This window comes from Streptomyces cynarae (assembly GCF_025642135.1).
GTDB classification, from domain to species: domain Bacteria; phylum Actinomycetota; class Actinomycetes; order Streptomycetales; family Streptomycetaceae; genus Streptomyces; species Streptomyces cynarae.
In genome coordinates this window covers 4,399,458-4,514,468 of record NZ_CP106793.1, presented here as the reverse complement: position 1 = coordinate 4,514,468, position 115,011 = coordinate 4,399,458, and the positions used below count along the sequence as shown (strand labels likewise).

At 70.3% G+C, this 115,011-nt stretch carries 94 protein-coding genes, 4 tRNA genes and 5 pseudogenes (2 of these 103 running past the window's edge); 52 read left to right on the top strand and 51 right to left on the bottom strand.

Annotated features, from left to right (window positions below; all coding sequences use genetic code 11):
- From N8I84_RS20715 to N8I84_RS20700, 4 genes are all read right to left on the bottom strand, one after another.
- A protein-coding gene (locus N8I84_RS20715) for an LppU/SCO3897 family protein (RefSeq protein WP_263230893.1) crosses the window boundary here: on the bottom strand, positions 1-448 show its 5' portion. 140 nt of this gene lie to the left of the window's left edge; only the first 448 of its 588 coding nucleotides appear in the window; the start codon lies at positions 446-448; its stop codon lies beyond the left edge, outside the window.
- Between the two features lie 116 nt (positions 449-564).
- Positions 565-1,827, bottom strand: coding sequence for an MFS transporter (locus N8I84_RS20710; protein WP_263230892.1), 1,263 nt, complete (start codon positions 1,825-1,827; stop codon positions 565-567).
- Positions 1,828-1,900: 73 nt separating this feature from the next.
- Positions 1,901-2,983, bottom strand: coding sequence for an inositol-3-phosphate synthase (locus tag N8I84_RS20705; RefSeq protein ID WP_181792762.1), 1,083 nt, complete (start codon positions 2,981-2,983; stop codon positions 1,901-1,903).
- A 43-nt stretch (positions 2,984-3,026) separates the two neighbouring features.
- Entirely contained in the window at positions 3,027-3,707 is a 681-nt protein-coding gene (locus N8I84_RS20700) for a PadR family transcriptional regulator (protein WP_263230891.1), read from the bottom strand.
- Between the two features lie 747 nt (positions 3,708-4,454).
- On the opposite strand from N8I84_RS20700, the gene N8I84_RS20695 reads away from it, so the two are divergent.
- The gene (locus N8I84_RS20695; protein ID WP_263230890.1) at positions 4,455-6,740 is read left to right on the top strand and encodes a transglycosylase domain-containing protein; all 2,286 of its coding nucleotides are present in this window, start codon (positions 4,455-4,457) and stop codon (positions 6,738-6,740) included.
- A gap of 128 nt (positions 6,741-6,868) precedes the next feature.
- On the top strand, positions 6,869-8,377 hold the full coding sequence (locus N8I84_RS20690) for a glycosyltransferase family 87 protein (RefSeq protein ID WP_263230889.1): 1,509 nt from the start codon (positions 6,869-6,871) through the stop codon (positions 8,375-8,377).
- 80 nt (positions 8,378-8,457) lie between these two features.
- Here N8I84_RS20690 and N8I84_RS20685 read toward each other — a convergent pair whose 3' ends face one another.
- From N8I84_RS20685 to N8I84_RS20675, 3 genes are all read right to left on the bottom strand, one after another.
- Entirely contained in the window at positions 8,458-9,489 is a 1,032-nt protein-coding gene (locus tag N8I84_RS20685; protein ID WP_263230888.1) for an alanine racemase, read from the bottom strand.
- A gap of 123 nt (positions 9,490-9,612) precedes the next feature.
- Entirely contained in the window at positions 9,613-10,731 is a 1,119-nt protein-coding gene (femX, locus tag N8I84_RS20680; protein ID WP_200421655.1) for a peptidoglycan bridge formation glycyltransferase FemX, read from the bottom strand.
- 160 nt (positions 10,732-10,891) lie between these two features.
- Positions 10,892-11,212, bottom strand: coding sequence for a hypothetical protein (locus N8I84_RS20675; protein ID WP_263230887.1), 321 nt, complete (start codon positions 11,210-11,212; stop codon positions 10,892-10,894).
- Between the two features lie 276 nt (positions 11,213-11,488).
- Here N8I84_RS20675 and rpsF point away from each other — a divergent pair, with 276 nt between their 5' ends.
- The 4 genes from rpsF (at position 11,489) to rplI (ending at position 13,179) form a co-directional block, all read left to right on the top strand.
- The gene (gene rpsF / locus N8I84_RS20670) at positions 11,489-11,779 is read left to right on the top strand and encodes a 30S ribosomal protein S6 (protein ID WP_014673750.1); all 291 of its coding nucleotides are present in this window, start codon (positions 11,489-11,491) and stop codon (positions 11,777-11,779) included.
- An 82-nt stretch (positions 11,780-11,861) separates the two neighbouring features.
- Positions 11,862-12,434, top strand: coding sequence for a single-stranded DNA-binding protein (locus N8I84_RS20665; protein WP_103837271.1), 573 nt, complete (start codon positions 11,862-11,864; stop codon positions 12,432-12,434).
- A 43-nt stretch (positions 12,435-12,477) separates the two neighbouring features.
- The gene (rpsR, locus tag N8I84_RS20660) at positions 12,478-12,714 is read left to right on the top strand and encodes a 30S ribosomal protein S18 (RefSeq protein WP_003949403.1); all 237 of its coding nucleotides are present in this window, start codon (positions 12,478-12,480) and stop codon (positions 12,712-12,714) included.
- 18 nt (positions 12,715-12,732) lie between these two features.
- On the top strand, positions 12,733-13,179 hold the full coding sequence (rplI, locus tag N8I84_RS20655) for a 50S ribosomal protein L9 (RefSeq protein ID WP_030786327.1): 447 nt from the start codon (positions 12,733-12,735) through the stop codon (positions 13,177-13,179).
- 105 nt (positions 13,180-13,284) lie between these two features.
- Here rplI and N8I84_RS20650 read toward each other — a convergent pair whose 3' ends face one another.
- On the bottom strand, positions 13,285-14,622 hold the full coding sequence (locus N8I84_RS20650) for an MATE family efflux transporter (protein ID WP_263230886.1): 1,338 nt from the start codon (positions 14,620-14,622) through the stop codon (positions 13,285-13,287).
- Between the two features lie 459 nt (positions 14,623-15,081).
- Here N8I84_RS20650 and dnaB point away from each other — a divergent pair, with 459 nt between their 5' ends.
- Together dnaB and N8I84_RS20640 are read left to right on the top strand one after the other, a co-directional pair.
- Positions 15,082-16,557: a replicative DNA helicase gene (gene dnaB, locus N8I84_RS20645; protein WP_263230885.1), complete on the top strand. Its 1,476-nt coding sequence runs from the start codon at positions 15,082-15,084 to the stop codon at positions 16,555-16,557.
- A 248-nt stretch (positions 16,558-16,805) separates the two neighbouring features.
- On the top strand, positions 16,806-18,191 hold the full coding sequence (locus N8I84_RS20640) for a serine hydrolase domain-containing protein (RefSeq protein WP_263230884.1): 1,386 nt from the start codon (positions 16,806-16,808) through the stop codon (positions 18,189-18,191).
- Positions 18,192-18,255: 64 nt separating this feature from the next.
- Here the strand turns inward: N8I84_RS20640 and N8I84_RS20635 are convergent, their stop codons facing one another.
- Positions 18,256-18,708 carry a GNAT family N-acetyltransferase gene (locus N8I84_RS20635; RefSeq protein ID WP_263230883.1) on the bottom strand — a complete coding sequence of 151 codons (453 nt, stop codon included), beginning with the start codon at positions 18,706-18,708 and terminating at the stop codon, positions 18,256-18,258.
- Positions 18,709-18,758: 50 nt separating this feature from the next.
- The gene (locus tag N8I84_RS20630) at positions 18,759-19,217 is read right to left on the bottom strand and encodes a MarR family winged helix-turn-helix transcriptional regulator (protein ID WP_200421661.1); all 459 of its coding nucleotides are present in this window, start codon (positions 19,215-19,217) and stop codon (positions 18,759-18,761) included.
- 139 nt (positions 19,218-19,356) lie between these two features.
- On the opposite strand from N8I84_RS20630, the gene N8I84_RS20625 reads away from it, so the two are divergent.
- Positions 19,357-20,565, top strand: coding sequence for an MFS transporter (locus tag N8I84_RS20625; RefSeq protein ID WP_263230882.1), 1,209 nt, complete (start codon positions 19,357-19,359; stop codon positions 20,563-20,565).
- Between the two features lie 65 nt (positions 20,566-20,630).
- Here N8I84_RS20625 and N8I84_RS20620 read toward each other — a convergent pair whose 3' ends face one another.
- Positions 20,631-21,497, bottom strand: coding sequence for a GNAT family N-acetyltransferase (locus tag N8I84_RS20620; RefSeq protein ID WP_263230881.1), 867 nt, complete (start codon positions 21,495-21,497; stop codon positions 20,631-20,633).
- A 248-nt stretch (positions 21,498-21,745) separates the two neighbouring features.
- Here N8I84_RS20620 and N8I84_RS20615 point away from each other — a divergent pair, with 248 nt between their 5' ends.
- A complete protein-coding gene (locus N8I84_RS20615; protein WP_200421664.1) occupies positions 21,746-22,228 on the top strand; it encodes an NUDIX domain-containing protein in 483 nt (160 codons plus the stop codon).
- A 42-nt stretch (positions 22,229-22,270) separates the two neighbouring features.
- Here the strand turns inward: N8I84_RS20615 and N8I84_RS20610 are convergent, their stop codons facing one another.
- The 4 genes from N8I84_RS20610 to N8I84_RS20595 form a co-directional block, all read right to left on the bottom strand.
- Positions 22,271-23,176, bottom strand: a complete 906-nt coding sequence (locus N8I84_RS20610) for a LysR family transcriptional regulator (protein ID WP_263230880.1) — start codon at positions 23,174-23,176, stop codon at positions 22,271-22,273.
- A gap of 259 nt (positions 23,177-23,435) precedes the next feature.
- Positions 23,436-24,590, bottom strand: coding sequence for a cystathionine gamma-lyase (locus tag N8I84_RS20605; RefSeq protein ID WP_263230879.1), 1,155 nt, complete (start codon positions 24,588-24,590; stop codon positions 23,436-23,438).
- Complete coding sequence (locus tag N8I84_RS20600; protein WP_263230878.1) at positions 24,587-25,078, bottom strand: low molecular weight protein-tyrosine-phosphatase; 492 nt, start codon at positions 25,076-25,078, stop codon at positions 24,587-24,589. The genes N8I84_RS20605 and N8I84_RS20600 overlap by 4 nt, the downstream gene beginning before the upstream one ends.
- Before the next feature lie 9 nt (positions 25,079-25,087).
- The gene (locus tag N8I84_RS20595; protein WP_103837261.1) at positions 25,088-25,468 is read right to left on the bottom strand and encodes a phage holin family protein; all 381 of its coding nucleotides are present in this window, start codon (positions 25,466-25,468) and stop codon (positions 25,088-25,090) included.
- Positions 25,469-25,527: 59 nt separating this feature from the next.
- Between N8I84_RS20595 and N8I84_RS20590 the strand changes: the two genes are divergently transcribed.
- The 4 genes from N8I84_RS20590 (at position 25,528) to N8I84_RS20575 (ending at position 27,870) form a co-directional block, all read left to right on the top strand.
- The gene (locus N8I84_RS20590; RefSeq protein ID WP_103837260.1) at positions 25,528-25,845 is read left to right on the top strand and encodes a cupin domain-containing protein; all 318 of its coding nucleotides are present in this window, start codon (positions 25,528-25,530) and stop codon (positions 25,843-25,845) included.
- 182 nt (positions 25,846-26,027) lie between these two features.
- Positions 26,028-26,240: a DUF5326 family protein gene (locus tag N8I84_RS20585; RefSeq protein ID WP_263230877.1), complete on the top strand. Its 213-nt coding sequence runs from the start codon at positions 26,028-26,030 to the stop codon at positions 26,238-26,240.
- A 241-nt stretch (positions 26,241-26,481) separates the two neighbouring features.
- Positions 26,482-27,333 carry an IclR family transcriptional regulator gene (locus tag N8I84_RS20580; RefSeq protein ID WP_263230876.1) on the top strand — a complete coding sequence of 284 codons (852 nt, stop codon included), beginning with the start codon at positions 26,482-26,484 and terminating at the stop codon, positions 27,331-27,333.
- A 99-nt stretch (positions 27,334-27,432) separates the two neighbouring features.
- The gene (locus tag N8I84_RS20575) at positions 27,433-27,870 is read left to right on the top strand and encodes an SsgA family sporulation/cell division regulator (RefSeq protein ID WP_059127372.1); all 438 of its coding nucleotides are present in this window, start codon (positions 27,433-27,435) and stop codon (positions 27,868-27,870) included.
- 98 nt (positions 27,871-27,968) lie between these two features.
- On the opposite strand, the gene N8I84_RS20570 is transcribed toward N8I84_RS20575, so the two are convergent.
- The gene (locus tag N8I84_RS20570; RefSeq protein ID WP_263230875.1) at positions 27,969-29,393 is read right to left on the bottom strand and encodes a YibE/F family protein; all 1,425 of its coding nucleotides are present in this window, start codon (positions 29,391-29,393) and stop codon (positions 27,969-27,971) included.
- 220 nt (positions 29,394-29,613) lie between these two features.
- Here N8I84_RS20570 and thiC point away from each other — a divergent pair, with 220 nt between their 5' ends.
- Positions 29,614-31,401, top strand: coding sequence for a phosphomethylpyrimidine synthase ThiC (gene thiC, locus N8I84_RS20565; protein ID WP_263230874.1), 1,788 nt, complete (start codon positions 29,614-29,616; stop codon positions 31,399-31,401).
- Positions 31,402-31,638: 237 nt separating this feature from the next.
- Here thiC and N8I84_RS20560 read toward each other — a convergent pair whose 3' ends face one another.
- From N8I84_RS20560 to N8I84_RS20550, 3 genes are all read right to left on the bottom strand, one after another.
- Positions 31,639-32,505: a hypothetical protein gene (locus N8I84_RS20560; protein ID WP_263230873.1), complete on the bottom strand. Its 867-nt coding sequence runs from the start codon at positions 32,503-32,505 to the stop codon at positions 31,639-31,641.
- 193 nt (positions 32,506-32,698) lie between these two features.
- A complete protein-coding gene (locus N8I84_RS20555) occupies positions 32,699-33,793 on the bottom strand; it encodes a metallophosphoesterase (protein ID WP_313884269.1) in 1,095 nt (364 codons plus the stop codon).
- Between the two features lie 242 nt (positions 33,794-34,035).
- Positions 34,036-35,148 (bottom strand): LacI family DNA-binding transcriptional regulator, encoded by a 1,113-nt coding sequence (locus tag N8I84_RS20550; RefSeq protein ID WP_263230871.1) that lies wholly within the window; start codon positions 35,146-35,148, stop codon positions 34,036-34,038.
- Positions 35,149-35,786: 638 nt separating this feature from the next.
- Between N8I84_RS20550 and hisC the strand changes: the two genes are divergently transcribed.
- The 5 genes from hisC to N8I84_RS20525 all read left to right on the top strand — a co-directional run bounded on the left by hisC (position 35,787) and on the right by N8I84_RS20525 (position 44,368).
- Entirely contained in the window at positions 35,787-36,866 is a 1,080-nt protein-coding gene (hisC, locus tag N8I84_RS20545; RefSeq protein ID WP_263230870.1) for a histidinol-phosphate transaminase, read from the top strand.
- Between the two features lie 250 nt (positions 36,867-37,116).
- On the top strand, positions 37,117-38,625 hold the full coding sequence (locus N8I84_RS20540; protein WP_263230869.1) for a cytochrome ubiquinol oxidase subunit I: 1,509 nt from the start codon (positions 37,117-37,119) through the stop codon (positions 38,623-38,625).
- A gap of 20 nt (positions 38,626-38,645) precedes the next feature.
- The gene (gene cydB, locus N8I84_RS20535; RefSeq protein ID WP_263230868.1) at positions 38,646-39,665 is read left to right on the top strand and encodes a cytochrome d ubiquinol oxidase subunit II; all 1,020 of its coding nucleotides are present in this window, start codon (positions 38,646-38,648) and stop codon (positions 39,663-39,665) included.
- 52 nt (positions 39,666-39,717) lie between these two features.
- A complete protein-coding gene (cydD, locus tag N8I84_RS20530) occupies positions 39,718-43,221 on the top strand; it encodes a thiol reductant ABC exporter subunit CydD (protein ID WP_263230867.1) in 3,504 nt (1,167 codons plus the stop codon).
- 133 nt (positions 43,222-43,354) lie between these two features.
- Positions 43,355-44,368 (top strand): M23 family metallopeptidase, encoded by a 1,014-nt coding sequence (locus N8I84_RS20525; protein ID WP_263230866.1) that lies wholly within the window; start codon positions 43,355-43,357, stop codon positions 44,366-44,368.
- 97 nt (positions 44,369-44,465) lie between these two features.
- On the opposite strand, the gene N8I84_RS20520 is transcribed toward N8I84_RS20525, so the two are convergent.
- From N8I84_RS20520 to N8I84_RS20505, 4 genes are all read right to left on the bottom strand, one after another.
- On the bottom strand, positions 44,466-45,353 hold the full coding sequence (locus N8I84_RS20520; protein ID WP_263230865.1) for an HAD hydrolase family protein: 888 nt from the start codon (positions 45,351-45,353) through the stop codon (positions 44,466-44,468).
- A 77-nt stretch (positions 45,354-45,430) separates the two neighbouring features.
- A complete protein-coding gene (locus N8I84_RS20515; RefSeq protein WP_263230864.1) occupies positions 45,431-46,333 on the bottom strand; it encodes an LLM class flavin-dependent oxidoreductase in 903 nt (300 codons plus the stop codon).
- A 75-nt stretch (positions 46,334-46,408) separates the two neighbouring features.
- Entirely contained in the window at positions 46,409-46,969 is a 561-nt protein-coding gene (locus tag N8I84_RS20510; protein WP_263230863.1) for an RNA 2'-phosphotransferase, read from the bottom strand.
- 213 nt (positions 46,970-47,182) lie between these two features.
- Positions 47,183-48,937 (bottom strand): SDR family oxidoreductase, encoded by a 1,755-nt coding sequence (locus N8I84_RS20505; protein WP_263230862.1) that lies wholly within the window; start codon positions 48,935-48,937, stop codon positions 47,183-47,185.
- 261 nt (positions 48,938-49,198) lie between these two features.
- Here N8I84_RS20505 and N8I84_RS20500 point away from each other — a divergent pair, with 261 nt between their 5' ends.
- The 5 genes from N8I84_RS20500 to N8I84_RS20480 all read left to right on the top strand — a co-directional run bounded on the left by N8I84_RS20500 (position 49,199) and on the right by N8I84_RS20480 (position 53,052).
- The gene (locus N8I84_RS20500; RefSeq protein ID WP_263234835.1) at positions 49,199-50,161 is read left to right on the top strand and encodes an ABC transporter ATP-binding protein; all 963 of its coding nucleotides are present in this window, start codon (positions 49,199-49,201) and stop codon (positions 50,159-50,161) included.
- Positions 50,151-51,059, top strand: coding sequence for an ABC transporter permease (locus N8I84_RS20495; protein WP_263230861.1), 909 nt, complete (start codon positions 50,151-50,153; stop codon positions 51,057-51,059). The genes N8I84_RS20500 and N8I84_RS20495 overlap by 11 nt, the downstream gene beginning before the upstream one ends.
- A complete protein-coding gene (locus N8I84_RS20490; RefSeq protein WP_263230860.1) occupies positions 51,056-51,967 on the top strand; it encodes an ABC transporter ATP-binding protein in 912 nt (303 codons plus the stop codon). The genes N8I84_RS20495 and N8I84_RS20490 overlap by 4 nt, the downstream gene beginning before the upstream one ends.
- A 10-nt stretch (positions 51,968-51,977) precedes the next feature.
- Positions 51,978-52,697, top strand: coding sequence for an ABC transporter permease (locus N8I84_RS20485; protein ID WP_263230859.1), 720 nt, complete (start codon positions 51,978-51,980; stop codon positions 52,695-52,697).
- Positions 52,698-52,836: 139 nt separating this feature from the next.
- Entirely contained in the window at positions 52,837-53,052 is a 216-nt protein-coding gene (locus N8I84_RS20480) for an SGM_3592 family protein (protein WP_103837239.1), read from the top strand.
- A gap of 13 nt (positions 53,053-53,065) precedes the next feature.
- Here N8I84_RS20480 and N8I84_RS20475 read toward each other — a convergent pair.
- From N8I84_RS20475 to N8I84_RS20430, 10 genes and pseudogenes are all read right to left on the bottom strand, one after another.
- A tRNA-Ser gene (locus N8I84_RS20475) sits at positions 53,066-53,150 on the bottom strand.
- 318 nt (positions 53,151-53,468) lie between these two features.
- A complete protein-coding gene (locus N8I84_RS20470) occupies positions 53,469-54,299 on the bottom strand; it encodes an HAD family hydrolase (protein WP_263230858.1) in 831 nt (276 codons plus the stop codon).
- Positions 54,296-55,573: a serine--tRNA ligase gene (gene serS, locus N8I84_RS20465; RefSeq protein WP_263230857.1), complete on the bottom strand. Its 1,278-nt coding sequence runs from the start codon at positions 55,571-55,573 to the stop codon at positions 54,296-54,298. Before serS ends, N8I84_RS20470 begins: the two co-directional genes overlap by 4 nt.
- Positions 55,574-56,092: 519 nt before the next feature.
- Positions 56,093-57,025 (bottom strand): prephenate dehydratase, encoded by a 933-nt coding sequence (gene pheA / locus N8I84_RS20460; RefSeq protein WP_200421689.1) that lies wholly within the window; start codon positions 57,023-57,025, stop codon positions 56,093-56,095.
- A gap of 102 nt (positions 57,026-57,127) precedes the next feature.
- Positions 57,128-58,377: pseudogene (efeB, locus tag N8I84_RS20455) on the bottom strand (iron uptake transporter deferrochelatase/peroxidase subunit).
- Positions 58,378-58,385: 8 nt separating this feature from the next.
- On the bottom strand, positions 58,386-60,500 hold the full coding sequence (locus tag N8I84_RS20450; RefSeq protein WP_263234834.1) for a copper resistance protein CopC: 2,115 nt from the start codon (positions 60,498-60,500) through the stop codon (positions 58,386-58,388).
- A gap of 58 nt (positions 60,501-60,558) precedes the next feature.
- Positions 60,559-61,011, bottom strand: coding sequence for a copper chaperone PCu(A)C (locus N8I84_RS20445; protein ID WP_390899045.1), 453 nt, complete (start codon positions 61,009-61,011; stop codon positions 60,559-60,561).
- A gap of 26 nt (positions 61,012-61,037) precedes the next feature.
- Positions 61,038-61,712 carry an SCO family protein gene (locus tag N8I84_RS20440; RefSeq protein ID WP_263230856.1) on the bottom strand — a complete coding sequence of 225 codons (675 nt, stop codon included), beginning with the start codon at positions 61,710-61,712 and terminating at the stop codon, positions 61,038-61,040.
- An 18-nt stretch (positions 61,713-61,730) separates the two neighbouring features.
- The gene (locus N8I84_RS20435) at positions 61,731-62,549 is read right to left on the bottom strand and encodes a YcnI family copper-binding membrane protein (protein ID WP_263234832.1); all 819 of its coding nucleotides are present in this window, start codon (positions 62,547-62,549) and stop codon (positions 61,731-61,733) included.
- A 181-nt stretch (positions 62,550-62,730) separates the two neighbouring features.
- Positions 62,731-63,543, bottom strand: a complete 813-nt coding sequence (locus N8I84_RS20430) for a hypothetical protein (protein ID WP_263230855.1) — start codon at positions 63,541-63,543, stop codon at positions 62,731-62,733.
- A gap of 252 nt (positions 63,544-63,795) precedes the next feature.
- Here N8I84_RS20430 and N8I84_RS20425 point away from each other — a divergent pair, with 252 nt between their 5' ends.
- Complete coding sequence (locus tag N8I84_RS20425; protein ID WP_263230854.1) at positions 63,796-64,251, top strand: ATP-binding protein; 456 nt, start codon at positions 63,796-63,798, stop codon at positions 64,249-64,251.
- Between the two features lie 237 nt (positions 64,252-64,488).
- Here the strand turns inward: N8I84_RS20425 and N8I84_RS20420 are convergent, their stop codons facing one another.
- Positions 64,489-65,964, bottom strand: coding sequence for an aminopeptidase P family protein (locus tag N8I84_RS20420; protein ID WP_263230853.1), 1,476 nt, complete (start codon positions 65,962-65,964; stop codon positions 64,489-64,491).
- A gap of 100 nt (positions 65,965-66,064) precedes the next feature.
- Positions 66,065-67,451: pseudogene (locus N8I84_RS20415) on the bottom strand (PP2C family protein-serine/threonine phosphatase).
- Between the two features lie 631 nt (positions 67,452-68,082).
- Between N8I84_RS20415 and N8I84_RS20410 the strand changes: the two are divergent.
- On the top strand, positions 68,083-68,748 hold the full coding sequence (locus N8I84_RS20410) for a bifunctional DNA primase/polymerase (protein ID WP_200421709.1): 666 nt from the start codon (positions 68,083-68,085) through the stop codon (positions 68,746-68,748).
- A 92-nt stretch (positions 68,749-68,840) separates the two neighbouring features.
- Positions 68,841-69,404 (top strand): hypothetical protein, encoded by a 564-nt coding sequence (locus N8I84_RS20405; protein WP_263234831.1) that lies wholly within the window; start codon positions 68,841-68,843, stop codon positions 69,402-69,404.
- A gap of 316 nt (positions 69,405-69,720) precedes the next feature.
- Here the strand turns inward: N8I84_RS20405 and N8I84_RS20400 are convergent, their stop codons facing one another.
- The 3 genes from N8I84_RS20400 to N8I84_RS20390 all read right to left on the bottom strand — a co-directional run bounded on the left by N8I84_RS20400 (position 69,721) and on the right by N8I84_RS20390 (position 72,750).
- Positions 69,721-70,701, bottom strand: a complete 981-nt coding sequence (locus N8I84_RS20400) for an SEC-C domain-containing protein (RefSeq protein ID WP_263230852.1) — start codon at positions 70,699-70,701, stop codon at positions 69,721-69,723.
- A gap of 491 nt (positions 70,702-71,192) precedes the next feature.
- Entirely contained in the window at positions 71,193-71,735 is a 543-nt protein-coding gene (locus tag N8I84_RS20395) for an ATP-binding protein (RefSeq protein WP_263230851.1), read from the bottom strand.
- A 205-nt stretch (positions 71,736-71,940) separates the two neighbouring features.
- Positions 71,941-72,750, bottom strand: a complete 810-nt coding sequence (locus N8I84_RS20390) for a glycerophosphodiester phosphodiesterase (RefSeq protein ID WP_263230850.1) — start codon at positions 72,748-72,750, stop codon at positions 71,941-71,943.
- A gap of 270 nt (positions 72,751-73,020) precedes the next feature.
- Between N8I84_RS20390 and N8I84_RS20385 the strand changes: the two are divergent.
- The 3 genes and pseudogenes from N8I84_RS20385 to N8I84_RS20375 all read left to right on the top strand — a co-directional run bounded on the left by N8I84_RS20385 (position 73,021) and on the right by N8I84_RS20375 (position 75,731).
- Positions 73,021-74,525, top strand: a pseudogene (locus N8I84_RS20385) (trypsin-like peptidase domain-containing protein).
- A gap of 86 nt (positions 74,526-74,611) precedes the next feature.
- Positions 74,612-74,696 (top strand) — tRNA-Ser (locus tag N8I84_RS20380).
- 339 nt (positions 74,697-75,035) lie between these two features.
- The gene (locus tag N8I84_RS20375) at positions 75,036-75,731 is read left to right on the top strand and encodes a glycerophosphodiester phosphodiesterase (protein ID WP_263230849.1); all 696 of its coding nucleotides are present in this window, start codon (positions 75,036-75,038) and stop codon (positions 75,729-75,731) included.
- A gap of 111 nt (positions 75,732-75,842) precedes the next feature.
- On the opposite strand, the gene N8I84_RS20370 is transcribed toward N8I84_RS20375, so the two are convergent.
- Positions 75,843-76,013 carry a hypothetical protein gene (locus N8I84_RS20370; RefSeq protein ID WP_263235063.1) on the bottom strand — a complete coding sequence of 57 codons (171 nt, stop codon included), beginning with the start codon at positions 76,011-76,013 and terminating at the stop codon, positions 75,843-75,845.
- An 86-nt stretch (positions 76,014-76,099) separates the two neighbouring features.
- On the opposite strand from N8I84_RS20370, the gene N8I84_RS20365 reads away from it, so the two are divergent.
- Complete coding sequence (locus tag N8I84_RS20365; protein WP_263230847.1) at positions 76,100-80,524, top strand: Ig-like domain-containing protein; 4,425 nt, start codon at positions 76,100-76,102, stop codon at positions 80,522-80,524.
- Between the two features lie 120 nt (positions 80,525-80,644).
- Here the strand turns inward: N8I84_RS20365 and N8I84_RS20360 are convergent, their stop codons facing one another.
- Both N8I84_RS20360 and N8I84_RS20355 read right to left on the bottom strand, forming a co-directional pair.
- The gene (locus N8I84_RS20360) at positions 80,645-81,517 is read right to left on the bottom strand and encodes a bifunctional DNA primase/polymerase (protein ID WP_263230846.1); all 873 of its coding nucleotides are present in this window, start codon (positions 81,515-81,517) and stop codon (positions 80,645-80,647) included.
- Between the two features lie 186 nt (positions 81,518-81,703).
- Complete coding sequence (locus N8I84_RS20355) at positions 81,704-82,579, bottom strand: alpha/beta fold hydrolase (RefSeq protein ID WP_263230845.1); 876 nt, start codon at positions 82,577-82,579, stop codon at positions 81,704-81,706.
- Positions 82,580-82,758: 179 nt separating this feature from the next.
- On the opposite strand from N8I84_RS20355, the gene N8I84_RS20350 reads away from it, so the two are divergent.
- From N8I84_RS20350 to N8I84_RS20330, 5 genes are all read left to right on the top strand, one after another.
- Positions 82,759-83,727: a bifunctional MaoC family dehydratase N-terminal/OB-fold nucleic acid binding domain-containing protein gene (locus N8I84_RS20350; RefSeq protein WP_263230844.1), complete on the top strand. Its 969-nt coding sequence runs from the start codon at positions 82,759-82,761 to the stop codon at positions 83,725-83,727.
- Positions 83,728-83,732: 5 nt separating this feature from the next.
- Positions 83,733-84,128, top strand: a complete 396-nt coding sequence (locus N8I84_RS20345; RefSeq protein WP_263234830.1) for a MaoC family dehydratase — start codon at positions 83,733-83,735, stop codon at positions 84,126-84,128.
- On the top strand, positions 84,125-85,291 hold the full coding sequence (locus N8I84_RS20340; protein WP_263230843.1) for a lipid-transfer protein: 1,167 nt from the start codon (positions 84,125-84,127) through the stop codon (positions 85,289-85,291). Before N8I84_RS20345 ends, N8I84_RS20340 begins: the two co-directional genes overlap by 4 nt.
- 224 nt (positions 85,292-85,515) lie before the next feature.
- Positions 85,516-86,070 (top strand): SigE family RNA polymerase sigma factor, encoded by a 555-nt coding sequence (locus tag N8I84_RS20335; RefSeq protein WP_263230842.1) that lies wholly within the window; start codon positions 85,516-85,518, stop codon positions 86,068-86,070.
- A gap of 203 nt (positions 86,071-86,273) precedes the next feature.
- The gene (locus N8I84_RS20330; RefSeq protein WP_263230841.1) at positions 86,274-87,929 is read left to right on the top strand and encodes a long-chain fatty acid--CoA ligase; all 1,656 of its coding nucleotides are present in this window, start codon (positions 86,274-86,276) and stop codon (positions 87,927-87,929) included.
- A 144-nt stretch (positions 87,930-88,073) separates the two neighbouring features.
- Here N8I84_RS20330 and N8I84_RS20325 read toward each other — a convergent pair.
- Together N8I84_RS20325 and N8I84_RS20320 are read right to left on the bottom strand one after the other, a co-directional pair.
- A pseudogene (locus N8I84_RS20325) lies at positions 88,074-92,442 on the bottom strand (PAS domain-containing protein).
- A gap of 200 nt (positions 92,443-92,642) precedes the next feature.
- The gene (locus N8I84_RS20320; protein ID WP_263230840.1) at positions 92,643-93,080 is read right to left on the bottom strand and encodes a subtilase-type protease inhibitor; all 438 of its coding nucleotides are present in this window, start codon (positions 93,078-93,080) and stop codon (positions 92,643-92,645) included.
- Between the two features lie 254 nt (positions 93,081-93,334).
- Between N8I84_RS20320 and N8I84_RS20315 the strand changes: the two genes are divergently transcribed.
- Both N8I84_RS20315 and N8I84_RS20310 read left to right on the top strand, forming a co-directional pair.
- Positions 93,335-93,425 (top strand) — tRNA-Ser (locus N8I84_RS20315).
- A gap of 239 nt (positions 93,426-93,664) precedes the next feature.
- Positions 93,665-93,737 (top strand) — tRNA-Arg (locus N8I84_RS20310).
- A 267-nt stretch (positions 93,738-94,004) separates the two neighbouring features.
- Here N8I84_RS20310 and N8I84_RS20305 read toward each other — a convergent pair.
- The gene (locus tag N8I84_RS20305; protein ID WP_263230839.1) at positions 94,005-94,514 is read right to left on the bottom strand and encodes a hypothetical protein; all 510 of its coding nucleotides are present in this window, start codon (positions 94,512-94,514) and stop codon (positions 94,005-94,007) included.
- Positions 94,515-95,235: 721 nt separating this feature from the next.
- Here N8I84_RS20305 and N8I84_RS20300 point away from each other — a divergent pair.
- The 3 genes from N8I84_RS20300 (at position 95,236) to N8I84_RS20290 (ending at position 97,501) form a co-directional block, all read left to right on the top strand.
- On the top strand, positions 95,236-95,763 hold the full coding sequence (locus N8I84_RS20300) for a hypothetical protein (RefSeq protein ID WP_263230838.1): 528 nt from the start codon (positions 95,236-95,238) through the stop codon (positions 95,761-95,763).
- An 85-nt stretch (positions 95,764-95,848) separates the two neighbouring features.
- Complete coding sequence (locus tag N8I84_RS20295; protein WP_263230837.1) at positions 95,849-96,817, top strand: peptidase; 969 nt, start codon at positions 95,849-95,851, stop codon at positions 96,815-96,817.
- Between the two features lie 108 nt (positions 96,818-96,925).
- A complete protein-coding gene (locus tag N8I84_RS20290; protein ID WP_263230836.1) occupies positions 96,926-97,501 on the top strand; it encodes a hypothetical protein in 576 nt (191 codons plus the stop codon).
- Between the two features lie 27 nt (positions 97,502-97,528).
- Here the strand turns inward: N8I84_RS20290 and N8I84_RS20285 are convergent, their stop codons facing one another.
- On the bottom strand, positions 97,529-98,677 hold the full coding sequence (locus tag N8I84_RS20285; protein WP_263230835.1) for an FG-GAP repeat domain-containing protein: 1,149 nt from the start codon (positions 98,675-98,677) through the stop codon (positions 97,529-97,531).
- Between the two features lie 425 nt (positions 98,678-99,102).
- On the opposite strand from N8I84_RS20285, the gene N8I84_RS20280 reads away from it, so the two are divergent.
- The 7 genes from N8I84_RS20280 to N8I84_RS20250 all read left to right on the top strand — a co-directional run bounded on the left by N8I84_RS20280 (position 99,103) and on the right by N8I84_RS20250 (position 107,708).
- A complete protein-coding gene (locus tag N8I84_RS20280; protein WP_263230834.1) occupies positions 99,103-99,969 on the top strand; it encodes a DUF2797 domain-containing protein in 867 nt (288 codons plus the stop codon).
- 146 nt (positions 99,970-100,115) lie between these two features.
- Positions 100,116-100,472, top strand: a complete 357-nt coding sequence (locus N8I84_RS20275) for an antibiotic biosynthesis monooxygenase family protein (protein WP_263230833.1) — start codon at positions 100,116-100,118, stop codon at positions 100,470-100,472.
- A gap of 155 nt (positions 100,473-100,627) precedes the next feature.
- Positions 100,628-101,368 carry a response regulator transcription factor gene (locus tag N8I84_RS20270; protein ID WP_236041816.1) on the top strand — a complete coding sequence of 247 codons (741 nt, stop codon included), beginning with the start codon at positions 100,628-100,630 and terminating at the stop codon, positions 101,366-101,368.
- Entirely contained in the window at positions 101,365-103,029 is a 1,665-nt protein-coding gene (locus N8I84_RS20265) for a sensor histidine kinase (protein ID WP_263230832.1), read from the top strand. The genes N8I84_RS20270 and N8I84_RS20265 overlap by 4 nt, the downstream gene beginning before the upstream one ends.
- A gap of 14 nt (positions 103,030-103,043) precedes the next feature.
- Positions 103,044-104,537: a bifunctional glycosyltransferase family 2/GtrA family protein gene (locus N8I84_RS20260; protein WP_263230831.1), complete on the top strand. Its 1,494-nt coding sequence runs from the start codon at positions 103,044-103,046 to the stop codon at positions 104,535-104,537.
- Positions 104,534-106,786 carry a glycosyltransferase family 39 protein gene (locus N8I84_RS20255; protein WP_263230830.1) on the top strand — a complete coding sequence of 751 codons (2,253 nt, stop codon included), beginning with the start codon at positions 104,534-104,536 and terminating at the stop codon, positions 106,784-106,786. The genes N8I84_RS20260 and N8I84_RS20255 overlap by 4 nt, the downstream gene beginning before the upstream one ends.
- A gap of 172 nt (positions 106,787-106,958) precedes the next feature.
- Positions 106,959-107,708 carry a TetR/AcrR family transcriptional regulator gene (locus N8I84_RS20250; protein WP_263230829.1) on the top strand — a complete coding sequence of 250 codons (750 nt, stop codon included), beginning with the start codon at positions 106,959-106,961 and terminating at the stop codon, positions 107,706-107,708.
- A 36-nt stretch (positions 107,709-107,744) separates the two neighbouring features.
- Here the strand turns inward: N8I84_RS20250 and N8I84_RS20245 are convergent, their stop codons facing one another.
- Positions 107,745-108,218 (bottom strand): PPOX class F420-dependent oxidoreductase, encoded by a 474-nt coding sequence (locus N8I84_RS20245; protein WP_263230828.1) that lies wholly within the window; start codon positions 108,216-108,218, stop codon positions 107,745-107,747.
- Positions 108,219-108,286: 68 nt separating this feature from the next.
- Positions 108,287-108,640 carry an STAS domain-containing protein gene (locus N8I84_RS20240; protein WP_263230827.1) on the bottom strand — a complete coding sequence of 118 codons (354 nt, stop codon included), beginning with the start codon at positions 108,638-108,640 and terminating at the stop codon, positions 108,287-108,289.
- 258 nt (positions 108,641-108,898) lie between these two features.
- On the opposite strand from N8I84_RS20240, the gene N8I84_RS20235 reads away from it, so the two are divergent.
- Both N8I84_RS20235 and N8I84_RS20230 read left to right on the top strand, forming a co-directional pair.
- Positions 108,899-109,579 (top strand): GAF and ANTAR domain-containing protein, encoded by a 681-nt coding sequence (locus tag N8I84_RS20235; RefSeq protein WP_263230826.1) that lies wholly within the window; start codon positions 108,899-108,901, stop codon positions 109,577-109,579.
- A gap of 41 nt (positions 109,580-109,620) precedes the next feature.
- Positions 109,621-110,328, top strand: a complete 708-nt coding sequence (locus N8I84_RS20230) for a GAF and ANTAR domain-containing protein (RefSeq protein ID WP_263230825.1) — start codon at positions 109,621-109,623, stop codon at positions 110,326-110,328.
- Here N8I84_RS20230 and N8I84_RS20225 read toward each other — a convergent pair.
- The 3 genes and pseudogenes from N8I84_RS20225 to N8I84_RS20215 form a co-directional block, all read right to left on the bottom strand.
- Complete coding sequence (locus N8I84_RS20225) at positions 110,314-111,135, bottom strand: YceI family protein (protein ID WP_263230824.1); 822 nt, start codon at positions 111,133-111,135, stop codon at positions 110,314-110,316. The two genes, N8I84_RS20230 and N8I84_RS20225, sit on opposite strands and share 15 nt — an antisense overlap.
- Before the next feature lie 118 nt (positions 111,136-111,253).
- Positions 111,254-113,822, bottom strand: a pseudogene (locus N8I84_RS20220) (MFS transporter).
- Positions 113,823-113,835: 13 nt separating this feature from the next.
- The gene (locus tag N8I84_RS20215) at positions 113,836-114,345 is read right to left on the bottom strand and encodes a MarR family winged helix-turn-helix transcriptional regulator (RefSeq protein WP_263230823.1); all 510 of its coding nucleotides are present in this window, start codon (positions 114,343-114,345) and stop codon (positions 113,836-113,838) included.
- Between the two features lie 244 nt (positions 114,346-114,589).
- On the opposite strand from N8I84_RS20215, the gene N8I84_RS20210 reads away from it, so the two are divergent.
- Positions 114,590-114,787: a hypothetical protein gene (locus N8I84_RS20210; protein WP_263230822.1), complete on the top strand. Its 198-nt coding sequence runs from the start codon at positions 114,590-114,592 to the stop codon at positions 114,785-114,787.
- Between the two features lie 19 nt (positions 114,788-114,806).
- Here N8I84_RS20210 and N8I84_RS20205 read toward each other — a convergent pair whose 3' ends face one another.
- On the bottom strand, positions 114,807-115,011 hold the final stretch of the coding sequence (locus N8I84_RS20205; RefSeq protein ID WP_263230821.1) for a hypothetical protein. It continues 560 nt past the right edge of the window; only the last 205 of its 765 coding nucleotides appear in the window; its start codon lies beyond the right edge, outside the window; it ends in the stop codon at positions 114,807-114,809.

Genomic DNA, 115,011 nt, shown 5'->3' with positions numbered 1-115,011 from the left:
CGTTGCTCGAGGAGCAGTCGACGTCCTTGAGGTCAGGCTTGGAGTCCGTGCCCTCGTTGTGCATGCAGGAGCCCACCGACGTCGTCTCCGCGTCGTCGCGGCTCAGGAACCAGCCCGCACCGAATTTGATGACGGCGATGATGACGGCGATGACGATGGCGCCAACGATCCGTATCGCCTTCTTGCCGGCGCGCTTGCCGGGACCCGCCTGCGGCGGCAGCGGCGCCGGAGCACCTTGCTGCTGGGGGAAGGGGGGATACGGCTGCTGCTGCGGGTATCCCTGCTGCGGCGGGTATCCCTGCTGCTGCGGGTACGTCTGCTGCGGCGGATAGGGCTGCTGCGGAGCGTACGGCTGCTGCGCGACTCCCGGCTGGCCGAGCTGCTGCCCCGTGGGCACGGTGGGCTGCTGGGCGTACGGATTCGTGCCCTGGGGCGGCGGAGTGGTCACTTTCGGGGTCCCCCTCGAACGCGGGTGCGCATGGCGCGAAATAAGACGCCCGTAAGCTACAGGTCCGCACTGACAACCTTGAACTCGCCTGGGGCTCCGTAGCCTTGATGTGACACTTACTGGCGCTCGAAGCGGGACATAGACAGTGCAACTGCCGCGTAGACCACGGCGACCATGACGACCAAAGCCGCTGATCGGCCGTCAGGGGGCAGCATCAAGGCGGCGACCGCGGCCGCGCCGACGAAGGCCACGTTGAAGAGCACGTCGTAGACCGAGAAGATCCGGCCGCGGAAGCCGTCGTCGACCGAGGACTGAACGATCGTGTCGGTGGAGATCTTCGCGCCCTGCGTGGTCAGCCCGAGCACGAACGCGGCCACCAGCATGGGTCCCGCGGCGAACGGCAGGCCGAGCGAGGGCTCCAGTACGGCGGCGGCCCCTGCACACACCGCGATCCAGCGGCCGGGACCGAGACGCCCCGCCGCCCACGGCGTCACCACGGCCGCGGCGAAGAACCCGGCCCCGGAGATTCCCAGCGCCAGTCCCAGCAGGGCCAGCCCCTGGCGCTGGTTCGCGGACAGGGCGTAACGGCACAGCATGAGCAGGAGGACGAGCAGCGCGCCGTAGCAGAACCGCATCAGGGTCATCGCGGTGAGCGCCCAGGCGGCCTCCCGGCGCGGGGGTGCCGTGAGATGCCGTACACCGGCCACCAGATCCCGCGTGGTGCCGACCAGCACGGCGCCGAGGCGCGGTGGTACCGCATCCCTGTCCGGACCCAGCGCCCCCGGGGCCAGACGCAGCGATGCGAGAGCCGATCCCAGATACAGGAGCGCACCCAGCAGCACCACCGCGGCGTCGGAGTCGGCGATCACCAGCCGTACGGCGAAGGCGAGTCCGCCGCCCGCGGTGGCGGCGAGCGTGCCCGCCGTCGGCGAGAGCGAGTTGGCCATCACCAGGCGTCCGGCGTCGACCACCCGGGGCAGCGCCGCGGACAGGCCGGCCAGGACGAAACGGTTGACCGCGGTGACGCACAGCGCGGAGACGTAGAAGAGCCAGTCCGGTACATGGCTCACCATCAGCACGGCGGTCGCGCAGGCCAGCAGGGCCCGCAGCAGGTTGCCGTGGAGGAAGACCTGGCGGCGCCGCCAGCGGTCCAGCAGGACCCCCGCGAAGGGGCCGACAAGGGAGTAGGGCAGGAGCAGCACGGCCATGGCGGAGGCGATGGCGGTGGCCGAGGTCTGTTTCTCGGGTGAGAAGACCACGTACGTGGCGAGCGCGACCTGGTAGACGCCGTCGGCCCCCTGGGACAGCAGCCGTACGGCGAGCAGGCGCCGGAAGCCGCTGAAGCGCAGGAGGACGCGGAGATCGCGCACGACGGACATGGGGCACAGCCTCACATACGTGCGGGGTCCCCGGGCACAGACCCGGGGACCCCGCACGAGCACGGGAGCGACCTCAGCGCTCGACCTCGCCCCGGATGAACTTCTCGACGTTCTCGCGGGCCTCGTCGTCGAAGTACTGGACCGGCGGGGACTTCATGAAGTACGAGGACGCGGACAGGATCGGGCCGCCGATGCCGCGGTCCTTGGCGATCTTCGCGGCGCGCAGGGCGTCGATGATGACACCCGCCGAGTTCGGGGAGTCCCAGACCTCGAGCTTGTACTCCAGGTTCAGCGGGACGTCGCCGAAGGCACGGCCCTCGAGGCGGACGTAGGCCCACTTGCGGTCGTCCAGCCAGGCCACGTAGTCGGACGGGCCGATGTGGACGTTCTTCTCGCCGAGGTCCCGGTCGGGGATCTGGGAGGTGACGGCCTGCGTCTTGGAGATCTTCTTGGACTCCAGGCGCTCGCGCTCCAGCATGTTCTTGAAGTCCATGTTGCCGCCGACGTTCAGCTGCATCGTGCGGTCCAGGATCACGCCCCGGTCCTCGAACAGCTTCGCCATGACGCGGTGCGTGATGGTCGCACCGACCTGCGACTTGATGTCGTCACCGACGATCGGGACGCCGGCCTCGGTGAACTTGTCGGCCCACTCCTTGGTGCCGGCGATGAAGACCGGAAGGGCGTTGACGAAGGCGACCTTGGCGTCGATGGCGCACTGGGCGTAGAACTTCGCCGCGTCCTCGGAGCCGACCGGCAGGTAGCAGACGAGGACGTCGACCTGCTTGTCCTTGAGGACCTGGACGACGTCGACCGGCTCCTCGGCTGACTCCTCGATGGTGGCGCGGTAGTACTTGCCGAGACCGTCGAGGGTGTGGCCGCGCTGGACCGTCACGCCGGTGGACGGGACGTCGCAGATCTTGATGGTGTTGTTCTCCGAGGCGCCGATGGCGTCCGCGAGGTCGAGGCCGACCTTCTTGGCGTCCACGTCGAACGCGGCGACGAACTCGACGTCACGCACGTGGTAGTCGCCGAACTGGACGTGCATCAGACCCGGGACCTTGGACGCCGGGTCGGCGTCCTTGTAGTACTCGACTCCCTGCACCAGCGATGCGGCGCAGTTGCCCACGCCGACGATGGCTACGCGAACCGAACCCATTCCGGTTGCTCCCTGTGTGTACGTGTGAGGCCCCGATCGGGCCTCACGTGGTGGTGTCGTCGGACGGATCCGGCCGGGTGCTGTCCCGGTGCCGGGGCAGGCCGCCCGTCGCTCCAGATGTGCTGTCAGGAGCGGAGCCGTCGGCAGTGGGACCCCTGAGGTCCCGTCCGGCCCGCTCACTCTCGATGAGCTCGTTCAGCCAGCGCACTTCGCGCTCCACGGACTCCATCCCGTGGCGCTGGAGCTCGAGGGTGTAGTCGTCGAGGCGCTCCCGGGTGCGCGCCAGGGAGGCACGCATCTTCTCCAGGCGCTCCTCCAGTCGGCTGCGACGGCCCTCCAGGACGCGCATGCGCACGTCACGGGACGTCTGTCCGAAGAAGGCGAAACGAGCGGCGAAGTGCTCGTCCTCGTAGACGTCGGGTCCCGTCTGGGAGAGCAGCTCCTCGAAGTGCTCCTTGCCTTCGGGTGTCAGCCGGTAGACGATCTTGGCGCGCCGCCCGGCGAGCGGAGCGGCTCCGGCGTCGTCGGAGGCGCTCCCCGACTCCTCGATCAACCAGCCGTTGGCGACCAGCGTCTTGAGGCAGGGGTAGAGCGTCCCGTAGCTGAACGCGCGGAATACACCCAGTGACGTATTGAGCCGTTTGCGCAGCTCGTAGCCGTGCATCGGGGACTCGCGGAGCAGGCCGAGGACGGCGAACTCGAGGATCCCGGAACGCCGGCTCATGTGCGCCTCCCTCCTGTCGCTGACTCGTCCCGCACGGTCTTTATGTCGTGCTGATGTATCGACTCGATACATCACGACGATAGAACGCCTCTCCGAGCGGGACAAGAGGGGGCACGGTGAACGGGGTCACATCACCGATTCGTAGGACGCAAGTTGCCTGTTTTGGGGTGAAGTTCGGACCTCGGTCGGTTTTGGCGGTGCGTAGTCTGTGCGGCATGCACACCACCGGGAACCGAGTGACCTATGGGGGACGTCCTCGTCCTCGGTGCAGTACGGGTGAATGCCGAAACGACCGCATCCGTACTTCGGGGGGACCGGAAACCAGCCGCCGTTTCCAGGCGCGCAAGGGTGCGCCTGCCCGAGGAGTAATCGTTCGATGAGCGAGCACCGTCGCAAACCGCCGCAGCCGCAGGAGGCGGACGTGCCGCGGCCCGACGCGGCCAGTCGGCGTCCCCCGGCCGCCGCGCGGCACCGCGAGGCGCCACCGGGTCTCCGTCCACCCCCTATGGAGCGGGAGGTGAGGAGCGCCCGTACGGCGGCCGAGCCGAGGCCCGGCGGGCGGCCCAGAGAAACGCGGGCGGCCGACGCAGAGCGGCCGACGGCGCTGGCCGAGGCAGGGGCGCGGCTGCGGTCAAGAAGCGCTTCATCGACTACCCGCGCGCGGGCAAGTACGGCGTCGCACGCTGGCTGCCCTCGTGGAAACTGGTCGCGGGGCTGTTCATCGGTTTCATAGGGAGCCTGGTGGCGGTGGCGGGCGTCGGGTACGCGATGGTGAGCGTGCCGGACGTCGCCAAGACCGCGCAGTCCCAGAACAACGTCTACTACTGGGCCGACGGCAGTCAGATGGTTGCCACGGGCGGTGAGACCAACCGGCAGATCGTGAACCTCTCGCAGATCCCTCCGGCGATGCGGTGGGCGGTCATCTCCCAGGAGAACAAGACCTTCTACACCGACAGCGGCGTCGACCCGAAGGGCATCGCCCGGGCCGTCTTCAACATGGCCACGGGCGGTCAGACCCAGGGCGGCTCCACCATCACCCAGCAGTACGTGAAGAACGCGAGACTGGACGACCAGTCGCAGACGATCTCCAGGAAGTTCAAGGAGATCTTCATCGCCGTCAAGGTGGGGGCCACCGTCAAGAAGGACGACATCCTGGCCGGCTACCTGAACTCCGCGTACTACGGACGCAACGCCTACGGCATCGAGGCCGCCGCCCACGCGTACTTCAACAAGCCCGCCATCAAACTGGACCCCGGCGAGTGCGCCTTCCTGGCGGCGATGCTCAAGGGCGCCACGTACTACGACCCGGCAGGCGCCACGTCCATCGACCCGAAGAACGCCACTCCTCAGGCAAACCAGAAGCGTGCCACCCTGCAGATGCAGGACACCCTCAACAAGATGGTCCAGTACGGGCATCTGAGCGCAGCCGAGCGCGCCAAGTACACGGCACTTCCGCAGGTCCAGAACCCGCGGTCGAACACCCGGCTGAGCGGCCAGATCGGTTACCTCGTCGACCTGGCCAACAGCTACCTGGTCACCCACAGCAGCACGACCCACATCACCCAGGACAAGCTGCAGCAGGGCGGCTACCAGATCTACACGACCTTCGAGAAGAAGAAGGTCGACGAGCTCGAGTCCGCGGTCAAGAACGTCCAGAAGGCCAACATCAAGCCCAACCTGCGCCCGAACACGGACAAATACGTCCAGTTCGGCGGCGCGTCCGTGGACCCGACCAGCGGTGCGATCAAGGCGATCTACGGTGGTGAGGACGCGACCAAGCACTTCACCAACAACGCCGACGCGACCGGTGCCCAGGTGGGTTCGACGTTCAAGCCGTTCGTGCTGGCGGCGGCGATGAAGTGGGGTGTCCGCAACCCCGACCTCGGACCGGAGCAGGCCCAGGACGAGCGCACCGTCGTCTCACCGAAGAGTATCTACAGCGGTAAGAACAAGCTGAAGATCAAGGAGTACAACGGGGACGTCTGGAAGAACGAGAAGGGCCAGGAGTGGCTGCAGACGAACGACGGCGATCAGTCGGTGGGCCCCCCGCCGGACTACAAGATCGACCTGCGTGAGGCGATGCAGTTCTCGGTGAACTCCGCCTATGTGCAGCTGGGCATGGACGTCGGCCTGGACAAGGTGAAGCAGAGTGCCCTGGACGCGGGCGTCCTGGAGGGCAGCCTGGCCAGCTCCAACTACCCCTCGTTCTCCATCGGTACCTCGTCCCCGAGCGCGATCCGCATGGCGGGTGCCTACGCCACCTTCGCGGCCAGCGGGAAGCAGAACGATCCGTACTCGGTCGACAAGGTCAGCAGCAAGGACGGGGTGGTCTTCCAGCACACCAAGCACGCCACGGACGCGTTCACCCCCAAGGTCGCCGACAACGTGACGGACGTCCTGAAGACCGTGGTCGACAAGGGCACCGGTACCGCGGCGAAGCTGACGGGGCGCGATGTGGCGGGCAAGACCGGTACGACGGACGGCAACAAGTCCGCCTGGTTCGTCGGGTACACCCCGCAGCTGTCCACCGCGATCAGCATGTTCCGCATGGACGACAACGAGTCCAACAAGAACCGCAAGTTCCTGGAGATGTACGGAACGGGTGGCCAGAAGGAGATCCACGGCGCCTCGTTCCCGGCCGAGATCTGGCACGACTACATGCAGCAGGCGCTCAAGGGGCAGCCCGCGATGCCGTTCCCCACGCCGGAGCCCATCGGTACGGTCGTCAACGACACCCCGAGCCCGAGCGTGTCCCCCACGCCCTCGCAGAGCGTCACCCAGAGCCCGACACCGAGCGCGACGCCGAGCCCGTCGCTGACCTCGCCCGCTCCCTCGCCGAGCGACACCTGCGGCTTCTGGGGCAACAGCCCCTGCAGCGGCAACGGAGGGGGCAACGGCAACGGCGGAAGCGGCCCCGGCGGCACCGACGCGGGCGGCACGGGCGGGGTGACCTCTTCGCCGACGGAGTCGACCGGCGGCGGAAACACCCGGGGCAACGGCAACGGAGGGATCTTCGCGGGGCCGAACGGGTAGGCGTCACCGAGTGTGTTTCACGTGAAACACTCCGTTTCATGTGAAACATCGCCCGAAGAGGGCCGTCACACCGACCAGGTGTGGCGGCCCTCGGCGTTTTCCTGGCCGGATGCGGCAGGATGAGCCTCATGCCCAGTGCAGAGACGACGCGCGTGAGCGTGCCCCAGCCGGATGTGGTGCGGCCGACCAGGGAAGACGAGGTCGCCGCGGCCGGCAGTGAGCTGATCGGCGGGCCCGTCGGACGACGCTCCCTGCTCGGGACGTCCTGGTGGACGCCCGTGCGGATCGTGGCGCTCGTGGCGATCGGGATGTTCGCCCTAGGCATGGTCCAGAAGCTGCCCTGCTACGACAGCGGCTGGTTCTTCGGCGCCAGCTCGCAGTACACGCACGCCTGCTACTCGGACATCCCGCACCTCTACCAGGGGCGCGGCTTCGCCGACGGGCTCGTGCCCTACTTCGACAAGCTCCCGGGCGACATGGACTACCTCGAGTACCCGGTGCTCACCGGCGTGTTCATGGAGGTCGCCTCCTGGATGACTCCGAGCGGCGGCGGCATCCAGGCCCGCGAGCAGACCTACTGGATGGTCAACGCCGGAATGCTCATGGTGTGCGCGGCGGTCATCGCCGTGTGCACCGCCCGCATCCACCGCAGGCGCCCCTGGGACGGCCTTCTCGTCGCCCTCGCGCCCGCCTTCGCGCTGACCGCGACCATCAACTGGGACCTGCTCGCCGTGGCCCTGCTGGCCGCCGCGATGCTGATGTGGTCACGTGGCCGGGCCCTTGCCTTCGGCGTTCTCGTGGGGCTCGCCACGGCCGCCAAGTTCTACCCGTTCCTGGTGCTCGGACCGCTCCTCGTACTGTGCTGGCGGGCGGGCAGGTGGCGGGAGTACGGAACCGCCGTCCTGGGCGCCGTCGGCGCGTGGCTCGTGGTCAACCTGCCGGTGATGTGGCTCGCCCCCGAGGGCTGGTCCAAGTTCTACCGCTTCAGCCAGGAGCGGGGGGTGGACTTCGGGTCCGTCTTCCTGTTCGTCTCGCGCTGGTTCAACATCGACATCACCGCGGACACTGCCAACACCTACGCGATGATCATGATGGTGCTCGCCTGCGTCGGCATCACCGCGATGACGCTGACCGCTCCGCGCCGCCCGCGCTTCGCCCAGCTCGTCTTCCTGATCGTCGCCGCGTTCATCCTCACCAACAAGGTCTACTCGCCGCAGTACGTGCTGTGGCTGGTCCCCCTCGCCGCACTCGCCCGGCCGCGTTGGCGGGACTTCCTGATCTGGCAGGCCTGCGAGGTCGCGTACTTCCTGGGGATCTGGCTGTACCTCGCGTACACGACCAGCGGAGACGCCCACAAGGGCCTGCCGACGGACGGGTACCAGCTCGCCATCGCGGTCCACCTGCTGGGGACGCTCTACCTGTGCGCCGTCGTCGTACGCGACATCTTCCTGCCGGAACGGGACATGGTGCGCCGGGCCGGCGACGACGATCCGTCCGGCGGCGTACTGGACGGTGCGCCGGACGTCTTCGCGCTCGGAGCCGCCGCTCATCCGCCGCGGCACGCCGCGCATTTCGAGGGGCCGCAGGTGGACTGGGGCAGCCGCGGCGGGCAACCGGCTGACGACGGTTCGCGCTGATCGAACCGGCGCCGAGCCGTTTCGGACAAGGCCGTACACGAGCTACGTGTACGGCCTTCGTCATGCTTCCGGGTCTGTCCTCAGCGGTCGACGAGCCGGTCGAACTGCGTCGTGGTGTGCCGCAGATGGGCCACCAGCTCATCGCCCACCTTCGGCTCCGTGGCGTCCGCCGGGATGAACAGGATCGAGACCTGCATGTGCGGCGGCTCGGCGAACCAGCGCTGCTTGCCCGCCCAGACGAACGGCGACAGGTTGCGGTTCACCGTCGCGAGGCCGGCCCGGGCCACTCCCTTGGCGCGCGGCATCACGCCGTGCATGGCCTTGGGGGCCTCCAGGCCCACCCCGTGCGACGTCCCGCCCGCCACGACGACCAGGAACCCGTCGGAGGCAGCCTTCTGCTGCCGGTAGCCGAAGCGGTCGCCCTTGGCCACGCGCGTCACGTCCAGGACCGCCCCGCGGTACTCGGTGGCCTCGTGGTCCCCGAGCCACAGCCGGGTGCCGATGCGGGCGCGGAAGCGGGTCTGCGGGAACTGCTGCTGCAGCCGGGCCAGCTCATCGGCCTTGAGGTGGCTCACGAACATCGTGTGCAGCGGCAGCCGAGCCGCGCGCAGCCGGTCCATCCAGCCGATGACCTCCTCCACGGCGTCGGAGCCGTCGGTACGGTCCAGCGGCAGGTGGATGGCGAAGCCTTCCAGGCGCACGTTCTCTATGGCCGCGTGCAGCTGCGGCAGGTCCTGCTCGCTGACCCCGTGGCGCTTCATCGAGGACATCACCTCGATGACCACCCGGGCGCCCACGAGCCCGTACACGCCGTCCACGGACGACACCGAACGGATGACGCGGTCCGGCAGCGGCACGGGCTCCTCGCCCCGCCGGAACGGCGTCAGCACCAGCAGGTCTCCGCCGAACCAGTCCTTGATCCGGGCCGCCTCGTACGTCGTGCCCACGGCGAGCATGTCCGCGCCCAGGCGGGTGGCCTCCTCCGCCAGCCGCTCGTGGCCGAACCCGTAGCCGTTGCCCTTGCAGACGGGGACGAGCCCCGGGAACTGCTCCTGCACGTGCTTGTGGTGTGCCCGCCAGCGCGCGGTGTCGACGTAGAGCGTGAGCGCCATGGCCGGTCCCGGAACCTTTCTCGTGGCTGCCGTGTGTCAGAGGTCTGAGAGGGAATTGTGACGGATCCGCCGGACCGACGGGCTGGTCGGGCCGCTCGGGCGGCCCGGCGCAGGGCTCCGGCGTCAGCGGCGCGACATGTAGATGTCGAGCGCCTTGTGGAGCAGCTTGTTGAGCGGGAAGTCCCACTCGCCGAGGTACTCGGCGGCCTGCCCGCCCGTGCCCACCTTGAACTGGATCAAGCCGAAGAGGTGGTCGGTCTCGTCCAGCGAGTCGGAGATGCCGCGCAGGTCGTAGACGGTGGCACCGAGCGCGTAGGCGTCGCGCAGCATCCGCCACTGCATCGCGTTCGAAGGCCGCACCTCACGGCCGATGTTGTCGGAGGCTCCGTAGGAGTACCAGACGTGGCCGCCGACGATCAGCATCGTCGCCGCCGAGAGGTTCACACCGTTGTGCCGCGCGAAGTACAGCCGCATACGGTTGGGGTCCTCGCTGTTGAGGGCCGTCCACATGCGCTGGAAGTACGACAGCGGGCGGGGCCGGAAGTGGTCGCGCACCGCGGTGATCTCGTACAGGCGCTGCCACTCCTCGAGGTCGTGGTAGCCGCCCTGGACCACCTCGACGCCCGCCTTCTCGGCCTTCTTGATGTTGCGGCGCCACAACTGGTTGAAGTTCTTGTGGACCTCTTCCAGGGACCGGTTGGCGAGCGGCACCTGGAAGACGTACCGCGGCTGCACGTCGCCGAAGCCGGCGCCGCCGTCCTCGCCCTGCTGCCAGCCCATCCGGCGCAGCTTGTCGGAGACTTCGAACGCGCGCGGCTCGATGAAGTCGGCCTCCAGGTCACGCAGCCGCTTGACGTCCGGGTCCTGAATGCCCTTCTTGATGGTCTCCGCGTCCCACCGGCGGATGATCACCGGCGGGCCCATCTTCACGGAGAAGGCGCCCTGTTGCTTCAGGTGCGCGAGCATCGGCTGGATCCAGTCCTCCAGGTTCGGCGCGAACCAGTTGATCACCGGACCCTCGGGCAGATAGGCGAGATAGCGCTTGATCTTGGGCAGCTGCCGGTACAACACCAGACCGACACCCACCAGTTCACCGCTCTTGTCGAACCAGCCGAGGTTCTCGGAGCGCCACTCCGCCTTGACGTCTGCCCAGGCCGGAACCTGCATGTGGCTCGCCGCCGGCAGGCTCTGGATGTATGCCAGATGCTGCTCGCGACTGATCGTCCTCAGGGTCAGGCTCATTCGGGGCGCTCCTCGGGCTGGTGTGTCCCCATGGGTACAGGGGCTCCGGCTCTCGCGCCGAAGCCTACTGCGCCCCGCGAGCGCCCCGACTGGCCCTACGCAACCTGTGCGTCCGGCGGGTCGCCTCACGGCCCCCGCCGACCGCACCGCGGCCCGACGGTCAGTGGCCGACGACCCCGCCGAAGAGACCGCCGTGGGCCATGCCCAGGAAGAAGCCGACGGCCGAGGCACCGAGCCCCAGGATCAGGCCGAAGCGCTCTCGGGTCGTCACGGAGATGTACTGCCCGTAGGCGCCGGTGAAGATCCCCACCAGGCCGGTCCAGGAGCTGATCAGATGCAGGTCCTTGGACACCAGTGACGTCACGAAGGCCGTGACACCGAGCACCAGGGTCACCGCGAGCAGGGTGTCCTGGACGGGGTGGGCCTTGCCGTCCGTGGCGAAGAGGGAACCGGTGGTGTTGGGTCGCAATACCTGTGCCATGGGGCACCTCCTGCGGAAGGCGGCGCATCGTAGCGCCATACACACCCGATGTGTACAGATTGACGGCCTCCGGGGCCGGATTTCAACCGGAAGCACGTGTGCGGGTACTCTGTACCGTCTGCACCGGTGTCTGCCCAGGCACAGCCTGGTCAACCGTCGACTGGCCTCCGATTGTCAGTGGCGGCTGATTTACTGACAGACACGGTTGCGTACGCATCACAACCCTCCTGCCACGGAACGACCGTGGCCGCTGAGTCCAAAGGAGGTGGGTTCCACATGCGTCACTACGAGGTGATGGTCATCCTCGACCCCGATCTCGAGGAGCGTGCTGTCTCCCCGCTGATCGAGAACTTCCTTTCCGTCGTCCGTGACGGTGGCGGAAAGGTCGAGAAGGTCGACACCTGGGGTCGTCGTCGTCTCGCCTACGAGATCAAGAAGAAGCCCGAGGGCATCTACTCGGTCATCGACCTGCAGGCCGAGCCTGCGGTCGTCAAGGAGCTCGACCGCCAGATGAACCTGAACGAGTCGGTCCTCCGGACCAAGGTCCTCCGTCCCGAGACCCACTGAGCCTCCCGCTCAGCTGATCCCGGGATTCGAGTACGAGTAGCAGCACCAGCAGCCAGCAGCAAACCCGCCGAGAGGTTCCCCCATGGCAGGCGAGACCGTCATCACGGTCGTCGGCAACCTTGTCGATGACCCCGAGCTGCGCTTCACCCCGTCCGGTGCGGCGGTCGCGAAGTTCCGCATCGCGTCCACTCCCCGCACCTTCGACCGTCAGACCAACGAGTGGAAGGACGGCGAAAGCCTCTTCCTGACCTGCTCGGTCTGGCGCCAGGCGGCGGAGAACGTCGCCGAGTCGCTCCAGCGAGGCATGCGCGTCATCGTGCAGGGCCGGCTGAAGCAGCGGTCCTACGAGGACCGTGAGGGCGTCAAGCGCACGGTCTACGAGCTCGACGTCGACGAGGTCGGCGCCAGTCTGCGCAACGCCACGGCCAAGGTCACCAAGACCGCCGGCCGCGGTGGCCAGGGCGGTTACGGCGGCGGTGGCGGCCAGGGCGGCGGCTGGGGCGGCGGCCCCGGCGGCGGTCAGGGCGGTGCTCCGGCCGACGACCCGTGGGCGACCGGCGCTCCCGCCGGCGGCCAGGGCGGAGGCGGCCAGGGCGGCGGCTGGGGCGGTGGCTCCGGCGGCGGTGGCGGCTACTCGGACGAGCCCCCCTTCTAGGTGGGCCGTACCCCACACTTCTTGATCACACAGGAGAAACACCATGGCGAAGCCGCCTGTGCGCAAGCCGAAGAAGAAGGTCTGCGCATTCTGCAAGGACAAGGTCACGTACGTGGACTACAAGGACACGAACATGCTGCGGAAGTTCATTTCCGACCGCGGCAAGATCCGTGCCCGTCGCGTGACCGGCAACTGCACGCAGCACCAGCGTGACGTCGCCACGGCCGTCAAGAACAGCCGTGAGATGGCGCTGCTGCCCTACACGTCCACCGCGCGCTAAAGGAAGGGTGACCGACTCATGAAGATCATCCTCACCCACGAGGTCTCCGGCCTCGGCGCCGCGGGCGACGTCGTCGACGTCAAGGACGGGTACGCCCGCAACTACCTGATCCCGCGGAAGTTCGCGATCCGCTGGACCAAGGGTGGCGAGAAGGACGTCGAGCAGATCCGTCGCGCTCGCAAGATCCACGAGATCCAGACCATCGAGCAGGCCAACCAGGTCAAGGCCCAGCTCGAGGGCGTGAAGGTCCGCCTGGCCGTCCGCTCCGGCGACTCCGGCCGTCTCTTCGGTTCCGTCACCCCGGCCGACATCGCCTCGGCGATCAAGGCCTCCGGTGGCCCCGAGGTCGACAAGCGTCGCATCGAGCTCGGTGCGCCGATCAAGACGCTGGGCGCCCACGAGACGTCCGTGCGTCTGCACCCCGAGGTTGCCGCCAAGGTCAACATCGAGGTTGTCGCGGCCTGATCGCTGCGCTCTGCTTGAGCAGCTCTGAAAGGGGCCGCACCCGTCACGGGTGCGGCCCCTTTCCAGTGGGCGGAGTCGTCACCGGGCACGTTTCACGTGAAACGATCAGCGCGTCGCGCCCGTCACGATCCAGCGGCCGGAGCGAGCGCGCAGCCACAGGGTCAGCATGCGGATTGTCATCATCAGCGTCATCGCCGCCCAGAGGGCGGTGAGTCCGCCGCCGAGCGTGGGGACGAGCAGGGCCACGGGTGCGAATACGGCAAGGGTGACGACCATCGCCCAGGCGAGGTACGGCCCGTCGCCCGCACCCATCAGGACTCCGTCCAGGACGAAGACGATCCCGCATACGGGCTGCGACACCGCCACCATCAGCAGGGCGGGCAGTGCCGTGTCCTTCACCGCGGAGTCGCTGGTGAACAACGGGAGGAACAGCGGCCGGGCCACGAGCACCAGCACTCCGAGCACGAGGCCGGCGACGATGCCCCACTGCACCATGCGGCGGCATGCTGCGCGGGCGCCCCACGCGTCGTCCGCGCCGAGATAGCGCCCGATGATGGCCTGTCCTGCGATGGCGATCGCGTCCAGCGCGAACGCGAGCAGGCTCCACAGGGACAGGATGATCTGGTGCGCGGCGATGTCGGCGTCCCCGAGCCGCGCGGCGACGGCCGTTGCGATCATGAGGATCGCCCGCAGCGAGAGCGTACGGACCAACAGCGGTGCCCCCGCCTGTGCGCAGGCACGTATCCCGGCCGCGTCCGGTCGTAGCGAGGCGCCGTGCCGACGGGCGCCGCGGACGACGACGTACAGATACGCGGCCGCCATCCCGCACTGCGCGGCGACGGTGCCCCACGCGGATCCGGCGATGCCCAGGTCCGCGCCGTAGACGAGCCCTGCGTTGAGGGCGGCGTTCGCCAAGAAGCCCGCGACCGCCACGTACAGCGGTGTCCTCGTGTCCTGCAGTCCACGCAGGACGCCGGTGGCGGCCAGCACCACCAGCATCGCGGGGATGCCGAGTGCCGAGATCCGCAGATATGTGGTGGCATACGGGGCCGCGGTCGGCGAGGCGCCGAAGAGGGTCACGATGCCGGGCGCCGTGGGCAGGACGACGGCGATGACGGCCGCTCCCAGCAGCAGCGCGAGCCAGATGCCGTCCATGCCCTGGCGGATGGCGGATCGTAGATCGCCCGCGCCGACGCGGCGCGCGACCGCGGCCGTGGTCGCGTAGGCGAGAAAGACGAAGATGCTGACTGCGGTGGTGAGAAGCGCCGAGGCGACGCCGAGGCCGGCCAGCTGCGCGGTGCCGAGATGGCCGACGATCGCGCTGTCGGCCATCACGAAGAGGGGCTCCGCGATGAGTGCGCCGAAGGCCGGAACGGCCAGTGCGACGATCTCCCGGTCGTGCCGACGTCCAAGGGCGCGGGGTGTCGCGGGAGCCTGGGTCATGACCACCAATCTAATCGTCCACAGGTAAGAGCTGCAATGGGCTTCTGTCCCTTACTTTAGACGCTCTGTTCTGCCGCGCTGTCCACGCTCGGTAGCGATCTTGATCCGACTGGGGAAGTTTTTCTTCTGCACAAGCGGTGGACGGGAAATCCCCAGGTCAGGTGGGCTCTTAGGAATCAGTTGAGGGCTTGTTCACAGAGCTGTCCACCGTGTCGTGCACAGGTTTCACGGAGTTGTCCACAGCGTTGGGCGTCTCGTCCACATGGCCTGTGGATAACCAGATTGGCTGACGGTGCCCAGGGGCCTAACGTGGTCCGGCGCCCACTCCCTCTCCGTCCTCGGACGACGCGCTCGGCCGACGCGTCTGAACCGGAGCTGGGCTTCTCGCTTTGTCAGTGTCGTGCCCTAGAACTGGGGTGCACGGCGAGGTCCGCGCGGCGGACGGGAGGAGGCGGCCCGGTGAGCATTTCCGAGCCCTTGGACGATCAGTGGGCCGACAGCGGTCCCGGCGATCGTGTCCCCGCCTCCCGCCGACGCGGCGAGGGCGGCCGGAGCCGTGACGAGCAGCACGACAGGGGGCCGGACAGCGGCACATGGGACGGGGGTGGCTCCGCCTTCGAGCGGGTGCCGCCGCAGGACCTGGACGCCGAGCAGTCCGTCCTCGGAGGCATGCTCCTGTCCAAGGACGCGATCGCGGATGTCGTGGAGATCCTCAAGGGCCATGACTTCTACCGGCCGGCACACGAAACGATCTACCAGGCGATTCTCGACCTGTACGCGAAGGGTGAGCCGGCCGACCCCATCACGGTTGCGGCGGAGCTGACCAAGCGCGGTGAGATCACCAAGGTTGGCGGTGCCTCGTATCTGCACACGCTGGTGCAGACCGTGCCGACCGCGGCGAACGCCGAGTACTACGCGCAGATCGTGCACGAGCGGGCGGTACTGCGGCGCCTGGTGGAGGCCGGTACGCGCATCACGCAGATGGGGTACGCGGCCGACGGCGACATCGACGAGATCGTCAACAGCGCTCAGGCCGAGATCTTCGCGGTGACCGAGCAGCGCACGGCGGAGGACTATCTTCCGCTGAGCGAGATCATGGAGGGGGCGCTCGACGAGATCGAGGCGATCGGCTCACGGTCGGGGGAGATGACCGGTGTGCCGACCGGCTTCACCGATCTGGACCAGCTCACCAACGGTCTGCACCCGGGCCAGATGATCATCATCGCCGCGCGTCCCGCGATGGGTAAGTCGACGCTGGCTCTGGACTTCGCCCGAGCGGCTGCCATCAAGCACAACCTGCCCAGCGTGATCTTCTCGCTCGAGATGGGCCGCAACGAGATCGCGATGCGTCTGCTGTCCGCCGAGGCTCGGGTGGCACTGCATCACATGCGGTCGGGCACGATGACGGACGAGGACTGGACCAGGCTGGCGCGTCGTATGCCGGACGTCTCGGCCGCGCCCCTCTACATCGACGACTCGCCGAACCTGTCGATGATGGAGATCCGGGCGAAGTGCCGTCGTCTGAAGCAGCGCAATGATCTGAAACTCGTCGTCATCGACTATCTGCAGCTGATGCAGTCCGGTTCCAAGCGCTCCGAGAGCCGGCAGCAGGAGGTCTCCGAGATGTCGCGAAACCTGAAGCTGCTGGCCAAGGAGCTGGAGCTGCCGGTGATCGCGTTGTCACAGCTCAACCGTGGTCCGGAGCAGCGGACGGACAAGAAGCCCATGGTGTCCGACCTGCGTGAGTCGGGTTCGATCGAGCAGGACGCGGACATGGTGATCCTGCTGCACCGTGAGGACGCATACGAGAAGGAGTCGCCGCGCGCGGGCGAGGCGGACATCATCGTCGGCAAGCACCGTAACGGCCCCACCGCGACGATCACGGTCGCCTTCCAGGGCCACTACTCGCGGTTCGTCGACATGGCACAGACCTGATCCGTCGTCAGGGCCTCAGGTTTCGCCTCGTCATCATCACCCGGCCCAGTCGTTCACGAACTCTCGCCCGAGGTCTTGGCCCAATACGATCGGCCGCTCGGATACAGCTCCGTCATCACAGTGGAGACGACCCGTCCGGCCGATCTGCCTGCCATCACCGCACAGGTCCGCGAAGCGTTCCCCTGGAGAAGTGCCAGCACGGTGGAAATAGGCTCGACGCAGGATGCCGTGGCGGGTGGACTGGGGCCATGACGACAACTCAGGAAGAACTGCTTCCCACAACGCGCCGGGCCCTGTTGCACCGGATCGCCGTGGCGCAGGCCGAGGGACGGGCGCCGTCACTGGTCGCGGCCGTTGTCCGGGGTGGGCGGGCGGTGTGGCACGGTGCACGATCCTGCGTGGACGGCCATGCTCCGGACGAGAACGTGCAGTACCGGATCGGGTCCATCACCAAGACGTTCACAGCGGTTCTCGTCCTGCGGCTGCGTGACGAGGGGGTTCTGGATCTGGGCGATCCGCTGGAGAAGCATCTGCCCGGCACAGGGGTGGGGGAGGTGACCATCGCCGAACTGCTCGCGCATACCGGCGGTCTCGCGGCGGAGTCGCCCGGCCCGTGGTGGGAACGGACGCCGGGAACGCTGCGGCCCGAGCTGGCGGACGTGCTGGGCGAGCATCCCTTGCGGCATCCGGTCGGGCGCAGGTTCCACTACTCCAACCCCGGCTACACGCTCCTGGGCGCGCTGGTCGAGGAGGTGCGCAGGGCGCCGTGGGAGGACGTTCTGCGGCGTGAGGTGCTGGAGCCGCTGGGGCTGCACCGGACCGGAGGTCGGCCACAGGCACCGCATGCGGGCGGCTGGGCGGTGCATCCGTGGGCGGATGTGATGCTGCCGGAGCCTGCCGAGGATCTCGGACTGATGGCTCCGGCCGGTCAACTGTGGTCGACCACCGGCGACTTGGCCCGTTTCGCTGTTTTCCTGGCGCAGGGTGACGAGCGGGTGCTGAGTGCGGAGTCCGTACGGGAGATGCGGAAGCCTGCCGCGCCGCCCGAGACGTCGGATGTGGTCGCGGGTTCGGCGTACGGTCTCGGGTTGCGGCTTCAGCGCTGGGACAGCCGTCTCCTGGTCGGGCATTCCGGTTCCCTGCCCGGGTTCCTGGCCGATCTGACGCTGAGCGTGGAGGATGACGTGGCGGCCGTCGTGCTGGCCAACTGCACGTCGGGGCCGGCTGTCTCCTCCCTTGCCGCCGACCTCGTGGGGATCGTGGCGGAGGCGGAGCCGCGGATCCCCGAGCCATGGCGGCCGCTGTCCGATGTGGACCGTTCGGTGCTGGAACTGGTGGGGCAGTGGTACTGGGGCACGCAGGGGTTCGTCCTGCGGCTGACGGCCGATGGAGGTGTCTCGCTGGAGCCGTTGTCCGGAGTGGGTCGGCGAGCGCGTCTGCGGCCCAACGAGGACGGCACCTGGACGGGACTGGACGGCTACTACGCGGGGGAGATTCTGAAAGCGGTACGGCGGGCGGACGGATCGGTGAGCCACCTGGACCTCGGGTCGTTCGTGTTCACGCGCCAGCCGTACGAGCAGGGTGCTCCTGTACCCGGCGGTGTGGACCAGGACGGATGGAGGGGGATCCGGTAGGTCCCGCTGAGGGTCAGGAAGGGCCTGTTTCACGTGAAACAGGCCCTTTCACCGGTGAGCGGTGTCAGAGCTGCCGTTTGAAGCCCACGTGCGACGCCTGGAAGCCGAGACGTTCGTAGAAGCGGTGGGCGTCGGTGCGGGTGGCGTCGGAGGTCAGCTGGACCAACTGGCAGTCGTGGCGCCGGGATTCGTCGACCGCCCATTCAATGAGTTGCGTTCCCAGGCCGCTGCCGCGTTCGTCCGCATGGATGCGGACGGCCTCGATGATGGAGCGGGTGGCGCCCATGCGGGACAGTCCGGGAATGATGGTGAGCTGGAGGGTGCCCACTACCCGGCCGTCGCGTACGGCGACCACGAGGTGCTGGTTCGGGTCGCTGCTCACCCGCTTGAGGGCGTGCAGGTAGGGCGTCAGGTCGTCCGGTGATTCACGCTGGGCGCCGAGCGGGTCGTCGGCGAGCATGGCGACGATCGCGGGGACGTCGCCCGCGACGGCGGGCCGTATGTCGAGTTCTCCCATGCCTGCACCCTAGGGCCGCTTCGAGCGTGCCGGTTGGTCGGAGCGGATGGCTAGGCCGGCACGTCCAAGGACTCGACGACGCGGACCAGTGGTGCCAGTTCCGGCTTCTTCGCCGCCTCGGCGAGGGCTTCGCGCAGGGCGGCGTTGTTGGTGGGACGGGCCTCTTCCAGGAGCTTGAGGCCGGCCTCTGTGACGTTGGTGTAGATGCCGCGGCGGTCGGTGGGGCAGAGATACCGCGAGAGCAGACCGCGGTCCTCGAGTCTGGTCACCAGTCGGGTCGTGGCGCTCTGGCTGAGGACCACCGCGTCGGCGACCTGCTTCATCTGGAGGTGACCCCCCTCGCCGTCGTGCTGACGGCTGAGTACGTCCAGCAAGGAGTACTCCCGCACGCTCAGCCCGTGTTTGGCCTGGAGCGCGCGTTCGAGGTGGGCCTCGATCCTCCCGTGCAGCAGGGAGAGGGCGCACCAGCCCTGGGCGAGGGCGGTGAGCGCGGGGTCCGTCGCTGACATGGCGTTGTCCTCCACTTCGGAGCAGCTCAACACCAGGATAGAGCACCATCGCAATAGACCGCGTTTGCATATATAGCGCGTCTGCAATTATTGTCGAGGCGTGCAAGATGCTTCGGCAAACGTTGAGAAGGTGTCCTCCATGCCCCTCGCTCTTCTGGCCCTCGCCATCGGAGCCTTCGGGATCGGAACCACAGAGTTCGTGATCATGGGTGTGCTGCCCGAGGTCGCGGGCGATTTCGGGGTCTCCATCCCCACCGCCGGGTTGCTCGTGACCGGCTATGCCCTGGGAGTGATGTTCGGCGCTCCGATCATGACGGCGCTCGGTACCAAGGTCCCCCGCAAGCGGATGCTGATGCTTCTGATGGGCCTGTTCGTCGTGGGCAATCTGCTGTCCGCCGTCGCCCCGGTCTTCGGACTGATGCTGGTGGGTCGGGTGGTGGCCTCTCTGGCCCACGGCGCGTTCTTCGGCATCGGCTCGGTGGTCGCCGCCGATCTGGTCGCACCGGAGAAGAAGGCCGGCGCCATCGCCATGATGTTCAGCGGTCTGACGATCGCCAACGTCGTCGGTGTCCCGCTCGGCACACTCGTCGGACAGTCAGCAGGCTGGCGGGTCACCTTCACGCTGGTCGCGGCGCTCGGCGTGGTCGGGCTGCTGGGAGTCGCGAAGCTCGTGCCCGAGATGCCGAAGCCCGAGGGCGCGCATCTGCGCCATGAGCTGGCCGCCTTCAAGAACGCGCAGGTGCTGCTCGCGATGGCGATGACCGTGCTCGGCTTCGGCGGTGTGTTCGCGGCCATCACGTACATCGCGCCGATGATGACCCATGTCACCGGCTTCGCCGACGGCTCGGTCACATGGCTGCTCGTTCTCTTCGGCCTCGGCATGGTCGGCGGGAACCTCATCGGGGGCAAGTACGCGGACCGTGCCCTGATGCCGATGCTGTATGTGTCACTGGGCGGTCTCGCCCTCGTGCTCGCGCTGTTCACCGTCACCGCGCACACCAAGGCGCTCGCCGCCGTCACGATCGTGCTGATCGGCGCTCTCGGGTTCGCAACCGTGCCGCCCCTGCAGAAGCGGGTACTGGACCACGCGCACGGCGCTCCTACCCTCGCCTCCGCAGCGAACATCGGTGCCTTCAACCTCGGCAATGCCCTGTCGGCCTGGCTCGGTGGCCTGGTCATCGCCGCCGGACTCGGCTACACCGCCCCCAACTGGGTCGGCGCCGTCCTCGCCGTGTCCGCCCTGCTGCTGGCGTTCCTCTCCGCGGCACTGGAGCGCCGGGAGGCGGCCCCGAGCACGGTTGTGGCGGGCGCCACGCCCAGCGAACGGCGCACCGCAGTGCGCCCCTGAGTACCTGCGAGCGCGACGCGTGCTCCCCGGCACCCGGGCGCACGCGTCGCGCCGTGCGGCTCTGCTCAGCCCGCCGCCACCGTCAGCGGGGCGAAACGCCGGGTCCAGTCGCCGGGCAGATCCGGGATGCCGTACGTCATGACCGCGTTGACGCCCACCGAGGCGAGACCCCGCTCCTTCAGCCAGGTCAGCAGGCCCTCGTGCCGTACATCGACATCCGTGCGCAGCGGGCGGTCGGTGTGCGCGGCCAGGGAGGCGACGAGCGCCTTCGCCGTCTCCGCGTCGCGGGCGACGAGGGGACCCAGGACATGGGTGTCCATGTTGGGCCAGGCAGCCGCGTAACCGATGATCCGCCCCTTTTCCTCTGCGACGCGCAACTGGTCGGCGAAGGCGGGCAACCGCGTGATCATGTGCGTCCGGTCGGCGCCGAACACCTCCTCGTCGAGCCGTACGAGGGTGGCGAGATCCTCCCCGGTGGCCGGACGGGTGGAGACGGTGGGGGACGGTCCGCCGGCCGTGAAGTGCCCACGCACCATCTCGGAGCTGCCGATGGCCTTGAAGCCCAGCTCCTCGTACAGGGGGCGGCCGTAAGGAGTCGCGTACAGCGTGAGCGGGGTGGTGCCCGATTCCGCGACCACATGCCGCATCAGCCGGCGGCCGACGCCCTGGCGCGCGTGCCGCTCGGCGACGAGCACCATGCCGACGGCGCAGAGATCGGGACGGTAGCTGGATCCGTACTCGGTGACGACACACGCGGTGACGAGACCACCCTCGGGATCGTCGATGCCGTATCCCTTCCCGGCGGCCAGGAGCAGGCCCCACTTGTGTTCCTCGCGGGGCCAACCACGGTCCTCGGACAAGTCGGCGCAGGCACGGAGGTCGCGGGGGGTCAGACGGCGAATGGGCAGAGCGGCGAGGGCAGGTGTCGACACGCTGGTCAGGCTGTCTGACATGAGCCACCGACGTCCACCGGTTTGAGGCGTAACACACATGCTTTTGGCCACCTCTCACCCGACCGCACAGCACAAGGCCAGACGTTTCACGTGAAACGTCAGTCCCGACCTGACCCGGCAACGGCTGCGGACACCCCCGCGTGGCGTCGCCCGGTGTTCAGCTGGGATGGGGTGCGGTGTGCGGCGGGCGATGTTTCACGTGGAACATGCTGGGCCACATTTCTCCCATGACCGTTCGCCCCGTGGTCAAGCGCACCGCCCGCGCCATCCTGCTGGATGGTGACGATCTCATTCTGATCAAGCGGACCAAGCCCGGCGTGGATCCCTACTGGGTCACTCCGGGTGGCGGGGTCGAGCCGTCCGACACGACTGTCATCGATGCGCTGCACAGGGAAGTCGACGAGGAACTCGGTGCCAAGATCACCGATGTCGTGCCCTGCTTCGTGGACACGGTGGAGCACATCGGTGAAGGCGGCGGCCCGACCGGCGTGAAGGTTCAGCACTTCTTCGTCTGCCGTCTGGAGTCGATGGACGAGCGCCTTCGGCACGGTCCCGAGGTCGAGGAGCCGGCCGGGGAGTACGAAGTCGTGCGGGTGCCGTTCACCCGCGTAGGCATCGCCTCGGTCCATCTCGTCCCGCTGTCGCTGCGGCATTACCTGGACGGGAACATCGAGGGCGTACGAGCCATGCACGCGCCGGACCTGGGCTGAGAGCCACCGTCGCCCGCAATTTTCGTTACGACCGGGTAGTCCTCAGCCCCAGTCGGCCGCAGCCCGCAGCAACCGATCATGGGCCCGGGCTATGGGCGGCATGGCAAGCGTCCCCGTCCGGACCACGAGGAAGTAGGTCCGCAACGGGGGAACCGCGGGTTCGTGCAGGGCCACCACGTCACCCCGCTCCAGTGCGGAGGCGCACAGATAGCGCGGCAGCACGGCGAGGCCGGCACCGGTGGCGGCGCAGCCGAGTACGGCGCGCAGATCGGGGACGATGACCGTGCCGGCGGCGGCCGGACGGGAGTCGAAGACGGAGGCCCAGTACCGGGAGACGAACGGCAGCGACTCGTGCACCTCGACCACCGGAAGGTTCTCCAGGGCGTAGGCGCCCTTGCGGCGCAGCCTGCCGGGTCCGATGCGGGACGCCCAGCGCGGGGCGGCGACCAGGACATGTTCCTCGTCGCACAGCGGAGTCGCCGTGAGCAGCGCACCACGCGGTCTGGCCGTGGTGATGGCCAGATCGTGGTGCCCGGCGGCAAGCCCTTCCAGCGTCTCGTCCACGGTCCCGAAGGAGACGCGCAGGGCCAGCCCCTGACCGTCGTCGCCGGTCAGTTCCGCCAGCGCGGGCAGGGCGCGCTCGGCGGTGAATTCCGGCGGCCCGGCGAGATGCAGGGTGCGCAGCGACACCTGCTCGTCGAGCCCGGTCTCGGCGATCTCCACCAGGGCGTCGAGATGGGGCGCGGCCTTGTGCGCGAGTTCGTCACCGATGGTCGTTGGCGTCACCCCGCGAGCCCGCCGCAGGAAAAGGGGGCGGCCCAGCTGCCGTTCCAGCGTGCGGATCTGGGAGGTGACCGCCGGCTGGGAGAGGCCGAGCAGCGCCGCGGCGCGGGTGAACGAGCCTGCCCGGTGCACGGTCACGAAGGTGCGCAGCAGGGCCAGATCCATGGTGCTCCCTCCGCTCCCCGCACCTCCGGACGCGCCCAACTATAAATATGTCGATAGGTCTCTGTCGCTACTGTGATTGGACACTGACACAGAGTCAACTAGCCTGGTTCGCGCGGTTCTTTGCGCGCGGAACCGGGACGGTCCGAGCCATGAGGGGGGAGGCTCGGACCGTCCGTCGAACGTAGAAGGGCATCCTTGGCCGGCGGACCGCCTCCCCCGAGGTGCGTAGCCCAGGCGGTCACCGGTGGCCGGCACGTGGTCAGTGCGCCGACTCCTCCAGCGCACGGAGCACATCGGTCACCAGGTCCTCGGGATCCTCGGCGCCGACCGACAGCCGGATGAAGCCTTCCGGCACCGCGTCACCGCCCCAGCGCCCACGCCGCTCGGCGGTGGACCGCACCCCTCCGAAGCTCGTCGCGTCGTCGACTAGGCGCAGCGCGTCAAGAAAACGCTCGGCACGCGCGCGCGTGGGCAACACGAACGACACCACACACCCGAAGCGCCGCATCTGCTGCGCGGCGACCTTGTGGGACGGGTCGTCGGGCAGACCGGGATACCGCAGCCCGGTCACCTCGGGCCGGCCGCGCAGCGCCTCGGCGACGGCGAGCGCGTTGGCAGTCTGCCGGTCGGCGCGCAGGTGGAGCGTGGCCAGCGACCGGTGCGCCAGCCAGGCCTCCATGGGACCCGGAATGGCGCCGACGATCTTGCGCCAGCGCCGTACGGAGGTCATCAGCCCGGCGTTCCGGGACGCCACGTATCCGAGCAGCAGGTCGCCGTGCCCGGTGAGCATCTTCGTGCCGCTGGCCACGGAGAAGTCGGCGCCCAACTCCAGGGGCCGCTGGCCGAGCGGGGTCGCCAGGGTGTTGTCCACGGCGACGAGGGTGCCCTGCGCATGGGCCGCCTCGACGAGCCGTCGCACGTCGCAGACGTCCAGTCCCGGGTTGGAGGGGGTCTCGATCCACAGCAGCCTCGCGCCGTCGAGGACGCCGAGCTGGGCGTCGCCGGCGGTCGGCGCGGTACGCACCTCGATGCCGTACGCCGTGAGCTGCTCGCGCACCAGCGGCAGCGCCTGGTAGCCGTCCGCGGGCAGCACCACGGTGTCGCCCGCGCGCAGCTGGGAGAACAGGACGGCGGAGATCGCGGCCATGCCGGAGGCGAAGGTGAGTGTCTCCACGCCGTCCTCACCGGGCGCCTCCAGCTCGCTGATGGCGCGCTCCAGACGGCTCCAGGTGGGGTTCTCGTCCCGCCCGTAGGCGTACGGACCGGTCGGCTCGCCGGGCAGGTGGTAGTGCGCGGCGAAGACGGGACCCGGCAGGGTCGGCTCGTGCTTGACCGGCTCGGGCAGCCCCGCGCGGACCGCGCGCGTGCCGTCGCCGTATCCCGCGCCGGCCGTGCTGGCATCCCCTGAACTCATGCTGCCCGTCCCTCCACTTTCTCGCGTACCGCGGCGAGCAGGCCGAGGCTCGCCGCCTCCACCATCTCAAGGCACTCCTCGAAGCCGTCCATCCCCCCGTAGTACGGGTCCGGTACGTCGAGGTCGCCGTCGGCGGCCGGGTCGTAGGAGCGCAGGAGCCGCACCTTCGCCGCGTCCTCGGGGGTGGGTGCGAGGCGGCGCAGGGCCTTCAGGTGCCCGGAGTCCAGGGCGATCACCAGATCCAGGCGGGAGAACCAGGAGGACTGGAACTGCCGTGCGACATGATCGCTGCCGTAGCCGTTCTCCTCCAGGACGGCCACGGTGCGCGGATCGGCGCCGTCTCCCTCGTGCCAGCCGCCCGTGCCGGCGCTGTCGACCTCGACCCGGTCGTCGAGACCGGCCTCCTCGATGCGGGCGCGGAAGAGGGACTCGGCCATCGGGGAACGGCAGATGTTGCCGGTGCAGACGAAACAGACGCGGTAGGTCATGCGGCTCACTCAGTCCTTGTCGTCGGGCAGCACGACGTGCAGGGCCCAGGAGACGATCGAGATGATCAGGCCGCCCAGGACGGCGGTCCAGAAGCCCTCGACATGGAAGCTCAGGTCCAGCTTGCCCGCCAGCCATGAGGTCAGCAGCAGCATCAGCGCGTTGACGACCAGGGTGATCAGCCCGAGCGTCAGGATGAACAGCGGGAAGGTCAGCACCTTCACGATCGGCTTGACCAGGAAGTTCACCAGGCCGAACAGCAGTGCTACGACGATGAGCGTGCCTATCTTCCGGCCGGTGCTCGAACCCGTGAGGGTGATCTTGTCCAGGAGCCAGACGGCGACGGCGAGGGCCCCCGCGTTGGCGATCGTCTTGACTACGAAATTCTTCATGTGTCTGATCGTGGCAGACCGGATCACAGGTGAGCACCGAGCAAGGGCGGACAAGGGCGATGAAGGCATTCCGGCTGGACGAACTGGAGGCGGAGCGCGCCGCCAACGAGGGTGCGTACCTGCAGTTCCTGCGGGAGCGGAACATGTCGGTCGGCCTGTACGCGCTCGACGCGGGCGACCTGGACCCGCAGAAGCCGCACCGGCAGGACGAGGTGTACTTCGTCGTCAGCGGACGCGCCTCGATCACCGTCGGCATGGAGACGACCCAGGTCGGGCGTGGCAGCGTCGTCTATGTGCCCGCCGGAGTCCCCCACAAGTTCCACCACATCACCGAGGACCTGAGGGTGCTGGTGGTGTTCTCTCCGCCCGAGAGCTGAGGCGCGTCTAGGGGTTCCCTCAGGGGAGGAATCAGGGGAGGACAAGGGATGCGGGACGCCCGATGCTCCCCTCGGCGGCCCTAGCATCGAGCGCAGGACATCGAAGGACCCGCAAGCGCCGTCGCCGGACGGGACGCAGGTCCGAAGACGCACACAGACGCCGAGAGACAAGGACAAGGGCGATGCGAGAGATCTTCGCGGGTTTGCCGTGGTGGGTGAAGTGGATCGCGGTGCCGGTCATCGCCCTGGTCGTCTTCGGCGGCGTGATCGCGTCCGTCATCGGCTTCGTGATCGGGCTGCTCTTCAAGGTGCTGCTCTTCGTCGCGCTGGTCGGCGGACTCATCTACGTCGTACGGAAGTTCATGTCGAGCTCCGCATCCCGCGGAGACTGGTGAGTCGACCGGAGCGCGCCAAGACGGAGGGGCGCGTCACGGGGAGGCGCTCCGTGGGGCGGGGGCCCAGCGGTAACAGGGAACAGGACGTTCCCTCGGGGGAGGGAAGTTTTCCCGGCGACGCCGTCGGACCGCGGTGACGGACCGTTAAAGTCCGGAACTCGCGCGCGGCAGCCCCCGCGCGCGGCGCATCCCCTCTCGTGTCCCCGCACGGGAGGCCGCCCTCGCGCTCCGGGAGTGATCTTTGGCCACGGTTGGTACCGCATCCGCAGACTCAACCGCTCCGCCCGCACAGCGACGGACCTCACCCGCGGAAGCACACCCCCGACTCCCTCCCGCACAACCGACCTCCACCACCCTCATCGGATCCGTACAGCGCGCGATGCGCCTGCTGGAGGCCGTCGCCGGACGTCCGTACGGGGCCACTGCCAAACAACTGGCCCGCGAGGTCGGCCTGGCGCTCCCCACGGCCTACCACCTGCTGCGCACCCTGACTCACGAGGGCTATCTGCGCCGCGAGAAGGGCCTGTTCTTCCTCGGTGAGGCGGCCGAGCTGCTGAGCGCCCGCGCAGCCCAGCAGAAACGTCGCAGCATGGTGGACGACGCGCTCGCACAATGGCGTGATTCCATCGGTGTCCCCGTCTACTACGCGGTCTATCGCGAGGGCGAGATCGACGTCCTGGGCGTCGCCGACATCCCCGGCAACCCGGCGGTGGAGGAGTGGGCCGACTTCCGGGAGACCGGGCACGCCCATGCGATCGGTCAGTGCCTGCTGTCCCAGCTCGACGATGAGGCCCGCCGAGACCACCTCGACCGCTACCCCGTTCGGGCGATCACGCCGTACACCGTCCATGACGAGCGCGTGTTCCTCCGGCGACTGGAGCGCCTGCAACGCACGGAACCCGTGATCGAGCGTCAGGAGTACGCGCTCGGGACGGTCTGTGCCGCGATTCCCCTGACCGTGGGGTCGACGGCCGCGACGATGGCGATCTCCCTGCCGTCCTGTGAGGCCGATCGGCTATTGCCGGTGGCGCGCCGACTCCAGGATGAGATCGGACGGATGCTCGGGACACTCGCGCTCTCTATCAGCATCTGAAAACTCACTCCTTGTGATCTGCCATGCACGTTCAGCAAACTTCCAGCAGGTGTCAGGGGATGCTTCCTGGCCAGTCCACGGCTACTGACGGGGTAGACGATGCGCGAGTCGGTACAGGCAGAGGTGATGATGAGCTTTCTCGTCTCGGAGGAGCTCTCGTTCCGCATTCCGGTGGAGCTGTGTTACGAGACCTGTGATCCCTATGCCGTGCGGCTGACCTTCCACCTGCCCGGGGACGCGCCCGTGACCTGGGCGTTCGGTCGCGAGCTGCTGGTCGACGGAGTGGGCCGGCCGTGCGGCGACGGAGATGTGCACATCGCGCCCGCCGAGCCGGACACCTTCGGCGATGTGCTGATCCGGCTCCAGGTGGGTGCGGACCGGGCGTTGTTCCGGTCCGGGGCGGTCCCGCTGGTCGCGTTCCTGGACCGGACGGACAAGCTGGTGCCACTCGGTCAGGAGGGTTCCCTCGCCGACTTCGACGCACATCTCGACGAGGCGCTGGACCGGATTCTGGCCGAAGAGCAGAGCGCGGGCTGAGGCCGAGGTTCGGTGCTGTAACGGTTCCTCGCGGAGCTGTGCGGGCGCGGTGGGTGCCGTAACGCTTCTGCGGTGCCTCCGCCGTGGATTGGGCGCCCTCAGTGCCTGCGGCGCCGCCCGCGCCCACCGCGGGCCGGTACGGCGGCCGGAGCGGCGAACCGGTCGGAGCGGCCGGAGCGGTCGGCCGAGACCACCAGGGCGGCCAGTGCCGTGGTCACCGGCACGGAGGCGACCAGGCCGATCGAACCGACGAGCGTGCGCACGATCTCCTCCGCGACCAGCTCGCTGTCGGCAACGGTGACCACGCTGCTTTGCGCGATCGAGAACAGCAGCAACAGCGGCAGAGCGGCACCCGCGTACGCCAGGACGAGTGTGTTGACGACCGATGCGATGTGGTCGCGGCCGATGCGGATGCCCGCACGGTACAGATCACGCCAGCCCATCGACGGGTTCGCTTCGTGGAGCTCCCAGACCGCCGATGTCTGCGTCACCGTCACATCGTCGAGGACGCCGAGCGAGCCGATGATGACGCCTGCCAGCAGCAGGCCGCTCATGTCGATACCCGGGTACAGGCCGTGGATCAGGCCGGTGTTGTCGTCGGTGTTGCCGGTCAGCGCGGCCCAGCCGATGAACAGGGAGCCCAGCACACCGATCAGGGACAGGGAGACGAGCGTGCCGAGCACCGCCACCGAGGTGCGTGCCGAGAGTCCGTGGCACATGTAGAGGGCGATCAGCATGATGGCGCTGGACCCGACCACGGCCACGAGCAGCGGGTTCGAGCCCTGGAGGATCGCCGGCAGGATGAACAGGCTCAGTACCAGGAAGCTGACGGCCAGTGCGACGAGCGCCATCACCCCGCGCATCCGGCCCACGACCACCACGGCGATGGCGAAGATGCCGGCCAGCAGTGCCATGGGAACCTTGCGGTTCACATCCGCCACCGAGTACTGCAGGTCCCTGGGGGCGGACGGCTCGTACGCGACCACGACCTTCTCGCCCTGATGCAACTGTCGTGACTGGTCCGGCTGGACGATCTCCGTGAAGGTCCGGCCCTGGTCCTTGCCCGTGTCGACGCGCACCGTCGCCTTCTTGCAGGTGCCGGTCGACTGCTGCTGGGCTGAGGAGCCCTCGGCTGTGGAGGTGTCGCCGGTCGGGGAGTCGCCCGAGGCGTTCACGGACTTGCAGTCCACCTCCACCACTCTGGTGACCGTGGCCTGCTGGGTCTGCCGGTCGAATCCCACACCGGTGCGCTTGTGTGACGGCACTCCGCCGGGCCACAGCGCGACGAGACCGACCACCACGGCTGCCGTGAAGGGAATGAGGATCGCGGCGATGACTCTGCGCAGGTGGCGCGACACGGGGGCCGCCGGGCCATGGCTGTGGCTGTGGCTGTGCGAGTGACCGTGCCCGCTCGGCCCCTGCCCGCGCCCACCGCCCGGCCCATGGCCATGCGCGTCGCGCGGGCCGTGGCCATGAGACGGGTCGGGCGGTGGGTACGGGGGCGGATGCTGTGTCGTGGTCACCGAGGCATCATCGCAAGAAGGCGTGAGGCCCACTGTTCAGCTCGCGCAAAGAGACGCTAGCGTGGGAGGACCTTTGCACACGCGGGAGCTCGGAGCACCGGGCTGAGAGGGCGCTGACCTCCGCAAACGCGATGTTTCACGTGGAACATCGGCGGGCGGAAGCCGCTGCGTCGACCGCTGAACCTGTTACCGGGTAATGCCGGCGTAGGGAGTAGGTCTCATGACCAACAAGGACGTACGCACGCCTGCCTCCGTTCAAGGCGAACAGTCCCAGGAGGCCGGACAGTCCATCGGCTGGCACAAGGCGTACATCGAGGGCTCACGCCCCGATCTGCGGGTGCCGGTCCGTCGGGTGCACCTCACCAACGGGCAGTCGGTCACGCTGTACGACACCTCCGGCCCGTACACCGACCCACTTGCCCAGACGGACGTCCGCAGGGGCCTGGCCCCGTTGCGGGAGAACTGGATCACCGCCCGCGGCGACACCGAGGAGTACGCGGGCCGTCCCGTCCGCCCCGAGGACGACGGCATCAAGCACACCTCGTCGCCGCGGGGTGGACTGCGCAACCTCGACGCGGTGTTCCCGGGGCGGCCGCGTCAACCGCGCCGCAGCCGCGACGGCAAGGCGGTGACGCAACTGGCGTACGCACGCCGCGGGGAGATCACACCGGAGATGGAGTTCGTCGCCCTCCGGGAGAACGTGTCCCCGGAGGTGGTGCGCGAGGAGATCGCGGCAGGCCGTGCGGTCCTCCCGGCCAACGTCAACCACCCCGAGATCGAGCCGATGATCATCGGCAAGCGGTTCCTGGTGAAGGTCAACGCCAACATCGGCAACTCCGCCGTGACCTCCTCCATCGAGGAGGAGGTCGAGAAGATGACCTGGGCGACCCGCTGGGGCGCCGACACGGTCATGGACCTCTCCACCGGCCGCAACATCCACACCACGCGCGAGTGGGTGCTGCGCAACTCCCCCGTGCCGATCGGCACGGTGCCGCTCTACCAGGCCCTCGAGAAGGTCGACGGGAAGGCCGAGGAACTGACCTGGGAGATCTACAAGGACACGGTCATCGAGCAGGCCGAACAGGGCGTGGACTACATGACGGTGCACGCGGGGGTGCGTCTGCCGTACGTACCGCTGACCGCCAACCGCAAGACCGGCATCGTCTCGCGCGGCGGCTCGATCATGGCGGCGTGGTGCCTCGCTCACCACAAGGAGTCGTTCCTCTACGAGCATTTCGAGGAACTCTGCGAAATCCTCGCGGCCTACGACGTCACGTACTCGCTGGGCGACGGCCTCAGGCCCGGCTCCATCGCGGACGCCAACGACGAGGCACAGTTCGCGGAACTGCGCACACTCGGGGAACTCGGCCGAATCGCCAGGCGCTTCAACGTACAGACCATGATCGAGGGCCCGGGACACGTCCCGATGCACAAGATCAAGGAGAACATCGACCTTCAGCAGGAGATCTGCGATGAAGCTCCGTTCTATACGCTCGGGCCGCTGACGACGGACATCGCGCCGGCGTACGACCACATCACCTCCGGCATCGGCGCCGCGATGATCGCCTGGTGGGGCACGGCCATGCTCTGCTACGTCACACCCAAGGAGCACCTCGGCCTGCCCAACCGGGACGACGTCAAGACCGGCGTCATCACCTACAAGATCGCCGCACATGCGGCCGACCTCGCCAAGGGGCACCCGGGTGCGCAGGCGTGGGACGACGCGCTGTCCGACGCGCGCTTCGAGTTCCGCTGGGAGGACCAGTTCAACCTGGCCCTCGACCCGGACACGGCCCGCGACTTCCACGACGAGACCCTCCCGGCGGAGCCGGCCAAGACCGCCCACTTCTGCTCGATGTGCGGGCCGAAGTTCTGCTCGATGAAGATCTCCCAGGACATCCGCCGCGAACACGGCGGCAGCCGGGAGCAGATCGAGGAGGGCATGGCACAGAAGTCGAGGGAGTTCGCCGAGGCGGGAAACCGGGTGTACCTGCCGATCGCCGACTGACACGGGGCCGAGCGGGGCGCTGACCCGGGACGCCACAGAGGCTGTTCCGGGCAGCGTCTTGTCCTCGCCCTCGCCGGGGCCGACGCGGTGCAGGGCGTGGAACGGCCGCGCCGAGTGAGAAGTGCGGGCCCGGCTTGGGCGGAGCAGTCCGGGCTCGCATCTTCGGGTGACGGTCCGATGGTGGGCGTTCCGGCTGGGGACTCGTGTGGACCTCGCCGGTCGTCGGGCCGGGGTCCGTCACTCCGGCTTGTGCTCCGGCCCACCGAAGTCCGGGCTGGTGAAGTCGGGGCTGGTGAAGCTGGGTCGGGTGCCGGTGGCCGGGCCGCTGTCGGGGCTGCTGAACCCCGGACGGTCGTAGCCGAGGTGCGGGATACGGCCGGCGGCCGCCTCCGGTGCCTTCCGGGTCATCGCGGCCGTGCCCGGGTCGCTGAGCGCCTCACGGAGGAACGGCAGGATGCCGCGCTCCAGCAGCGCCTCGTGCCAGGCATCCCTGGCCCGGGACACCTCCGTCGTCAACGTGCCCGACGCGTCCGCCTCTTGTGCGGAGGAGCTGTTGCGCAGGGCGGTGAGCAGCAGGCCGATCGCGGCGACCAGGATCGACGCCGCGGTCACCGCGCCGAAGACCCACCCGGTGGTCAGGAGAGTCCGGGCGAACGCCTGATCGGGATTGACCATCTTGAGGATGTACCCCACGAGCAGGAAGATCGCGGCGGCGGCGCCCGCGAGGAAGGGGGCGAGGACCGCGATGACGGCACCGGTCCCGGCGCTCGCGGCGGCCTCTCCCACGGTGGCCGCGAGCCCCAGGGCGTCCAGGTCCGCCTCCGGGGAACCGGGGGTGCTGTCCTGGACGATCGGGGTGGACGGCGCCGGCCGGCGCAGTTCCTCGCGGACCATCACGTAGTGCTGGTACTCGGTGGCCGCCGCCGCGGTGATGAGGGCGGTGGCGTTCAGCGCCATGGTGCGCAACTGTTCGGGGTTCAGCCGCTGACCCACAGCGGCCAGATCCGGGCGGTGTGGTGCGGAGCGCAGCGCCTCATCGAGGACCCGCTCGTAGTCCTGGCGGTCCTCGCTCAGCAGGTGCTGCGGAACGCTGTTCATGTGCATCCCCCGATGCTCCGTAGGGCTTGGGACTCGGCATGCTGACGAGCCGTCGGGCAGAAACGGAGGGGAGCCTGCTACGGATAAGCCGATGGTAGAGCGGTGACGGCGCGCGGTGACAGGGGGTTTCCGGAAAATGGCCCCGGCCTGCGCTCCTCCGCGCGGTCCTCCGTCGGGGGGATGTCTGTCCGCGGAACGCTCAGATATCCAACGGGAGTTGCTGGACCAGCAGCTTTCCGGCCATGGTCACGCCGCCATCCATCGCGATCGCCAGTCCGTCCGCGTAGATGTGCGGCCCCTCGACCCCCGGACCCGTGCTGTCCTCGCCGTCCTCCGAGCCGACTTCTCCGAGGAGGTAGGGAATGGGGCTGTGGCCGTGGACGATGCGTCGGCCGCCGTAGGTGTCCAGCAGGGACCGTACGGCGTCGGCGCCGCCCTCGTCGCGGAAGGAGAAGCGCTTGGTGAACTTGCGGAAGAGGTCCCACACCTCGTCCGCGTCGTTGCGGGTGAGCGTCTCGCGGATGGTGTCGTTGACCGCCTCGATGGAGTCGCCGTAGTCGAGGTAGGCGGTGGTGTCCGAGTGGACCAGCAGGTGTCCGTCGACCTCCTCGACCGCGTCCAGGCGGGCCATCCACTGCAGGTGGTGGTCCTGCAGGCGGTCCATGTCGGTCTTCTGGCCGCCGTTGAGCAGCCAGGCCGCCTGGAAGGTGGCGGTGCCCGCGCCGGAGTTGACCGGCGTGTCGCCGAACCGCTTGGCGCCGAGCAGCAACAGCTCGTGGTTGCCCATGAGCGCCTTGCAGTAGCCGCCGGCTGCGGCCGCCTCCGCGGACAGCCGCATCACCAGGTCGATGACGCCGATGCCGTCGGGCCCGCGGTCGGTGAAGTCGCCGAGGAACCACAGCCGCGCCGTGCCCGCGCACCAGCTCCCCTGGCCGTCGATGAGGCCCTTCTCCTGGAGCGCCGCCACGAGCTGGTCGAGATAGCCGTGCACGTCCCCGACGACGAACAGTGGTCCGGGGCCCTCCGCGGACTGGGGGGCGGGCGCGGACGTGGGAGCGACGTTCGCCTGGAGCGTGTCACCGCGGTTGACGACCGGGAGGTCCCGTTCGGTGGGCGTGTACCCGTCGGAGTAGCCGGGGGGGTAGGCCTCCGGGGCGGCGACGGGTCCGGTGACCTGGTCGTGGGGCGTGCTCTGCGCGTACGGACCGGCCTCGTGGACGTACGCGGGCACCCGGAAGTCGCGCAACGTCGCCGTCCGCTCCGCCTCGGGTCCCTGACCGGCCCCCTGAGTCATCGACCCCTCCACCATCGCGCCGCATCTGCACCGCATCGGACTGCCTGGTCGCAGCGGCCCGCGGTGTCGTGGGCCCATCATAGGAATGCGGATCGCGCCATGTGATGACCCAGGGGTGGTGAATCGGGGAAGCCCTCCAGTTCGCCACGGCATTCGCCCTAAATGGGCGGGGGTTTCCCGTCGGCGTCCCGGTCGCCGGCGCCCGCGGGCGACCGGTGCGTCACCCGCGGGCCCCGTGCGGGCTATCTCTGTTCGGGCGACCGGGGCGGGCTGACCGTGGTGCGGGGCGGGCGACGCTCGGACGACGTACGCACGATCAGTTCGGTCGGTATCACCTGCTCGACCGGCTGCTCCGGCTGGACAGCCTCGATGGCGTCGATGAGGAGCTGGACCACCGCGGTGCCGATCCGGCGCGGTTTGAGGGAGAGCGTGGTGACGGGAGGCTCGGTGTTGGCGTACACGGCGGACTCGCTGCAGCACACGAGGAGCAGGTCGTCGGGGACGCGCAGGCCGTAGCGGCGGGCGGCGGCGAGCAGGTCGGTGCCGTTCGGGTCGAAGAGCCCGTAGACCGCGTCCGGGCGGTCCGGGCGGGCCAGCAGCCGGTCGGCGGCGACGGCGCCCGCACACGGGTCGTGTGCCGGGTAGGCCTCGTAGACCGGGTCCTGTCCGACGCGCTCGCACCAGTTGAGGTACGCGGTCGTGGACAGGTGCGTGTACGTGTCCGTCGTGGTGCCGGTCAGCAGCCCGATGCGGCGGGCGCCCGCCTCCGCCAGATGGTCGAGGATGCCGAGGACGGCGGCCTCGTGGTCGTTGTCGACCCAGGCGGTGACCGGGAGCGAGCCGGCCGGGCGGCCGTCGGAGACGACCGGTAACCCCTGTCGGACCAGCTCGGTGACCACCGGGTCCTGGTCGGAGGGGTCGATGACGACCGTGCCGTCCAGGGCGACGTTCGACCACACGTCGTGGCGCGAGGTGGCGGGCAGGATGACCAGGGCGTATCCCCGGGCGAGCGCGGCGGAGGTGGCGGCTCTGGCCATCTCCGCGAAGTACGCGAATTCGGTGAAGGTGAAAGGTTCATCCCCGTACGTCGTCACGGTCAGGCCGATGAGGCCCGACTTGCCGGTACGGAGGGTGCGGGCCGCCGCCGAGGGCCGGTAGCCCAGCCGGTCGGCGACCTCGCGGACGTGGCGTCGGGTGGCGTCCGGCAGCCGGCCCTTGCCGTTGAGGGCGTCGGAGACGGTCGTGATGGAGACCCCGGCGGCGGCGGCCACGTCTCTGATGCCCGCCCGGCCCGGCCGACTGCCTCGGCGGGAGGTCTCCGCCCGGCTCACCTGGTGCTTCCCTGCTGCTGTCATGGCGAGCCGATAGTAGGGCTCATGTGGTGGGGTAGTGCGGACGCATATGCACCCGTTGACAGATACGTTTCTGCATGATCAAAGATGCTCAAGAGCCTGAGAATGCAAGGGACTTGAACGATCCAAGGTCAATAGATGACGTGACGGCCCGCATGGGCCTGTCGAGGTGGCCATATTGCGAAGAGGTCTCAACTCACCTTCACGGGGGATGCGCGCCACGGCGTGAGCCACCGGCGCGTGCGACAGGGGGCGACGCGCCCCCGGATTCACGCGCCTTCGTGCGGTGACGCGCGCGGGTTCGTACGGCGATCTGTCCGGGTTCGTGCAGCCATCCGTCCGCATCCGTACGGCGACCCGCCCGGATCCGTTGGGCCGCCTGCCCGCATCCGTACGGCGACCCGCCCGGATCCGTTGGGCCGCCTGCCCGCATCCGTACGGCGACCTGCCCGGATGACTACGGCCACCCGCCTGCATCCGTACGGCCACCCGCCCGACCGCCGGCCTGTCCATGCCGTGATCCACACGGGACGGAGCGGTTGTCCACAGCGCATTCGCAGCGGCCCCGAATCCTCATAAGGTGAGAAGCATTGGACACCGGTGGCGGTCACGAGCCGGTGGTGTGCGCGAGGAGGACTGCGGTGAGCGAGACGAGCCCGAGGCTGCGTGCCGAGCTGGAGGATATCCCCACCTACAAGCCCGGCAAGCCTGCCGCGGCCGGCGGCCCGGTGGCCTACAAGCTGTCCTCGAACGAGAATCCGTACCCCCCGCTGCCGGGCGTTATGGAGACGGTGACCACGGCGGCCGCGTCCTTCAACCGCTACCCGGACATGGCGTGCATGGGCCTGATGAGCGAGCTGTCGGAGCGCTTCGGGGTGCCCCAGTCGCACCTCGCGACCGGGACGGGCTCGGTCGGTGTGGCGCAGCAGCTGCTACAGGCCACGAGCGGCCCGGGCGACGAGGTGATCTACGCCTGGCGGTCCTTCGAGGCGTACCCGATCATCACGCGGATCAGTGGCGCCACATCGGTGCAGGTGCCGCTGACCGAGGGCGACGTGCACGATCTGGACGCGATGGCCGACGCGATCACCGACCGGACCCGGCTGATCTTCGTCTGCAACCCGAACAACCCGACAGGCACCGTCGTGCGCCGGGCGGAGCTGGAACGCTTCCTGGACCGTGTGCCGGCCGATGTGCTGGTCGTGCTCGACGAGGCGTACCGCGAGTTCGTCCGCGACGTCCAGGTGCCGGACGGCATCCAGCTGTACCGAGAGCGGCCGAACGTCTGCGTGCTGCGCACCTTCTCCAAGGCGTACGGCCTCGCCGGGCTGCGCGTCGGCTTCGCGGTCGCGCATGAGCCGGTGGCCGCGGCGCTGCGCAAGACGGCGGTGCCGTTCGGTGTCAGCCAGTTGGCGCAGGAGGCGGCGATCGCCTCGCTGCGCGCGGAGGACGAGCTGCTCGGCCGGGTCGGCTTGCTGGTGTGCGAGCGCACGCGCGTGGTGGACGCGCTGCGCGCCCAGGGCTGGACGGTGCCCGTGACGCAGGCCAACTTCGTGTGGCTGCGGCTGGGGGAGCGCACGATGGACTTCGCGGCCGCATGTGAGCAGGCCGGTGTGGTCGTGCGGCCCTTCCCGGGCGAGGGGGTGCGCGTGACGATCGGCGAGGCCGAGGCGAACGACATCTTCATGAAGGTCGCGGAGGGCTTCCACAAGGGGCTTTAGACCCTATCTTTCGGGTCGGCCCGGCCGAGTCCTCCCGGGTCCCGCGCGAGTGGCGCGGGGCCCGGGATTGTGCCAGATGCCGAACAGTCTCCGCTTAGGGACCCCCCACCCCTCCGCCTTGCCACCGCCATGCGCCATAATTGCTTGTGAATGTGAACGCGTTCACAAGCGGGCCCGATTGTTCCCATGATGAGTGGGGCAAACAGGGCAAACTTCCGCGTGACCGCGGCGACGTAAGGAGAAGGACGACGTGGACATAGCTTTGGCGCCGGAAACCCTGGCGCGATGGCAGTTCGGCATCACCACCGTCTACCACTTCCTGTTCGTCCCGCTCACGATCTCGCTCGCCGCCCTGACGGCCGGCCTGCAGACCGCGTGGGTACGCACGGAGAAGGAGAGGTACCTCAGGGCGACGAAGTTCTGGGGCAAGCTCTTCCTGATCAACATCGCGATGGGCGTCGTGACCGGCATCGTCCAGGAGTTCCAGTTCGGCATGAACTGGTCCGCCTACTCCCGGTTCGTGGGCGACGTCTTCGGTGCCCCACTCGCGTTCGAGGCCCTCATCGCCTTCTTCTTCGAGTCCACCTTCATCGGGCTGTGGATCTTCGGTTGGGACAAGCTGCCGAAGAAGCTTCACCTGGCCTGCATATGGATGGTCTCCATCGGCACGGTCCTGTCGGCGTACTTCATCCTCGCGGCCAACTCCTGGATGCAGCACCCCGTCGGCTACCGGATCAACAAGGCGAAGGGCCGCGCCGAACTCACCGACTTCTGGCACGTCCTGACCCAGAACACCGCGCTGGCCCAGGTCTTCCACACCCTGTCCGCGTCCTTCCTCACCGGCGGCGCCTTCATGGTCGGTATCGCCGCCTACCACCTGCTCCGCAAGAAGCACATTCCCGTGATGAAGAGCTCGCTGCGGCTCGGACTGGTCACCGTCGTCATCGCCGGCCTGCTCACCGCGGTCAGCGGGGACGTCCTCGGCAAGGTCATGTTCAAGCAGCAGCCGATGAAGATGGCCGCCGCCGAGGCCCTGTGGGACGGGCAGAACTCGGCGCCGTTCTCGATCTTCGCCTACGGCGACGTCAGCAAGGGCCACAACTCCGTCGAACTGTCCGTTCCCGGCCTGCTGTCCTTCCTGGCCGACGACGACTTCACCTCGTACGTCCCGGGCATCAACGACACCAACAAGACCGAACAGCAGAAGTACGGTCCTGGCGACTACCGCCCCATCATCCCCGTCACCTTCTGGGGCTTCCGCTGGATGATCGGTTTCGGCATGGCGTCCTTCGCCATCGGCATGGCCGGGCTCTGGCTGACCCGCAGGAAGTTCTTGCTGCCGCAGCATCTGCGGGTCGGTGAGGACGAGGTGCCGCATCTGGTCCTGTTCAGGAACAAGGCACTCGGCCCGACGCTCACCACCTGGTACTGGCGCATCGCGATCTGGACCCTCGCCTTCCCGCTCATCGCCAACTCCTGGGGCTGGATCTTCACCGAGATGGGCCGTCAGCCGTGGGTCGTCTACGGCGTGCTGCGCACTCGTGACGCCGTCTCCCCCGGTGTCTCTCAGGGTGAGGTCATCACGTCGATGACCGTGTTCACCGTGCTCTACGCGATCCTCGCCGTCGTCGAGGTGAAGCTGCTGACGAAGTACGTCAAGGCCGGACCGCCCGAGCTCACCGAGTCCGATCTCAACCCGCCCACCAGGCTCGGCGGCGACTCGAGGGACGCCGACAAACCGATGGCCTTCTCGTACTAGGCCGAGGGAGCGCTCACACCATGCAACTTCACGACGTCTGGTTCGTCCTCATCGCGGTCCTCTGGATCGGCTACTTCTTCCTGGAGGGCTTCGACTTCGGGGTCGGCATCCTCACCAAGCTGCTGGCCCGCAACCGCCCCGAGCGGCGGGTACTGATCAACACGATCGGTCCGGTCTGGGACGGCAACGAGGTATGGCTGCTCAGTGCGGGCGGCGCCACGTTCGCCGCCTTCCCCGAGTGGTACGCCACGCTCTTCTCCGGCTTCTACCTGCCGCTGCTGGTCATCCTGGTCTGTCTGATCGTGCGCGGTGTCGCCTTCGAGTACCGGGCGAAGCGGCCCGACGAGAACTGGCAGCGGAACTGGGAGAACGCGATCTTCTGGACCTCGCTGATCCCGGCGTTCCTGTGGGGCGTCGCCTTCGCCAACATCGTGCGGGGTGTGAAGATCGACCAGCACCTGGAGTACGTGGGCAACGTCTGGGATCTGCTCAATCCGTTCGCGCTGCTCGGCGGCCTGGTCACGCTGGCCCTGTTCACCTTCCACGGGACGGTGTTCACGGCACTCAAGACCGTCGGGGACATCCGGCAGCGGGCTCGGAAGCTGGCCCTGAGCGTCGGGTCGGTCACCGCCGGGCTGGCGCTTCTCTTCCTCGCCTGGACACAGATCGACCAAGGGGACGGCAAGAGCCTGGTCGCCCTGGTCGTGGCGGTGGCCGCGCTCGTCGCGGCGCTCGTGGCCAACCAGGCAGGGCGCGAGGGATGGTCGTTCGCGCTCTCCGGCGTCACCATCGTGGCCGCGGTCACCATGCTGTTCCTGACGCTCTTCCCGAACGTCATGCCGTCCACGCTGAACGCGGACTGGAGCCTGACGGTGAGCAACGCCTCGTCGAGCCCCTACACCCTGAAGATCATGACGTGGTGCGCCGGGATCGCCACGCCGATCGTCCTTCTCTATCAGGGCTGGACCTACTGGGTGTTCCGCAAGCGCATCGGCACCCAGCACATCGCCGCCGACGCGCCCACCGGTGCTGTGCACTGAATCTGGCGGGGCGGGGTGTTTCACGTGAAACATCCCGCCCGGACCGAAGGGCATGTTTCACGTGAAACCGATCGATCCACGACTGCTCCGCTACGCGCGGGCCACACGCTTCTTCCTCGGGGCGGTCATCGGCCTGGGCGCCATCGGCGCGGCTCTCGTCATCGCCCAGGCGATGCTGATCGCCGAGGTGGTGGTCGGTGCCTTCCAGCACCACCATGCGATCAGCGAACTCCGCACCCCTCTATTGCTCATGGCGGCCGTGGCGGTCGGACGTGCCCTGGTGTCCTGGCTCACCGAACTCTCCGCCCACCGTGCGAGTGCGGCGGTGAAGTCGGAACTGCGGGCGAGGCTGCTGGAGCGAGCCGGGGCCCTCGGCCCCGGGTGGCTCAGCGGGCAGCGGACCGGTTCGCTGGTCGCTCTGGCCACACGGGGAGTCGATGCCCTCGACGACTACTTCGCGCGATACCTGCCGCAGTTGGGGCTCGCGGTGGTGGTGCCGGTGGCGGTACTGGCGCGGATCGTCACCGAGGACTGGGTGTCGGCGGCGATCATCGCCGGCACGCTGCCGCTGATCCCCCTCTTCATGATGTTGATCGGTTGGGCGACACAGTCGCAGATGGACCGTCAGTGGCGCTCCCTGTCACGGCTGTCCGGGCACTTCCTCGACGTGGTCGCCGGACTGCCGACGCTCAAGGTGTTCGGCCGGGCCAAGGCCCAGGCCGAGTCGATCAAGCGGATCACCGGCGAGTACCGGCAGGCGACCATGAGGACGCTGCGCATCGCCTTCCTGTCGTCCTTCGCGCTGGAGCTCCTGGCCACGATCTCGGTCGCGCTCGTCGCCGTCGAGATCGGCATGCGGCTCGTCCACGGCGACATGGACCTGTACATCGGACTGGTCACCCTGGTGCTCGCTCCGGAGGCGTATCTGCCGTTGCGGCAGGTGGGGACGCAGTATCACGCGGCGGCGGAGGGGCTTTCCGCGGCCGAGGAGATCTTCGCGGTGCTGGAGACGCCGGTACCGGCCTCCGGTGAGCGGCGCGTCCCGGACGGGCCGATCGTCTTCGAGGAGGTGACCGTCCGCTATCCCGGGCGACCGTCCGCCGCGGTGTCCGACGTGTCGCTCACGGTCGCGCCTGGTGAAACGGTGGCTCTGGTCGGACCGAGCGGAGTGGGCAAGTCGACCCTGCTGAACGTCCTGGTCGGATTCGTGCCGCCCACCGAGGGCCGCGTACGGGTCGGGGGAGTCGATCTCGCCTCGGCCGATCTGGAGGAGTGGCGATCACGGATCGCCTGGGTGCCGCAGCGGCCTCATCTGTACGCGGGCACCATCGCCGACAACGTACGGCTGGCGCGACCGGACGCGGACGACACAGCGGTACGGAGGGCGCTGGCCGACGCCGGGGCGCTTCCGTTCGTGGACGCGTTGCCCCAGGGGCTCCGCACGGTGCTCGGCGAGGACGGTGCGGGCCTCTCTGCCGGGCAGCGGCAACGGCTCGCCCTGGCACGGGCGTTCCTCGCCGACCGGCCGGTGCTGCTGCTGGACGAGCCGACGGCGTCCCTGGACGGAGCGACCGAGGCCGAGATCGTGGAAGCGGTGCGCCGTCTCGCCGTCGGCCGGACGGTCCTCCTGGTGGTGCACCGGCCGGCACTGCTGGGGCTGGCGGACCGGGTGGTGCGGCTGGAGGCGGAGCAGTACGCCCCGTCGGGCCTCCTCGCGCAGGCCGGCTCCGAGCCGCTGCCGCGCCGGGAGTCGGCGGGCAAGCCACCTGCCCGAGTCGAGCCGCCCCCCGTCCCGTCCCCGGTGAGGGGCGGTGGCGCGCTCGCCCGCGTCCGTGCCATGGCCGGACCCCGTCGGGGGCGGCTCGCTCTCGCCCTGGTGCTCGGGAGTCTCGCGCTCGGCAGTGCGGTGGGGCTGATGGCCACCTCCGGTTGGCTGATCTCGCGGGCCTCCCAGCAGCCACCGGTGCTGTATCTGATGGTCGCCGTGACGGCCACGCGGACGTTCGGGATCGGACGGGCCGTGTTCCGGTACGCGGAGCGGCTGGTGTCCCACGATGCCGTCCTGCGCATGCTGGCCGACACCCGCGTCGCCGTCTACCGGCGGCTCGAGCGGCTGGCTCCGGCGGGGCTGCGCACGACCCGACGGGGCGATCTGCTGTCCCGGCTGGTCGCCGATGTGGACGCCCTGCAGGACTACTGGCTGCGCTGGCTGCTGCCCGCGGGAGCCGCGTTCGTCGTGTCGGCCGGTTCCGTCTGCTTCACCGCCTGGCTGCTGCCCGAGGCCGGTGGCGTCCTCGCTGTCGGGTTGTTCGCGGCCGCGGTGGTGGTGCCCCTGGTGACGGGGGCCGTGGCACGCCGGGCGGAACGGAGGCTGGCGCCCGCCCGGGGTGAGCTGGCGACCCGGGTGGCCGATCTGCTGACCGGAACGGCCGAGTTGACGGTCGCCGGTGCGCTGCCGGCGCGGACCGCTCAGACGCGGCAGGCCGACGCCGTGCTGACCCGCATAGCTTCCCGCGCGGCCACCGCGACGGCGCTGGGTGACGGGCTCACCGCGCTGGTCACCGGGCTGACCGTCGCGGCCTCCGCCCTCGTGGGCGCACAGGGCGTCGCCGAGGGGCGGCTCGGCGGGGTGGTCATGGCGGTCCTGGTGCTCACGCCCTTGGCCGCGTTCGAGGCGGTCCTGGGGCTGCCGCTCGCCGTGCAGCACCGCCAGCGGGTGCGCCGGAGCGCCGAGCGCGTCCACGAGGTGCTGGACGCTCCGGAGCCCGTACGCGAACCCGAGCAGCCGCAGCCGGCTCCCACTTCACCCTTCCCGCTCGTTCTGAAGGGGCTCACCGCCCGGTACGACGGGCAGCGGCGGGACGCGCTCAGCGGCTTCGACCTCACCCTCGAACAGGGCCACCGGGTCGCCGTGGTCGGCGCCTCGGGCGCGGGCAAGACGACCCTGGCGCAAGTCCTGCTGCGGTTCCTGGACGCGGACGCCGGCTTGTACACGCTGGGCGGCACGGACGCCCACGCGCTCGACGGCGACGACGTACGGCGCCTGGTCGGACTCTGCGCGCAGGACGCCCACCTCTTCGACAGCTCGGTGCGGGAGAACCTGCTGCTCGCAAGGAAGGGCGCGAGCGAGGCGGAATTGCGGGACGCGCTCGCGCGGGCCCGGCTCCTCGACTGGGCGGACGGGCTGCCCGACGGCCTGGACACCCTGATCGGCGAGTGCGGCGCCCGGTTGTCCGGCGGTCAGCGGCAGCGGCTGGCCCTGGCCCGCGCCCTGCTCGCCGACTTCCCCGTCCTGATCCTCGATGAGCCCGCGGAACATCTCGACCTGCCGACGGCGGACGCGCTCACCGCGGACCTGCTCGCCGCCACCGAGGGCCGTACCACGTTGCTGATCACCCACCGGCTGGCCGGACTTGAGGGGATCGACGAGGTGATCGTCCTCGCGGAGGGCCGCGTGGTCCAGCGAGGTGGCCCTGGCGAGCTGGCGGCGGTGGAGGGGCCGTTGCGGGAGATGCTCGAACGGGAGGCTCAGGGGGACCTGCTGGGAGCCGGATGAGGGACGCCGCTGGGCCATCCGTGGCCGCCCGTTCCCCCAGCCGTAGGACGTCAACAGGACTGGGCCCGCGACACGGGCCACGATCGTTGACATGCATTCATCCTGTCAGCGAGCCTTGCTCGTTTCGGTTGTGATGTCCGCGTTCACGACGCTTCCGGCCTGGCCCGCTGTGGCCGGGGGCACGACGGTGGGCGACGGCGCCGATTCCTCCGCCGCCATACGGGTGGCGCGGCTGTACGACGAAGCCGCCGTGGTGGCGCGGCAGTACGAGACCGGGCTCCGGGAAGCCGAGAAGCAGCGTGCCCGAGCGCGGCGTGACGAGAGACTCCTCATACGGGAGCGTCGGCTGGGCACGGCCATCCGCAAGGATCCGGGGCTGGTCGCGCGCGCCCAGTACCACCAGAGCGTGGCTCCCCCCTACGTGCCGCAGACGCTCCTCCCTGACACCGCCCTGAAGCTGATGAGAAGTCAGCACTTGCTCACGGGAGCGGATGGCGCGGCCGTGAACGCGGTCGTCGGCATCCACAGGGTGCAGGACCGTCTCGCCGCAGACCTGGCCGAGGCGTCGGCGCAGTCACGGCGGCTGCAGAAGCGGAAGGCCGAACTGGCGGACAGAAGGCGGAGCGTCCAGGCGAAGCTGGAGGAGGCACGTCAGGTCCTGCAGAGGCAGGCCAGTGCGACCGCCGCCGCGGGATCGTGCCGGGGCGCCGTCCATCTGGGCCGGCCGCGGCAGAGGACCCACCGCGCCTGGGGGGCGCCGGTGGAGTCGTACAGACTCTCCGCTCCGTTCGGCAGCGGAGGGGGCCACTGGGCCCACCGGCACACCGGCCAGGACTTCGCGGTCCCCATCGGGACACCGGTGCGGGCCGTCGGCGCCGGGAAGGTGGTGCGGGTGGCGTGCGGCGGCGCCTTCGGGATCGAGGTCGTCATCCAGCACCCGGGCGGCTACTTCACCCAGTACGCCCATCTCGCCGCCGTCACCGTCGACCAGGGAGAACCGGTGGCCACCGGCCAGTGGATCGCCCAGTCCGGCACGACGGGCAACTCGACCGGTCCGCACCTGCACTTCGAGGTCCGGATCACTCCGGAATGGGGGTCGGGCATCGATCCGGTGCCGTGGCTGACGGCACGGGGCGTACGAATCTGACAGCCGTACGCGGGGAAATCGCCGCCGGATGGACGGTCCTGGCGATCTACGACCGCCCCCGACCTACGACCGCGCCCGACCTACGACCGCGCCCGACCTACGACCGCTCCGCGAGGATCCGCTCGATCACCACGGCCACGCCGTCGTCGTTGTTGGCGACGGTCCGCCCCGACGCGGCGGCGACCACGTCCGGGTGGGCGTTGCCCATCGCGTAGGACTGTCCCGCCCAGGTGAGCATCTCCACGTCGTTCGGCATGTCACCGAAGGCGACGACCTCCTCGTGGGAGATGCCGCGCTCGGCGCAGCACAGCGCGAGGGTGCTCGCCTTGGAGACGCCCGGGCCGCTGATCTCCAGCAGGGCACTGGGGCTGGACCGGGTGATGGTGGCGCGGCCGCCGACGGCGAGGCGGGCCAGGGTGAGGAAGGCGTCCGGGTCGAGATGCGGGTGGTAGGCGAGGATCTTTAGCACCGGCTCGCGGGCGCCGGGGGCGTCAGGCGCCAGCAGTTCCTCGGCGGGTGCGAGCAGGTCCGGGATCTCCATGTGCAGCTTCGGGTACGACGGCTCCTGATAGAAGCCGTACGTCTGCTCGACGGCGTACACCGTGCCGGGTGCGGCGTCCCGCAGCAGCCGTACGGCGTCGAGCGCGTTCTCCCGGGCCAGCTCGCGGACCTTGACGAAGCGGTGGGCGCCGGGGCCGCCGTGCAGGTCGACCACGGCCGCGCCGTTGCCGCAGATCGCCAGTCCGTGACCGTGGACGTGGTCGCTGACGACGTCCATCCAGCGGGCGGGCCGGCCCGTGACGAAGAACACCTCGATGCCGGCCGCCTCGGCGGCGGCCAGCGCGGCGACGGTCCGCTCGGAGACCGACTTGTCGTCACGCAGCAGAGTGCCGTCGAGGTCGGTCGCGATCAGCCGGGGCGGAAGGGTGGAGGCCGGGGTCTCGGACTGTCGGGTCGCTGAGGTCACCGGCCCATTCTGGCGCATATGCCCGCACGGTCGTGCGAGACCTCGCACACCTGAGTGGTGACACTGCTCACCAGCGCCGTCACATCGCGTCATGCTCAGCCCAGCTGTGCCGGGGCTTCCACGGCGATCTGCTCGAAGACCTTCTCGTCCGCCGCGAAGTCGGAGTCGGGGATGGGCCAGTGAATCACGATGTCGGTGAAGCCCAGCTCCGCGTGCCGGCCGGCGAAGTCGACGAACGCGTCCAGGGACTGAAGCGGACGGCCGCGGTCCGGGGTGAAGCCGGTGAGCAGGACCTTGTCGAGTTCCGCCACGTCACGGCCGACAGCGGTGCAGGCGTCGGCCAGCTTCTCGGTCTGCGCGCGCAGAGCCTGCAGCGACTCCTCCGGGGTGCCGGTCTCGTACAGCTTCGGGTCACCGGTCGTCACCCATGCCTGACCGTGGCGGGCGGCGAGCCTCAGGCCGCGCGGGCCGGTCGCGGCGACCGCGAAGGGCAGCCGGGGGCGCTGCACACAGCCCGGGATGTTGCGCGCCTCGTGCGCGGAGTAGTGCGTCCCCTGGTACGTGACGGAGTCCTCGGTGAGCAGCCGGTCGAGCAGCGGGACGAACTCGCCGAACCGGTCGGCGCGCTCGCGTGGGGTCCACGGTTCCTGGCCGAGCGCGGTGGCGTCGAAGCCGGTGCCGCCCGCGCCGATCCCCAGCGTGATCCGGCCGCCGGAGATGTCGTCCAGGGAGATCAGCTCCTTGGCGAGGGTGACCGGGTGCCGGAAGTTCGGCGAGGTCACCAGGGTGCCGAGGCGCAGCCGGTCGGTGACGGCGGCCGCGGCCGTCAGCGTCGGCACAGCTCCGAACCAGGGGCCGTCGCGAAAGGAGCGCCACGACAGGTGGTCGTAGGTGAACGCGGTGTGGAACCCGAGCTGCTCCGCACGCTCCCAGGCGGAACGCCCGCCCTGGTGCCAGCGGACGTACGGCAGGATCACGGTGCTCAGACGCAGACTCATGCCTCGAGCGTAAGGGAGCCGGGGAGTGGTCGGTGCCGAGATTGATCAGAAAGGCCCGGGAATCGCAGCCACGAGTCAGTGTTTCTCTGGGAAACGCAGGTATTGCGGGGGTACGGCCTTGGTGAGCCAGACCCCGTTCTCGCTGATGTGGAAGACATGCCCGTCGCGGTGCATGGCGCCGGCGTCCACGGCCAGCACCACCGGTCGGCCACGGCGGGCGCCGACGCGGATGGCGGTCTCCCGGTCCGGGGAGAGGTGCACATCGTGCCGGCTCATGGGCCTCAGGCCCTCGACACGGATCGCGTCCAGGTTGCGGGCCACGGTCCCGTGGTAGAGGTACGCGGGCGGCGTCGCCGGGGGCAGCCCCAGGTCGACGTCGACGCTGTGGCCCTGGCTGGCGCGGATGCGGGTGCCCTCGATCGCGAAGCGCTTCTTGTCGTTGGTGGCGACCACCCGGTCCAGTTCCTCGCGGGTGATGGGGAAGCCGTGGGCGGCAGCCGCGGCGAGCAACGTGTCGATCTCCACCCAGCCGCCGTCCTCCAGCCTCATCCCGATGCGGTCCGGCTGGTGCCGCAGGTGCTTCGAGAGGTACTTCGACACCTTCACGGTACGTCTGTCGTCATTCCTTTCCGTCATCTTTCCAGCCTGCGGGAGAGACGGGGATCACGCACTTGATTTGGTCCCCGATGTTTGATCCACAAGCAACCCGGGTTTTCCACAAGGAAATTGGCGACTCTGTGGACAACTGCTCGGCATCTTGGGGAGGTTCGTCAAGTAGGTCGCATAAGCAGCCGACTTGCCCAACCGACCTGTAAGAGACAAGGGTTCGCCAACTCCCTTGTCATCTGGTCACAGTGGCGGATCGATCCGTGCGATCGCGCGCAACACCCCAGGCGCAATGCGGGACAACAGTCGCGCACTGCGTGCTTCCGGGGTGACCGGTACGACCGCCTGGTTGCGGACCACCGCCCGAAGAACGGAGTCGGCGACCCTCTCCGGACGGTAACCACGCAGTCCGTACAGCAGGTTGGTCCTCTGCTGGAGTCGCCTCTCCTCCTTCGCGTCCACGCCCACGAACCGTGCCGTCGACGTGATGTCCGTGTGGACGAAGCCGGGACAGATCGCCGACACTCCGATGCCTTGCGCGGCCAACTCCGCGCGCAGGCACTCGCTGAGCATCAGGACGGCCGCCTTCGAGGTGCTGTAGGCCGGCAGCACTTTCGACGGCTGGTACGCGGCCGCCGACGCGACGTTGACGATGTGGCCGCCCTGACCGCGCTCGGCCATCTGCTTTCCGAACAACCGGCAACCGTGAATGACGCCCCACAAGTTGACGTCGAGCACCGTGCGCCAGTCTTCGGCGGTCGTGTCGAAGAAGGAGCCGGACAGCCCGATTCCGGCGTTGTTCACCAGGACGTCCACCACCCCGTATGCGGCGGCGACTTTCTCGGCGAGCTTCTCCATCGCCTGCCCGTCGGAGACGTCGACCGTCTCGGCCCAGGCCTCCGGAGCACCGCCTCGCCGGGCCAACTCGGCTGCCCCGGCGGCGCCTTCGCCGTTTCGGTCGACCGCCACCACGCGCGCTCCGGCCTTGGCGAACGCGACCGCCGTGGCCCGCCCGATGCCGCTGCCCGCTCCTGTCACCAGCACGAGTTGACCGCCGAACCGCTCCGCGTGCCGCCCGCTCCCCACGGGCGCAGACCGGCCGTCCTCCACGGCGGTCACGAACTCCGCGATCCAGGCCGTCACTTGGTCGGGCCGTGTGCGCGGGATCCAGTGCTTGTCGGGCAGCGTGCGGCGGGTCAACCGCGGTGCCCACCGCTCCAGTTCGTCGTAGAGGTGCTCCGACAGAAACGCGTCCCCCAGTGGCGTGATGAGTTGTACGGGCGCGTGCGCGTACGCGTCCGGGCGTGGGTGGCGCAGCCTCGGCCGTACGTTGTCCCGGTACAGCCAGGCCCCGTTGGCCGCGTCCGAGGGGAGCGACGGGGTCGGGTGGTCGCCGCCGGGCAGCCGCTCGGCGCGCCGCAGGATGCCGGGCCAGCGTCTGCCGAGCGGTCCGCGCCACGCCAGCTCCGGCAGGGCGGGGGTGTGCAGCAAGTAGACGTACCAGGACCTGGCGCCCTGCTCCAGCAGCTGGCCGACGCGGCGCGGGGTCGGCCGGCGGACCCGCCGCTTGATCCACTGTCCGAGGTGGTCGAGGGACGGCCCCGACATCGATGTGAACGACGCGACCCGGCCCTCGGCACGCCCGGCGGTGACGAACTCCCAGCCCTGCACCGAGCCCCAGTCATGCCCCACCAGGTGCACCGGCCGACCGGGACTGACCGCGTCGGCGACCGCCAGGAAGTCGTCCGTCAGCTTCTCCAGCGTGAAACCGCCGCGCAGCGGCTTCGGCGCCGTCGACCGGCCGTGGCCGCGGACGTCGTAGAGCACGACGTGGAAGCGGTCGGCGAGGCGGGGCGCCACCTCGGACCAGACCTCCTTGCTGTCCGGGTAGCCGTGCACGAGCACCACCGTGGGCCGCGCCGGGTCGCCCAGCTCGGCCACGCACAGCTCGATCCCGCCCGTCCGCACCCGGCGCTCGCGCGCCCCCGTGAGAGCCACTCGTCCCCCTCTTCCGTCACTGGCACCTGGTGTGTCACCTCACACCGGCGAATGTCGCAGTTGTTAGAGGTGGCGTCAACAGCGGCCCCGCAGTCTGTGGAAAACCACCGTGATGGGGACAATGCGCCGCCCGTGCCGCGCTCGTCGCCGTTCGACCTGAGGGTGACCCTTACGGGCCCGTAATACTCGAGTCGGACCCCCAGACAGCTCTGCGGTCTGACGACGGCAGTGGCCGACGTCACTACCGTCGATGTCGTGACTGTGATCGCGACCGAAAGCCTGAGCAAGCGGTTCCCGAGGGTGACCGCGCTTGACCGGCTCTCCGTGGACGTGGGACCCGGCGTGACCGGACTCGTCGGAGCGAACGGAGCCGGCAAGTCCACTCTGATCAAGATCCTGCTGGGTCTGTCCCCCGCCACCGAGGGCCGCGCCGAGGTGCTCGGCCTCGACGTCGCCACCAAGGGCGGCGCCATCCGCGAGCGTGTCGGATACATGCCCGAGCACGACTGCCTGCCGCCCGACGTGTCGGCCACCGAGTTCGTCGTGCACATGGCCCGCATGTCCGGCCTGCCTCCGACCGCCGCCCGCGAGCGCACCGCGGACACCCTGCGCCACGTCGGCCTGTACGAGGAGCGCTACCGCCCCATCGGCGGTTACTCCACCGGCATGAAGCAGCGCGTCAAGCTCGCCCAGGCCCTGGTCCACGACCCGCAGCTGGTGTTCCTGGACGAGCCGACCAACGGTCTCGACCCGGTCGGCCGCGACGAGATGCTCGGCCTGATCCGCCGCGTGCACACCGACTTCGGCATCTCGGTCCTGGTCACCTCCCACCTGCTCGGCGAGCTCGAGCGCACCTGCGACCACGTCGTCATCATCGACGGCGGCAAGCTGCTGCGGTCCAGCTCCACCCGGGACTTCACCCAGACCACCACGACCCTCGCGATCGAGGTGACCGACTCCGACGAGCACCCGGACGGCACCCGCGCGGTGCGGGACGCGCTCCACGCGCGCGGGGTGACCACACAGGACGGCAGCGGCCTGCCGGGCTCCGGCCACATCCTGCTGCTGACCGCGGAGGGCGAGCAGACGTACGACCTCGTCCGGGACGTCGTCGCCGACCTCGGTCTCGGCCTCGTCCGTATGGAGCAGCGCAGGCACCACATCGCTGAGGTCTTCAAGGACAGCGACGCCGAGCGGAAGGAGGCGGTCGGTCATGGCGGTTGAGCAGCCCCTGGCCCACGAGGCCGAACAGACCCGGATCCACAACATCGGCTACCGCTCGTACGACGGCCCGCGCCTGGGCCGCGCCTACGCCCGCCGCTCGCTCTATTCGCAGTCCCTGCGCGGCGCCTACGGCCTCGGCCGCTCGGTGAAGTCGAAGGTGCTGCCGATGCTGCTGTTCGTCGTGATGTGCGTTCCCGCGCTGATCATGGTCGCGGTCGCGGTCGCCACCACCGCAAAGGACCTCCCCGTCCAGTACACGCGCTACGCGATCATCATGCAGGCCGTCATCGGCCTCTACGTCGCCTCGCAGGCACCCCAGGCGGTCTCGCGCGACCTGCGCTTCAAGACCGTTCCGCTGTACTTCTCCCGCCCCATCGAGACCGCCGACTACGTCCGCGCCAAGTACGCGGCGCTGGCCTCGGCGATGTTCATCCTGACGGCCGCGCCCCTGCTCGTCCTCTACGTGGGCGCACTGCTCGCCAAGCTGGACTTCGCCCACCAGACCAAGGGATTCGCCGAAGGACTGGTCTCCGTGGCCCTGCTCTCCCTGCTGTTCTCCGGAATCAGCCTCGTCATCGCGGCGGCGACGCCCCGGCGCGGCTTCGGTATCGCCGCCGTCATCGCCGTCCTGACCATCTCCTACGGAGCCGTCTCGACCATCCAGGCGATTGCGGAGGTCCACTCGGGCAGCTCCACGGCCCTGGTGTGGATGGGCCTGTTCTCGCCCATCACCCTCATCGACGGGGTGCAGACCGCCTTCCTCGGCGCGAACTCGTCCTTCCCCGGCGGGCACGGGCCCTCGACCGCGCAGGGAGTCGTCTTCCTCCTCGTCGTCCTCGGACTCATCGCCGGCAGCTACGGCCTGCTGACGCGCCGCTACCGAAAGGTCGGACTGTGACCACGCTCACCATCGACCACGTCTCCCGCTGGTTCGGCAATGTGGTCGCCGTCAACGACGTCACGATGACCATCGGCCCCGGAGTCACCGGCCTGCTCGGCCCGAACGGCGCGGGGAAGTCCACCCTCATCAACATGATGGGCGGCTTCCTCGCCCCCTCCACCGGCTCCGTCGCCCTCGACGGACAGCCGGTGTGGCGCAACGAGGAGATCTACCGGCACATCGGCATCGTCCCGGAGCGGGAGGCGATGTACGACTTCCTCACGGGCCGCGAATTCGTCGTCGCCAACGCCGAGTTGCACGGACTGGGCGCCAAGGCCGCCCAGCGGGCCCTTGCCACGGTCGAGATGGAGTACGCACAGGACCGGAAGATCTCCACGTACTCCAAGGGCATGCGGCAGCGCGTGAAGATGGCGTCCGCCCTCGTGCACGACCCGTCGCTCCTGCTGCTCGACGAGCCGTTCAACGGCATGGACCCGCGCCAGCGCATGCAACTCATGGAGCTGTTGCGGCGTATGGGAGCCGAGGGCCGCACCGTGCTCTTCTCCTCCCACATCCTCGAAGAGGTCGAGCAACTGGCCTCGCACATCGAGGTGATCGTCGCCGGACGGCACGCGGCGAGCGGCGACTTCCGTAAGATCCGCCGCCTGATGACCGACCGCCCGCACCGCTACCTGGTGCGTTCCAGCGACGACCGGGCACTCGCCGCCGCGCTGATCGCCGACCCGTCGACGTCCGGTATCGAGGTCGACCTCGCCGAGGGCGCGCTGCGCATCCAGGCGATCGACTTCGGCCGGTTCACGACGCTGCTGCCGAAGGTCGCGCGAGAGCACGGCATCCGGCTGCTCACGGTCTCGCCGTCCGACGAGTCCCTCGAGTCCGTCTTCTCGTATCTGGTCGCGGCGTAGGAGGCCGAAGATGTACGACCCCACAGTCGCCCGGCTCACCTACCGCGGCCTGCTCGGCCGCCGCCGGGCCCTCATTCTCGGCGCGCTGCCGGGCCTGCTGATCGTGATCTCGGTGGTCGTCCGGGCGCTGACCGGCGCCGACGACCAGGTCGCCCACGACCTCCTCGGCGGGTTCGCGCTCGCGACCATGGTGCCGATCATCGGCGTGATCGCGGGTACCGGCGCGATCGGGCCCGAGATCGACGACGGCTCGGTGGTGTACCTGCTGGCCAAGCCGGTGAAGCGGTCCACGATCATCTTCACCAAGCTGATCGTCGCGATCGCCGTCACCATGGCGTTCTCCGCGCTGCCCACGTTCATCGCGGGCATGATCCTCAACGGCAACGGCCAGCAGATCGCGGTCGCCTACACCGTGGCGGCGCTCGTCTCCTCCATCGCCTACGCCGCGCTGTTCCTGCTGCTCGGCACGGTGAGCCGGCACGCGGTGGTGTTCGGCCTGGTCTACGCGTTGGTCTGGGAGGCGCTCTTCGGCTCGCTGGTCTCCGGGGCGCGCACGCTCAGCGTCCAGCAGTGGTCGCTGGCCGTGGCCCACAAGGTCTCCGACAGCTCCCTGGTCACCTCCGACGTGGGGCTGCCCACCGCCACGGTCCTGCTGATCGTGGTGACCGTGGCCGCCACCTGGTACGCGGGGCAGAAGCTGCGGACGCTGACGCTGGCGGGCGAGGAGTGACAGTCCCTGCGTGGCTGGAGCCGGGGCCTCGGCGGGGCCCCGGTCTTCTTTCTCTTTTCGAAGCCTTTTTTGACAGGGGTTTCACACCTGCCTCGGCACACTGGGCAAAGGGGATGCGCGACAGCGGAAAGGACCGGGGATGACTGCGGACGAGGCCGGGGAGACGTGGGACGGCGTCGAGTTCGACGAGGACTTCATACGGTCCGCGTCGACCAGGGAACCGTCCGCGCGCGCCCGGATGCTGGCAGCGCGCTGGCGCAACGAGGCGCCCGCCCCCCAGCCGTGGCGCTCGGACGAGCCGCCCGCCGGCTGGTTCTTCAGCAAGGCCCGACGCCGCAGGTGGCGGCGGCGGTAGCGATCAGGTTCTGCGGAGGATGCGCGGATCGAACGCGCGCGGGGGCGACCCCGACCACGGCTTAGCAAGCCGGTGCCTTTCCACTCGGCCAATCCTCCGGGTGGGCGGCCCACGCGAGAGTGCTCGCGCGCTCGAAGCGGCCGCCCCGGACAGCTCCCCGTGCGGGGCGGACTCGACGGAGGGATAACTACTCCGGAGCCCGCCGCGGGCTGCCCTGCCGGGAGCTCGGCGTACTGCCGTGCATGGACATCGCCCAGCTCCTCTCCCAGAACGTGGCGCCGGCCTGATCCGGCGTCGCGGACATGACTACTGTGCCCGTTCGCCGAATCGGGTGCCACTGAATAAAAGCCGCGCAGTCCGGCTTCCCGGACGCTCGACCAGGGACCCGCCACGCCGACCTGATCCGAAGACAGGCCCTAGCCCAGCAACCGCTCCAGCACCACCGCGATGCCGTCCTCGTCGTTGGTCAGCGTCACCTCGTGCGCGACCTCCTTGAGGTCCGTGTGCGCGTTGGCCATGGCCACACCGTGGGCCGCCCACGCGAACATCGGTATGTCGTTGGGCATGTCGCCGAAGGCGATCGTCTCCGCGGCCTTCACACCGAGGCGGCGTGCCGCCAGTGACAGACCCGTCGCCTTGCTCAGGCCGAGGGGGAGGATCTCCACGATGCCCTCGCCCGCCATGGTCACTCCGACGAGACCGCCGGCGGCCTGCTGCGCCGCCTCGGCGAGTTCGTCGTCGCTCAGGGTCGGGTGCTGGAGGTAGACCTTGTTCAGCGGCGCCGACCACAGATCCGCCGCGTCCTTGATCGGCTGGTACGGCAGCGGCCCGTCATGGACCCGGTAGCCCGGCCCGACCAGGACCTCCCCCTCCAGGCCGTCCCGGCTCGCCGCCAGCAGCAACGGGCCCACCTCCGCCTCGATCTTCGCCAGGGCCAGACCCGCTATCTGCCGGTCCAGCGTCACCGACGTCAGCAGACGGTGCTCGCCCGCGTCGTAGACCTGCGCTCCCTGGCCGCACACGGCGAGACCCCGATAGCCGAGGGCGTCGAGGACGGGGCGCGTCCACGGGACCGCGCGCCCGGTGACGACGATGTGCGCGGCGCCCGCCGCGGTGGCTGCGGCGAGCGCCTCACGTGTCCGCTCCGAGACCGTCTCGTCGGAGCGCAGGAGCGTCCCGTCGAGGTCGGTCGCGATCAGCTTGTAGGGAAACGTGGACGGAAAACCGGCATGTTCTCCCGTGCTCACTTGGCCACGGGCTCCAGCAGCTCCCGGCCGCCCAGGTAGGGGCGCAGGACCTCGGGCACCCGCACCGAGCCGTCGGCCAGCTGGTGGTTCTCCAGGATCGCCACGATGGTGCGCGGTACGGCGCACAGCGTGCCGTTCAGCGTCGCCAGCGGCTGCACCTTCTTGCCGTCGCGCATGCGGACCGCCAGCCGGCGCGCCTGGAAGGTGTCGCAGTTGGAGGCCGAGGTCAGCTCGCGGTACTTGCCCTGGGTCGGGATCCAGGCCTCGCAGTCGTACTTCCGCGACGCCGACGCGCCGAGGTCACCGGTCGCCACGTCGATGACCTGGAACGGAAGCTCGAGCGAGGTCAGCCACTGCTTCTCCCACTCCAGGAGCCGCTTGTGCTCGTTCTCGGCGTCCTCGGGCTCGATGAACGAGAACATCTCGACCTTGTCGAACTGGTGCACGCGGAAAATGCCCCGCGTGTCCTTGCCGTAGGTGCCGGCCTCGCGGCGGAAGCACGGTGAGAAGCCCGCGTAACGCAGCGGCAGTTTGTCCGCGTCGATGATCTCGTCCATGTGGTAGGCCGCGAGCGGGACCTCGGAGGTGCCCACCAGGTAGAAGTCGTCCTTCTCCAGGTGGTACACGTTCTCGGCGGCCTGGCCGAGGAAGCCCGTGCCCTCCATGGCGCGCGGGCGGACCAGGGCCGGCGTGAGCATCGGGGTGAACCCGGCCTCCGTGGCCTGCGCGATGGCCGCGTTGACGAGCGCCAGCTCCAGCAGGGCGCCGACACCCGTCAGGTAGTAGAAGCGCGAGCCGGAGACCTTCGCGCCGCGCTCCACGTCGATCGCGCCGAGGGCCTCGCCGAGCTCCAGGTGGTCCTTGGGTTCGAAGCCCTCGGCGGCGAAGTCGCGGATGGTGCCGTGCGTCTCCAGGACGACGAAGTCCTCCTCGCCGCCGACCGGGACGTCGGGGTGCACCAGGTTGCCGATCTGGAGCAGGAGGCGCTTGGTCTCCTCGTCGGCCTCGTTCTGCTCGGCGTCGGCCGCCTTGACGTCGGCGGCCAGCTGGCTCGCCTTCTTCAGCAGCTCGGCCTTCTCGTCGCCGGTGGCCTTGGGGATCAGCTTGCCGAGCGCCTTCTGCTCGGAGCGGAGCTCGTCGAAGCGGACGCCGGACGACCTGCGCCGCTCGTCGGCGGAGAGGAGGGCGTCGACGAGCGCGACGTCCTCACCACGGGCGCGCTGGGAGGCGCGAACACGGTCGGGGTCCTCACGGAGCAGGCGAAGGTCAATCACCCCTCAAGGCTACCGGTGCGGAGTTCCGGGACACGACCGCGTATTCCGATCCGCAGGGCATGGTTCCGTTATGGGGCAATTAGGTCAGGTGTCAATAAAAGAGCGCCGGTCGCCGGAAAGGGTCAACTCGTCAAGGGGTCGCTGACGCCACTTCCTTGAGTTGGCCCGGTTTTCGGGTTCGCTCGTCCACAGGCGTCCACAAGCCCCGAAGGGTTATCCACAGGCTGTGCGGAAGATCTGTGGACACCGGAGGTGATCATTCCGAAAGCTCTGTGGGAGGCGCCGAATTCCTGGTTCAAACCACCGTCATCCGCACTTTCGGGTGGAAAGAGGTCGCTCCAACGGGTTGATCGAAAGAAACAGGTGGACAACTGTGGCGTACGCGATGGTGGACGGCCGGGGGTCCGTAGAGCGATTTGTCGACTCAATGATGCCGCGCTGTCGACTTGTCCCCAGATCGAGAACGGCGCCTGTGGATAACTTCTGTGGACAACGAAAATCTGCAGGTAGGACGAGACGCTAGAACCGGCCGTCCTGGCAGCGCGCCACCCAGTCCGCGGCCGAGGCGAACTCGTCGTCCGACGTCCCCGGCAGCGGGGCCCGCACGGCGTCCGGCTCGATGTCCGCCCGCGGGTACGAGCCGAGGAACCGCACCTGCAGGCAGATCCGCTTCAGCCCCATCAGTGCCTCGGCGACCCGGCGGTCCGAGATGTGGCCCTCGGCGTCGATGCAGAAGCAGTAGTTCCCGATGCCGGCTCCCGTCGGGCGGGACTGGAGCAGCATCAGGTTGATGCCCCGCACGGCGAACTCGCCCAGCAGGTCGCGCAGCCCACCGGGGTGGTCGTCCCGCTGCCACAGCACGACGGAGGTCTTGTCCGCGCCCGTCGGTGCGGCCGGCCGGGCGGGCCGGCCGACCAGCACGAACCGTGTCTGCGCGTTCTCCGCGTCGTGGATGCCGGTCTCCAGCGCCTCGAGGCCGTAGCGGGCGGCGGCGAACTCACCTGCGAACGCCGCGTCGTAGCGGCCCTCCTGGACCAGGCGGGCGCCGTCCGCGTTCGACGCCGCAGACTCCCAGACGGCGTCCGGGAGGTTGGCCTTCAGCCAGTTGCGGACCTGGGGCTGGGCGGCGGGGTGCGCGGTGACCGTCTTGATCTCGGAGAGCTTCGTGCCGGGGCGGACGAGCAGCGCGAAGGTGATCGACAGGAGCACCTCGCGGTAGATCATCAGCGGCTCGCCGGCGACCAGTTCGTCGAGCGTGGTGGTGATGCCGCCCTCCACCGAGTTCTCGATCGGCACGAAGGCGGCCTCCGCCTCGCCGCTGCGGACGGCGTCGAGCGCCGCCGGGACGGACACCATCGGGACGAGCTCACGGGTCGCGGCCTCGGGCAGCGTACGGAGGGCGACCTCGGTGAAGGTGCCCTCGGGACCGAGATACGCATAGCTGGCTGGCATGCCCTCACCCTAATGCGCCGTGCCGACGCGCGGCTCGCAGCTGGGGAAAGGGCACCCCATCGAGGGCCTGCCCCAGCCGGCCTGATCCGAAGAAGACAGGCCCTACCCCTCCAGCAACCGCTGCCCCACGTACTCCCCCTTCGCCGCGCCGCCCGGCACCGCGAACAGGCCGCTCGCCTCGTGGCGTATGTACTGCGACAGCGCGTCCCCCCGGTCGAGCTTGCGCTGCACGGTCACGAAGCCGCGCAGCGGATCCGCCTGCCAGCAGATGAAGAGCAGGCCCGCGTCCGGTGTCCCGTCCGCGTCGAAACCGTCGTGGTAGGAGAACGGGCGGCGGAGCATCGCCGCGCCGCCGTTCTGGTCGGGTCGGGTGATCCGTGCGTGGGCGTTGATCGGGACGACCAGCTTGCCGTCGGCGTCGGTCTTCTCCAGGTCCATCTCGCTGGTCTCGGTGCCGCCGCTGAGCGGTGCCCCGTCGGACTTGCGGCGGCCTATGACGTCCTCCTGGGCCTTGAGCGAGAGCTTCTCCCAGTCGTCGAGGAGCATGCGGATGCGGCGTACGACGGCGTAGGAGCCGTTCGCCATCCACGCCGGGTCGCCGGACGCGGGCACGAAGATGCGCTGGTCGAAGTCGGTGTCGCTGGGCTTGGGGTTGCGGGTGCCGTCGATCTGGCCCATGAGGTTGCGGGCGGTCATGGGGTGCGCGGTCGCGCCCGGCGAGCGGTTGAAGCCGTTCATCTGCCAGCGCAGCCGGGCCGCGCCGCCCGCGTCCTTCTGGATCGCGCGCAGGGCGTGGAAGGCGACGAGCGCGTCGTTGGCGCCGATCTGCACCCACAGGTCGCCCTCGCTGCGGGACTTGTCGAGACGGTCGGAGGAGAAGTCGGGCAGCGGGTCCAGGGCGTCCGGGCGCTGATTCTCCAGTCCGGTACGGGAGAAGAAGCTGTGTCCGAAGCCGAAGGTGACCGTCAGGGAGGAGGGGCCGGCGTCACGGGCGACGTCGGTGTCGTCGTGCGCGGCCGGTTCGCCCGCCATCAGCCGCTCGGCGGTGGTGGACCAGCGGCGCAGCAGTGCGGCGGCCTCCTTGCGGCGGCGCCCGCCGCCAGGTCGAAGGCGACGAGGTGGCCGCGGGCCTGGAGGGCGTCGGTGATGCCGGGCTGATGTTTCCCGTGAAACGTCGCCCGGTCCGCGCCCAGCGAGGTCAGCGGAGCGCTCTTCTCGGCGGGCGCGGCGGCGTATCCGGCGGCCCCGCCCGCGGCCCCGAGCGCGAGGCCGGTGGCGCCCGCGGTGCCGAGGAGCCGTCGCCGTGTGATGGCCGCTCTGGGGGTGGTGGTGTCGGTGGACTGGTCAGCCATCGTGGGGTTCAGCCGATCTGCGCGTTCTTGTTCACGGTCACTTGGTCGATGTCGGAGGTCCGCACGGTCACCTCGATCTTCCAGTCGCCCGCCATGGGGATCTGGACACCGCTCGCCGACCAGTGGCCGGTGGCGACGTGGTCGGGCGCGATCGGCAGCGGTCCGATGTCCCTGGCCTGAAGCGTGAAGGCGACCTTCACCTCCGGGACGTCGAAGGCCTTGCCGTTCGGGCGCGTCACGTAGACGTGCAGCACGTTGCCGCCGACGCGGGCCGGGTCGAGGGTGAGCCGCACGGTGCCCTTGCCGTCCTGGCCGCCCGTGTCGAAGGGGATGTTCAGCGACAGGGACCCGGAGCGCTGCGATGTGGCGGAGCCGGTGAGCGCCTTGGCCGCCTCTTCCGTGCGCCCGGGTTCCGTGGTGGTCAGTGCGGTGGTGACGGCGAGCAGGACGACGGCGACGGCCGCCTCGGCGAGGACGGAGCGCCGCAGCCCGGTACGGACGGGGTCGGCGTCCCGCACCCGCTTGGCGCGTGCGGCGGCCACGGCCGCCCGCTGCCGGGCGAGCTGGGCGGCACGCTCGGAGTCACCGGACCCCGCGGACGCCTTGCCGGACGCTCCGGCCGTACGGGAGGCGCCTTCCGCCCGGGAGGCTTCCGGCCCGCTCGCCTCCGCCGACGTCTCCTCGTCCGACGCCGACGCCGACGCCGATGCCGATGCCGATGCCGACGCCGATGCCGATGCCTGCGCCGACGCCTGCGCCGCGACCGTCGCCCGCTTCTTCTGGGCCGTGTCCTGCGCGACGTCGGCTGGAGCGTCCGCCAGCCGGGCCGTCCACCGCCGCGAGATCCACGCGATCCCGATGAGGACGGCGACCAGGCCGACCTTCACCAGCAGCAGCTGCCCGTATGTCGTACCGGTCAGCGCCGACCAGGAGCCGACCTGGCGCCAGGACTGGTAGACCCCGGTCGCGGCCAGCGTCACGACGCTGCCGAACGCGAGGCGCGAGAAACGCCGTACGGCTGCCGCCCCCATCGACGGCGCCCGGTACAGCGCGACGAGCAGCGTGGCGAGTCCGCCCAGCCAGACGGCGACCGCCAGCAGGTGCAGGACGTCGACGGGCATCGCGATGCCCGTCTGGATGCCGGTCGAGGCGTGTTCGGCCATCGCCCAGGTCGCCGCGAGCCCCGCCGCGATCACGGTTCCGCCGATGGCGAGCCCGAAGGTGAGGTCCCGCTTCTCGGCGGACGGATCGACGGCGCCCTCCCCGGCGTCCGCATCCGGGGCGGCCTCCCCGGCATCCGCCCCGGCGGCCGCCTCTTCCGCGTCCCGCCTCACATAGGCGCCGAACAGCACCGCGATGAACAGCGCCGCGGCCGCGAGCAGCAGCAGCCGGGACACCAGCGCCGCCCCCGCCTTGGTCTGCAGCACCTGCCCGATCAGGGACAGGTCGAAGATGTCGGCGACCTTGCCCGAGCCGGTGTACGAGCCGCGCAGGAGCAGCAGCGCGAGGGTGGCCGAGGTGAGGGCCACCCACCCGGAGACGACGAGCCGCTGCACGGCCCGCACCCCAGCGCCCCGCTGCCAGCAGGCGAGTACGAAGGCCGCTCCGCCGATCAGCACGATGTACCCGGCGTAGGAGACGTACCGCCCGATCCCGTAGAGGGTGCCGACGACCCCGCCGCCCACGGTCGGACCGGAGGCGGAGACCGTGGTCGCGGAGGGGGCGCCGATGGAGAAGGTGAAGGCTCCGGAGACGGGGTGGCTGTCGGCGGACACCACCTGGTAGGTGACGGTGTAGGTGCCGCCCGGGAGCCCCGGCCGCAGCTGCACGCCGTAGGTCGTGCCACTGAGGTTGGTCGGCTTCCCGGTGTCGACGCGCTGCCCCCGGGGGTCGAGGACGCGCAGCGAGCTGTCCGAGAACGCGACCTGCTCGGAGAAGGTGAGCGTGACCTGGGTGGGCGCCTTGTCGACCACCACTCCCTGCGCGGGGTCGCTGCCGAGCAGTGCCGCGTGCGCGGAGGCGGGCGCGGCGCCGGCGAACAGCCCGCCCGCGACGGCGAGCAGCAGCGTCAGCAGCAGGCGGGCCGCGCGGATGCGGACCGTGCGCCGGGACGCCGTATGGATGGTGCTCGGAACGGCGCGCCCGCCGGGAGCGATGGCCTGCGTCACGGTGGTGCCTCCCTCAGTGGCCGGTCTTCGGGTTGTACGTCGCCGGCTTCACGGGCATCTCGACGGTGACCGTTCCGGATTTCGCGAAGTGGAGCTGTACGGACACCTTGTCGCCCTGTTTCGGCTTGTGGGTGAGCTTTTCGAACATGAGGTGGTTGCCACCGCTGGTGAAGTCCAGCTCGCCGTGCGCGGGCACGGCGAACGACTTCTCCTCCTCCATGGCGCCGCCCTCGGTGGAGTGCAGCGTGACGTCGCCGGCGAGGCCGCTGGTGACGGAGGTGAGGGTGTCGGCGCCGCCGGAGTTGGTGACGGTGAAGAAGCCGGCAGCCATGTCGGCGGTGACGGGCTGGGGCATGTAGGCGCCGGTGACCTTCAGTTCCGGCTCGGCGGAGGAGCCGCCCGAGCCGCCGCAGCCGACGAGCACCAGTCCGCCGCAGCCGGCGAGGACCATCCCCGCGGCCAGCATCGCGACGGGGCCGCCGAGGCGGCGGCTCACGGGTTCTCCCCCTTGATGATCTTGGGTATGTCGCGGATGTAGTCGTCGACGGTGGCGTCCTGGCCGTAGACCACGTAACCCCCATTGGTCTTCGGCGAGAACGCGATGACCTGGGTGCCGTGGGTGGAGACGATCTTGCCGTCCTTGTCCTTCTTCGGCGGCTCGATGCTGATGCCGAGGGTGCGGGCGCCGGCCTGGATGGTGGAGAAGTCGCCGGTCAGGCCCACGATGGACGGGTCGATGCCCTTGAGCCATGTGCCGAGCGCCGAGGGGGTGTCGCGCTCAGGGTCGGTGGTCACGAAGACGATTCGCAGCGAGTCCTTCTGCGCCTGGGTCAGTTGCTTGCTCCGGTCCACCTCCTTCTTGGCGACGGCGAGGTTGTTCATCGTCAGCGGGCAGACGTCGGGGCAGTGGGTGTAGCCGAAGTAGATCAGCGTCGGCCTGTCCTTGGTCTGCGCGCGGAGGTCGTACTTCTTGCCGTGGGTGTCGGTGAGGACGAGGTCCGGCTTCTCGAACGGCTGGTCCAGCACCGTTCCGGCCTTGTCGGAGCCGGGCTCCGCGGACACGACGGCGACCGGCTTGTCGCCGCTGTCGCCGGACCCGCAGGCGGTGAGGGTGAGCGCGGCGGTGGCGAGGAGCGCGGCCGCTGCGAACGTCTTCTTGGTGCGCATAGAGAAATGTCCCAGATGTCAGTGCTTACGGGTGCGCCGGGGCCGTACGTGTCGCGTCGCCGCGTTGTCGTACGACCCCTGCGCGTGCCCGGAGGCGAGGTGGTGCTCAGGCGTCGGCGGTGCGTCGGCGGCGGCCAGGACGCCGTACGCCACGCCCGCCGCGCCGACGACGATGCCGACGACGCCGAGGACTCGGGCGGTGGTGTCGGTGCCGCCGGAGGAGGTGTCGGCGGCGGTGTCCTTGGCGGGCGACGTGGGGTCGGAGGCGTCCTCGGCCGTGGAGCCGTGGTGGCCGGAGGAGGAGGCGGAGGCCAGCTCGAGCACCGGGGCTGGTTTCTCGGGCTCTTCCTGACCTTCCTTCTGCGGCTCGATCCAGCGCACCACCTCGTTGTCGGAGTACGTCTGGAGGGCCTTGAAGACGAGCTGGTCGGTGTTCTCGGGCAGCTGGCCGACCGAGAGCGGGAACTTCTGGAAGTAGCCCGGCTCGATGCCCTTGCCGGTGGCGGTCCAGGTGACCTTGGACACGGCCTCGTTGATCTGCCGGCCGTGCATCGAGAGCGGCTTGGCGAGCTTGGACTTGGTGACCTGCACCTTCCAGCCGTCGACCGGCTGAGGCATCACCGAGGCCAGCGGGTGGTCGGTCGGGAGGCTGACCTCGAGCTTGGTGGTCGAGGCGTCGTCCCGCTCGTTCGGGACCTTGAAGTCGACGACCGCGTAAGCGCCCTTGGCGGCCTGACCCTCCGGCTGCACGGTCACGTGCGCGAAGGCGGGCGCGGACAGGACGAGGACGGCCGATGCGGCGGCGGCACCGGCGACGGCGATGCGGGAGCCCTTCAGGGAACCCTTGATGGCCTTCATGGCTTGAGACCACTCCACTTCGAGTGAGAGTCCGTTGACGACGAGAGATGCGCGTGCGCAGGGGTGATCGCGGCCGTGGCCGGTTCCTTCGTGTGGGCACGCGCGCGTGCCGCGCGACGACAGCCTCTCCCGTACGGACGGGTGGAGCGGTGCGGTCGCGTCAGGCAGCGAGGACGAACGGAGTGGAGGAGGGCGGTCCGCGTCGGATCACCGTGTGCTGCAGCGTGGTCGTCCGCGGCTTCGACGGCAGAAGGAAGACGGTGCGCGGGGCGCGCGGCCTCGCGTCGGGCGCGCCGGGGAGCCCGGCCAGGAGGGCGCGCGCGAGGGCGAACGACGAGCTCAGGGACCGTACGAGCGCCCCCTCTGCGGCCCCGTGCGCCGACAGCCGCATTAGTCGCAGCAGCGCCATGTCCCCACGGCGCAGCACCCATCCGGCGGCGACGGCCGCGAGGACGTGCCCGAGCAGCATGGGCAGGGACGGCAGGACCGACCACCATGAGCCGGCGGCCGACAGGGCGTCGGCCGGGTGGTGCGCGGCGGCCGTGTCCGCCGCCGTGGCGAGCCGCGCGTCGGAGAGGATCTTCTGGGCGTGTGCGGGGGAGATCGTCGCCGCGGTGGCGCCGCACAGCAGGTGCGCGGCCCGGGCCACGAGTGCGGCGTCGGCCGTGGACATCGCCTTGGACGTCATGGCGCCGGAGTGCTGCCCGAGCCCGAACAGCGTGTGCAGCACGACCTGGCCCACCGCGAGGACCGTCGCGATGCCCGGCAGCGAGCGCTCCCGCCCGGCGAGCAGGGCGGCGACGGCGAACATGCCGAGCGCGCCGGCGCCCAGCGTCCACAGCGGGACCGTGGCGCAGGAGGCGAGCCCGTGCCCGGCCGCGGCCAGCACGACACAGACCGCGGCGAACACCGCGGCCCGCAGAATCCGGAGATCGCATCCGGCGCGCGCCGTGCGCGGGTGGGGGGCACTCATGGCGGCCTCATCATCCCACCGGTCTCGGCGGGGCCGTACAGCAGGTCCGCAAGATGACGTAAATGTGGTAATCGGAACAGTGATCCGGAAGATCACGTTCTGGTGGCCCGTCCTCGAGTCGTGCCCGCATACACCCGATCCCCGCCCCGGCGCATCCGCCGAACGAGCGGGAAGTCGACAATCGGGCGATTGCCCCCCGGCAGGCGTGGCAATACGTAACGGTATGTCGAGCCGCGGCCAGGAGGCTGGAGCATGAGCATCTGGTGGTCACTCCATCTGCGGCGCGAAGCTGCGAGCGTGCCGCTCGCCCGACGGCTCCTGCTGGGCACGATGGAGACCGCGGGCGTCGATCCGGACATCTCCTACGACCTCTCCGTCGCCCTCACCGAGGCCTGCGCCAACGCGGTCGAGCACGGGGGCGGCACCGCGAACGGCGGTGTGTCGGAGGCGTACCGGGTCACGGCCTACCTCGACGGCGAGAAGTGCCGCATCGAAGTCGCCGACTCGGGCCCGGGTTTCCCCGCCGGCAGACCTCGTACGGTGACCCGCCCGGTGTGTGCGGACGCCGAGCACGGCCGTGGCCTGGGTCTCATCGAGGAACTCGCCGACCATGTGCACATCGGCAACAAGCCTGGCCGGGGTGGCGCGGTGGTGAGCTTCGACAAGATCCTCAAGTGGCGCAACGACTCCCCGCTGATGGCGGTGTAGTGCCCTGCGGGACCGTGCTGCGTGGAGTCCTCCACGGCCGGGACCTGCCGCCGCCGCACGAGCGCATGCTCGACCAACTCGACGTCGAGAGGCCGGACTTCACCAGCTCTGTTCCGTTCCCTGTCTCACCCGCCGTGACCGCGGAACCGAGCCGAGGGGCCCCGGACCCCGTACGGAGGGCCGGGCACCAGTGGTACCCGGCCCTTCGCTCCTGACGCTCGTGCCGCAGTTCGCGTGTCAGCCCTTCAGGGACGCCATCCACTGCTCGACCTCGTCGGAGCGGCGCGGCAGGCCCGCCGAGAGGTTCCGGTTGCCGTCCTCGGTGACCAGGATGTCGTCCTCGATGCGGACGCCGATGCCGCGGTACTCCTCCGGGACGGTCAGGTCGTCCGCCTGGAAGTACAGGCCCGGCTCCACCGTGAGCACCATGCCGGGCTCCAGGACGCCGTCCACATAGGTCTCGGTCCGCGCGGCCGCGCAGTCGTGGACGTCCATGCCGAGCATGTGGCCCGTGCCGTGCAGGGTCCAGCGGCGCTGCAGGCCCAGCTCCAGGACCCGCTCCACCGGGCCCTCGACGAGGCCCCACTCGACGAGCCGCTCGGCGAGCACGCGCTGCGCGGCGTCGTGGAAGTCGCGGTACTTGGCGCCCGGCTTCACCGCCGCGATACCGGCCTCCTGGGCCTCGTACACCGCGTCGTAGATCTTCTTCTGGATCTCGCTGAAGCGGCCGTTGACCGGCAGGGTCCGTGTGACGTCGGCGGTGTAGTACGTGTGCGTCTCCACGCCCGCGTCCAGCAGGAGCAGGTCACCCGAGCGGACCGGGCCGTCGTTGCGCACCCAGTGCAGCGTGCAGGCGTGCGGTCCGGCCGCGGCGATGGTGCCGTAGCCCACGTCGTTGCCCTCCACGCGCGCGCGGAGGAAGAACGTGCCCTCGATGTAACGCTCGGAGGTCGCCTCCGCCTTGTCGAGGACCTTCACCACGTCCTCGAAGCCGCGTACGGTCGAGTCGACCGCCTTCTGCAGCTCGCCGACCTCGAACGCGTCCTTGACCAGGCGCATCTCGGAGAGGAAGACCCGCAGCTCGTCGTCCCGCTCGGCGGTGACCTTGTCGTGGAGCGCGGTCTCGACGCCCGCGTCGTACCCGCGCACCACGCGGACCGGGCCGGTGGCCTCCTTCAGCTTCTGGGGCAGCTCGCGCACGTCCGAGGCCGGGATGCCGTACAGCTTCTCCGCCTCGGTGAGCGAGTGGCGGCGGCCCACCCACAGCTCGCCCTGGCCGGAGAGCCAGAACTCGCCGTTCTCCCGGTCGGAGCGGGGCAGCAGATAGAGGGTCGCCCGGTGGCCGTCGGAGGTGGGCTCCAGGACCAGGACGCCGTCCTCGGTCTGGTTGCCGGTGAGGTACGCGTACTCGACGGAGGCGCGGAAGGGGTACTCCGTGTCGTTCGAGCGGGTCTTCAGGTTGCCCGCGGGGATCACCAGACGCTCGCCCGGGAAGCGCGCGGACAGCGCGGCGCGGCGGGCGGCGGTCTCGGCGGCCTGGGCGATCGGCTTCAGGTCGTGCAGCTCGGTGTCGGCCCAGCCCGACTTCATGTTCTCGGCCAGCTCGTCGGACACACCCGGGTACAGGCCGTTCTTGCGCTGCTTGATCGGCTCTTCGGTCTCGTCCTGAAGCTCCGGGGTCTCCGGCGTTTCAGGCGTGAGCTCGTCCGCCACGGTCATCCTCCTTGGATACGGCACTGGGCCACCCCCATCGTACGGTCGTACAGAAGGGGACCCGGGCAGGAAGAGACCGTCACCCGGCGTGGCCGGCGGCTCACTCGAAGCGGGCCGCCAGCAGCACCACGTCCTCCGTGCTGTCGGCCTCGCCGAGCCCGTCCGGGAGCACCGTCCGCAGGATGTGGTCGGCGACCGCTCCCGGGTCGATGCGCAGCGGCCTCGGCACGCTCGTGGCCGCCGCGTGCAGCCGGGCGAAGGCGCGGTCCATGGGGTCGCCGGTGCGCCGGAGCAGACCGTCGGTGTAGAGCAGCACGGTCTCGCCGGGCTCCGCGGTCAGTTCGACGCTCGGTGCCTCCCAGCAGGCCAGCATGCCCAGGGGCGCCGACAGCGAGGTCTCCACGAACTCGGTGCGTCTGGGGCCGATCACCAGCGGCGGGCTGTGCCCGGCCCCGGCGAGCGTCAGCTTGCGCAGCGCGGGTTCGCAGTACGCGAACAGGGCGGTGGCCGAGCGGGCGGGTTCGGTGAGTCTCAGAAGCAGCTCCAGGTCGGAGAGGACCGCCACCGGGTCCTCGCCCTCCATCACGGCGTACGCGCGCAGGGAGGCCCGCAGCCGGCCCGTCGCGGCGACCGCGCCCGGCCCCGAACCGGTGACGGACCCGACGGCGAGCCCGAGCGCGCCGTCGGGCAGCGGTAGCGCGTCGTACCAGTCGCCGCCGCCGCGCGCGGCTCGTGCGGCGGCGTGCCGCGAGCTGGACGCCGGGGATGCGGGGCAGCCGGGCGGGCAGGAGCTCCTGGGTGATCGTCGCCATGCACGCGCGTGTGCGCTCGATCTCCACCATGCGGGCCAGGTGCTCGGTGGCGTATCGGGCGTACAGACCGACGAGGTGGCGCTGACGTTCGACCGGTTCGGCCGGTTCGTCGTACAGCCAGACGGCGGCGCCGAGGCGGCCGGCGGCCTCGCTGGACAGGGGGAGTGCGTAGCTCGCGGCGTAGCCGAGGCGGGCGGCCACGTCGCGGTGGCGGGGGTCGAGCCCGTCCTCGGAGAACAGGTCGGGCTCGGCGATCCCGCGCTCCCCGCCCGGCAGTCCGTCGAGGATCCTGCCGTACGACAGGGAACTGCGCGGCACGGTCTCGATGTGCCCGAGGTCGGCGCGGCCCAGGCCCAGGCCGATCGTGGTGTCCGGGCCGAGCCCGTCGCGCGGTTCCAGTACGACAAGACCGCGCCGGGCACCCACCAGGGCGGCTCCGGCGCGCAGCATTTCCTGGAGCGCTTCGGCGAGGGAGCCGGTGCGGGCCAGGCGTTCGGTCAGTTCGTGGAGCGTCGTCAGATCGGAGACCCAGGCGGCGAGCCGGTCCTGGAGGAGCGCTCCGGGGCCGGAAGGGCCGGTGGAGGCGGAAGGGGCGGCCGAGGGGGCTTCCGTGGCGGCAGGCGTCGGCGCGACAGTGTGGGTGGGCGGGGGAACCGTTGAATCGATTCCGGCCACTTTCGGAGGGTGAGGGGCGTTCATGTCGTCCGGCCTTCGGGCCGGAGCGTATCGCTCGATAGCATCGCAAACCCCCATGTCAATCTGCGCCGCTAGCGGTGGCTCCACATGTACACGCACTCAGGAGGGGATGTCCAGCATTGTCCTGCTGGGATTCCTGGTGTCCGGGATGCAGGTTCTCCCCCCTTACGGTGCAGCAAAGTTGGCTTAAAATAGCCTCAAGGACCGCTGGATTGCGGTCGACTGGCATAGTTCAACGGAGCGTCACAACGGCCGTGATGGGTACGTACTCGGTGAAGGCCAGGGGTGGTTGGGGGCCACCCGGAACCTGGCACCGCAACCGGGCGTCATAACCACCGACGGCCGAGCCCCATCCTCCCGTGGTGGAGGCGGCGAGTAAGAGCGGGACGGTAAAACGCCAGGCGTCGCCACCCCACGCCATGCCCATGCTCGTGGTGGGCGCAGTATGGACGCGGACGCAGCCAACGCTCGGCCCATAGGGGTTCCCCTTGTCCAGGACAGGGGTGTGATGCGCCAGCAGGTACGCACAGTGAAGTGATCGACACATGATCGACACATGACGTGATGGCCCTCGGTGTTGCCGGCGTGCAACGGAAAGGAACGAGCGCTCATGCGCGAGATCCTCGGAAGGCGACGCAGGCTCCTGTCCAGGCGGAACGACGGGAGGCCTGAGTTGATCAGCGCGGCCCTGACCTTCGCGACCGAATGGCAGTGGCCCGTACTCCCGGGTGTGGCACCGGACCCGCAGGGGCGTGCCCGCTGCGGGTGTCCCGACCCGGAGTGCACGGTGCCCGGCGCCCACCCGTTCGACCCCGGGCTGCTGGCGGCCACCACCGACGAGCGCATGGTGCGCTGGTGGTGGACCAACCGGCCGTCCGCGCCGATCGTGCTGGCCACCGGGGGCCAGGCGCCCTGCGCGGTGAGCCTGCCCGCCCTCGCCGCCTCGCGCGCCCTGGCGGCCCTCGACCGGAAGGGCATGCGCCTCGGCCCGGTCGTGGCGGCGCCGCACCGTTGGGCGATCCTCGTGGCGCCGTACTCCATGGAGCAGCTCGGCGAGTTGCTGTACGCAAAGGACTTCGTCCCCGGCTCGCTGCGCTTCCACGGCGAGGGCGGCTATCTGGCACTGCCCCCGTCCGAGACCGGACACGGCGGCATCCGCTGGGAGCGGGCACCGCTGCCCGGCTCCGCCTCCCCCTGGGTGCCCGACGTGGAGGCCGTGGTGGACGCGGTCGTGGACGTCCTCACTCGTACGGGTGTGAGCGCGCCCGAGTTCTGAGGGTGTCGGGCGCGCGACGGACCGGGCGCCCGTGATCGGCCGATATCTTCGGCCTCATGCTGATTCGTCCTGGGGGACACGGGAAACGGGGGATGCGGACGGGCGCGCGGGCCGACGATCGGCCCGAGTCCGGCAGGAAGCGGCTGCTCGCGCTCCTGGGCGTGGTGGCGGCCGTCATCGCGCTGCCGCTCGCCGTGGCGTCCGCCGGGCCGGTCGGCGAGGCGGACCAGGCCGCGCTCCGCCCGCCCGCGCACGAGGACGGGAAGCGGGCGGTCCCCTCCCGCCCCCGGCTGCTGGGCCTCGGCCTCGCCACCGCCGCCCGCTGCGGCCCCCAACTCTCCTCCGGCGACGGCATCGAGGCACAGACGTGCGTGCTGACGCAGGGGCGGGACACCTGGGCGCGCACCTACTACCGCAACGCCACCGGCGAGAGGCTGACCGGGGTCCTGAGCTTCATGGCGCCGGGCGGGCGCAGCGTGGAGATGCACTGCGCGGTGGACGCCGCGGACGACCCGGCGGTCTGTGACACGCCACGGCAGCGGGTGGCGGGCGACATGGGCGCCTACTCGGCGGTCGCGGAGTTCTCCCGGAGCGACGGGGGCGGACCACTGCTGCTGCGCTCGGGAAGCGACCAGGTGGCCGCGAACGGACAGTGATGCGCCGCTCCCGTACGGCAGTGACTCACCGACCTCGTGCGGAGCAACTCGCTGCTCTCGTACGGGAGTTGATCTCGCGGCCTGTTGTGCCGGACCTACCCGTACATGGAAAGGCCCGGTTGCTGGCGACGGGGGATGCACCAGCAACCGGGCTACTGGAACGGTAACAAGAGATCGGCGGTTCGCAAATTCGATCTCGGCTATTCGGACACGGATTGGCCGGTCGCAGCGGGGACTTGTGACAGGAGTCACCTGAGGTTGGGCCCTGGTCGGCGTCCGTCCCGGCCCGACCGGGCGGCCGGGCCGGGACTGCGCGTCAGCTGAGGGTCACCTGTCGGTTGGTCAGCCCGCCGCGGGCCCGGCGCTCGTCCGCGGTGAGCGGCGCGTCGGAGGCCAGCGCGGTCGCGAGGCGCTCGGCGAACTCGGCCGCCGGCTTCTCCACGTCCTCCGCGCTCATGTCGCTCGGCAGGTCCCAGACCGGCACCGTGAGCCCGTGCGCCCGGAAGGAGCCGACCAGGCGCGTGCCCTCGCCGAGGCTCGACCCGCCGGCCGCGTGCAGCCGCGCGAGAGCGTCCAGAAGCCGCTCCTCGGGGTGCGGCATGACCCACCGCAGGTGGTTCTTCTCCGGCGTCTGGCACCAGTACGCGGCGTCCACGCCGGTCAGGCGGACGGTGGGGATCGCGGCGGCGTTGGCCCGCTCCAGGGAGGCGGCCACCTCCGGCGTCGTGTTCTCCGCGTCGGGGACCCAGAACTCGAAGCCGCTGTGCACGACCGGCTCGAAGGGGCCCTCGGGGTCCAGCAGGTCCTGCAGGCGCGGGCCGTCGGCGGGCGGCCGGCGGCCCTGGACCGGGGTGCCCGGCTCGGCGGTGAGGGCACGCTGGAGGGTGTCGGCGAGGTCCCGGCTGATGTCGCCCGACGCCGTGTCGTTCTGCAGGCCGAGCAGGATCGAGCCGTCGTCGCGGCGCAGCGCCGGCCATGCCATGGGCAGCACCGTGGCGAGCGTGACCGAGGGGACGCCCTCGGGGAGTTCCTCCCGGAGCTTCAGCTCGACGGTCGCCGCAGGCACCAGCTCGCGCAGCGCGACCCAGTCGCACTCGTCGGGCAGTCCTTCGAACGGGCGCTGCACCAGCTCGGTCACCGCGTGCGCGGCGGCACGGCCGTGGCAGGCCTTGTAGCGGCGGCCGCTGCCGCAGGGGCAGGGCTCCCGGCCGCCGACGACCGGGACGTCCCCATCGGCGCGGGCACCGTCCGTGGGCTGCGGGCGCTTGGCCTGGGTCTGGGGTCGCTTCTTGGCCATCGTGGGTGTCTCCCGGTTACGGCTCGTTTCGTACGGTCGCGAGCCTAGCCGCTCGTACGACGCCTGACGGGATCCTGTGGACAACGCACCGGAGGGTCCACCTGGCGGTACGCGGATCGGGGGTGGGGAGGGGGCATGCGGCGGTCCGCCGGCGGTCCGTACTGCGCGCGTCTGCCGGTTCGCGCTGGGCGGGGGATCGGCCTGTGCGGTGCCGGGAGGGCGGTGCCGGTGGGGCGGTGCCGGGTAGGCGGGGCTGCCGGGCGGCCCCTGGCCGGCGGACCGGTCGCCGACGGCCTGAATCGTGGTCTACGAACGTGTCCTGGACCGTTCATTGCCGGGTCGTGGAGCGGACCGTTCATTGCCGGGTCGTGGAGCGCGACGCGGACCGGTTCGCTCCCGGTCTTCGAGCGCGTCGTGGATCAGCTCGCTCCTGGTCGTCGTACGCGTCCCCGACCACGTCGGTCCCGTCGTCGTACGCGTCCCCGACCGCCTCAGTCCAGGTCGTCGAACGCGTCCTCGAAGTCCAGGCCCGGTATCTGCGAGACGGCCGGTGCCGTGACGCGTGAGGCGAAGTCCTCGCTGCGGCGGGCCGAGTCGGTGTCGTCCTGGACGACGACCCAGACCGTGACCTCGCCGTGGGCGTCGTCCCGTACGCCCCAGTCCTTGGCCAGCGCGCTGATGATGTTCAGCCCCCGGCCGCCGTGCGCGGTCACCGAGGGGGTCGCCGGAACCGGGCGGGTCGGGCCGCCTCCGTCCGTCACCTCGACCGTGAGCCGTCCGGAGGTGTCGACACGCCATGCGGCGCGCACGTCCCCGTCTGCCGTCAAGCTGTCGCGGAGTGGTCTGCCGTGTCGACACGCATTGCTGAGCAGTTCCGAAAGGATCAATACAGCATCGTCGATGACCGATTCCGACATGCCACCCGTGCGCAACTGATCGCGCATCCGGTGTCTTGCCTCCCCCACGCCCGCAGGACCATGGGGTACGGCCATGCTCGACGACGTGGGCACCTCCTGTGCCACCACCAACGCCACCCCCGAGACCTCCTTCGCCCCACGCCACGGTGTGAATGCCCCGCGTGACCGGGCCGGAAACCGTCCGTACACGCCGAGTGATGCACTCGACACGATCGAACACGGACCGAACGCGCCGGTGCACTCCCTGTCATCACCGTGGCTGATTTCGTCCCATATGGGGGGTCCCGGGGGAGAAACGTTCCGTGGCGGAGGTCGACCCCGTTCAGCGACCGAGCCGGTCCAGCACCGCGCGCGGGCGGTTGGTGATGATGGCGTCGACACCCAGTTCCAGGCAGAGGTCGACGTCCTCCGGCTCGTTCACCGTCCACACGTGCACCTGGTGTCCGGCCCGCTTCAGCCGCTGGATGTACGCCGGGTGAGTGCGCACGATCCGCATCGAGGGCCCCGCGATCCGGACACCGGCCGGCAGCCGCCCGTCCCGCAGCCTGGGCGAGAGGAACTGCAGCAGGTACACCGTCGGCAACGTGGGTGAGGCGGTCCGCACCCGGTGCAGTGACCGCGCCGAGAAGCTCATGATCCGTACCGGCGACTTGTCCGGGGACTCCGGGGCGTCCAGCCCGAACCGCTTCAGCAGGAGCAGCAGCCGCTCCTCGACCTGCCCCGCCCAGCGCGTGGGGTGCTTGGTCTCGACGGCCAGGTCGATGGGCCGCCCGGCGTCGGCGACCAGTTCCAGCAGCCGCTCCAGGGTGAGCACCGAGGTGTCCTCGGGGTCCTGCGGCCGGTGCTCCCAGTCGGGCTCCTCGTCGCTCCTCTTCCAGGAGCCGAAGTCCAGCGCGGCGAGGTCGGCGAGTTCCAGGGCGGAGACCGCGCCGCGCCCGTTGGACGTACGGTTGACGCGCCGGTCGTGGACGCAGACGAGGTGTCCGTCCGCGGTCAGCCGGACATCGCACTCGAGGGCGTCGGCACCGTCCTCGATCGCCTTCCTGTACGCGGCGAGGGTGTGCTCGGGAGCGTCCTCGGAGGCCCCGCGGTGGGCGACGACCTGAACCTGGTGCTGTCGTGCGTGGGTCACCGCGTCATCGTCCCACTGTCGCGGGGTACACGTGGGACCGGAGGGCGGGGTGACGGAATCGGCGAGGTGTCGGGAATGCAGATTTTTGTTCGCACCGGTCCGATATAAAGGATGGCCACGGACCCACAGCCACCGCTTATGGTGCCCTGACGTCCGGTGGGAAAAGCTTGACGGCGTACAAAGGGACACGCACAGCTGAGAGCGCCCGGCGCCGCGCGTAGGGGTGCGAGTGCGACCGAGGAAGACAGCCGTGGAACGAGGAGAAGAGCTGTGAGCACCGAGAACGAGGGCACTGCGGTACCCCCGGCCCCGTCTGCACCTCCTGTGCCGGTGGACGCTCCCGCTTCCGCGTCGGGCGAGGCCCCCGAAGGGCAGGCGCCTTCCACAGGCACCCCGGGCGCGGAGGGCACTCATCCCGAGGGGGCGCGCCGCTCGGGCACGGCGCCCCGCAGCCGCCGAGGCCCGAGGGTGCACCGCAGCCGGAGGGCGCGCCGACCGCGCAGCTCCCGCCGGTGCCGCCGGGTCACCCCGTGGCCTCCTCCGCCCCCGAGTCCGGCTGGCCGCCGCCTCCGCCGGCCACCCCCGTGTACGCGGGCGGCGCCGGTGCGGGCGACCCCTGGGGCGCCCCGTACGAGAACCCCGCCCCGAAGCCCAAGAACAGGCGTGGCGGTCTGGTCGCCGGGATCCTCGTCGCCGCGCTGGTCGCGGGCGGTGTCGGTGGCGGCATCGGTTACCAGCTGGCCAAGGACGACGACTCCAGCGGCTCCACGACGGTCTCCGCGGCCACCAGCGGCGGCGATGTGAGGCACGACAACGGCACGGTCGCAGCCGTGGCCGCCAGGGCGCTGCCGAGCACGGTCACCATCGAGGCCGAGTCGACAGGCGGCCAGGGCGGCACCGGCACGGGCTTCGTCTTCGACAAGCAGGGCCACATCATCACCAACAACCACGTGGTCGCCGACGCGGTCGACGGCGGCAAGCTCACGGCGACGTTCCCGAACGGCAAGAAGTACGACGCCGAGATCATCGGTCACGCGCAGGGCTACGACGTGGCCGTCATCAAGCTCAAGAACGCCCCGTCGGACCTCAAGCCGCTCGCCCTCGGCGATTCGGACAAGGTGGAGGTCGGCGATCCGGCGATCGCCATCGGCGCGCCCTTCGGCCTGTCGAACACGGTGACCTCGGGCATCATCAGCGCCAAGCACCGTCCGGTGGCCTCCAGCGACGGCAGCTCCGGCAGCAAGGCGTCCTACATGAGCGCCCTGCAGACGGACGCCTCGATCAACCCGGGCAACTCAGGCGGTCCCCTGCTGGACGCCCAGGGCGCGGTCATCGGCATCAACTCGGCGATCCAGTCGACGAACAACAGCGGGTTCGGCAGCAGCGGCCAGTCCGGTTCGATCGGCCTGGGCTTCGCGATCCCGATCGACCAGGCGAAGTACGTCGCCCAGCAGCTGATCGCCACCGGCAAGCCGGTCTACGCGAAGATCGGCGCCTCGGTCTCGCTGGACGACTCCTCCGGTGGCGCGAAGATCACCGACCAGGGCACGGACGGCTCCGCCGCGGTCGAGTCGGGCGGCCCCGCGGACAAGGCGGGCCTCAAGCCGGGCGATGTGATCACCAAGCTGGACGACAGGGTGATCGACAGCGGCCCGACCCTGATCGGCGAGATCTGGACCCACAAGCCCGGCGACAAGGTGACGATCACCTACCAGCGCGACGGCAGGACCCACACGGCGGAAGTGACCCTGGGCTCCCGCGTCGGCGACAACTGAGCCGCACAGTGCGCCAGGTGGCACGGACGAGCACGGCCGGGGACCGGTAGGCTTGTCCCGCCCCGCCCTCAGGCGGACCGGGGCGAGGTGGGTTGCCCGAGCGGCCTAAGGGAACGGTCTTGAAAACCGTCGTGGCGCAAGCCACCGTGGGTTCAAATCCCACACCCACCGCTCCGCAGGTCAGAGACTTGCAGGTCAGAAGGGGTGCCACTCTCCGGAGCGGCACCCCTTCCGCATGCACCCCGTCTCACCCTGATTCGGCGGTGTCCCACCTCTGACCAGCCCGTGCGGCCAATCTGCGGCCGGGATCCGCGGCTCCTCGGTCCCGAGGTGCGATCTTGGATTCTGAGCCCCGGAGCCGCGTCGGCGGCGCGGTACGGGCGGGCCGAACGCGCGGTCGGACGGGCCCATTAGGCTTGGGCGCTTCAACGGGCGGTCGCCCGCCGCCCGGCGGGGGGCACGGCACTCGTGCGGCTCCCCCGCACCACCACACCCAAGGACGGCAACCGAGTGTCTTTCTTCACCATCGGCCACCGCGGTGTCATGGCCGCCGAGCCGGAGAACACCCTGCGCTCCTTCCTGCGGGCCGAACGCGAGGGGCTGGACGGCATCGAACTGGACCTGCACCTGAGCAGGGACGGCGAGCTGGTCGTCATGCACGACGAGACCCTGGACCGCACGACGGACGGTTCGGGTCCGATCGCCGACCAGAAGTTGCGGAAGCTCAAGAAGCTCGACGCCGGCCTCGGCGAGCGCATCCCCACGTTCGGTGAGGTGCTGGACGCCGTGGGGCCGACGTTGCCGATCCAGGCGGAGATCAAGGACGTGGCCGCCGCCCGGTCGCTGGCCAAGGTGCTCACCGACCGCAACCTGCTGGACCGGGTCTCGGTGCTGTCGTTCCACGACGTGGCGCTGATCGAGATCCACAACCTGCTGCCGCAGGCCCGCACCGTGCTGGTGGCAGGCCCGAGCGCGCACCGCGACACCTTCGTCGGCCGCGCCCAGAAGGTCGGTTCCACCCTGGTCAGCGTGGAACTGCGCCAGCTGAACCGGGCCATCGTGGAGAAGTGCGGCGCGGCCGGGATCGACGTGATGGCCTGGACCGTCAACGACGAGCGCGACCTGGCGCTGGCCCGAGCGCTCGGCGTGGTGGGCTGCGTGACCGACCAGCCCGGCATGAAGCGGCTGGTCGAGGCCACGGCCTGATCTCAGAGGCCCGGGAGCGAACCGCCCGCGCGTGCGGTCGGACGAGAGCATGAACGCCGTGGTTGTAGTCGCCCGCGCGGGGGGACCGGAACCACGGCGCTTTCGTCGGCGTCACGCCGGGAGCCCCACCAGCGTCTCGAACGCCAGGTCGTCGCGGAGCGGCAGGCCGAACCGCCCGTCGCCGTAGGGGAACGGGGACAGTTCACCGGTGCGGACGTGGCCGCGTCGCGCGCATGACGATCTTAGAACGAAGTGTGTGCAAGTGGTGTGGAAATCGATCATTCGATGGTAAGAACAGCCACTTGGTCTTTACGTTTCGCGCCGCGCCTGTGACCACTCCGGGTGCGAACACCAGAGGAGGTCCCGGTTTGGCCGGGTTTTTCGCGCCCGCACGCCGCGGCCGCCACCGCGACCGGCGACGCAGATGGCTGTCCGCCATCGCCGCCGTGGCCGGTGCGGCACTGATAGGTACGACTATCGGTCTGGCAGTGCAGTCGGCCGAGGCCGACCAGAGCACCCAGGGCGTCGACAACTTGCGCACCAACTGGGACCGGAACGAAGAAGGGCTCTCCCCGGCGGTCGTCCAGTCGTCCGCCTTCGGCCAGCTCTTCGCCACCAAACTGGACGGGCAGATATACGCCCAGCCGCTGGTGCTGGGCGACCAGGTGATAGCGGTCACCGAGAGCAACACCGTGTACGGTCTCGACCGCACCACCGGTGCGATCAAGTGGAGCAAGAACTACGGACCGGCGTGGCCGGCCTCCGCGATCGGATGCGGTGACCTGGTGCCCAACGTGGGGGCGACCGCGACACCCGTCTACGATCCCGCCACCAACGCCCTCTACTTCACCACCAAGGTCGACGACGGAACCTCCACGCACCGCCACCCGAAGTGGCTGATGCACGCGGTGGATCCGGCCTCCGGAGCCGAGCTCTCCGGGTGGCCCGTCACCATCAGCGGGAGCCCCGTCAATGAGCCCGGCGCCACCTTCGACGCCTACTACGAGCAGCAGCGCCCCGGCCTGCTGCTGATGGACGGCGTCGTCTACGCGGGCTTCGGCGGCCACTGCGACGCATGGCCGTACCGCGGGTACGTGGTCGGCGTGAGCACCACCGAACACAGCATCACCTCGATGTGGGCTTCGGTGACCGGTACCGGCACAGGTGGCGCCGGCATCTGGCAGTCGGGCGGCGGCCTGGTCTCCGATGGTTCAGGCCGGATCTTCTTCAGCACCGGAAACGGCATCAGCCCGGCCCCCGGGCCGGGCAAGACCGTGCAGGGAACCCTGGCCGAGTCCGTCGTCCGTCTCCAGGTCAACGCGGACAACAGCCTCAGCACGGCCGACTTCTTCAGCCCGAGCGACGCCTCCACCCTGGACCTGAACGACCAGGACATCTCCTCCGGCGCCCCGATGGCGCTGCCGGACGGCTTCGGCACCAGCGAACACCCCCATCTGCTGGTCCAGCAGGGCAAGGACGGCCGGGTGTTCCTGCTCGACCGCGACAACCTCGGTGGCATGGGCCAGGGCGCCTCGGGCGGCGACGCCGCGGTGAGCGTGTCCGGCCCCTACCAGGGGATGTGGGGGCACCCCGCGTTCTGGGGCGGCGACGGCGGCTATGTCTACGTCGTCGGCAGCTACGGTCCGCTGCGGGCGCTCAAGTACGGCGTACGCAACGGCGGTACGCCCGCGCTCACCCTCACCGGCCAGAGCCAGGACACCTTCGGTTACACCAGCGGCTCTCCCGTCGTCACATCCAACGGCACGGACGACTCAAGTGCCCTGGTGTGGATGGTCTCCGCCAGCAACGCCTCCGGGGCCGACGGCACCCTGCGCGCCTACAGCCCCACTCCGGACGGCAACGGCCTGCTGCCGTTGCTGTGGTCCGCACCGATCGGCACGGCGACGAAGTTCAGCACTCCGACCACCAACAACGGCAAGGTGTACGTCGGCACGCGGGACGGCGTGCTCTACGGTTTCGGCAGCCCGGCCAGGACCGCCCTGACCGCGGCCTCGCTCGACTTCGGCCAGGTCGGCCTGGGCAGCAGCAGCTCGGCCGCCATGAAGCTGACGGCCACGCAGGACGTCAGCATCACCGGACTCAAGGCCTCCGGCGCGTTCTCGGTCGACCCGTCCGCCGTGCCCACGGCCGAGCAGCCCACGGCGCTGGCGACGGATGCCTCACTGGATGTGCCGATCACCTTCACCCCCACGACCACCGGCGGCATCAACGGCACGCTGACCGCGAACCTGTCGGACGGCCAGAAGCTGGTCTTCGCGCTTCATGGCGTCGGCACCAGGCCCGGTCTCGGGGCGGCGCCGGGAGCCGTGGACTTCGGGGACGTGCCCACCGGCAGCACCTCGACGCTGAACCTGCAGATCACCAACACCGGTACCGAAGCGGAGACGATCGACTCGATCGACTCGCCCACCGGCTCGTTCGCCGCATCGGGTCTGCCGAGCGCGGGCACGGTCGTGCCGGCCGGTGGGTCGTTCGTGCTCTCGGTCACCTACACGCCGGTCGGCGGCCAGGACGACAGCGACGCACTCGTGATCAGCAGCAGCAGCGGCGGCGCGGCGCACACTCTGAGCGTGCCGGTCAACGGAACGGCCATCACGGGACAGGGGCACCTGGAGTTCTCCACGAACTCGCTCGACTTCGGCTCGGTGCCGATCGGCAGCTCGAAATCGCTCTCCTTCACCATCACCAACACCGGCAACATCCCGGTGACGGTGACCAAGGCCAAGGCGCCGACGGGTGACTTCAACAGCCCGATGCAGCTGTCCGAGGGCCTGGTCATCGGTCCCGAACAGACCGCCGTGCAGAGCGTGACGTTCACTCCGCGTTCGGCCGCGGACCTGAGCGCCTCCTACGAAGTCACCGGGACCGGGGTCGACGCGAACGGGAGCGCCCAGGGCGCCATGTACGTGTCGGTCAAGGGCACCGGCACCGGCACCGCCACCACCACGTCGGCCAAGGACGGGCTGTGGCAGGCCAACGGCTCGGCGGTGGCCGCCGACGACGGCAGCGTCCAGCTGACCCCGGCCACCGGCAACCAGGCGGGCACGGCGGTGTACACCAAGCCGCTGCGCACCGACGGTCTGCGGGCCACCTTCACCGCGAAGTTCGGTCCTGGCAGCGGCGGAAACGGCATGACGCTCTCGCTCCTCGACCCCGCCCAGAACACCGCCTCGGCACTGGGCGCGGCCGGCAGCGGCCTCGGCATCGCGGGGCGGCCGGGCGTGGTGATCGCGCTGGACACCGGCTGGAACAACACGCTCCAGACGCAGAACTTCGCGGGTGTCGGGACCAGTTCGACAGGCTCCTCGGCGATCGACTACCAGTCGGTGGCCAAACTCAGCACCTCCCTGCGCCAGGGCACGCACCAGGTGGACGTCCAGGTGGACGCCGGCCATGTGTACGTCCGGATCGACGGGACGCAGGTACTGGACGCGACACCGACGCTGACGTCCAGCGCACTCGTCGCCTTCTCCGGCGCCACGGGAGACAGCGCCGACACGCAGACGGTGAGCGGCCTGGTCGTCAGCGAGGCGGCGCCCCCGGCTCCGCAGCCCAAGGCGGCGACCTCGCTCAACCTCACGGCCCCGAGCACGGGCGTCCCGGGCCGGCCGTTGAACGTCGGCGGCACGCTGACGTCGACCGCGGCGCTCGCCCCGGGCCGGCTCGTGCACATCACGCGGAACGGATCGGCGCTGCCCGATGTGACGACGGCGGCGGACGGCTCCTTCACCTTCAGCGACACTCCGCCGGCGGAGGGCACGTACACCTACGCCGCAAGCTACGCGGGGGACGAGACCCACGAGACGGCGACCACCACGGGCCTCGTCCAGGTCTCCAAGCTGACCACTTCGGTCACTGTGACGGCTCCGGCCACCGCCATCCGCACGCGCACGCTGACGGTCTTCGGCAAGCTCTCCGGCTGGCCGTTCGCCGCCGGTCAGGTCGTCAAGGTGACGAAGACCGACCTCGCCCACCCGTCCGGTGTCGCACTCGCCGACGTCAAGGTCGCCGCGGACGGTTCGTTCAGGTTCGCGGACACCCCGCAGACCGGCAGCGCCAACGCCTACAAGGTGACCTACAGCGGCGACGTCTCACACACGGCGGGCAGCCGCACCGCCACCGTCCTGGTGTCCCGGGCCGCCACGTCCCTGACCATCGCCACCGACCGCTCGACGTACGCATACGGCCAGTACGCGAAGGTCACCGCCCACCTGGGTACGACCTACAACCTGCGTACGGTGGCGATCTACGCACAGCCGTACGGTGGCAAGGCGGTCCTGGTGAAGTCGGGCACGGTGGACTCCCACGGCAATCTGACGGCGTCCTACAAACTCGCCCACAACACCACGTTCAGCGTGGTGTTCACCGGCGACTACCAGTACTCCCCGAGGACCGTCGCCGGAAGCGTGTCCACCTATGTGGCGATCTCGGAGAAACTGTCCGGTTACTACACGAGCACGTCCTACGGCAGCACCCTCTACCGCGTGTACCACCAGACCGCCAAGGAGCAACTCGCCGTCACCGTCACACCCAACAAGGCCGGTCAGTGCGTCGTCTACCGCGTTCAGCGGTACTACAGCGGCGCCTGGCACACGCAGAGCACCACTCCCTGCGCCTCCCTCGGTTCCACGAGCACCGGGAGCCAGCAGATGTCCCTCACCAATGCCGTGAACAGCAGGTTCCGTGTGGCTGCGGAGTATGTCCACAGCAGTAAGGACAACACCAACCTCACCACCTGGGGCGCCTGGCAGTACTTCACCGTCAGGCAGTGAGCGGCGACTTGTACCCGGCTGGAAGCCCCGCCCTCGCACAGCACGAGGGCGGGGCTTCCCCTTGTCGCCAGGCGCGCGGCGAGCGGGGGTGCACCTTCCACCACCCCACCTCGAACCGTCTCAGGGACGCTGCGCCGTCATCCGTGCCGCCGACGCCAGAGTCGAGCGGGCCTCCCGCGGGGTGAGGCCCGTGCGGATCGCCGCGTCGAGGAGGGCGGGGGCCAGGTCCGGGCCGAAGCCGTTCTCGTAGGCCCGGCAGGCGGCCCAGAACAGGCGGGTGTTGCGCTGGCCCTCGTGCGCCGCGAGGACGAACTGGACCAGGCCCTGGCCGTGCCGGCCCGCCGACGAGGGCGTGGTGTGGCGCGGGCGCGGTGGGGGCGTGAGCAGGCGCAGCAGGGCGGGCGGGCAGGGTGCGGGAGGCAGCCGGGCGGTGCCCGGTGCCGTGCTGTACACGCCGTGGTCGGTGCGCGAGCCGGGGCCGACCAGGTAGCCGCCGGCGCCCCGGACGTCGATACCGGGGGCGAGGCGGCTCGCCGAGTTCGGGACGACGACGTCCGGCGGGCCGCTCAGCCACAGGTGGCGGCCGCCGCTGGGGGTGAGCACGACCACCGTCGCAGGGATCGTGAACAGATGGCGCAGGGCGAGTTCGCGCAGGGCCGCCGAGGAGTCGGTGCCGGACTTGGTGTCGAGGTCGATGCCGATCAGGTGGTGGGGGTGCAGACCGCAGGCGATGCCGTAGCCGGTGGCCCAGGGCGCGGCGGCGAACAGCTCGCGGATGCGGCGGGGGTCGGTCGTGGCGTCGTACACCCCGTGTCCGAAACGGCCGCATGCGCCGTGGCAGACGGGTGCCGTCGGGTCGGGGTCGTCGCGGTGCGGGGACCGCAGGGCCGGCAGTTTCGTACGGGACAGCGGGATCACCGCCAGCCCGCGCTCCGCGGCGGACAGGGCGTGGGCCAGGGCCAGGGTGGTGGCCTTCCGGTCGGTGGTGGCCATGCCCCCATGTTCGTACGTCTGTTCGAAAATGGGAAGGGGGGGCGGCGGTTCCCCAGGAGTTCTCCAGGAAGCTCCAGGAGGTCGCCAGGAGGCTCCAGGAGGTCTCCGGGAGGCTCAGGAACGTCTCCTGGAGGCGGCCGGGCGGCTTCCAGGGCCGGTGAGCCGGTGGATGGTCTTCCGGCGAGGTCAGCTCTGGTGTGCCTGCCAGAAGGCGCGCAGCGCGGTGACGAGTGCCTCGGGCGCCTCCTCGGCCATGTGGTGCCCGCTGTCGATCGGGCCGCCCTCCAGCCGGTCGCCCGCCCAGCCGCGCCAGACGCCGAGCACGTCGCCATAGAGCTCGGCCATGTCGTCGCGGGTGGCCCAGAGCACCTGTAGCGGGCAGACGACGCGCCGGCCGGCCCATCGGTCGGCGTCGTCGTGCTCCCGGTCGACGCCGAGTCCGGCCCGGTAGTCCTCGCACATGGCGTGCACGGTGGCCGGATCGTGGATGGCGCGGTGGTAGTCCTCGTACGCCTCGGCGTCCATCTGCTCGCGGGTGGCCCTGTACCAGGCGTCGGGGTCCGCGTTGATGACCCGCTCGGCGGGCTTGTCGGTCTGTCCGAGGAAGAACCAGTGCCACCAGCTCGCGGCGAACGCCGCGTCGCAGCGTCCCAGCGCCTCCCCGATGGGGACCGCGTCCAGCACGCTCAGCGCGGACACCGCCTCCGGGTGGTCCAGGGCGAGGCGGGTGGCCACGTACGCGCCGCGGTCGTGGCCCACCACGGCGAAACGCTCGTGGCCGAGGCCGCGCATAACCGCCAGGCAGTCCCGGGCCATGGCGCGCTTGGAGTACGGACGGTGCTCCGGGTCGGTCGGGGGCTTGGAGGACCGGCCGTAGCCCCGCAGGTCCGGGCAGACCACGGTGCGACCGGCGGCGGACAGCAGCGGGGCGACCCGGTGCCAGGTCGCGTGGGTGCGCGGATGGCCGTGCAGGAGCAGCACGGCCGGACCGCTGCCGCCGTGCCGCACCAGCAGCCCGGCCCCGTCCCCCTCGCACCGCGTCAGTTCGAAACCGTCGAACATCCGACCCCCTCCGCTCCGGCCGTCGCGTCCCGGCTGCCCAGGAAGGCTCCGTTCACGCAATCGGTGCCCTGAAGAGTTCGGTCGCAAGAGGCGGCGGCCTTGACAGCCGGCCTATATCTGACGGACAGTCAGAAAGTCTCTTGCACCCACGTGCCACGAGATCCGGGAGGCCCGCAACGATGCGGCTCGAGGAGGACTTCGCCACGCGGCTGAAGGCGTACGAGGGTCGGCCGGCCGTCGTCGCGGGCGTCGGCAAGGACCCGGTCAACGCGCCGATGATCCGGCACTGGTGCGAGGCGATGGGCGACGCCGACCCCGCGTACACCGGCCCGGACGCCATCGCCCCGCCCACCATGCTCCAGGTGTGGACGATGAGCGGCCTTTCCGGCCACGCGGGGCGCACACAGGTGTACGACGAGCTGTTGGCCCTGCTCGACGAGGCGGGCTGCACCTCCGTCGTCGCCACCGACTGCGAACAGGAGTACCTGCGGCCGCTGCGACCCGGTGACGAGGTCACGTTCGACGCGGTCATCGAGTCGGTCTCGGACCAGAAGCGCACGAAGCTCGGCACGGGGTACTTCGTGACGACGCGGATGGACGTGCGCGTGGACGGCGAACCGGTGGGGACGCATCGGTTCCGGATCCTCAAGTACGCGCCTGCCGGCAAACCCGCCCGCACCGAGCCGGCCCGCACCGAGCCCGCCCGCACCGAGCCCGCCCGCACCGAGCCCGCCACCAGACGGCCCCGCCCGGTGATCAACCGGGACAACGCCGGTTTCTGGAATGGCGTCGCCCGGCACCGGCTGCTGATCCAGCGGTGCGGCGACTGCGGCACCCCGCGCTTCCCCTGGCTGCCGGGGTGCAATGCGTGCGGCTCACCGGAGTGGGACACGTTCGAGGCGAGCGGTGCGGGCACGGTCTACTCGTACGTGGTCCTGCACCATCCGCCGTTCCCGGCCTTCGGCCCTCCCTACGCGGTCGGCCTGATCGAGCTGGCCGAGGGCGTCCGGATCGTCAGCAACGTGACCGGGGTGCCCTACGACAAGGTGCGCATCGGCATGCCCGTACGCCTGGCGTTCGAGCGATACGACGAGGAACTGGAGCTTCCGGTGTTCCGCGCCGACGACGGTCGTGGCGTGGAGCCATGAGGGGGTTGCGCGCGGGGACGGAGCTGCCGCCGCTGGAGATCGAGATCACCCGCACGCTGATCGTGGCGGGTGCGATCGCCTCCCGGGACTACCAGGACGTGCACCACGACGCCGAGCTGGCCCGGCAGAAGGGCTCCCCCGACATCTTCATGAACATCCTGACCACCAACGGGCTGGTCGGCCGGTACGTCACGGACCACTTCGGCCCGGCGGCCGTCCTGCGCAAGGTCGCCATCCGGCTCGGCGCGCCCAATCACCCGGGGGACACGATGGTGCTGACCGGCACGGTCGAGGAGGTCGACGGGGACACGGCCACGGTGAGGGTGGTCGGGGCCAACGGCATCGGCCGGCACGTCACCGGCACGGTCACGGTGACCGTCCCGAACGGGGATGCCGTATGAGCGTACGGACGAGGGACTGCCTCGGCGGGCGGGCCGCCGTCGTCGGGATCGGTGCCACCGAGTTCTCGAAGGACTCCGGGCGCAGCGAGCTGCGGCTGGCCGTGGAGGCGGTGCGTGCAGCGCTGGACGACGCAGGGCTCACGCCCGCGGACGTGGACGGCATGGTCACGTTCACGATGGACACGAGCCCGGAGATCACCGTCGCCCAGGCCGCCGGCATCGGCGAGCTGTCCTTCTTCTCCCGGATCCACTACGGCGGCGGGGCGGCGTGCGCGACCGTCCAGCAGGCCGCGCTCGCGGTCGCGACCGGGGTGGCCGAGGTCGTGGTCTGCTATCGGGCGTTCAACGAGCGCTCCGGCCGCCGCTTCGGCTCCGGGGTGCAGCACCGCGAGCCGTCGGCGGAGGGGGCCGCGCTGGGTTGGTCGCTGCCGTTCGGGCTGCTCACCCCGGCGTCCTGGGTGGCGATGGCGGCCCAGCGGTACCTGTACACGTACGGTCTGACACCGGAGGCGTTCGGCCATGTGGCCGTCGTCGACCGCGCGTACGCGGCGACGAACCCGGCGGCCCACTTCCACGGCCGGCCCATCACCCTCGCCGACCACGCCGCCTCCCGCTGGATCGTGGAACCCCTGCGGCTGCTCGACTGCTGCCAGGAGACGGACGGCGGCCAGGCGCTGGTGGTCACCTCTCTGGAACGGGCGCGCGACCTGCCGCACCCGCCCGCGGTGGTCACGGCCGCCGCCCAGGGCGCGGGGCGCGGCCAGGAGCAGATGACCAGCTTCTACCGGGACGACCTGACCGGCCTGCCGGAGATGGGCGTGGTGGCCCGCCAGCTGTGGCGCACTTCGGGAATGGGCCCCGCGGACATCGACGTGGGCATCCTGTACGACCACTTCACGCCGTTCGTGCTGATGCAGCTGGAGGAGTTCGGATTCTGCGAGCGGGGCACGGCGGCGGACTTCGCGGCCGCGCGGACGCTGCCGTTGAACACCCACGGAGGGCAGCTCGGGGAGGCGTACCTGCACGGCATGAACGGCATCGCGGAAGCCGTACGGCAGCTGCGCGGCACCGCCGTCAACCAGATACCCGGCGCCGCCCGGACCCTGGTCACCGCGGGCACCGGCGTCCCCACCTCCGGCCTGATCCTGACGGCGGACGGATGAGCGGCCGGGGGCCGCGCGGGCCGCTCGCCCCGGTACGGTTGCCGTACGCGCGCGGCTCGCCTGCTCCTGCCGTAGTCATCCCTCAGGGGTGAACCCTCAGGTGTTCGCGCCCGCTCGTCCACCTCCAGGAGGTGGGGGCAGCCCCCCGCCTACAACCTGAGGGGGAGGCGTCTTCGGGACCTGCGGCCGATCCGCCGGAAGGGGCGCGATCCTAGCGTGGAGCCATGACCTCACCCGTCTGCACCAGCGCTTCGGACGCCGCCACGCCGGCGAGGCAGACCCTTCCGTTCCCGTCGTTCTCGTCGTATGTGAAGGCCCGTCAGCCGGTGCTGCTGCGCACCGCCCGGTCGCTCACCGCCAACGCCAGCGACGCGGAGGACCTGCTGCAGACCGCGCTGACCAAGACGTACGTCGCCTGGGACCGGATCGAGGACCACCGCGCGCTCGACGGGTACGTGCGCCGCGCGCTGCTGAACACGCGGACCTCGCAGTGGCGCAAGCGCAAGGTCGACGAGTTCGTGTGCGACGAGCTGCCCGAGCCGGAGGGCCTGCCCGCCGCGGACCCGGCCGAGGAGCAGGCGCTGCACGACGCCATGTGGCGCGCGATCATGAAACTGCCCGCCCGCCAGCGGGCGATGGTCGTCCTGCGGTACTACGAGGATCTGAGCGAGGCCCAGACGGCCGAGGTGCTCGGTGTCTCCATCGGCACGGTGAAGTCGGCGGTGTCCCGCGCCCTGGGCAAGCTCCGCGAGGATCCCGAGCTCGCGCCGGTGCGTTGAGCACCGATGGCTGAGCGCCGGTGGCTGGTGGCCGGTGGCCGGTGGTCGATGACCGGTGGCGGGTGGTGGGTGGCTGCTGGCCGGCGACCGGTGGCCGAGGCCTTGATCGATCATCCCGGGGCCTAGTGACATACCGCGCGGTATGTGCGCAGAATCAGCGCAGCCCCTACTGCCGCGTAGGCAATGACGCCCGGGAGGACTCCGTGCTGAGCACCATGCAGGACGTACCGCTGACCGTCACGCGCATCCTTGCGCATGGAGCGCGGGTGCACGGGAGGTCCCTGATCACCACCTGGACCGGCGAGGGCGAGCCGCAGCGCCGCAGCTTCGCCGAGGCGGGCGTCCGCGCCGTGCAGCTCGCAGCCGCTCTCCGCGACGACCTCGGCGTCCGCGGCGACGACCGGGTCGCGACACTCATGTGGAACAACGCCGAGCATGTCGAGGCCTACTTCGCGATCCCCTCCATGGGCGCGGTCCTGCACACGCTCAACCTCCGCCTGCCCGCCGAGCAGTTGGTCTGGATCGCCAACCACGCCGCCGACCGCGTGATCATCGTCAACGGCTCGCTGCTCCCGCTGCTCGCGCCGCTGCTCCCGAAGCTGCCGACGGTCGAGCACGTCGTCGTGTCGGGCCCCGGTGACCGTTCCCTCCTCGACGGGGCGCCCGCCCAGGTGCACGAGTACGAGGAGCTGATCGCGGGCAAGCCCACGACGTTCGACTGGCCCGAGATCGACGAACGCCAGGCCGCCGCCATGTGCTACACCTCCGGCACCACCGGCGACCCCAAGGGCGTCGTCTACTCCCACCGCTCCATCTACCTGCACTCCATGCAGGTCAACATGGCCCAGTCGATGGGCCTGACCGATCAGGACACCTCGCTCGTCGTGGTCCCGCAGTTCCACGTCAACGCCTGGGGCCTGCCGCACGCCACCTTCATGACCGGCGTCAACATGCTGATGCCGGACCGCTTCCTGCAACCCGCCCCCCTCGCCGAGATGATCGAGAAGGAGCGGCCCACGCACGCCGCCGCCGTCCCCACCATCTGGCAGGGCCTGCTCGCCGAGCTCAGCTCCCGGCCCCGCGACGTCTCCTCCCTCACCCAGGTCACCATCGGCGGCTCCGCCTGCCCGCCCTCCCTCATGGACGCCTTCGACAAGCTCGGCATGCGGGTCTGCCACGCCTGGGGCATGACCGAGACGTCTCCGCTGGGCACGGTGGCCCGGCCGCCCGCCCACGCCGTCGGCACCGACGAGGAGTTCACCTACCGGCTCACCCAGGGCCGCTTCCCCGCCGGGGTCGAGGCCCGCCTCACCGGCCCCGGCGGCGAGCGGCTCCCCTGGGACGGCGAGTCCGCCGGTGAACTGGAGGTGCGCGGCCCGTGGATCGCGGGCGCCTACTACAACGGTCCGGACGCGGAACCCCTGCGTCCCGCCGATAAGTTCAGCGAGGACGGCTGGCTCAAGACCGGTGATGTCGGCACCATCAGCCCCGAGGGCTTCCTCACCCTCACCGACCGCGCCAAGGACGTCATCAAGTCCGGGGGCGAGTGGATCTCGTCGGTGGACCTGGAGAACGCCCTGATGGCTCACCCGGACGTCGCCGAGGCCGCCGTCGTCGCGGTCCCGGACGAGAAGTGGGGCGAACGGCCGCTGGCCACCGTGGTGCTGAAGGAGGGCGCCACGGCCGACTTCGCAGTCCTCCGCTCCTTCCTCGCCGATGAACGCGGGATCGCCAAGTGGCAGCTGCCCGAGCGCTGGACGATCGTCGGGGCGGTACCCAAGACGAGCGTCGGCAAGTTCGACAAGAAGGTACTGCGGCGACAGTACGCGGCGGGCGAGCTGGACATCACGCGGATCTGACGCCGGACGTACGGTGGCCGGGGCGCTGTTTCACGTGAAACAGCGCCTTTGTGCCGACTTCGAGCTGAGACCCGGCGCCGACCGTGGGCCGGGGCCCTGCGCCGACCACGGTCCGTGCGACCGCCGACTATGGCCCTGTCGACCTCAGTTGGTACCGATGCGGGCCAGCAGATCCACGATCCGGTCCTGCACTTCGGTGCTCGTCGAGCGTTCCGCCAGGAACAGCACCGTCTCACCCGAGACCAGCCGCGGCAGGTCGGCGGGATCCACCGCGGCGGTGTAGACGACGAGGGGAGTGCGGTTGAGCAGGTTGTTCGCGCGCAGCCAGTCGACGACCCCGGCCTGGCGGCGGTGCACCTGCATCAGGTCCATCACCACCAGGTTCGGCCGCATCTGCGCGGCCAGCGTGACCGCGTCCGCGTCCGACGCGGCCCGCGCGACCTGCATACCGCGCCGCTCCAGCGTGGCCGTGAGCGCGAGGGCGATCTCCGCGTGCTCCTCGATGAGCAGCACCCGCGGCGGGTGCTGCTCGGAGTCGCGCGGGGCGAGCGCCTTCAGCAGGACGGCCGGGTCGGCGCCGTACGCCGCCTCCCGTGTCGCCTGCCCGAGCCCCGCCGTGACCATGACGGGGACCTCCGCGGCCACCGCGGCCTGGCGCAGCGACTGGAGCGCGGTGCGGGTGATCGGGCCGGTGAGCGGGTCGACGAAGAGCGCCGCCGGGAACGCGGCGATCTGCGCGTCGACCTCCTCACGGGAGTTGACGACGACGGGCCGGTAGCCGCGGTCGCTGAGCGCCTGCTGGGTCGTGACGTCCGGCGCGGGCCACACGAGCAGCCGGCGCGGGTTGTCGAGCGGCTCCGGGGGCAGTTCGTCGTCCATCGGCTGAAGCTGAGGCTGGTCGGCGACCTCAACGGCACCGCCGGGACCGTCGAGCGGCTCGGGACCTTCGTCGGCGTTCTCGTCCGGGGCCCCTATGGCGTACGACCGTCCGGCGCCCTCGGTGGCCGGGGCCAGGCGGGACTGCCCGGCCAGGGAAGGTTGGGGCGGGACGGGAGCCGACACGGGCTGCGGGTGCGGGCGCGCGGTCGCCTCCGGGCGCTCACCGGCCGGCTCAGGAGGCGTGCCGAGCTTGCGACGGCGGCCGGAACCGTTGGATGCGTGCGGGGGAGGCGTCGGCGCCGTGGGGCGGGGAGGGACCCCGGCCTGCGGCGCCTGCCGTGCGAAGGGCACCCCCTGACCGAGCGTACGCACGCTGATCGCGCGGCCCTGGGGCGAGTGGGAGTCGGAGGGGGCGGCCGACTCCGCGGGCAGCGGCTGGCTGCGCGCGGCTGGGGCATGCGGTGCTGCTCCGGCGGCAGCGGCGTGCCCGCGGACGGGGTGGTCCCCGGCGCCTGCGGTACGGGCATGCCCACGCCGGTGTCACCGGAACCGGGCCAGGGCTGGGGCTGCTGCTGAGCCGGTTGCGGGGGCACCGGGGTGCCGGGAGCGGGCTGGGAGACCTGCGGGGGGACCGCGGTGCCCGGGGCGGGCCGGGCAGCCTGCGGGGGCACCGGGATGCCGGGGGCTGCCTGTTGGGGAGCCTGCGGGGGCACCGGGGCGCCGGCGGCAGGGGCGGCTGCCGTGGGCGCCGCGTTCGGCGTCGCCTGCGGGCCGGGCTGGGGCTGCGCCGCGGGCTGGGGTGCGACGGGGGCCGGCCCGGCTGTCCCGCGACGGGCTGGGCGGGCACGGCGGCGGGGACCGGCTGAGCCGGGGCCATGGGCTGCCCCGGGGCCACCACCGGTCGGCCCGGCGCCATGGGCACGGGCTGGACGGCGGGGCCGGGCTGGGCCGGGACCGGCTGACCGGGCGCCGCCTGGGCCGGCAGCGGCCCGCCGGGCAGCGCCGGTCCGCCCTGCGCGGCCGGAGCGGTCGGTGCTCCCTGCGCCGGAACGGACTGCGGGCCCTCCTGCCCGGGAACGCCTTCGGCAGGGGCACCGGGCGTCATCTGCGCGGGCACGCCCTGAGGCGGTGTCCCGGTGGTGGAGGCGCCGTCCGGGGCCGGCTGCGGCTGCCCCGGCTCGGCGGCCGTGCGGGCACGGCGGCGGCCCGTGGGTGCGGACACCGGGTGCGGCTGCGGCGGCGTGTGCTCCTCGGCGGCGTCGTGCGGCACGGCGTCATGGCGGCCCTCGTCGGCCGGGACGGCAGCGGCCGTGCTCTGCTCCGGCGTGCGGTCCGCCTCGGCGGGCGGCAGCGCGAACACCGTGCGGGGAGCGGCTTCCGCGGCGGCGGCACGCTCGTTCGCGGCAGCCAGGGCACGCCGGCGGCGTCCGGTGGGCGCGGGGGCCTCGCCGGGGGACGGCGTACCGGAGGCGGCGGGCAGCGCGGGCGGCAGCGCCTGCTGCTCGGTGTCCCGGCGGGCCCGGCGGCCCGAGGGTGCGGGCACGCCCTGCGGCGGCACGGTCCCGCCGAGTCCGGTGGCCGCGGCGGGGGCTCCCGCGGCGTGCTCGGCGGCGGTCACCACCGAGCCCTCGGCCACGTCCTCGGCGAGGTTCGGCCGACCGCGCCGGCGTCCCGTGCCTCCGGCGGCTTCGGCACCGTCGCCGCCGGTCGCCTGCACCGGGACCGGGGCCTCGGCGGCGGGTTCCTGCGCCGCACGCCGCCGACGCCGCCCGGTGGGCGCCACGGCCGTGTCGGACGGGGCGGGAGCGGAGTCGCCGACCTCGCTCTCCAAAAACGCGTCCACGGACGACCGGCGAGCGCGCCGCCGTCCGCCGCCCTGCTGCTCACCCTGCTCGGGCAGCGCGATCTCGGTCCCGGGCCCCTCCGCCGGGGTCTCGGCCGCGGGCTCCGCCGGGGCCGCCGCGACCGCGCCCGCGCCGCCGCCGAGCGGCACTTCGAGCACGTACGCGCTGCCGCTCATGCCCGGCACCTCGTGGGTCTGCAGCACACCGCCGTGCGCCCGCACGATGCCGCCGACGATCGGCTGGTGCACCGCGTCTCCCCCGGCGTACGGGCCGCGCACCTCGATCCGCACGACCTCGCCGCGCTGCGCGGCCGCCACGACGACGGTGTTGTCCATGTAACCGCCCGCCGAGACCGGCGCGTTGCCCGTGGAGTCGACGCCCGCCACGTCCGCGATCAGGTGCGCCAGCGCCTGCGCGAGCCGCTGCGGGTCGACCTCGGCCTCGATGGGCGGAGCATGCACCGCGAACTGGATCCGGCCCGGCCCGATCAGCTCGACGGCGCCGTCGACACCGGCGGCGACCACCGCGTCGAGCATGACGGTCGTCCGTACGAGGTCGTCGTCGCCCGCGTCGAGCCGCTGGTAGCCGAGGACGTTGCCGATGAGCGTGGTGATGCGCGAGTAACCGGCCGCCAGGTGGTGGAGCACCTGGTTGGCCTCCGGCCACAGCTGGCCGGCGTCGTCGGCGGCGAGCTTGGACAGCTCACCGCGCAGTTCGTCGAGAGGGCCGCGCAGCGACTGGCCGAGCACCGCGAGCAGTTGGTCGTGCCGGGCGGTCAGCGCCTCGTAGCGGTCCTTCTCGCGCTCGCCGAGGGCGGCGTAGCGCTCCTCGCCGGCCGCGATCTCCTCCGCGTGCCGCTCGCGCAGCTCGGCGAGCTCGGCGGCGTGCTCCTCGCGCAGCCGCTCCAGCTCATCCCGGTGCTCCTTGGCGACCCGCTGCAGCTCCTCCCGGTGCTGCTTGGCGGCCTCGTCCTTCTCCGCGACGAGCGTGTCGAACGGCCGCCGGTCGGTGAACGTCATTACGGCGCCGACGATCTGGTCGCCGTCGCGCACCGGCGAGGTCGTCAGGTCGACCGGCACCTTGTCCCCGGGCTTCGACCACAGCACCTGTCCGCGCACCCGGTGCTTGCGCCCGGAGCGCAGGGTGTCGTACAGCGCCGATTCGGTGTATGGGAAGGGGGAGCCGTCGTCGCGGGAGTGCAGGACGAGGGTGTGCAGCTCCTTGCCGCCGAGGTCGCTGGCCCGGTAGCCGAGGATCTGGGCGGCGGCCGGGTTGACGAGCACGATCCGCCCGTCGGTGTCCGTGCCCACCACGCCCTCGGCCGCGGCACGCAGGATCATCTCGGTCTGCCGCTGCGAGCGGGCGAGTTCGGCCTCGGTGTCGACGGTGCCGGACAGGTCGCGGACGACGAGCATCAGCAGTTCGTCACCGGTGTAGCCGTAGCCGTCGTAGGCCTGTCGGCCGTCCTCCAGGTTGGCGCTCGTGACCTCGACGGGGAACTCGGTGCCGTCCGTGCGCCGGGCGATCATCCGGGTCGGCTTGGTCTGTCCGCGCGGGTCGAGGGAGTCGGGGCGCCGCATCGAGCCGGGGATCAGCCGCGAGTCGAACTGCGGCAGCAGATCGAGCAGCCCGCGCCCGACGAGCGCGGTCCCGGGTGTCTCGAAGGCCTCCAGGGCGATGGTGTTGGCGTTGACGACCGTGCCGTTGGCGTTGACCAGCACCAATGCGTCGGGGAGCGCGTCCAGTATGGCAGCGAGGCGAGCAGCGCCTCGGGATGGCCTGCTGCTCACGAGACGCTTCCTCCCTGTTACCGCACCTTGCTGACCGCGAGGGCCATCTTGCCAACCGGCCCGCAGCGTGTCACGCGAGGGAGTCTACGGGCAGTCCTGGCGCCCGCGGCGCCGGATGAGAGGGAGGTCGCACGCGGAAGTGACGCAGAACCTGTGACCGCGCAGGTAGCCGCGCGCGAGGGGTCCGGCACCGCCGCTCGCTACGAACGAACGTCCGGCAGGAGCGGCACCAGCGCGTCCCAGCGGGCGATCCGGCACCCGTCCCCGCGGTCGAACCACGCGTCGACCGGCCGCCCGGCCCACCTCCCGGTGACGTGCGCGGTGGCGGGCCCGCCGTACTGCAGGGTGCAGTGCCTGTGCGGCGGCACCGGGGCGAAGGGGTCCCGCCCCCAGACGGTCCGCCGCTCGAGCACGGCGCACGCGCGGCCGGCGGCGGGGTGGGTGCCTCCTGCCGGATGGCACCTCAGCACGTAGACCCCGTCGGCGCCCCCGGTATGGCGGACGGTGACGAGGAGCCGGTCACCGTGCGGGGCCGGGCGCTGACCGTGCGCGTGCGCGGGTCCGACCGCGGCTGTGAGAGGGAGGAGTGCGAGGGCCCCGAGGAGGAGGGGGTGGCGGCGAAGGCGGAAGTGGTCCATGCCCTGCCTAACGGCAGCGGAGTGGAGCGGTTGCGGAGCGTGTCGGCGAATGCCCGCGAAGGGTCACGTCCGGGGAATCGGCGACGCCCATGTGCCTTGGTGGCGGCCGACAGGACTCAATGGCGCCCGATGCGGCCCAGTGCTTTGCCCTGCGGGCTTTCCGCCTAGTACCGTGGGAGCCGATTGGTGACACCCCGCTCGGCTGTGTCATCATCTGCACGCACCACTCGCGCTCGCGCGTGAGCGGTTGTGCTGGAGGCGTCGCCTAGTCCGGTCTATGGCGCCGCACTGCTAATGCGGTTTGGGCCTTAAAGCCCATCGAGGGTTCAAATCCCTCCGCCTCCGCGCTCGATCACCGAAGCCCCGGTCCCCGCGACCGGGGCTTCGGTGTCTCCGGGACAGGTGCTGCAAGCCGCTCCGGCCCCGCCCCCCGGAGCCGCGCCGGGATCCATCCGACAGGGCGTTTCCGCAGGTCACAAGGGGTAGGGCAAACGGATTTCACATGGCGGCGGCAGTCATGTAATGTTCTTCCTGTCGCCGCGAGCGGGCCGGAAGGGCCGGGAGCGGAGACGAAAACAGAACAAGCACTCGTAGCTTAACGGATAGAGCATCTGACTACGGATCAGAAGGTTGCAGGTTCGAATCCTGCCGAGTGCGCATGGATCAGAAGCCCCCTGGGATCACCCCAGGGGGCTTCTGACGTCAGCCGATGACATCAGCGCAGTCGGAACCGGGTCGGCGTCCGACTCCGCCTCGCCCCCGAGTCCTCGTGCGGCCGGCTCGCCGAACCCGAGGTCGGGCCGGTGGTGCGCCCGTCGCGTCTCGCGCGGTTCTCCGGCGCACCACCGGCCGACTCCTCACCGGCTCACTCAGGGGCTGCGACGCCGACGGGCGTCGGATGGGTGGCCGGCTCTCGTGGGCCTGCTAGCAGAACTTGGCGATCGCTGCCGCCGCCCCTGCGTTGAAGCCCTTCTCGTAGTTGGGGTCCACTGCGGTGACGCCCTGCGGCGCCTGAGCCTTGCAGGTCGCCTTGGCGAGGTTGAACCCGTCCTTGAAGCCCTTGGCGAACTGGTCCTGGGTCTGCTGCTCCTCGGCCTGCTTGACCGAGCCGCAGGAGAGCTTGGGTCCGCCCTCCTCCTGCATGCTCACGGGCCCGCCCTTCTGCGAAACCGTGAGCGTGCCCGAGAGCCCGCCGTCGGCCGAAGCCCTGAGGAAGGCTGTAGCACCGCCCTGGCTGATGCTGACGTCCGCTCCGGGTGTGAGTCCCGTCCCGATGACGTTGAACCGGTCGGGTTTCTGGGCGTCTTGTGTCACATGACACGTGGCCTTGGGCGTCGCTGCCTGGGCGGGCGCGGCCGTGAGGGGCAGCGAGCCGAGTGCCAGTGAGGAGAGGGCGAGGGGTGCCAACGCTGCGAGACGAGAACGTGTGTTCACTGTTCTGCCTTCCCTTCGAGGCATACGGAACCACGTGCAGGTGTGGGAGGTGCGAACACACGGGGACGGGCGCGAATGAGTGCTGGCGTTCCACGCCCGAACAGCGCGGTCTCACCGTCCGGAGCCGTGAGGCCGGGAGGACTCCCGGACGGCTTCCTGCGCATGGACTCCGTATCCGACGACGGCCGTGCCCCACCAGTGGGTGCCGGCCTTTCGGTCCCGTCCATGCTCTCGCAGCCCCACCTCGCTGTCGACCTGAGAGGACACGCTGCGTAATCAAGTGATGCCTTGGCGTGTTCGCGCCGTGGGCGCTACAGCTCGCCCCGGCCGAACCGTGGCCTGCCCCCGGCGGCACCTCGTCGGCCCTGCCGCCCACACTCGGCGATCGAGGGCCGGCGGTCACCGGCCCGGCGCCATGACGGTCCATCAGCTCGCTGCACCCAGCGGGAGGTTGCAGGTGCGAATCCAGCCGAGTGGGCGCAGTCGGAGGACCTGGAGGGATTCGGGGCCTTGGCGTTCCGGATGCGCCGCGCTGTGCTCGGGCCCTTCGCCGGTGCCTCGCTCGCCGCTCTCGTCGACGATCTCCCGACGGCTCCGGGATAGGCCGTACGGACCCTTGGGGTGCCCCTATGGCGTGGTGATCGTGAGCGGCCCTCCGGAGGCCGCCTTACGAGCGGATACCAATAGGCGAGGTCATTGATCATGTAGCGGAGGAGTGAGAATGAGGGTCCGTGACGCTGTGGTGATCCCGGTCGCGACGGTGGGTGCCGTCATGGCCCTTTCCGCCCCGGCTACGGCCGCCGATACGGTGACCACGTTCACGGTGACCGCGACCACGGGTCTGGCGATCACCGCTCCTGCCACCGCGTCGCTCTCGACCGCTACTCCCGGCGGCTCGGCGACCGGCCAGCTCGGCACCGTCACGGTGAGTGACCAGCGCTCTCAGTTGGGCACCACGTGGATCGCGACGGTTTCCCTGAGTTCGGCTTTCAAGACGGGTGGCGGCACGGCCGCCGAGACGATCTCGGGCAGCAACGTAACGTACACCCCCGGGTCGACGACCGCCGAAACGAACCAGCCGCACACCGCCGGGAATGCGGGGAGCCTGGCCAGCCCCATCACCGCGTTCTCCCGTGCCAGCGGCGACGGCGCCAACTCCGTCAGCTGGAATCCCACCCTCACCGTCAACGTGCCGGCGGGGAACGTCTCCGGTAGCTACTCGGGCACCATCACGCACTCCGTGGCGTGAGTCTCAGGCCGTGCGCAGAAGAAGCACCTCGTGTCTCCCAGCCCTGTTCGCTGTTCTCGCTGTCCTGGCGGGTTCCCTCGCCGGCGTGCCGACCGCGGCTGCTGATTCCTCGTCCGGGATCGGATACATCGGCTTCCGTCTCCTGGAAGCACCGGTCGTGCGGCGCGAAGACCCACGTGCGCTGAAGTACATCGTCGACCATCTGAAGCCGGGAACCGTCATCGAGCGCCGGTTCGAGGTGGCCAACAAGTCCGGCAGCAGGCGCGAAGTGCAGCTGTATCCGGGCGCGGCGCTGATCTCGGACAACCGGTTCCTGTTCGCCGACGGCCGGGCCCCCAACGAGCTGACCCGCTGGACCCGCGTCAGGCCCGCCGTCCTCAGGCTCAAGCCGTGGGAGAAGACCGAGGCCAAGGTCACGATCAAAGTGCCGGGCACGGCGACGCCGGGAGAGCGTTACGCCGTCGTCTGGGCGGAGAGCGGAACGCCGCCGGACGCCACTCACAACGTCGGCTCAGTGGTGCGTGTGGGGACGCGGGTCTATCTGGACATCAGCAACAGCGGCGAGTACGCCGACTTCCGGATCGAGAAGATCGTCGCCCTGCGCGACAAGAAGGGACTGCCCAGCGTCGTTGCCCATGTGCACAACACGGGAAGGCGAGCACTGGATCTGAGAGGGAAGCTCGTCCTCTCTGACGGCCCGGGCGGGCTGAGCGCCGGGGCGCACCCGGTCACCGAGGGCACCACGCTGCCCCCGGGCGGTACGGGAACCGTCAGAGTGGCCGGTCTGGACAAGAGCTTGCCCGACGGTCCCTGGACCGCGCGTCTGCACCTGGAGAGCGGAATGGTGCAGCACGACTTCTCCGCCCGGTTGATCTTCCCGAAACCGGGAGGCGCGTCCGTCGCCTGGGCCGTGATCACCTCCAACCGCAGGATCTGGTACGCGGCGGCAGGAATTCTGCTGACTGTCACCGGCGCCACGATGACGTTTCTTCGATATCGACGGTATCGGTGCCGACGTTCCACCGGAAACCAAACACGAGTTCCTTCTGTGTGACGCTCATGGGTGAACCCACCGAAGTCACGCCCGAGAGCACGCAGATCCCTCCTTGTGCTCGCCCAGAATGCAGGAGAACCGCCTGCCGGACGAGCCGAAGGAGAATGAGTGGGATCGCGACCCCTCTCATGGTTTCGAATCTCCTTGCGGATCGGGGTGGGAGGAGCGTTGTGTGCGAATTTCCTTTTCCTGCCTTTGGGACGAGTGCCACAGGCAGAGGCAGCGGCGGCCACCGCCGTCTATCTGATTCCTGAAGTGCTTTCCTCGGCTTCGGTCACGGCCCCCGCGTCGGTCAACCTCGGATCAGCGACGCCTGGCGGCACGATGAACGTGCAGTTGGGGCAGGTGAAGGTCACGAGCAGTGGCGTGATGCGATGGACTGCGACGGTTTCGGCGACCAACTTCACCACGGGAGGGGGCTCCGCCGCTGAGACCATCGCGCGAGGGAACCTGTCCTACTGGTCGGGCCCGGTCGTGTCCAAGTCGGGGCCCGGAACCTTCAGCCCCGGTCAGCCCACGGCTGCCGGCAAGGTGGCTCTGGACACTGCTCGGACCGCGTTCTCCTACGGCTCGGTCAGTTCATCCAACACTTCCTGTGTGTGGCAGCCCACCCTGGTCATGTCGGTGCCCGCCAGCGCGGTGGCGGGCACCTATACCGGCACAGTGACCCACTCCGTCGCCTAGCGGCCGGCCGCAGGGCGACTTCTGGCCTTACGGAGACGTGGTGTTGAGGAGGACCGACACGTTGGCCGAGGTGTAATTGGCCACCGTCACATCAGGGCGGGAGTCCTCATCGAAGTCCCCGACCGCGATGCCGAACGGCCCGTCACCGACGGCGAAATCGACCTTCGTCCCGAAGGTGCCGTCGCCGTTGCCCGGCAACACCGACACCGTGTCGTCGTTGTCGTTGCCGACCACGAGATCGAGATGCGAGTCACCGTCGAAGTCCGCCACGTCCAGCGGGATCGGCGCGTCACCCACCGCGTAGTCGGTCTTGGTGTTGAAGGTGCCGTCGCCGTTGCCCAGGAGCACCGACACCGTGGCATCGCTCAGGTCGGGGACCGCGACGTCGAGGTTGCCGTCGCCGTCGAAGTCCGCCACCTGCACGCGGGTGGGCGAGCCGCCGGTGCCGTAGTCGGTCTTGGTGTTGAAGGTGCCGTCGCCGTTGCCGAGCAGCACCGACACCGTGTTGTCACTGACGTTGGACACGACCAGGTCGGGATTGGTGTCCTTGTTGACGTCCTTGGCCACGACCGAGAACGGGTACGCTCCCGTGCCGTAGTCGACCTTGGTGTTGAAGGTGCCGTCGCCGTTGCCCAGGAGCACCGACACCGTGTTGTCGTTCGTGTTGGAGGTCGCGAGGTCGGTGTGGCCGTCCTTGTCGAAGTCACCGACCTCCACCTTGTAGGGCCCCGAGCCGGTCGCGTAGTCGGTCTTGGTGTTGAAGGTGCCGTCGCCGTTGCCCAGGAGCACCGACACCGTGTCACCGTTCAGGTTGTCGACCGCCAGGTCCAGATTGCCGTCCTCGTCGAAGTCGCCGACGGCGATGCCGCCCGGATAGTCTCCCGTGCCGTAGTCCGTCTTGGCGTTGAAGGTGCCGTCGCCATTGCCCAGTAACACCGACACCGTATTGTCCAGCGAGTTGGCCACGGCCTGGTCGAGGTGGCCGTCCTTGTTGAAGTCGGCCACCCGCACCGCCTGAGAGGCGTTGCCTGCCGCGTAGTCGACATGGGCCGCAAAGGTGGGGGTGCCCGCCCACGCGGTGCCCTGAGCCGTGAACAACGCTGACGCAGCCACCAGGACGGCGATCACGTATCTGCGACTTCTCCGGGCTCTCTTGGCGGGTTTCTTCTTCGACATATTTCCTCCTCCGTACCTGTAACCGTTCGTGAAGCGGTGGCCCGAGTGATGACGCTATGGTCACATTGACGACCCGCACCTGGCCCCGCACGGTTCGGCGATCTCAGTAATGCCACGCATCACCGAAATCGTTTCTACGGTCCCGCGTCGCTGACATACCGTCAACGAAAAGCAAGATGCCCGGAAGTCGAATTGGCGCACAAAAACATTTCGCGAGGGTAGTGCGGATTCCGTCGGCGCACGCCGGAGCGGAGCAAGCGGGTCCCGGTTAGAGCGGGTGCGCTCCGGGGATGCTGAGGAGCCCGGCATGCCGGGGTGTGCCGTCTGGCCGGAGCGGCGGCCCAAGGCGTGCCCCGTTGTGATCTCTCAGGTCGCGTTGGTCGCGTTGGTCGCGTTGTCAGTGGTGGCGCCTACTCTCGGCAGTGATGACTCAGGTGTGGAGATGCGCGGGGCTGCGGTGGGGTGAGGACGGGCCCGTGCTGGCATGGGAAGGGGGGCGGCGCAGTGCGCTGGAGCGGGGGAAGCGGGTGGCCTTCGCGGTGGTCGCTGGGGGTGTGCGACGGTGCGTGGGGGCACGGGGGCATGGGTGTGCGGCACGGGCCGCGGTGCCCGGGCGGAGTACGGGCGGGCGGTGCGAGGAGTGCTCCCGCCTCGACCGGGCCCATTCCGTCGCCGCTGACACCTTCGCCGACGATCCGCGGCCGTACCGCGTCTATCTCGCCTGGTTCGGGCCCGGCATGGTCAAGGTCGGGATCACCGCGGCCGAGCGGGGCTCCGCGCGGTTGCTGGAGCAGGGTGCCGTCTGTTTCAGCTGGCTGGGGTGCGGGCCGCTGATGGCGGCGCGGCGCGCGGAGGAGCTGATGCGGGCCGCCCTCCGGGTGCCCGACCGGATCCCGTACGCCGACAAGCGGACGGTGCGGGCCGCGTTGCCGCCGGCCGGGGAGCGGGTCGCGGAGCTGGCGGAGCTGCACGCGCGGGCGGTGTCGCTCGGCGGCTGGCCGGAGTCGCTGGAGCGGGCGCCGTTCCTGGCCGTCGACCACAGTGGGGTGTTCGGGCTGGAGGGGCTGCCCCGGATGGACGGTGTGGTGAGCGAGCTGGTGGCGGGTGGAGGGGTGAGCGGCGGTGTGCTGGCAGCCGCCGGGCCTGATCTTCATCTCGCCACCGGGCGCGGGGTCCTGGTGCTGGACACGCGACTGATGACGGGGTGGGAGCTGACGGGCGCCGAGCGGGACGAGGTGACCGTGCCGGTGCGGGAGGTGGGGGAGGCGGGGGTGCAGGACGGGCTTTTCTGACAGCGGCTTCCTTGCTTGCCGGCCGACAGCCGGACCCCGCTTGGTCGCCGCCCGGATCCCCCCTCCGGTCCTGTCGGGACGCCCGGTTCGGCTCGGCGTCCGGAAAGGGGCTGGACGTCCGTGCCGCCGTGGCCGATCGTGGCGACATGAGCGATCACCGCGTTGCGCCTGTCACCGCCCATGAACCCCCTTACTACGCCGTCGTCTTCACCTCCGTGCGGACCGAGGACGGCGACGGGTACGGGGACACCGCCGAGCGGCTGGAAGAACTCGTCACAGAGGTCCCCGGGTTCCTCGGGATGGACCAAGCCCGGACACCGGGCGGCCTGGGGATCACGGTCGGGTACTTCCGGGACCTGGCCGCCATCGAGGAGTGGCGGAGCGACCTGGAGCACCGCGCCGCCCAGAAGCGCGGGCGCGCCCAGTGGTACGAGGCGTACACCGTGCACGTCGCCAAGGTCGAGCGCAGCCATACGTTCGAGCGGGTGCCGACGCGTGAGTGAACGGGACGGTCGCCGCAGGGCCGTCGTGCGTCGGTCCTCTGACGCCGGGTCAACGGATCTGCCCAGGAGTTCCCTGAGAGACGCCTGTGTGTTTCTCAGGAAAATCACAGATTCGTGAAAGGGCGCTCTCAGAGGACCTCGACAAGGTGTCCACCATGACCACGACCTCGCCCCAGGGGCGCACCGAACTGCTGAGGCCGGACGGGAGCCCCGTCCGAGTGCTGGTGGTGGACGACGAGCTGTCGATCACCGAACTGCTGTCCATGGCCCTTCGTTACGAAGGCTGGCAGATCCGCAGTGCGGGTGACGGACAGGGCGCGGTGCAGACCGCGCGCGAGTTCCGGCCCGACGCCGTCGTGCTCGACATGATGCTCCCGGACATGGACGGCCTGACCGTCCTCGGCCGGCTGCGGCGCGAACTGCCCGACGTGCCGGTGCTGTTCCTCACCGCCAAGGACGCCGTCGAGGACCGGATCGCGGGGCTGACGGCCGGCGGCGACGACTACGTCACCAAGCCGTTCAGCCTGGAAGAGGTCGTGGCCCGGCTGCGCGGGCTGATCCGGCGGTCCGGTGCCGCCGACCGCCGCTCCGACTCGGTGCTGGTCGTCGGGGACCTCATGCTCGACGAGGACAGCCACGAGGTGTCCCGGGGCGGGGACAACATCCACCTCACCGCCACCGAGTTCGAACTGCTGCGTTTCCTGATGCGCAACCCGCGGCGCGTGCTCAGCAAGGCGCAGATCCTCGACCGCGTGTGGTCGTACGACTTCGGTGGTCAGGCCAACGTCGTGGAGCTCTACATATCGTACCTGCGCAGGAAGATCGACGCGGGCCGCGAGCCGATGATCCACACCCGGCGCGGCGCCGGCTACATGATCAAACCCGCGGCGTCATGAGCAGGCGACGACGACCGCGTACGCAGAGGCGAGGACGACAGCCGCGCACGCTGCGGACGCGGCTCGTCGTCTCGGCGGTCAGTCTGATCGCCGTGGTGTGCGCCGTGATCGGCACCGTGACGACCATCGCGCTGGGGCAGCACCTCTACGGGGAGCTGGACGGGCAGGTGGCCGATGTCGGCAAGGGCGTCTCGGGTCCGCCCGGGGGCAGCCTGTCCGGCCTCGGCAACGGTCGTCCGGGCGGCCCGGACAACCTGAACGGCGGTGCGGCGGGGAACTCCTCCGGCACCGCGACGGCGCAGGACAGGCTGGACGACTTCGTCACCAAGGGACCGGCGCAACCCGACACCGTCGCCGCCCAGACGGACTCCACCGGTGCCGTCACGAGGGCGGTCATCAAGAAGGAGGTCTCCTCCAGCAGCTCCGGCTTCGAGCGGATGAAGGCCGTCGAGTTGTCCCAGGCGCAGACCTCCGCGCTCGGCTCCGTCCCCCGTGACGGCAAGGTGCACACCGTCACGCTCCCGGGGCTCGGGGACTACCGCGCCAAGTACGTCACCGGCGCCCACGGCAACTTCTACGTCGCCCTGCCCACCAGGGGCGTCACCAACACCATCGACACCCTCGTCATCGTCGAGGTCAGCGTCACAGCCGCCGGCCTCGTCGCCGCCGGTATCGCCGGTTCCGTGCTCGTGGGGATCGCCCTGCGGCCGCTGCGCAAGGTCGCCGCGACGGCCACCCGTGTCTCCGAACTCCCGCTGCACACCGGCGAGGTGACCCTCAACGAGCGGGTCCCGGAGTCCGAGACCGATCCGCACACCGAGGTCGGGCAGGTCGGGGCCGCCCTCAACCGCATGCTCGACCACGTCCACGGCGCCCTGCACGCGCGGCAGCAGAGCGAGATGCGGGTACGGCAGTTCGTCGCGGACGCCAGTCACGAGCTGCGCACGCCGCTGGCCTCCATCCGGGGGTACGCCGAGCTGACCAGACGGGGACGCGAGGAACAGGGCCCCGACACCCGGCACGCCCTCGGACGGATCGAGTCCGAGGCCGGGCGCATGACCCTCCTCGTCGAGGACCTGCTGCTGCTCGCCCGGCTGGATGCCGGCCGCCCGCTCCAGTTCGAGCAGACCGACCTCGTCCCGCTCGTCGTGGACACCGTCAGCGACGCGCGCGCCGCGGGCCCCGGCCACAACTGGCGGCTCGAACTGCCCGACGAGCCCGCGCTCGTGTCGGCGGATGCCGCGCGACTGCAACAGGTGCTCGTCAACCTGCTCGCCAACGCCCGGACCCACACCCCGCCCGGCACGACCGTCACCGCACGCGTGCAGCGGCGCGGACCGTGGCTGTGCGTGGACGTCCAGGACGACGGGCAGGGCATCCCGCCCGATCTGCTGCCGCACGTCTTCGAGCGGTTCGCGCGCGGTGACTCCGCGCGCTCCCGGGCCACCGGCTCCACCGGCCTCGGGCTCGCCATCGTGCAGGCCGTGGCGACCGCGCACGGCGGCGCCGTCACCGTCGACAGCGTCCCCGGGCACACGGTGTTCACCGTGCACCTGCCGCCGCCGACCCCGCGCGTGCCCTCACCGGCCCCCGAAACGGCCTGGCAACAGCACTCACAGGCACAGCACAGCGCCACCACACGGGTGCAACAGGGCGCTTGAGAAGAGTCGGTTCCATGCGAACCGACTCTTCTCCCGGCACCCTGCCGGCGCGGGAGCACCTCCCGGCCGCAGGAGCCGGTACGCCTGTCCTGGACGTAGTGATCCCCGTCTACAACGAGGAGAAGGACCTCCAGCCATGTGTGCTCAGACTGCACGAGCACCTCAAGCGCACGTTCCCGTACGCGTTCCGCATCACGATCGCGGACAACGCGTCCACGGACACCACCCCGCAGGTGGCGGCGCGGCTGGAGGAGCGGATCCCCGAGGTGAGGTCCTTCCGGCTGGAGCAGAAGGGCCGCGGCCGGGCGCTGCGGACCGTCTGGTCCGCCTCGGACGCCCCGGTCCTCGCCTACATGGACGTGGACCTGTCCACCGACCTCAACGCACTCCTCCCGCTGGTCGCGCCGCTGATCTCCGGTCACTCCGACCTGGCGATCGGCTCCCGGCTCGCCCGCAGCTCCCGGGTCGTGCGCGGCCCCAAGCGGGAGTTCATCAGCCGTGCCTACAACCTCATCCTGCGCGGCTCGCTGCAGGCCCGGTTCTCCGACGCGCAGTGCGGCTTCAAGGCGATCCGCCGTGATGTGGCCCAGGTGCTGCTGCCGCTGGTGGAGGACACCGGCTGGTTCTTCGACACCGAGATGCTGGTGCTCGCCGAGCGCGCGGGGCTGCGCATCCACGAGGTGCCCGTCGACTGGGTCGACGACCCGAACTCCACGGTGAACATCGTGAAGACCGCGACCGACGACCTCAAGGGCGTGTGGCGCATCGGCAAGGCGCTGGCCGGCGGTTCGCTGCCGCTGGACCGGCTGGCCCGGCCGTTCGGTGACGATCCGCGCGACCGCGACCTCAGAGGCGTTCCGGGGGGCCTGGCCCGCCAGCTCGTCGGCTTCTGCGTGGTCGGCGGCCTGTCCACCCTGTTCTATCTGCTGCTCTACAGCGTCTTCCGGCAGTTCTCCGGCTCGCAGATCGCCAACGCGCTCGCCCTGCTGGTCTCGGCGATCGCCAACACGGCGGCCAACCGACGGCTCACCTTCGGCGTCCGCGGCAGGGGCGGCGCCGTCCGCCATCAGGCGCAGGGCCTGGTGGTCTTCGGCATCGGCCTCGCCCTGACCAGCGGCTCCCTCGCCGCCCTGAACGCGGCGACGAGCAACCCGGCGCACTCCACCGAGTTGGCGGTGCTGATCGCCGCCAACCTCGCGGCGACCGTGCTGCGGTTCCTGCTCTTCAGGGCCTGGGTGTTCCCGGACCGCCGCGACGACACCCCGACCCCCCAGGCCGAGGTGCACCACCGGCGTCACACCCCCGGGACGCCCGTGTACCAGCCGCTCCCGCCGCTGCCCCGGCGCCACCCGGCGCCGCAGTCCTCGTACGACACCGAGTACGACACCGAGTACGACACCACCCCCTTCCGCGCCGGTGCCGACGCGGACCGCACCCCCTGGAGGGACGCCACTGTGCCGCTGCAGCCGGTGCGCCCGCAGGACACCGACCCGAGGGACCTGCGATGACCACGCACTACGAACAGTCGACCCACCAGGGGGGTGCGACCCCCCACGCCTGGGGGCCGCCCCCGACCGCTCCCCCGCAGACACCCGCCACGCCACCGGCCCCCGCCCCCGGAGCCGGTGAGCCCCAGCAGCCGCTCACGCGCAGACTCTGGCGCGGCCGGCCCGAGGACCCCCGCTGGGCGCGCCCCGCGTTCCTCGGCCTGCTGCTCGCCACGGGGCTGCTGTACCTGTACGACCTGAGCGCCTCCGGGTACGCCAACTCCTTCTACTCGGCGGCGGTCCAGGCCGGCAGCAAGTCCTGGAAGGCGTTCTTCTTCGGCTCGCTGGACGCGGGCAACGCCATCACCGTCGACAAGCCCCCGGCATCGCTGTGGCCGATGGCCCTGTCGGTCAGGATCTTCGGCCTCAACTCGTGGGCGATCCTGGTTCCCGAGGTCGTCATGGGCGTCCTCACGGTCGCCGTGGTGTACGCGGCCGTCCGGCGCAGGTTCAGCCCGGCGGCCGGTCTGATCGCGGGCGCGGTGCTCGCGCTCACCCCGGTCGCGGCGCTGATGTTCCGGTTCAACAACCCGGACGCGCTGCTCGCGCTGCTGATGGCGCTCACCGTCTATTTCGTCGTCCGGGGACTGGAGGACGGCCGCACCAAGTGGCTGGTGTGGGCGGGCGTCGCGGTCGGCTTCGCCTTCCTCACGAAGACCCTTCAGGCGTTCCTGATCCTGCCCGCGCTGGCGCTCGTCTACGGTGTCTGCGCGCCGGTGAGGCTGAGGAAACGGCTCGCGCAACTGGGCCTCGCGACCGTCGCGCTGGTCGTCTCCGGCGGCTGGTGGGTCGCGATCGTCGAGCTGTGGCCGGCGTCCTCCCGCCCGTACATCGGCGGCTCGCAGAACAACTCCTTCCTGGAGCTGACCTTCGGCTACAACGGCCTGGGCCGCATCAACGGCGACGAGACCGGCAGCGTGGGCGGCGGTGGCGGCGGCAACGGCGGCCAGTGGGGCGCGACCGGCTGGGACCGCATGTTCAACTCCGAGATCGGCTCCCAGATCTCCTGGCTGCTCCCGGCGGCGCTGATCCTGCTCGTCGCGGGCCTGGTGCTCACCCGGAAGGCGGGGCGCACGGACCTGGTCCGGGGCTCGTTCCTCGCCTGGGGCGGCTCGCTGCTGATGACCGCCGTGATCTTCAGCTACATGGCGGGCATCTTCCACCAGTACTACACGGTGGCCCTCGCCCCCTACATCGCCGCCCTGGTCGGCATGGGCGTCACGGTCCTGTGGGAGGAGCGGTCGAGGACGTGGGCGTCGCTCACGCTCGCGGCCACCGCAACGGCGAGCGCGGCCTGGGGGTACGTGCTCCTCAACCGCACCCCGGACTACCTGCCCTGGCTGAAGTGGCTGGTCCTCGTCGGCGGTCTGGTCGCCGCCCTGGGGCTCGTCTTCGTGGCCCGGCTCGGACGGCAACTCGCGCTCGCGGCGGTGGCCCTCGGCTTCGTGGCCGCGCTCGCGGGTCCGACCGCGTACACCCTCACCACCGTGAACCAGGGCCACACCGGGTCGATCGTCACGGCCGGTCCGGCGGGCGCGAGCAGCATGGGCTTCGGCGGTCGCGGCGGCCCGGGCGGCGGCGGCATGCGCGGCGGCACGCCGGGCCAGAACCAGCAGCAGGGCAACGGCACCACGCAGGGCCAGAACGGCCGGCAGGGCTTCCCCGGCGGCGGCACCGGCGCCGGCGGGTTCCCTGGCGGCGGTATGCCGGGCCAGAACCAGCAGCAGGGCAACGGCAGCACGCAGGGCCAGAACGGCGGGCAGGGCTTCCCCGGCGGCGGGCGCACGGGTGACGGCGGCATGGGCGGTGGCGGCATCGGCGGCCTGCTCAACGGGGCGAACGTCAGCTCCGCGGCCAAGACGCTGCTGGAGAAGGACGCGAGCGACTACACCTGGGTCGCGGCGTCCATCGGCTCGCAGAACGCCGCGAGCTACCAGCTCGCCACCGGCGACCCGGTGATGGCGATCGGCGGCTTCAACGGCAGCGATCCGTCCCCGACGCTGGCCCAGTTCCAGAAGTACGTGGCGGAAGGAAAGATCCACTACTTCATCTCGGGCGGCGGCTTCGGCGGCGGGGGCAGCAACGGCGGCTCCAACGTCGCGTCGAAGATCAGTTCGTGGGTGCAGCAGAACTTCAAGAAGGTGACGGTCGGTTCGGCCACCTTCTACGACCTCACGCAGAAGACGAGCGGCGGCTCGAGCAGCAGCTGACGGTTCCAGCACCGAGCGGTGGGCCGGGCACCCATGCCCGGCCCACCCGCTTTTGCGCCACCGTGTCTCACGCAACTCACCGTGAGATGCGGCGGCGTTGCTGCGTCGGGCGGAGCGGGAAGACTCGGGAGGTGGCGGTCGCCTGGGAGCGGAATGTCGGGAAAGGTGTGCCATGGTGAAGGCAGCCCAGCGGACCAGCGTCTGGCTGGAGGGCAAGGCGCGCCGTGGCGGGCGCGGGGGCGGGCAGCCCTCAGGGCTGGACCGGGAGCGGATCACCGAGGCGACCGTACGGCTGCTGGACGCCGAGGGACTCGCCAGGTTCTCGATGCGGCGGCTGGCCGCCGAGCTCGACGTGACGGCGATGTCCGTCTACTGGTACGTGGACACCAAGGACGACCTGCTGGAGCTGGCGTTGGACGCGGCCTTCGGAGAGGTACGGCTGCCCGCCGGCGACACCGACGAGGACTGGCGCGACCAGCTGCGGGATCTCGCCGCCGAGTACCGGGCGCTGCTGGTGCGCCATCCCTGGTTGTCCCCGCTCGCCGGGACCTTCCTCAACATCGGCCCGCACGCGGTCGCCTTCTCGCTCGCCGTGCAGCGGGTGATCCGGCTGACCGGGCTGCCGGCGCACGGCCGGATGGGCGCGATCTCGGCGGTCTTCCAGTTCGTGTACGGCTTCGGCACGATCGAGGGTCACTTCATCGCGCGCTGCGCGGCGGCCGGGCTGAGCCAGGACGAGTACTTCCGCCACGCCATGAGCGCGGTGACCGAGAGCCCCGACCTGAGCGAGGTCGTGCACCGGTCCGCGGACCTCATGCAGGCCCGCGGCGGCGACACGGTGGAGGAGATGCGCGAGCGGGACTTCGCCTTCGCGCTGGAGACGCTCATCGCGGGGATCGAGGCGATGGTCGCCCGGGGATAGGGCCGTACCTGGACCCGAGGGCCCGTACGCAGGCTGTCAGTCCTCGGAGGAGACCAGACGGGCCGGGAAGCCGCCCGTCGCCACGGGACCCCAGCGCACGGGGGTGATCCGGATGATCGACTTGCCCTGCTTGACCATGGCCCGGCGGTACTCGTCCCAGTCCGGGTGCTCGCCCGCGATGTTGCGGTAGTACTCGACGAGCGGTTCGACGGACTCCGGCGTGTCGATGACCTCGGCCGTGCCGTCGATCTGGACCCAGGGCCCGTTCCAGTCGTCACTGAGCACGATGATGCTGACCCGCTCGTCCCGCTTGGCGTTGCGGGTCTTGGCGCGCTCCGGGTACGTGGAGACGACGATCCGCCCCGAGTCGTCGACGCCGCAGGTCAGCGGCGACCCCTGGGGGCTGCCGTCCGCGCGGCGGGTCAGCAGGATCGCGCGGTGACGGGGGCGCACGAAGTCCAGCAACTCGTCCAGGGACACGTCGGTGTTGGTCGCGATGTTCGGTGCCATGCCCGCAGCCTAGAGGCACCGGGCCGTGCCGAGGCTGACCCTGTCGTGCCTACGACCGCACGTCGGCTTCAGGACTCCAACGCCTCCGCCAGGCTGTCGTACACGGGCACGTCCCGTCGTACCCCGGTCAGCTCCAGGACGCGGCTCGGGACGCCGAGCGGTGCCGCCACCACCCGTACCCCGACCCGCGCGGGCAGCCGGGACCGTACGTCCTGGACGAGGCGGGCGCCCTGGGAGTCCATGAAGCCGGTGCGGGTGAAGTCCAGGATCAGCACGCTGAGCCGGGTGGCGCGCACCCCGGCGAAGGACGTGATGGCGGCGCACAGCGCGGGGGAGTTGGACAGGTCGATCTCCTGGGGCAGGACGATCAGGCTGCGGCCGGGAAGATTGCGCACCCGGCACGGGCTTGGGACATGGGTCATGGCACTCACCTGGCAGAGGTTCGTCCGGGCTCAGGGAGGCCGCTTCCTGACCTGTCGCCTCATTGCACCACTGTCGTGCGCCGCTCCGAAAGGGGGACCGCCGAGAGTCAACCGGGCGTCAATCGTCCCGCAGGAAGGAGATAAAGTTCTGTCCGTCCTGCGCTCGCAGTCGGGAATGTGCTGCGGAGCTCTCCTGCGCATGGCCTTATGGCCGTGCACGCCGAAGAGGTTCGTGTGCCTGCGTCCGACTTTTCTGATTTGCCTGATTTTCCACGGGGCTTCGAGCTGGCCGAGGCGCTGACCGCGGCGGCCAGGCAACTGCACGACACGGTCACCCCGCACAGCACCATGAGCACCGCCGTCGACCTCGCGGTGCGCCTGGTGCCGGGCGCCGAACACGCGGTCATCTCCGAGGCGGAGCGCGGCACTCACTTCCGTACGCTCGCCTGGAGCGACGAAGTCGTCCGCACCGCCCACGACTCCCGGCCGGGCAGCGACAGCGCCCCGTACTGGGACCACCTGTGGCACGCGCCCGTCGTGCGCGTGGCGGACAGCGAGAGCGACGCGGGTGGCTCCGTGCTGGCCGGACTGGGCCTGCGCTCGGCGCTCGCGCTGCGGCTGCGCGCCGACAAGCGACGCCTGACCGTCCTCACCGTCTACGCCGGCAAGCCGCACGCCTTCGACGACGCCGCGACGCGGATCGGCCGGCTGTTCACCGCGCACGTCGGCCTCGCGCTGGACTCGGTGACCGTGCGCGAGCAGCTCACCGAGGCGATGCACACCCGGGACCTGATCGGCCAGGCCACCGGCATCCTCATGGAGCGCCTGAACATGGACGCCACGGAGGCGTTCGACAGTCTGGTGCGCGCCTCGCAGCGGGAGAACGTCAAGCTGCGGGACCTCGCCCGCCGCATCGTCGATGCGAACCACACCACATGACGGTCAGGAGTTGATCGTCGAAACGGGGACAAAAGCATGTCATGAGACCCGAGATGCCCTACCCGCTCGACCAGGCGATCGTGCGCAGCGGCGGTCTCGACACGCTTTTGCGGGACCTGACCGACCGCGCGGTCGAGGCCGTGCCCGGCTGCGCCGCCTGCAGCATCACCGTCCGCCGCGGCGACCGTCTGCTGACCCTGGCGGGCAGCGGAACCCTGCCCAGCGGCCTGGATCTGCGCCAGTACGAGAACGGCACCGGCCCCTGCGTCACGGCCGCCGAGACGGGGACCGAGCAGTACGCCCCCGACCTGGCCGCCGAGACGCGCTGGCCCGCGTACACGGAGTACGCGCTGTCGGTCGGGGTGCGCTGTGTTCTCGCGGTGCCGCTCGCGGTCGAGGGCGACACCGGCGCCGCACTGAACTTCTACGGAATCGAGCCCGGAGTGCTCGGCACGGTCCGTGACCGGGCCCGTGCCTTCGCGGCGCGGACCGCCGAGGCCGTCGACGTCGCCCTGCGCGTGGAACGCGAGCGCGCCGACGCCGCCGACGTGCGCACCGCCCTGCTCTCCCGCAGCGTCATCGACCAGGCGATCGGCATACTGATGGCGCAGGAGCGGGTCAGTGCCCGGATCGCCCTGGAGCGCCTGCGCCGGATCTCCCAGGACACGAACACCAAGCTCCGCGACCTGGCCACCGATCTGGTGTCCCGGGTCTCGGGCGACGGCCGCCCGCCGTCACGCGGACGGTAGCGACTCGCCCTGCACCGCCTGGATGTCCAGCTCCACCTTCAACGTGGTGCCGATGGCGGCGATGCCCGCCTGGACGACCTGGTTGTAGTTCATCGCGAAGTCCTCGCGGCGCAGTTCCGTGGTCGCGCGGAAGGCCGCACGGGTACCGCCCCACGGGTCGGAGCCGGTGCCGAGGTAGGCGAGGTCCAGATCCACCGGGCGGACCACCCCGTGCAGGGTCAGCTCGCCGTGCACCGTCCAGCGGTCCGCGCCCGCGGCCGTCAGGCCGGTCGAGCGGTAGGTGATCTCCGGGTACCTCTCGACGTCCAGGAAGTCGGCCGACCTCAGGTGGGTGTCGCGCATGCCGTTGCCCGTGTCGATGGACTCGGCGCGGATGACGGCCTCGACGCGGGACTTCTCCACCTCGTCCGGGGCGATCTCGATGCGCCCGGCGAAGTCCGTGAACCGCCCGTGCACGCTGGAGATCCCCAGGTGCTGCGCGACCGCGCCCACCGAGGAGTGCGCCGGGTCGATGGACCACGGGCCGGGCGGCGGCAGTTCGGTGCCGCCCTGCCGGGCGAGCGTCACGGTGCCGACCTCGGCCCGTCCGCTCGCGGTGACGATCGCGCTGGAGGCGGCGGGCGCGTACCCGACCGCCGTGACGATCACGGTGTAGGCGCCGGGCGCCAGCTCGGTCGCGTCCCGGACGACGCCCTCCGCGTCGGCCTCGGCGCGCAGGACCTGCGTCCCGGTCATGTCGGTCACGGTGACGACCGCGTGCGACACGGCCCATCCGTCTCGCGTACGGATCCGTGCGGTCAGTCCCATCGCGTGGTTCCCCTCTAAATCCCTTGAATCCTTGATAAATCCCCGTGGCGGCCGAAAAAAATCCGGCCCGCGGGGGCGCTTGTCGCTCACAGCGCGCCCCCACGAGCCGGACTCCGGACTACTCGCCCGGGTGGGCGAGTTCGATGTCGTGGTCGTCGACGCCGCGGCCGGAGACGGTCACCGCGGTGGCCACCGGCGGGTAGCCCGTCGCGATGACGGTGTACTCGCCGCTGTTCAGGTCGGTGAAGGCGTACGCGCCGTCCACGCCGGTGGTGGCGGTGCCGACCACGTTGCCCGCCGCGTCCACCAGAGTCACCCGGGCGTCCGCGAGGGGGCCGTGCGGGGCCCGTACGACGCCCTGGACCTGGGAGCCGGAGTCGAGGTCGATCTCGACCCGCGTCACTCCGGCGGCGCCGACCTCGACGGGCAGGGCCCGCGGGCGGTGCCCGGCGGCGTTCACCGCGACGGTCACGGCACCCGGCACGAGCTCCGCGAAGGAGAAGGTGCCCTGCTCGCCGGTGGTGGCGGTGGCCAGCAGGTCGCCGCGCACGTCGGTGACGATGACCATCGCGTCCTTGACCGGCAGCCCGGTCTCGGCGGCGCGGACGACGCCGCTCAGGCCACTGGTGCCGCTGAGCAGGACGTCGTACGACACCGGCTCGTCGTGCACGACGATCGTGGAGGCCTGCGGCTGGTGGCCGTCGGCGGAGGCGATCAGGACGTAGGAACCGGTGCCCGGAGCGTGCACCGCGTAGGAACCGTCCGCCTGCGCGACCGACCGGCCCAGCTGCCGTCCCCCGAGGGAGATCAGGGTGACGGCGGCCTGCGGGACCGGCGCGCCCTCGCCGCCGCGGACGAAGCCGCGGACCGGGATGCCACCGCCGTCACCGGCCCCCTCCGGCCGGGCGATCGTGGCGACGGCCGCGAGGCGCTGCGTGCCCGTGCCCTCGCCGGAGGTCTCGGTGCTCGCCACCGCCCAGCTCGGGACCCTCTCCTCGGCGCGGCGCGGCAGCCGCAGCGGGCGCGGAGGCCTCGGCCGGCGTGGACGCCTCGGCCGGGGTGGCCGCCGCGGGGGCCTCCTGCGGAGCCGAGTCGGCAGCGGCCTGCGCCAGCGCGCCCTTGGTCTTCAACGGGACCTCCTTGATGAACAGGGTGATCAGGAAGGCGACGGCCGCAAGGCAGCCGGCGATCAGGAAGACGTCGGCGATGCCGTGGCCGTAGGCGCTCTCCAGCAGCGTGCGCAGCGGGGCCGGCAGCTTGGCCAGGTCCGGGATGCTGTCCGTGGAGCTCGAGCCGGCCAGGGCGGCCTGGTACTTCGGGCTCAGGGTGCTGATGCCGTCGGTGATGTAGTGGGTGATCCGGTGGGAGAGCACCGCGCCGAGCGCGGAGACGCCGACCGCACCGCCGAGGGAACGGAAGAAGGTGACCGTGGAGCTGGCCGACCCCAGGTCCTGCGGCGCCACCTGGTTCTGGGTGCACAGCACCAGGTTCTGCATCATCATGCCGATGCCGAGACCCATCAGGGCCATGAAGACCGCCATCTTCCAGTAGGCCGTGTCGTACCGGATGGTGCCGAGCAGGCCCAGGCCGGCCGTCACCAGCACGCCACCGCTGACCAGCCACGCCTTCCAGCGTCCTGTGCGGGTGATGAACTGGCCGGAGACGGTGGAGGAGACGAACAGGCCACCGATCATCGGGATCGTCAGGACACCCGACATCGTCGGGGACTTGTCGCGGGCGAGCTGGAAGTACTGGCTGAAGAACACCGTGCCGGTGAACATCGCGACACCCACGAAGAGCGAGGCGAGCGATGCCAGCGTGATGGTGCGGTTGCGGAACAGCCGCAGCGGGATGATCGGCTCGCTCGCCTTGGTCTCGATCAGCACGAACAGCGCGCCGAGGACGATCGAACCGCCGACCATGGTGTACGTCTGCCAGGACAGCCAGTCGTACTTGTCGCCGGCGAAGGTCACCCAGACCAGCAGCAGCGAGACCGCGGCGGCGATGAAGAACGCGCCACCCCAGTCGACCTTGACCTCCCGCTTGACCACGGGCAGGTGCAGGGTCTTCTGCAGCACGATCAGCGCGATCACCGCGAAGGGCACGCCGACGTAGAAGCACCAGCGCCAGCCCAGCCACGAGGTGTCGGTGATGACACCGCCGAGCAGCGGGCCGCCGACGGTGGCGATGGCGAACGTGGCGCCCAGGTAGCCGGAGTAACGCCCGCGCTCACGCGGGGAGATCATCGCGGCCATGACGATCTGCGCCAGCGCGGACAGACCGCCGACGCCGATGCCCTGCACGACACGGCAGGCGATCAGCATGCCGGGGTTCTGCGACAGACCGGCCGCCATCGAGCCCAGGACGTAGACGATCAGGGCTATCTGGACGAGCGCCTTCTTGCTGTACAGGTCCGCGAGCTTGCCCCACAGCGGGGTGGTCGCGGTCATCGCCAGCAGCGAGGCGGTGACGACCCAGGTGTAGGCGGACTGGCCGCCGCCGAGGTCGCCGATGATGTGCGGCAGCGCGTTGGTGACGATCGTGGACGACAGGATCGCCACGAACATGCCGAGCAGAAGCCCGGAGAGGGCCTCCATGATCTGCCGGTGCGTCATCGGAGCGCCGTCCGGGGAGCCTCCCCCGTGCTTGGCGTGAGCCCGCACACCGGCTGGTGTGGTCGTTGCCATGGGCTTCCTTTACTTACGTGCTTGCGGGTGTACGGGTGGTCTGGTGGGCAACGGATTCCGTCGCGGGTGCGGCCTGCGCGAGCCGCGGAGTGGAACGGCAGTCGCCGAAGCTCTCCCTGAGCCGTGCCATGAGCTGGATGAGGCGGCCGACGTCGTCCTCCGACCAGTCGCTCAGCCGGTCGGCGAGCAGCTCGGCGGTGCGCCGGGACAGCTCGTCGAGCTGGACCCGGCCGGGCGCCGTCAGACGCAGGATGCGGGAGCGCTTGTCCGCGGGGTCCGGGCGGCGCTCGATCCAGCCGCGGTCCGCGACGTGCGCCACGTGGCGGCTGGTGACCGACATGTCGACGGCGAGCAGCTCCGCGAGCTTGCTCATGCGCATGTCGCCGTGGCGGCCCAGCAGGGTGAGCACGGCGGCGGAACCGCCGGGGCAGTCGGGCGGCAGGCAGCGCCCGAGGTCTCTCTTCACGGCGCCGAAGGCGCTGAGCTGACGCGCCAGCTCTTCGTACTGCGCTCGCCCGGCCATGGCACCTCCTTCTTATCGTTGCCTGGAGCAACCATAAGGAGATTGGTTGCTGCAGGCAAATGAAGCGGGGTTTCTGGAGCTAAAAACTTGGCAAAGGCAAGCATTGGCAGAAGTAAACGTGCAGGTGGAGGGGGTGCCTGTCTGTGGCACCGCTGTGAACGGCCTCGCGGCAGGCCCCCGGAGGCAGCCCCTTACAGAACCCTCACTTGGGCAGTACCCCACGTATTCGCTAGGGTCCGGGGCCATGGCTAACACCCAGGGCCCCCAGGGCAACTACGACCCCGCTGGCAACACGCAGATGTTCCGCGCGTTCGTCGACGAGGCGGCCCCTCAGGGCCGGCAGCAGGCGGCCGCTCCGGCCGGCCCCCGCATCGGCCTGATCGTCGGCGTCGTGGTCGCCGTCGCGATCGTCGCCGCGGTGGCCTGGCTGGCGCTGAAGTAGGCCGACGCCCGCACCTCCGCTACGTCCACCGGACGGTCACGTCCCGCGTCTCGACGTGCATCCCGAGCGGTACCCGCCAGGCCTCGACGCATACCGTCCAGGCCCCTTTCACCGACGCCTCGGCGGCGAGCGGCGCGGGCAGCGCCTCCGTGGACTCGATCGTCGCCCAGTCGGTCCCGAGCGCCCCGATGATGTGGGTTCCGAGGGTCACCGTGCCCGAACGC

Bases quoted from the DNA above. Each gene is read 5' to 3' on its own strand.
- N8I84_RS20600 (WP_263230878.1), bottom strand. From the start codon at position 25,078: ATGACCTACCGCGTCTGTTTCGTCTGCACCGGCAACATCTGCCGTTCC.
- N8I84_RS20430 (WP_263230855.1), bottom strand. From the start codon at position 63,543: ATGAGTGCCCCCCACCCGCGCACGGCGCGCGCCGGATGCGATCTCCGG.
- N8I84_RS20410 (WP_200421709.1), top strand. From the start codon at position 68,083: ATGCGCGAGATCCTCGGAAGGCGACGCAGGCTCCTGTCCAGGCGGAAC.
- N8I84_RS20495 (WP_263230861.1), top strand. From the start codon at position 50,151: ATGGCGGTTGAGCAGCCCCTGGCCCACGAGGCCGAACAGACCCGGATC.
- N8I84_RS20340 (WP_263230843.1), top strand. From the start codon at position 84,125: ATGAGCGTACGGACGAGGGACTGCCTCGGCGGGCGGGCCGCCGTCGTC.
- N8I84_RS20480 (WP_103837239.1), top strand. From the start codon at position 52,837: ATGACTGCGGACGAGGCCGGGGAGACGTGGGACGGCGTCGAGTTCGAC.
- N8I84_RS20270 (WP_236041816.1), top strand. From the start codon at position 100,628: ATGACCACGACCTCGCCCCAGGGGCGCACCGAACTGCTGAGGCCGGAC.
- N8I84_RS20280 (WP_263230834.1), top strand. From the start codon at position 99,103: ATGACTCAGGTGTGGAGATGCGCGGGGCTGCGGTGGGGTGAGGACGGG.
- N8I84_RS20625 (WP_263230882.1), top strand. From the start codon at position 19,357: ATGCCCCTCGCTCTTCTGGCCCTCGCCATCGGAGCCTTCGGGATCGGA.
- N8I84_RS20650 (WP_263230886.1), bottom strand. From the start codon at position 14,622: ATGACCCAGGCTCCCGCGACACCCCGCGCCCTTGGACGTCGGCACGAC.
- N8I84_RS20250 (WP_263230829.1), top strand. From the start codon at position 106,959: ATGGTGAAGGCAGCCCAGCGGACCAGCGTCTGGCTGGAGGGCAAGGCG.
- N8I84_RS20560 (WP_263230873.1), bottom strand. From the start codon at position 32,505: ATGCACATGAACAGCGTTCCGCAGCACCTGCTGAGCGAGGACCGCCAG.
- N8I84_RS20400 (WP_263230852.1), bottom strand. From the start codon at position 70,701: ATGGCCAAGAAGCGACCCCAGACCCAGGCCAAGCGCCCGCAGCCCACG.
- N8I84_RS20690 (WP_263230889.1), top strand. From the start codon at position 6,869: ATGCCCAGTGCAGAGACGACGCGCGTGAGCGTGCCCCAGCCGGATGTG.
- rpsF (WP_014673750.1), top strand. From the start codon at position 11,489: ATGCGTCACTACGAGGTGATGGTCATCCTCGACCCCGATCTCGAGGAG.
- rplI (WP_030786327.1), top strand. From the start codon at position 12,733: ATGAAGATCATCCTCACCCACGAGGTCTCCGGCCTCGGCGCCGCGGGC.
- N8I84_RS20700 (WP_263230891.1), bottom strand. From the start codon at position 3,707: ATGAGCCGGCGTTCCGGGATCCTCGAGTTCGCCGTCCTCGGCCTGCTC.
- N8I84_RS20635 (WP_263230883.1), bottom strand. From the start codon at position 18,708: ATGGGAGAACTCGACATACGGCCCGCCGTCGCGGGCGACGTCCCCGCG.
- N8I84_RS20585 (WP_263230877.1), top strand. From the start codon at position 26,028: ATGCGAGAGATCTTCGCGGGTTTGCCGTGGTGGGTGAAGTGGATCGCG.
- cydB (WP_263230868.1), top strand. From the start codon at position 38,646: ATGCAACTTCACGACGTCTGGTTCGTCCTCATCGCGGTCCTCTGGATC.
- N8I84_RS20575 (WP_059127372.1), top strand. From the start codon at position 27,433: ATGCGCGAGTCGGTACAGGCAGAGGTGATGATGAGCTTTCTCGTCTCG.
- thiC (WP_263230874.1), top strand. From the start codon at position 29,614: ATGACCAACAAGGACGTACGCACGCCTGCCTCCGTTCAAGGCGAACAG.
- N8I84_RS20255 (WP_263230830.1), top strand. From the start codon at position 104,534: ATGACCACGCACTACGAACAGTCGACCCACCAGGGGGGTGCGACCCCC.
- cydD (WP_263230867.1), top strand. From the start codon at position 39,718: ATGTTTCACGTGAAACCGATCGATCCACGACTGCTCCGCTACGCGCGG.
- N8I84_RS20615 (WP_200421664.1), top strand. From the start codon at position 21,746: ATGACCGTTCGCCCCGTGGTCAAGCGCACCGCCCGCGCCATCCTGCTG.
- N8I84_RS20240 (WP_263230827.1), bottom strand. From the start codon at position 108,640: ATGACCCATGTCCCAAGCCCGTGCCGGGTGCGCAATCTTCCCGGCCGC.
- N8I84_RS20320 (WP_263230840.1), bottom strand. From the start codon at position 93,080: ATGGACCACTTCCGCCTTCGCCGCCACCCCCTCCTCCTCGGGGCCCTC.
- N8I84_RS20355 (WP_263230845.1), bottom strand. From the start codon at position 82,579: ATGTTCGACGGTTTCGAACTGACGCGGTGCGAGGGGGACGGGGCCGGG.
- N8I84_RS20300 (WP_263230838.1), top strand. From the start codon at position 95,236: ATGAGGGTCCGTGACGCTGTGGTGATCCCGGTCGCGACGGTGGGTGCC.
- N8I84_RS20640 (WP_263230884.1), top strand. From the start codon at position 16,806: ATGACGACAACTCAGGAAGAACTGCTTCCCACAACGCGCCGGGCCCTG.
- N8I84_RS20550 (WP_263230871.1), bottom strand. From the start codon at position 35,148: ATGACAGCAGCAGGGAAGCACCAGGTGAGCCGGGCGGAGACCTCCCGC.
- N8I84_RS20485 (WP_263230859.1), top strand. From the start codon at position 51,978: ATGTACGACCCCACAGTCGCCCGGCTCACCTACCGCGGCCTGCTCGGC.
- N8I84_RS20595 (WP_103837261.1), bottom strand. From the start codon at position 25,468: ATGAAGAATTTCGTAGTCAAGACGATCGCCAACGCGGGGGCCCTCGCC.
- N8I84_RS20350 (WP_263230844.1), top strand. From the start codon at position 82,759: ATGCGGCTCGAGGAGGACTTCGCCACGCGGCTGAAGGCGTACGAGGGT.
- N8I84_RS20605 (WP_263230879.1), bottom strand. From the start codon at position 24,590: ATGAGTTCAGGGGATGCCAGCACGGCCGGCGCGGGATACGGCGACGGC.
- N8I84_RS20370 (WP_263235063.1), bottom strand. From the start codon at position 76,013: ATGATCGATTTCCACACCACTTGCACACACTTCGTTCTAAGATCGTCA.
- femX (WP_200421655.1), bottom strand. From the start codon at position 10,731: ATGAGCCTGACCCTGAGGACGATCAGTCGCGAGCAGCATCTGGCATAC.
- N8I84_RS20265 (WP_263230832.1), top strand. From the start codon at position 101,365: ATGAGCAGGCGACGACGACCGCGTACGCAGAGGCGAGGACGACAGCCG.
- N8I84_RS20260 (WP_263230831.1), top strand. From the start codon at position 103,044: ATGCGAACCGACTCTTCTCCCGGCACCCTGCCGGCGCGGGAGCACCTC.
- N8I84_RS20710 (WP_263230892.1), bottom strand. From the start codon at position 1,827: ATGTCCGTCGTGCGCGATCTCCGCGTCCTCCTGCGCTTCAGCGGCTTC.
- N8I84_RS20665 (WP_103837271.1), top strand. From the start codon at position 11,862: ATGGCAGGCGAGACCGTCATCACGGTCGTCGGCAACCTTGTCGATGAC.
- N8I84_RS20555 (WP_313884269.1), bottom strand. From the start codon at position 33,793: ATGACTCAGGGGGCCGGTCAGGGACCCGAGGCGGAGCGGACGGCGACG.
- N8I84_RS20215 (WP_263230823.1), bottom strand. From the start codon at position 114,345: ATGGCCGGGCGAGCGCAGTACGAAGAGCTGGCGCGTCAGCTCAGCGCC.
- N8I84_RS20510 (WP_263230863.1), bottom strand. From the start codon at position 46,969: ATGACGGAAAGGAATGACGACAGACGTACCGTGAAGGTGTCGAAGTAC.
- pheA (WP_200421689.1), bottom strand. From the start codon at position 57,025: ATGCCAGCCAGCTATGCGTATCTCGGTCCCGAGGGCACCTTCACCGAG.
- N8I84_RS20230 (WP_263230825.1), top strand. From the start codon at position 109,621: ATGAGACCCGAGATGCCCTACCCGCTCGACCAGGCGATCGTGCGCAGC.
- N8I84_RS20520 (WP_263230865.1), bottom strand. From the start codon at position 45,353: ATGCGCCAGAATGGGCCGGTGACCTCAGCGACCCGACAGTCCGAGACC.
- N8I84_RS20360 (WP_263230846.1), bottom strand. From the start codon at position 81,517: ATGGCCACCACCGACCGGAAGGCCACCACCCTGGCCCTGGCCCACGCC.
- N8I84_RS20705 (WP_181792762.1), bottom strand. From the start codon at position 2,983: ATGGGTTCGGTTCGCGTAGCCATCGTCGGCGTGGGCAACTGCGCCGCA.
- N8I84_RS20405 (WP_263234831.1), top strand. From the start codon at position 68,841: ATGCGGACGGGCGCGCGGGCCGACGATCGGCCCGAGTCCGGCAGGAAG.
- N8I84_RS20440 (WP_263230856.1), bottom strand. From the start codon at position 61,712: ATGCGCACCAAGAAGACGTTCGCAGCGGCCGCGCTCCTCGCCACCGCC.
- N8I84_RS20425 (WP_263230854.1), top strand. From the start codon at position 63,796: ATGAGCATCTGGTGGTCACTCCATCTGCGGCGCGAAGCTGCGAGCGTG.
- N8I84_RS20225 (WP_263230824.1), bottom strand. From the start codon at position 111,135: ATGGGACTGACCGCACGGATCCGTACGCGAGACGGATGGGCCGTGTCG.
- N8I84_RS20590 (WP_103837260.1), top strand. From the start codon at position 25,528: ATGAAGGCATTCCGGCTGGACGAACTGGAGGCGGAGCGCGCCGCCAAC.
- N8I84_RS20285 (WP_263230835.1), bottom strand. From the start codon at position 98,677: ATGTCGAAGAAGAAACCCGCCAAGAGAGCCCGGAGAAGTCGCAGATAC.
- N8I84_RS20675 (WP_263230887.1), bottom strand. From the start codon at position 11,212: ATGGCACAGGTATTGCGACCCAACACCACCGGTTCCCTCTTCGCCACG.
- N8I84_RS20275 (WP_263230833.1), top strand. From the start codon at position 100,116: ATGAGCGATCACCGCGTTGCGCCTGTCACCGCCCATGAACCCCCTTAC.
- N8I84_RS20525 (WP_263230866.1), top strand. From the start codon at position 43,355: ATGTCCGCGTTCACGACGCTTCCGGCCTGGCCCGCTGTGGCCGGGGGC.
- N8I84_RS20245 (WP_263230828.1), bottom strand. From the start codon at position 108,218: ATGGCACCGAACATCGCGACCAACACCGACGTGTCCCTGGACGAGTTG.
- N8I84_RS20685 (WP_263230888.1), bottom strand. From the start codon at position 9,489: ATGGCGCTCACGCTCTACGTCGACACCGCGCGCTGGCGGGCACACCAC.
- N8I84_RS20515 (WP_263230864.1), bottom strand. From the start codon at position 46,333: ATGAGTCTGCGTCTGAGCACCGTGATCCTGCCGTACGTCCGCTGGCAC.
- rpsR (WP_003949403.1), top strand. From the start codon at position 12,478: ATGGCGAAGCCGCCTGTGCGCAAGCCGAAGAAGAAGGTCTGCGCATTC.
- N8I84_RS20210 (WP_263230822.1), top strand. From the start codon at position 114,590: ATGGCTAACACCCAGGGCCCCCAGGGCAACTACGACCCCGCTGGCAAC.
- N8I84_RS20610 (WP_263230880.1), bottom strand. From the start codon at position 23,176: ATGGATCTGGCCCTGCTGCGCACCTTCGTGACCGTGCACCGGGCAGGC.
- N8I84_RS20445 (WP_390899045.1), bottom strand. From the start codon at position 61,011: ATGCTGGCCGCGGGGATGGTCCTCGCCGGCTGCGGCGGACTGGTGCTC.
- N8I84_RS20630 (WP_200421661.1), bottom strand. From the start codon at position 19,217: ATGTCAGCGACGGACCCCGCGCTCACCGCCCTCGCCCAGGGCTGGTGC.
- N8I84_RS20335 (WP_263230842.1), top strand. From the start codon at position 85,516: ATGACCTCACCCGTCTGCACCAGCGCTTCGGACGCCGCCACGCCGGCG.